This window comes from Nonomuraea sp. NPDC050790 (genome assembly GCF_044456745.1).
In the GTDB taxonomy this organism is placed as follows: Bacteria; Actinomycetota; Actinomycetes; order Streptosporangiales; family Streptosporangiaceae; genus Nonomuraea.
Genome location: NZ_JBITGF010000004.1, coordinates 1 through 114,344, shown reverse-complemented (window position 1 = coordinate 114,344; position 114,344 = coordinate 1). Strand labels below are relative to the sequence as shown.

The 114,344-nt window shown below is 71.7% G+C and carries 92 protein-coding genes (1 of these 92 running past the window's edge); 47 read left to right on the top strand and 45 right to left on the bottom strand.

Annotated features, from left to right (window positions below; all coding sequences use genetic code 11):
- The 3 genes in view from ACIBEJ_RS20930 to ACIBEJ_RS20920 are tightly spaced (at most 4 nt apart) and all read right to left on the bottom strand, a layout consistent with a single transcriptional unit that may run on beyond the window.
- Nucleotides 1-365, bottom strand: the beginning of a protein-coding gene (locus ACIBEJ_RS20930) for an alpha/beta fold hydrolase (protein WP_397184428.1). The gene continues 850 nt to the left of window position 1, outside the view; the window shows 365 of its 1,215 coding nt (coding positions 1-365); its start codon is at nt 363-365; its stop codon lies beyond the left edge, outside the window.
- Nucleotides 325-1,281 carry a LysR family transcriptional regulator gene (locus tag ACIBEJ_RS20925; protein WP_397184427.1) on the bottom strand — a complete coding sequence of 319 codons (957 nt, stop codon included), beginning with the start codon at nt 1,279-1,281 and terminating at the stop codon, nt 325-327. The genes ACIBEJ_RS20930 and ACIBEJ_RS20925 overlap by 41 nt, the downstream gene beginning before the upstream one ends.
- Nucleotides 1,282-1,285: 4 nt before the next feature.
- The gene (locus tag ACIBEJ_RS20920) at nt 1,286-2,206 is read right to left on the bottom strand and encodes a carbon-nitrogen hydrolase family protein (RefSeq protein WP_397184426.1); all 921 of its coding nucleotides are present in this window, start codon (nt 2,204-2,206) and stop codon (nt 1,286-1,288) included.
- 67 nt (nt 2,207-2,273) lie between these two features.
- Between ACIBEJ_RS20920 and ACIBEJ_RS20915 the strand changes: the two genes are divergently transcribed.
- Together ACIBEJ_RS20915 and ACIBEJ_RS20910 are read left to right on the top strand one after the other, a co-directional pair.
- Entirely contained in the window at nt 2,274-3,329 is a 1,056-nt protein-coding gene (locus ACIBEJ_RS20915; RefSeq protein ID WP_397184425.1) for an LLM class flavin-dependent oxidoreductase, read from the top strand.
- Nucleotides 3,330-3,406: 77 nt separating this feature from the next.
- Entirely contained in the window at nt 3,407-4,900 is a 1,494-nt protein-coding gene (locus ACIBEJ_RS20910; RefSeq protein WP_397184424.1) for an AMP-binding protein, read from the top strand.
- A gap of 76 nt (nt 4,901-4,976) precedes the next feature.
- On the opposite strand, the gene ACIBEJ_RS20905 is transcribed toward ACIBEJ_RS20910, so the two are convergent.
- Nucleotides 4,977-5,558, bottom strand: coding sequence for a TetR/AcrR family transcriptional regulator (locus ACIBEJ_RS20905; protein ID WP_397184423.1), 582 nt, complete (start codon nt 5,556-5,558; stop codon nt 4,977-4,979).
- A 76-nt stretch (nt 5,559-5,634) separates the two neighbouring features.
- Here ACIBEJ_RS20905 and ACIBEJ_RS20900 point away from each other — a divergent pair, with 76 nt between their 5' ends.
- Nucleotides 5,635-6,765, top strand: coding sequence for a cytochrome P450 (locus ACIBEJ_RS20900; protein WP_397184422.1), 1,131 nt, complete (start codon nt 5,635-5,637; stop codon nt 6,763-6,765).
- Here ACIBEJ_RS20900 and ACIBEJ_RS20895 read toward each other — a convergent pair.
- Nucleotides 6,762-7,646 (bottom strand): cyclase family protein, encoded by an 885-nt coding sequence (locus tag ACIBEJ_RS20895; protein ID WP_397184421.1) that lies wholly within the window; start codon nt 7,644-7,646, stop codon nt 6,762-6,764. The two genes, ACIBEJ_RS20900 and ACIBEJ_RS20895, sit on opposite strands and share 4 nt — an antisense overlap.
- A 29-nt stretch (nt 7,647-7,675) precedes the next feature.
- Between ACIBEJ_RS20895 and ACIBEJ_RS20890 the strand changes: the two genes are divergently transcribed.
- A complete protein-coding gene (locus ACIBEJ_RS20890) occupies nt 7,676-8,914 on the top strand; it encodes a serine hydrolase domain-containing protein (protein WP_397184420.1) in 1,239 nt (412 codons plus the stop codon).
- A 5-nt stretch (nt 8,915-8,919) separates the two neighbouring features.
- On the opposite strand, the gene ACIBEJ_RS20885 is transcribed toward ACIBEJ_RS20890, so the two are convergent.
- From ACIBEJ_RS20885 to ACIBEJ_RS20875, 3 genes are read right to left on the bottom strand one after another with little or no spacing between them, the layout of a single operon-like run.
- Nucleotides 8,920-9,714: an SDR family NAD(P)-dependent oxidoreductase gene (locus tag ACIBEJ_RS20885; RefSeq protein ID WP_397184419.1), complete on the bottom strand. Its 795-nt coding sequence runs from the start codon at nt 9,712-9,714 to the stop codon at nt 8,920-8,922.
- Between the two features lie 18 nt (nt 9,715-9,732).
- Complete coding sequence (locus tag ACIBEJ_RS20880) at nt 9,733-10,353, bottom strand: isochorismatase family protein (protein WP_397184418.1); 621 nt, start codon at nt 10,351-10,353, stop codon at nt 9,733-9,735.
- A gap of 47 nt (nt 10,354-10,400) precedes the next feature.
- A complete protein-coding gene (locus tag ACIBEJ_RS20875; protein WP_397184417.1) occupies nt 10,401-11,987 on the bottom strand; it encodes a BCCT family transporter in 1,587 nt (528 codons plus the stop codon).
- Nucleotides 11,988-12,096: 109 nt separating this feature from the next.
- Here ACIBEJ_RS20875 and ACIBEJ_RS20870 point away from each other — a divergent pair, with 109 nt between their 5' ends.
- From ACIBEJ_RS20870 to ACIBEJ_RS20845, 6 genes are read left to right on the top strand one after another with little or no spacing between them, the layout of a single operon-like run.
- Nucleotides 12,097-13,863 carry a serine/threonine-protein kinase gene (locus tag ACIBEJ_RS20870; RefSeq protein ID WP_397184416.1) on the top strand — a complete coding sequence of 589 codons (1,767 nt, stop codon included), beginning with the start codon at nt 12,097-12,099 and terminating at the stop codon, nt 13,861-13,863.
- A gap of 26 nt (nt 13,864-13,889) precedes the next feature.
- Nucleotides 13,890-14,105: a Zn-ribbon domain-containing OB-fold protein gene (locus ACIBEJ_RS20865; protein ID WP_397184415.1), complete on the top strand. Its 216-nt coding sequence runs from the start codon at nt 13,890-13,892 to the stop codon at nt 14,103-14,105.
- Nucleotides 14,102-14,425: a VOC family protein gene (locus ACIBEJ_RS20860; RefSeq protein WP_397184414.1), complete on the top strand. Its 324-nt coding sequence runs from the start codon at nt 14,102-14,104 to the stop codon at nt 14,423-14,425. Before ACIBEJ_RS20865 ends, ACIBEJ_RS20860 begins: the two co-directional genes overlap by 4 nt.
- Nucleotides 14,426-14,442: 17 nt before the next feature.
- A complete protein-coding gene (locus tag ACIBEJ_RS20855; protein WP_397184413.1) occupies nt 14,443-15,993 on the top strand; it encodes a class I adenylate-forming enzyme family protein in 1,551 nt (516 codons plus the stop codon).
- Nucleotides 15,980-18,016, top strand: a complete 2,037-nt coding sequence (locus ACIBEJ_RS20850) for an acetate--CoA ligase family protein (RefSeq protein ID WP_397184412.1) — start codon at nt 15,980-15,982, stop codon at nt 18,014-18,016. Before ACIBEJ_RS20855 ends, ACIBEJ_RS20850 begins: the two co-directional genes overlap by 14 nt.
- Nucleotides 18,003-18,752 carry a glucose 1-dehydrogenase gene (locus ACIBEJ_RS20845; protein ID WP_397184411.1) on the top strand — a complete coding sequence of 250 codons (750 nt, stop codon included), beginning with the start codon at nt 18,003-18,005 and terminating at the stop codon, nt 18,750-18,752. Before ACIBEJ_RS20850 ends, ACIBEJ_RS20845 begins: the two co-directional genes overlap by 14 nt.
- A 3-nt stretch (nt 18,753-18,755) precedes the next feature.
- Here the strand turns inward: ACIBEJ_RS20845 and ACIBEJ_RS20840 are convergent, their stop codons facing one another.
- Together ACIBEJ_RS20840 and ACIBEJ_RS20835 are read right to left on the bottom strand one after the other, a co-directional pair.
- Nucleotides 18,756-19,436, bottom strand: a complete 681-nt coding sequence (locus tag ACIBEJ_RS20840) for a GntR family transcriptional regulator (protein ID WP_397184410.1) — start codon at nt 19,434-19,436, stop codon at nt 18,756-18,758.
- 172 nt (nt 19,437-19,608) lie between these two features.
- Nucleotides 19,609-20,229, bottom strand: coding sequence for a PaaI family thioesterase (locus tag ACIBEJ_RS20835; RefSeq protein ID WP_397184409.1), 621 nt, complete (start codon nt 20,227-20,229; stop codon nt 19,609-19,611).
- 266 nt (nt 20,230-20,495) lie between these two features.
- Here ACIBEJ_RS20835 and ACIBEJ_RS20830 point away from each other — a divergent pair, with 266 nt between their 5' ends.
- Complete coding sequence (locus ACIBEJ_RS20830) at nt 20,496-22,304, top strand: CHAP domain-containing protein (RefSeq protein ID WP_397184408.1); 1,809 nt, start codon at nt 20,496-20,498, stop codon at nt 22,302-22,304.
- Here the strand turns inward: ACIBEJ_RS20830 and ACIBEJ_RS20825 are convergent.
- Genes ACIBEJ_RS20825 through ACIBEJ_RS20815 form a run of 3 tightly spaced genes read right to left on the bottom strand, consistent with a single transcriptional unit; the run spans nt 22,294 to nt 25,147 of the window.
- The gene (locus tag ACIBEJ_RS20825) at nt 22,294-23,121 is read right to left on the bottom strand and encodes a TIGR03619 family F420-dependent LLM class oxidoreductase (RefSeq protein ID WP_397184407.1); all 828 of its coding nucleotides are present in this window, start codon (nt 23,119-23,121) and stop codon (nt 22,294-22,296) included. The genes ACIBEJ_RS20830 and ACIBEJ_RS20825 overlap by 11 nt on opposite strands.
- Nucleotides 23,118-24,053: an acyl-CoA dehydrogenase family protein gene (locus ACIBEJ_RS20820; protein ID WP_397184406.1), complete on the bottom strand. Its 936-nt coding sequence runs from the start codon at nt 24,051-24,053 to the stop codon at nt 23,118-23,120. Before ACIBEJ_RS20820 ends, ACIBEJ_RS20825 begins: the two co-directional genes overlap by 4 nt.
- Complete coding sequence (locus tag ACIBEJ_RS20815; protein ID WP_397184405.1) at nt 24,050-25,147, bottom strand: acyl-CoA dehydrogenase family protein; 1,098 nt, start codon at nt 25,145-25,147, stop codon at nt 24,050-24,052. Before ACIBEJ_RS20815 ends, ACIBEJ_RS20820 begins: the two co-directional genes overlap by 4 nt.
- Nucleotides 25,148-25,225: 78 nt before the next feature.
- On the opposite strand from ACIBEJ_RS20815, the gene ACIBEJ_RS20810 reads away from it, so the two are divergent.
- Entirely contained in the window at nt 25,226-25,981 is a 756-nt protein-coding gene (locus tag ACIBEJ_RS20810) for an SDR family oxidoreductase (protein WP_397184404.1), read from the top strand.
- A 10-nt stretch (nt 25,982-25,991) separates the two neighbouring features.
- Here ACIBEJ_RS20810 and ACIBEJ_RS20805 read toward each other — a convergent pair whose 3' ends face one another.
- Complete coding sequence (locus ACIBEJ_RS20805; RefSeq protein ID WP_397184403.1) at nt 25,992-27,080, bottom strand: alcohol dehydrogenase catalytic domain-containing protein; 1,089 nt, start codon at nt 27,078-27,080, stop codon at nt 25,992-25,994.
- Nucleotides 27,081-27,181: 101 nt separating this feature from the next.
- On the opposite strand from ACIBEJ_RS20805, the gene ACIBEJ_RS20800 reads away from it, so the two are divergent.
- The 3 genes from ACIBEJ_RS20800 to ACIBEJ_RS20790 all read left to right on the top strand — a co-directional run bounded on the left by ACIBEJ_RS20800 (nt 27,182) and on the right by ACIBEJ_RS20790 (nt 32,679).
- Nucleotides 27,182-28,435, top strand: a complete 1,254-nt coding sequence (locus tag ACIBEJ_RS20800; protein WP_397184402.1) for an ABC transporter substrate-binding protein — start codon at nt 27,182-27,184, stop codon at nt 28,433-28,435.
- Complete coding sequence (locus ACIBEJ_RS20795) at nt 28,432-31,548, top strand: ATP-binding cassette domain-containing protein (RefSeq protein ID WP_397184401.1); 3,117 nt, start codon at nt 28,432-28,434, stop codon at nt 31,546-31,548. Before ACIBEJ_RS20800 ends, ACIBEJ_RS20795 begins: the two co-directional genes overlap by 4 nt.
- Before the next feature lie 390 nt (nt 31,549-31,938).
- Nucleotides 31,939-32,679, top strand: coding sequence for an ABC transporter ATP-binding protein (locus ACIBEJ_RS20790; protein ID WP_397184400.1), 741 nt, complete (start codon nt 31,939-31,941; stop codon nt 32,677-32,679).
- Nucleotides 32,680-33,164: 485 nt separating this feature from the next.
- Here the strand turns inward: ACIBEJ_RS20790 and ACIBEJ_RS20785 are convergent, their stop codons facing one another.
- Nucleotides 33,165-33,686, bottom strand: a complete 522-nt coding sequence (locus tag ACIBEJ_RS20785) for a TetR/AcrR family transcriptional regulator (RefSeq protein ID WP_397184399.1) — start codon at nt 33,684-33,686, stop codon at nt 33,165-33,167.
- Between the two features lie 92 nt (nt 33,687-33,778).
- On the opposite strand from ACIBEJ_RS20785, the gene ACIBEJ_RS20780 reads away from it, so the two are divergent.
- A complete protein-coding gene (locus ACIBEJ_RS20780) occupies nt 33,779-36,016 on the top strand; it encodes an MMPL family transporter (RefSeq protein WP_397184398.1) in 2,238 nt (745 codons plus the stop codon).
- Complete coding sequence (locus ACIBEJ_RS20775; protein ID WP_397184397.1) at nt 35,997-36,491, top strand: cupin domain-containing protein; 495 nt, start codon at nt 35,997-35,999, stop codon at nt 36,489-36,491. The genes ACIBEJ_RS20780 and ACIBEJ_RS20775 overlap by 20 nt, the downstream gene beginning before the upstream one ends.
- Here the strand turns inward: ACIBEJ_RS20775 and ACIBEJ_RS20770 are convergent.
- Nucleotides 36,488-37,573, bottom strand: coding sequence for an ROK family transcriptional regulator (locus ACIBEJ_RS20770; RefSeq protein WP_397184396.1), 1,086 nt, complete (start codon nt 37,571-37,573; stop codon nt 36,488-36,490). The two genes, ACIBEJ_RS20775 and ACIBEJ_RS20770, sit on opposite strands and share 4 nt — an antisense overlap.
- A 97-nt stretch (nt 37,574-37,670) precedes the next feature.
- Here ACIBEJ_RS20770 and ACIBEJ_RS20765 point away from each other — a divergent pair, with 97 nt between their 5' ends.
- Entirely contained in the window at nt 37,671-38,897 is a 1,227-nt protein-coding gene (locus tag ACIBEJ_RS20765) for a Gfo/Idh/MocA family protein (protein ID WP_397184395.1), read from the top strand.
- 35 nt (nt 38,898-38,932) lie between these two features.
- On the opposite strand, the gene ACIBEJ_RS20760 is transcribed toward ACIBEJ_RS20765, so the two are convergent.
- The 3 genes from ACIBEJ_RS20760 to fxsT form a co-directional block, all read right to left on the bottom strand.
- The gene (locus ACIBEJ_RS20760; protein ID WP_397184394.1) at nt 38,933-40,093 is read right to left on the bottom strand and encodes a cytochrome P450; all 1,161 of its coding nucleotides are present in this window, start codon (nt 40,091-40,093) and stop codon (nt 38,933-38,935) included.
- A 42-nt stretch (nt 40,094-40,135) separates the two neighbouring features.
- The gene (locus ACIBEJ_RS20755; protein WP_397184393.1) at nt 40,136-40,978 is read right to left on the bottom strand and encodes a RimK family alpha-L-glutamate ligase; all 843 of its coding nucleotides are present in this window, start codon (nt 40,976-40,978) and stop codon (nt 40,136-40,138) included.
- A gap of 147 nt (nt 40,979-41,125) precedes the next feature.
- Nucleotides 41,126-43,597 (bottom strand): FxSxx-COOH system tetratricopeptide repeat protein, encoded by a 2,472-nt coding sequence (gene fxsT / locus ACIBEJ_RS20750; protein WP_397184392.1) that lies wholly within the window; start codon nt 43,595-43,597, stop codon nt 41,126-41,128.
- Nucleotides 43,598-44,046: 449 nt separating this feature from the next.
- Here fxsT and ACIBEJ_RS20745 point away from each other — a divergent pair, with 449 nt between their 5' ends.
- Complete coding sequence (locus tag ACIBEJ_RS20745) at nt 44,047-44,973, top strand: class I SAM-dependent methyltransferase (protein WP_397184391.1); 927 nt, start codon at nt 44,047-44,049, stop codon at nt 44,971-44,973.
- Nucleotides 44,974-45,117: 144 nt separating this feature from the next.
- Here the strand turns inward: ACIBEJ_RS20745 and ACIBEJ_RS20740 are convergent, their stop codons facing one another.
- From ACIBEJ_RS20740 to ACIBEJ_RS20730, 3 genes are all read right to left on the bottom strand, one after another.
- Nucleotides 45,118-47,091: a PASTA domain-containing protein gene (locus ACIBEJ_RS20740; protein WP_397184390.1), complete on the bottom strand. Its 1,974-nt coding sequence runs from the start codon at nt 47,089-47,091 to the stop codon at nt 45,118-45,120.
- Nucleotides 47,092-47,195: 104 nt separating this feature from the next.
- Nucleotides 47,196-48,983: a serine/threonine-protein kinase gene (locus ACIBEJ_RS20735; protein WP_397184389.1), complete on the bottom strand. Its 1,788-nt coding sequence runs from the start codon at nt 48,981-48,983 to the stop codon at nt 47,196-47,198.
- A gap of 9 nt (nt 48,984-48,992) precedes the next feature.
- A complete protein-coding gene (locus tag ACIBEJ_RS20730) occupies nt 48,993-49,808 on the bottom strand; it encodes a TIGR03619 family F420-dependent LLM class oxidoreductase (protein WP_397184388.1) in 816 nt (271 codons plus the stop codon).
- A gap of 94 nt (nt 49,809-49,902) precedes the next feature.
- Here ACIBEJ_RS20730 and ACIBEJ_RS20725 point away from each other — a divergent pair, with 94 nt between their 5' ends.
- The gene (locus tag ACIBEJ_RS20725) at nt 49,903-51,150 is read left to right on the top strand and encodes an LLM class flavin-dependent oxidoreductase (protein WP_397184387.1); all 1,248 of its coding nucleotides are present in this window, start codon (nt 49,903-49,905) and stop codon (nt 51,148-51,150) included.
- Complete coding sequence (locus ACIBEJ_RS20720; RefSeq protein ID WP_397184386.1) at nt 51,147-51,995, top strand: TIGR03619 family F420-dependent LLM class oxidoreductase; 849 nt, start codon at nt 51,147-51,149, stop codon at nt 51,993-51,995. Before ACIBEJ_RS20725 ends, ACIBEJ_RS20720 begins: the two co-directional genes overlap by 4 nt.
- On the opposite strand, the gene ACIBEJ_RS20715 is transcribed toward ACIBEJ_RS20720, so the two are convergent.
- Together ACIBEJ_RS20715 and ACIBEJ_RS20710 are read right to left on the bottom strand one after the other, a co-directional pair.
- Nucleotides 51,979-52,515, bottom strand: a complete 537-nt coding sequence (locus ACIBEJ_RS20715) for a hypothetical protein (RefSeq protein WP_397184385.1) — start codon at nt 52,513-52,515, stop codon at nt 51,979-51,981. The genes ACIBEJ_RS20720 and ACIBEJ_RS20715 overlap by 17 nt on opposite strands.
- Complete coding sequence (locus ACIBEJ_RS20710) at nt 52,499-52,906, bottom strand: SRPBCC family protein (protein WP_397184384.1); 408 nt, start codon at nt 52,904-52,906, stop codon at nt 52,499-52,501. The genes ACIBEJ_RS20715 and ACIBEJ_RS20710 overlap by 17 nt, the downstream gene beginning before the upstream one ends.
- 63 nt (nt 52,907-52,969) lie before the next feature.
- On the opposite strand from ACIBEJ_RS20710, the gene ACIBEJ_RS20705 reads away from it, so the two are divergent.
- From ACIBEJ_RS20705 to ACIBEJ_RS20695, 3 genes are all read left to right on the top strand, one after another.
- Nucleotides 52,970-53,509: a TetR/AcrR family transcriptional regulator gene (locus ACIBEJ_RS20705; RefSeq protein WP_397184383.1), complete on the top strand. Its 540-nt coding sequence runs from the start codon at nt 52,970-52,972 to the stop codon at nt 53,507-53,509.
- A 159-nt stretch (nt 53,510-53,668) separates the two neighbouring features.
- On the top strand, nt 53,669-54,478 hold the full coding sequence (locus tag ACIBEJ_RS20700; RefSeq protein WP_397184382.1) for a HipA family kinase: 810 nt from the start codon (nt 53,669-53,671) through the stop codon (nt 54,476-54,478).
- On the top strand, nt 54,475-54,870 hold the full coding sequence (locus ACIBEJ_RS20695; RefSeq protein WP_397184381.1) for a DUF3037 domain-containing protein: 396 nt from the start codon (nt 54,475-54,477) through the stop codon (nt 54,868-54,870). Before ACIBEJ_RS20700 ends, ACIBEJ_RS20695 begins: the two co-directional genes overlap by 4 nt.
- Here the strand turns inward: ACIBEJ_RS20695 and ACIBEJ_RS20690 are convergent.
- A complete protein-coding gene (locus ACIBEJ_RS20690) occupies nt 54,856-55,806 on the bottom strand; it encodes a hypothetical protein (RefSeq protein ID WP_397184380.1) in 951 nt (316 codons plus the stop codon). The genes ACIBEJ_RS20695 and ACIBEJ_RS20690 overlap by 15 nt on opposite strands.
- A gap of 13 nt (nt 55,807-55,819) precedes the next feature.
- Between ACIBEJ_RS20690 and ACIBEJ_RS20685 the strand changes: the two genes are divergently transcribed.
- Together ACIBEJ_RS20685 and ACIBEJ_RS20680 are read left to right on the top strand one after the other, a co-directional pair.
- Nucleotides 55,820-58,045, top strand: a complete 2,226-nt coding sequence (locus tag ACIBEJ_RS20685) for a hypothetical protein (RefSeq protein WP_397184379.1) — start codon at nt 55,820-55,822, stop codon at nt 58,043-58,045.
- Nucleotides 58,038-59,339, top strand: a complete 1,302-nt coding sequence (locus ACIBEJ_RS20680) for a tetratricopeptide repeat protein (RefSeq protein WP_397184378.1) — start codon at nt 58,038-58,040, stop codon at nt 59,337-59,339. Before ACIBEJ_RS20685 ends, ACIBEJ_RS20680 begins: the two co-directional genes overlap by 8 nt.
- A gap of 53 nt (nt 59,340-59,392) precedes the next feature.
- Here ACIBEJ_RS20680 and ACIBEJ_RS20675 read toward each other — a convergent pair whose 3' ends face one another.
- Genes ACIBEJ_RS20675 through ACIBEJ_RS20665 form a run of 3 tightly spaced genes read right to left on the bottom strand, consistent with a single transcriptional unit; the run spans nt 59,393 to nt 62,517 of the window.
- Nucleotides 59,393-59,950 (bottom strand): disulfide bond formation protein DsbA, encoded by a 558-nt coding sequence (locus tag ACIBEJ_RS20675; protein ID WP_397184377.1) that lies wholly within the window; start codon nt 59,948-59,950, stop codon nt 59,393-59,395.
- A gap of 2 nt (nt 59,951-59,952) precedes the next feature.
- Nucleotides 59,953-60,795, bottom strand: a complete 843-nt coding sequence (locus tag ACIBEJ_RS20670) for a GNAT family N-acetyltransferase (RefSeq protein ID WP_397185269.1) — start codon at nt 60,793-60,795, stop codon at nt 59,953-59,955.
- A gap of 36 nt (nt 60,796-60,831) precedes the next feature.
- Nucleotides 60,832-62,517, bottom strand: a complete 1,686-nt coding sequence (locus tag ACIBEJ_RS20665) for an alpha/beta hydrolase (RefSeq protein ID WP_397184376.1) — start codon at nt 62,515-62,517, stop codon at nt 60,832-60,834.
- Between the two features lie 136 nt (nt 62,518-62,653).
- Here ACIBEJ_RS20665 and ACIBEJ_RS20660 point away from each other — a divergent pair, with 136 nt between their 5' ends.
- Complete coding sequence (locus tag ACIBEJ_RS20660; RefSeq protein ID WP_397184375.1) at nt 62,654-64,885, top strand: xanthine dehydrogenase family protein molybdopterin-binding subunit; 2,232 nt, start codon at nt 62,654-62,656, stop codon at nt 64,883-64,885.
- On the opposite strand, the gene ispG is transcribed toward ACIBEJ_RS20660, so the two are convergent.
- Genes ispG through ACIBEJ_RS20645 form a run of 3 tightly spaced genes read right to left on the bottom strand, consistent with a single transcriptional unit; the run spans nt 64,869 to nt 68,457 of the window.
- On the bottom strand, nt 64,869-66,038 hold the full coding sequence (gene ispG / locus ACIBEJ_RS20655) for a flavodoxin-dependent (E)-4-hydroxy-3-methylbut-2-enyl-diphosphate synthase (RefSeq protein ID WP_397184374.1): 1,170 nt from the start codon (nt 66,036-66,038) through the stop codon (nt 64,869-64,871). The genes ACIBEJ_RS20660 and ispG overlap by 17 nt on opposite strands.
- Before the next feature lie 10 nt (nt 66,039-66,048).
- Nucleotides 66,049-67,281: a 1-deoxy-D-xylulose-5-phosphate reductoisomerase gene (gene dxr / locus ACIBEJ_RS20650; RefSeq protein ID WP_397184373.1), complete on the bottom strand. Its 1,233-nt coding sequence runs from the start codon at nt 67,279-67,281 to the stop codon at nt 66,049-66,051.
- Between the two features lie 33 nt (nt 67,282-67,314).
- Entirely contained in the window at nt 67,315-68,457 is a 1,143-nt protein-coding gene (locus ACIBEJ_RS20645) for a mandelate racemase/muconate lactonizing enzyme family protein (protein ID WP_397184372.1), read from the bottom strand.
- Nucleotides 68,458-68,604: 147 nt separating this feature from the next.
- On the opposite strand from ACIBEJ_RS20645, the gene ACIBEJ_RS20640 reads away from it, so the two are divergent.
- From ACIBEJ_RS20640 to ACIBEJ_RS20600, 9 genes are all read left to right on the top strand, one after another.
- On the top strand, nt 68,605-69,576 hold the full coding sequence (locus ACIBEJ_RS20640; protein ID WP_397184371.1) for a LacI family DNA-binding transcriptional regulator: 972 nt from the start codon (nt 68,605-68,607) through the stop codon (nt 69,574-69,576).
- A 103-nt stretch (nt 69,577-69,679) separates the two neighbouring features.
- Nucleotides 69,680-71,038 carry an ABC transporter substrate-binding protein gene (locus ACIBEJ_RS20635; protein ID WP_397184370.1) on the top strand — a complete coding sequence of 453 codons (1,359 nt, stop codon included), beginning with the start codon at nt 69,680-69,682 and terminating at the stop codon, nt 71,036-71,038.
- Entirely contained in the window at nt 71,035-71,901 is an 867-nt protein-coding gene (locus tag ACIBEJ_RS20630; RefSeq protein ID WP_397184369.1) for a carbohydrate ABC transporter permease, read from the top strand. The genes ACIBEJ_RS20635 and ACIBEJ_RS20630 overlap by 4 nt, the downstream gene beginning before the upstream one ends.
- The gene (locus tag ACIBEJ_RS20625) at nt 71,898-72,746 is read left to right on the top strand and encodes a carbohydrate ABC transporter permease (RefSeq protein WP_397184368.1); all 849 of its coding nucleotides are present in this window, start codon (nt 71,898-71,900) and stop codon (nt 72,744-72,746) included. Before ACIBEJ_RS20630 ends, ACIBEJ_RS20625 begins: the two co-directional genes overlap by 4 nt.
- Nucleotides 72,747-72,767: 21 nt before the next feature.
- Nucleotides 72,768-74,999 carry a hypothetical protein gene (locus tag ACIBEJ_RS20620; protein WP_397184367.1) on the top strand — a complete coding sequence of 744 codons (2,232 nt, stop codon included), beginning with the start codon at nt 72,768-72,770 and terminating at the stop codon, nt 74,997-74,999.
- Nucleotides 74,999-77,191 (top strand): FAD-dependent oxidoreductase, encoded by a 2,193-nt coding sequence (locus tag ACIBEJ_RS20615; RefSeq protein WP_397184366.1) that lies wholly within the window; start codon nt 74,999-75,001, stop codon nt 77,189-77,191. The genes ACIBEJ_RS20620 and ACIBEJ_RS20615 overlap by 1 nt, the downstream gene beginning before the upstream one ends.
- Entirely contained in the window at nt 77,191-78,033 is an 843-nt protein-coding gene (locus ACIBEJ_RS20610; protein WP_397184365.1) for an NAD-dependent epimerase/dehydratase family protein, read from the top strand. Before ACIBEJ_RS20615 ends, ACIBEJ_RS20610 begins: the two co-directional genes overlap by 1 nt.
- A gap of 121 nt (nt 78,034-78,154) precedes the next feature.
- On the top strand, nt 78,155-79,138 hold the full coding sequence (locus ACIBEJ_RS20605) for a trypsin-like serine peptidase (RefSeq protein ID WP_397184364.1): 984 nt from the start codon (nt 78,155-78,157) through the stop codon (nt 79,136-79,138).
- A 55-nt stretch (nt 79,139-79,193) separates the two neighbouring features.
- On the top strand, nt 79,194-80,369 hold the full coding sequence (locus tag ACIBEJ_RS20600; protein ID WP_397184363.1) for a trypsin-like serine peptidase: 1,176 nt from the start codon (nt 79,194-79,196) through the stop codon (nt 80,367-80,369).
- 12 nt (nt 80,370-80,381) lie between these two features.
- On the opposite strand, the gene ACIBEJ_RS20595 is transcribed toward ACIBEJ_RS20600, so the two are convergent.
- Nucleotides 80,382-81,023 (bottom strand): DNA alkylation repair protein, encoded by a 642-nt coding sequence (locus ACIBEJ_RS20595; RefSeq protein WP_397185268.1) that lies wholly within the window; start codon nt 81,021-81,023, stop codon nt 80,382-80,384.
- A 100-nt stretch (nt 81,024-81,123) separates the two neighbouring features.
- Nucleotides 81,124-81,756: a TetR/AcrR family transcriptional regulator gene (locus ACIBEJ_RS20590; RefSeq protein ID WP_397184362.1), complete on the bottom strand. Its 633-nt coding sequence runs from the start codon at nt 81,754-81,756 to the stop codon at nt 81,124-81,126.
- A 40-nt stretch (nt 81,757-81,796) separates the two neighbouring features.
- Between ACIBEJ_RS20590 and ACIBEJ_RS20585 the strand changes: the two genes are divergently transcribed.
- Nucleotides 81,797-82,708, top strand: a complete 912-nt coding sequence (locus tag ACIBEJ_RS20585; protein ID WP_397184361.1) for an alpha/beta hydrolase family protein — start codon at nt 81,797-81,799, stop codon at nt 82,706-82,708.
- Nucleotides 82,709-82,774: 66 nt separating this feature from the next.
- Here ACIBEJ_RS20585 and ACIBEJ_RS20580 read toward each other — a convergent pair whose 3' ends face one another.
- The 4 genes from ACIBEJ_RS20580 to ACIBEJ_RS20565 all read right to left on the bottom strand — a co-directional run bounded on the left by ACIBEJ_RS20580 (nt 82,775) and on the right by ACIBEJ_RS20565 (nt 89,387).
- Nucleotides 82,775-83,395 (bottom strand): LysE family translocator, encoded by a 621-nt coding sequence (locus ACIBEJ_RS20580; RefSeq protein WP_397184360.1) that lies wholly within the window; start codon nt 83,393-83,395, stop codon nt 82,775-82,777.
- Entirely contained in the window at nt 83,395-84,924 is a 1,530-nt protein-coding gene (locus ACIBEJ_RS20575; RefSeq protein ID WP_397184359.1) for a B12-binding domain-containing radical SAM protein, read from the bottom strand. The genes ACIBEJ_RS20580 and ACIBEJ_RS20575 overlap by 1 nt, the downstream gene beginning before the upstream one ends.
- Before the next feature lie 178 nt (nt 84,925-85,102).
- Nucleotides 85,103-87,940 (bottom strand): NACHT domain-containing protein, encoded by a 2,838-nt coding sequence (locus ACIBEJ_RS20570; protein ID WP_397184358.1) that lies wholly within the window; start codon nt 87,938-87,940, stop codon nt 85,103-85,105.
- Nucleotides 87,941-87,959: 19 nt separating this feature from the next.
- On the bottom strand, nt 87,960-89,387 hold the full coding sequence (locus ACIBEJ_RS20565) for an aldehyde dehydrogenase family protein (RefSeq protein ID WP_397184357.1): 1,428 nt from the start codon (nt 89,385-89,387) through the stop codon (nt 87,960-87,962).
- A gap of 342 nt (nt 89,388-89,729) precedes the next feature.
- Between ACIBEJ_RS20565 and ACIBEJ_RS20560 the strand changes: the two genes are divergently transcribed.
- Nucleotides 89,730-90,362, top strand: coding sequence for a TetR/AcrR family transcriptional regulator (locus ACIBEJ_RS20560; RefSeq protein WP_397184356.1), 633 nt, complete (start codon nt 89,730-89,732; stop codon nt 90,360-90,362).
- Here ACIBEJ_RS20560 and ACIBEJ_RS20555 read toward each other — a convergent pair.
- Complete coding sequence (locus ACIBEJ_RS20555; protein WP_397184355.1) at nt 90,352-91,722, bottom strand: PucR family transcriptional regulator; 1,371 nt, start codon at nt 91,720-91,722, stop codon at nt 90,352-90,354. The two genes, ACIBEJ_RS20560 and ACIBEJ_RS20555, sit on opposite strands and share 11 nt — an antisense overlap.
- Before the next feature lie 120 nt (nt 91,723-91,842).
- Between ACIBEJ_RS20555 and gabT the strand changes: the two genes are divergently transcribed.
- Together gabT and ACIBEJ_RS20545 are read left to right on the top strand one after the other, a co-directional pair.
- Nucleotides 91,843-93,159 (top strand): 4-aminobutyrate--2-oxoglutarate transaminase, encoded by a 1,317-nt coding sequence (gene gabT, locus ACIBEJ_RS20550; protein WP_397184354.1) that lies wholly within the window; start codon nt 91,843-91,845, stop codon nt 93,157-93,159.
- Nucleotides 93,160-93,336: 177 nt separating this feature from the next.
- Nucleotides 93,337-93,552 carry a hypothetical protein gene (locus ACIBEJ_RS20545; RefSeq protein ID WP_397184353.1) on the top strand — a complete coding sequence of 72 codons (216 nt, stop codon included), beginning with the start codon at nt 93,337-93,339 and terminating at the stop codon, nt 93,550-93,552.
- Nucleotides 93,553-93,556: 4 nt separating this feature from the next.
- Here the strand turns inward: ACIBEJ_RS20545 and ACIBEJ_RS20540 are convergent, their stop codons facing one another.
- The 4 genes from ACIBEJ_RS20540 to ACIBEJ_RS20525 all read right to left on the bottom strand — a co-directional run bounded on the left by ACIBEJ_RS20540 (nt 93,557) and on the right by ACIBEJ_RS20525 (nt 98,877).
- A complete protein-coding gene (locus ACIBEJ_RS20540) occupies nt 93,557-94,762 on the bottom strand; it encodes a saccharopine dehydrogenase family protein (protein WP_397184352.1) in 1,206 nt (401 codons plus the stop codon).
- A gap of 160 nt (nt 94,763-94,922) precedes the next feature.
- The gene (locus ACIBEJ_RS20535) at nt 94,923-96,047 is read right to left on the bottom strand and encodes an extracellular solute-binding protein (RefSeq protein WP_397184351.1); all 1,125 of its coding nucleotides are present in this window, start codon (nt 96,045-96,047) and stop codon (nt 94,923-94,925) included.
- A 63-nt stretch (nt 96,048-96,110) separates the two neighbouring features.
- The gene (locus tag ACIBEJ_RS20530; protein WP_397184350.1) at nt 96,111-97,616 is read right to left on the bottom strand and encodes a CoA-acylating methylmalonate-semialdehyde dehydrogenase; all 1,506 of its coding nucleotides are present in this window, start codon (nt 97,614-97,616) and stop codon (nt 96,111-96,113) included.
- Nucleotides 97,603-98,877, bottom strand: coding sequence for an aspartate aminotransferase family protein (locus ACIBEJ_RS20525; protein WP_397184349.1), 1,275 nt, complete (start codon nt 98,875-98,877; stop codon nt 97,603-97,605). Before ACIBEJ_RS20525 ends, ACIBEJ_RS20530 begins: the two co-directional genes overlap by 14 nt.
- A 149-nt stretch (nt 98,878-99,026) precedes the next feature.
- On the opposite strand from ACIBEJ_RS20525, the gene ACIBEJ_RS20520 reads away from it, so the two are divergent.
- On the top strand, nt 99,027-102,545 hold the full coding sequence (locus tag ACIBEJ_RS20520) for an FHA domain-containing protein (RefSeq protein WP_397184348.1): 3,519 nt from the start codon (nt 99,027-99,029) through the stop codon (nt 102,543-102,545).
- On the opposite strand, the gene ACIBEJ_RS20515 is transcribed toward ACIBEJ_RS20520, so the two are convergent.
- Nucleotides 102,518-103,408, bottom strand: a complete 891-nt coding sequence (locus ACIBEJ_RS20515; protein ID WP_397184347.1) for a DUF6531 domain-containing protein — start codon at nt 103,406-103,408, stop codon at nt 102,518-102,520. The two genes, ACIBEJ_RS20520 and ACIBEJ_RS20515, sit on opposite strands and share 28 nt — an antisense overlap.
- A gap of 237 nt (nt 103,409-103,645) precedes the next feature.
- On the opposite strand from ACIBEJ_RS20515, the gene ACIBEJ_RS20510 reads away from it, so the two are divergent.
- The gene (locus ACIBEJ_RS20510; protein WP_397184346.1) at nt 103,646-104,350 is read left to right on the top strand and encodes an alternative oxidase; all 705 of its coding nucleotides are present in this window, start codon (nt 103,646-103,648) and stop codon (nt 104,348-104,350) included.
- Here the strand turns inward: ACIBEJ_RS20510 and ACIBEJ_RS20505 are convergent.
- Entirely contained in the window at nt 104,347-105,804 is a 1,458-nt protein-coding gene (locus tag ACIBEJ_RS20505) for an MFS transporter (RefSeq protein WP_397184345.1), read from the bottom strand. The genes ACIBEJ_RS20510 and ACIBEJ_RS20505 overlap by 4 nt on opposite strands.
- Nucleotides 105,805-105,859: 55 nt before the next feature.
- Here ACIBEJ_RS20505 and ACIBEJ_RS20500 point away from each other — a divergent pair, with 55 nt between their 5' ends.
- The 4 genes from ACIBEJ_RS20500 to ACIBEJ_RS20485 all read left to right on the top strand — a co-directional run bounded on the left by ACIBEJ_RS20500 (nt 105,860) and on the right by ACIBEJ_RS20485 (nt 110,298).
- Nucleotides 105,860-106,561 (top strand): TetR/AcrR family transcriptional regulator C-terminal domain-containing protein, encoded by a 702-nt coding sequence (locus tag ACIBEJ_RS20500; RefSeq protein WP_397184344.1) that lies wholly within the window; start codon nt 105,860-105,862, stop codon nt 106,559-106,561.
- Between the two features lie 13 nt (nt 106,562-106,574).
- Nucleotides 106,575-108,188, top strand: coding sequence for an AMP-binding protein (locus ACIBEJ_RS20495; protein WP_397184343.1), 1,614 nt, complete (start codon nt 106,575-106,577; stop codon nt 108,186-108,188).
- Between the two features lie 94 nt (nt 108,189-108,282).
- Nucleotides 108,283-109,899, top strand: coding sequence for a PucR family transcriptional regulator (locus tag ACIBEJ_RS20490; protein WP_397184342.1), 1,617 nt, complete (start codon nt 108,283-108,285; stop codon nt 109,897-109,899).
- Nucleotides 109,900-109,923: 24 nt separating this feature from the next.
- Complete coding sequence (locus ACIBEJ_RS20485; RefSeq protein WP_397184340.1) at nt 109,924-110,298, top strand: cupin domain-containing protein; 375 nt, start codon at nt 109,924-109,926, stop codon at nt 110,296-110,298.
- Nucleotides 110,299-110,629: 331 nt separating this feature from the next.
- Here ACIBEJ_RS20485 and trpS read toward each other — a convergent pair whose 3' ends face one another.
- Entirely contained in the window at nt 110,630-111,592 is a 963-nt protein-coding gene (gene trpS / locus ACIBEJ_RS20480) for a tryptophan--tRNA ligase (RefSeq protein ID WP_397184339.1), read from the bottom strand.
- A 577-nt stretch (nt 111,593-112,169) separates the two neighbouring features.
- Here trpS and ACIBEJ_RS20475 point away from each other — a divergent pair.
- Nucleotides 112,170-113,642 carry a phosphodiester glycosidase family protein gene (locus ACIBEJ_RS20475; RefSeq protein WP_397184338.1) on the top strand — a complete coding sequence of 491 codons (1,473 nt, stop codon included), beginning with the start codon at nt 112,170-112,172 and terminating at the stop codon, nt 113,640-113,642.
- Nucleotides 113,643-114,344: the final 702 nt, after the last annotated feature.

The window sequence follows — 114,344 nt, the reverse complement described above, 5'->3', positions numbered from 1 at the left end:
TCGACGCCGAGCCGCTTCCTGATGTGCTCGCAGTCGCGCACGATCGAGTCGGCGCGGAAGTGGCGGTAGTAGTCGGCGCCGGCGGGCTGGGCGGGGGTGCTCCTGCCGGTTCCGCGCTGGTCGAGCAGCAGGACGCGGTGGGTCTTCAGGATGTGGCGGAAGTACGCCTTGCCCGGCAGCCGGGGCGACTTCCCGCCGGGACCGCCCTGGAGGAACACCGCCCACGGCAGGTCGTCGCCGGCCTTGGGCGGGTCGACGATCTCGCGGGCGAAGACCTGGATGGCAGGCCCGCCGGGGTCGTCGTGGTCGAGCGGAACGGTGAACTCATGGTCGACGGCGGTCAGGCCGGGCATCGTCACTCTCACCCCGCAACCCTAACCAGCCCACATATCTGGGACGTTCCCTGGCATGTGCCGCGAAGATCTCCGTGGCCAGCCGCCGTACCTCGCCCGATCGCTCGGCCACCGGGCCGTCCGGATGCCACACCAGCAGGTGGCGCATGGTCAGCGGCGTCCCGGCCAGCGGCCTGATCACGAGCCCGGGGCTCTCGGCGAAGGTGGCGCGGCACGGCGCCACCGCGCCGCCCGCGGTGACCATCTCCCTGATCACCCAGCCGTCCGACGCCTTGTGCGGCGTGCGCGGCGCGAACCCCGCCCGCACGCAGGCCAGCAGGAAGCACTCGGGCCAGCCGCCGCCGTCCGGCGGCGCCAGCACGAACGACTCCCCCGCCAGCTCGGACAGGTCCACCTCCTCCTGTACGGCCAGCCGGTGCCGCTCCGGCAGCGCGATGAAGACCGGCTCCTCGGCGATCAGGGCGGAGCGCAGCGGCGCGGGCGGGCGCAGTTCGTGCTCGCGGTAGTCGGCCACGACCGCGGCGTCCAGCCTGCCCGTGGCGACCAGGTCGCACAGCAGCCTGGGCGAGTCGTCGGTGAACGAGGTGACCTGACCGGCGCCGAGCCGGTCCACGAGGCCGGGCAGGATCGGGCCGGCGACGCCGCCGAGCCGTACCTCTCCCTGGGGGCGGGCGGCGGCGCCGCGGATCAGCTCCTCCATGCCCATGAGCAGCAGCCGCGAGCGCTCCAGCACGTACTCGCCGAGCGCGGTGGGCTCCACGCCCTGCCTGCCGCGCACGAACAGCCTGCCGCCCAGCGCCCGCTCGATGCGCTGGAGCTGCGCGGTGAGGGCGGGCTGCGAGGTGCCCAGCGCGGCGGCGGCCTTGGTCAGGCTGCCGGCGTCGGCGATGGCGCAGAGGGTCCGCAGGTGGCGCAGTTCCAGGCTCATGGCGTCACTCGGAGAAGTCGGCGGCGCTCAGGCGGCGCCTGTTCACCTCCAGGCGCAGGACGTCAGGCCGGTTGTAGTGGCCCGCCGGGTCGAACGACTGGCGTTCCCCGCGTACGACGGCGGGGTCGATGTCGGCGGTGACCAGGCGTTCCTCGCCGGAGACCGGCTCGACGAGCCATTCGCCGTCGGGCCCGGCGATCGCCGAGCCGCCGTCGGCGCGCGGGCCGAGGTCCTTGAGCGCCTCGTAAAAGGGGAAGTCGGCGGGGACGTCGGCGTAGGAGAACAGGGCACCGGCGGCCAGCGAGTAGACGCGGCCCTCGCGGGCGACGAAGCGGGTGATGTCCCTGGTCAGGTTCGCGGACCCGGGCCAGACGGAGACGTGCAGGTCGATGCCCTGGGCGTAGAGGGCCTGGCGGGCGGTGGGCATCCAGTTCTCCCAGCAGTTGAGGCCGCTGACCCTGATGTCCTTGTACGCGTGCGCGCGCAGCCCGTGCCCGTCGCCGATGCCCCACACGAGGCGTTCCTCGAAGGTGGGCATGAGCTTGCGATGGGCGGAGACGACGCCGTGCTCGGGCGAGACGGCGACCAGCGTGCAGTAGACGGTGCCGCCGACGCGCTCGGTGATGCCGAGATAGGTGAAGACGCCGAGGTCGCGCACGGCCTCGGTGATCGTGGCCAGCTCGGGCCCGCCCAGTTCGACGGCGGCGTCCAGGTAGTAGGCGTAGGCCCGCTTCTGGTCGGGGTTGCCGAACTCCGCGCCGTTGGTCTTCTCCACCCAGAACGGGTAGCCGGACAGGAACGTCTCGGGGAAGGCGACCAGGTCGATATCGCCGGCGCCGGCCTGCTTGAGGATGTCGAGGACCTTGGCGGTCCCGGCCTGGGGATCGAGCCAGGGGCAGCGGGCCTGGGCGGCGGCGATTCGCATGGCGTGATCCTATAGCTCCTGATACGCTACCCAAGCGAGCGCTTGGTTCACCGTGAGGGGCTGACGCATGAGGTTCTCGACCTTCCACCTTTTCCACCGGTTCGACGGCCAGAGCTTCAAGGACGTCTACGACTACCACCTGGAGCTCATCGAACTGGCCGAGGAACTGGGCTTCGACGGGGTACGGCTGGCCGAGCACCACTTCCGCGACTACGGGGTCGTGCCCAACCTGTTCACGCTGCTCGCCCACGCCGCCGCCCGTACCACGCGGATCAGGCTCGGCACCGGCATCGTCGTGCTGCCGCTGCACAACCCGATCCACGTGGCCGAGGAGGCCGCGCTCGTGGACGTGCTCTCCGGCGGCCGGCTCGACCTGGGCATCGGGCGCGGGTACCAGAGCTTCGAGTTCGAGGGGTTCGGCATCGACCTGGCCGAGGCGCGCGACCGCTTCAACGAGGCGCTGGAGGTCGTGCTCGGCCTCTGGACCTCCGGCGAGTTCCGGCACGAGGGCAAGTTCTACAAGACCGGCGCCGAGGTCTCGCTCACCCCGCGCCCGCTGCAGAGCCCGCACCCGCCCATCCACGTCGCCGCCGTCTCCCCCGAGACCGTGACCATGTACGCCGAGCGCGGGCTGCCCATCCTGGCCGACCCCGCCGCCACGTTCAGGAAGGTCGTCGGCGCGGCCGAGCGCTGGCGCGAGAGCGCCCGCCAGGCCGGGCACGCCGGGGACGCCGACCTGGTGGTGGCGCGCAGCGTCTACGTCGCGCCGACGGTCGAGCAGGCCCGCGCCGACCAGGCCCGCTTCGAGGCCGCCTTCGACCGCTCGCGCATCTTCAACGAGAAGAGCGCGCCGATCGACCCCAAGACCGGCAAGGCCGCCCAGGGCTTCGAGTACTACCAGGACCGCTACCTCAAGGGCGGCGAGGTCTCCAACGACTTCCGCTGGGAGCAACTGGAGGTGATCGGCGACCCGGCCAGGGTGATCGAGCAGATCACGCTGCTGCGCGAGGCCGGTTTCTCGAACCTGCTGTGCGACTTCGGCAGCACCCGGCCGCTGCCGCTGGCGGAGATGAAGCAGGTGATGCGGTTCTTCGCCGCCGAGGTCATGCCCGCCTTTCGCTGATTTTTCATGATGTACGGCTCGCCAGCCGTACCGGATCACCGGCGCTACGCGAGCCTCACCCCCCACCAGGAGGCGCGATGATCCACAACCTGACCCTCTCCGACGTCCTGTCCGAGCACGCGCGCAGCCGCCCGTCGACCACCGCGGTCGTGGACGGCGAGATGCGCCTCACCTACCCGAGGCTGGACGCGCGGGTGTCCCGGCTGGCCGGCGCCCTGGCCGGGCGCGGAGTGACGGCCGGGGACCGGGTGCTGTGGCTGGGGCAGAACTCGCACGCCATCCTGGAACTGCTCCTGGCCTGCTCCCGCCTCGGCGCCGTCTTCTGCCCGGCCAACTGGCGGCAGTCGGCCGACGAACTGCGCTTCGTCCTGTCCGACCTGACGCCGAGCGTCGTGGTCTGGGAGCACTCCGACACGACCGCCGCTCTGGTGCCGGAACCGGCGGATTCGTGGGTGCGGGCGGGTGAGGAGTACGAGGAGTTCCTGGCCTCGGCGGAACCGCGCGACTTCCCGCCGGTCGAGGACACCGCGCCGGTGCTGGCCCTGTACACGGCGGCCTTCGACGGGCGGCCCAACGCCGCGTTGCTGAGCAGCGCCGCGCTGGTGGCGCACAGCGCGTCCCTGCTCGTGGTGCGCCAGATGGAGCCCGGCTTCACCTTCCTGGACAACGGGCCGCTCTTCCACGTGGGCACGATGATGTTCTGCCTGGCCACGCTGCAGATCGGGGGCACGAACGTGTTCATGCCCGCCTTCGACGCCGAGGAGCTGTGCCGGCTGGTCGACGCGGAGAAGGTCACGCAGGCGTTCCTGTTCGGGCAGATGATCGACGCGGTGGTGGCCGCGAACGCGGGCGGCAAGTACGACCTGTCGTCGCTGCGCTTCATCTCGCACTCGGCCGAGTGGGACGAGATGACCACCGTGGACGACTCGCCGTGGTGCCGCTCCAAGATGGGCGGGTACGGGCAGACCGAGGTGGGCGGCATGCTGACGTTCCTGGGGCTGGCGCCGGGCGCGGCGGGCTTCGCGGGGCGGCCGTCGCCGCTGGTGCAGGTCCGCATCCTGGCGCCGGACGGTACGGAACTGCCGCCGGGTGAGGTGGGCGAGATCTGCGCCCGGGGCAAGAGCCTCTTTTCCGGATATTTCGCCCGACCGGAGCTTAATGCCGCCAAATCCGCCTATGGCTGGCACCACACCGGCGACCTCGGCCGCCGCGAACCCGACGGCACCATCACCTTCGTCGGCCCCAAGCTCCGGATGATCAAGTCAGGGGCCGAGAACATCTACCCCGCCGAGGTCGAACGCGCCCTCAAGACCCACCCCGCCGTGGCCGACGCGGCGGTGATCGGGGTACCGGACGAGCGCTGGCACCAGGCGGTGAAGGCCATCGTGGTGGTACGCCCCGGCGAAACCCCCACCTCCGAGGCCCTGATCGACCACGTAAGAACCACACTGGCGCCCTACAAGCGCCCCAGGGACGTGGTCTTCACCGAGACCATCCCGAAAAAGGGCTATACCCCCGACTACGACACCCTCGACCAGACCCACGGCGGCGGCAACTACCCGGGCACCTAACCCCCCACTCCCGTCGGTTTGCCATGGCCCCACGTGCCAAGACCCAAGGCCCAAGCCGGCGGCGCGTGGGGAAGGGCTAGGGGGTCAGGGGGAGGCCGGTGGCCAGGTGGGCGAGGGCGCGGTCCAGTTCGGCGGGGCCGTTCATGCCGGGGTCCTTGGCCCAGTCGAACCAGACGTTCATGACCACGCCCACGATCGCGCCCGTCACGTTGCGGATCTCCGGGTCGTCGGCCGGACGCCCGGCCCGCTCCGCCAGCACCTCCTGGACCGTCCTGAGTGCCATGGACACGTTCTCCAGGCTGGCCGCCCACAGCTCGGGCACGGTCAGCATGAGCTTCTCGCGTTCCAGCCCCTCGCTGATCTCCTCCGCGCTCTGGGCGGCGAAGATGTCGCGCATGGCCAGCCGCATCGCCTCGACCGGGTGAAGGTCGCGCGGCAGCGCGTTCAGCACCTCCACGAACGGCGGGAACTGGTCGAGCAGCACCAGGTCCTCCTTCGTGGCGAAGTAGCGGAAGACCGTGCTGGGCGCGACCTCGGCGGCCTCGGCGACCTGCTCGATGGTGGTGGCCGCGTACCCCTGCTCACGGAACAGGCGTAGCGCCTCCTTCTGGATCAAGGCCCGCGTCCTGGCCTTCTTGCGCTCACGGAGCCCGCTCATGATCCCCATTCTGCCTCCTTTCGACGCCGCATCCAAAGTGGTGGTCAACTTTGAAATGAGAGTCTACTGTCAAAATATGAGATTCCCTGAGACGTTCACGAACCGCCCCGAGCTGCCCATGACCCGGGTGACGTCCCACGACGGCCATCCCGGCTGGCTGGTCACCCGGCACGCCACCGTCCGCCAGGTGCTCACCGACCCCCGCTTCAGCGCCCGCCAGGAGCTCAAGCGCCCGATGTTCGTCCCGGTACGGCTCAGCGGCGCCCGCCGGCCCGCCGCGCCCGGCTGGTTCTCCGGCATGGACGCCCCCGAGCACACCCGCTACCGCCGCCACCTGCACACCTGGTTCACCGCCCGCAACCTCAAGAAGCTGGAGCCACGGGTCACCGCGATCGCCCGCGAGCTCGTGGACGGCATGGACGACCCCGCCGACCTGGTCCGCGACTACGCGCTGCCGATCCCGTCCCGGGTGATCTGCGAGATCCTCGGCGTGCCGTACGCCGACCACGAGTTCTTCGAGACGCAGACCACGCGCATCCTCGACCGCGACCCCGAGGTCGCCCACGCGGCCGTCGCCGCGCTCCTGGCCTACATGCGCGAGCTGGTCGAGGCGGGGCCCGAGGGCGGCGTGCTGGCCGAGCTGATCGCGAACGGCAGCGGCCTCGGCCCCGAGGAGCTGGCCAACATCGGGCTCGGGCTGCTGACCGCCGGGCACGAGACGACCGCGCACATGATCTCGCTCGGCGTGCTCGCGCTGCTGGAGCACCCGGACCAGCTCGCCGCGCTCGCGGCCGACGAGGGTCTGATGGGCTCGGCGGTCGAGGAGCTGCTGCGCTACCTGTCGATCCTGCACCTGGCCGCCCCCAGCAGGGCCGCGCTGGAGGACGTGGAGCTGGACGGCGTCCGGGTCAGGGCCGGCGAGACGGTGACGCTCAGCCTGCCGGCCGCCAACCGCGACCCGGAGGTGTTCGCCGATCCGGACCGGCTCGACCTGTCGCGCGCCGAAGCAGGCGAGAACCTGGCCTTCGGCCACGGCGCCCACCTCTGCCTCGGCCACAACCTGGCCAGGATGGAGATGGCCGTGGCCTACCGCGAGCTGTTCGCCAGGCGGCCCGGCCTGCGGCTGGCCGTACCCGCTCATGAGGTCGAGCTGCGCGCGGACACGATCGTGTTCGGCGCGATCAGCCTCCCCGTGACCTGGGGCTAGAGGATCGCGAGCGGGTTGAGCGGGCTCGCCGTGCCGCCGCGCAGCCGCAACGGCGCCGCCACGAACACGAAGTCGGTACGGCCGGCCGCCGCGAGCTCCTCCAGCCAGAGCATCTCGGCCAGATGGATGCCGTGGCGGTGCAGAAGGATCAGGTGGAGGTCGTCCTCCAGCCCCTCGTCGGCGAGCTGGACGGCGTTCAGCCCGCCGACGGCGGCGTTGTCGGCGGCCACCACGGCCACGTCCCGCTCGGCCAGCCACCGCCCGGCGTCGGCCGACAGCCCGGGCTGGCCCGACCAGTACTCCTCGGGCGAGCGCTCCCACACCAGCGGCCAGCCGGTACGGATCACCGCCACGTCACCGGGCCCGACGTCGGCGACGGCCGCCAGCTCCGCCGCCGAGATCCGGTGGGCGGCGGGCAGGTGGTCCACGCCCAGGTGGCGTGGCACGTCGAAGAGCACGCCCCTGGCCACCACCCCGCCCACCTGGTCGATCCCGCACTTCTTGGCCCCGTAGGAGCGCACCTCGCCGGCCGGGTGCCCGTTGTACAGCTCGTCCCCCGCCCACATGTGGCACAGCGCGTCCATGTGGGTGGTGGTGCCGTGCGGGGAGACGATCAGCGCGTCGTCGGCCATGCGCAGCCCCGCGCCGACCGGCCGGGCGCCGGCGGCGAAGTCGGCGCCGTCGATCGACATGTAGTGCTGGGGCAGCGGCCGTCCGCGCAGGTGGGGGCCGTTGCGCCCGATCGGCGTGGACAGGCTGACCACCTGGCCGGTGACGGCGGCGCGCAGCGCGCTCAGGACGGCGGGGCCGTTCAGGAGGTTCAGGGTGCCACGCTGGTCGGCTGGGCCGAAGCGGCCCCAGTTGTTAGGCTCGGGAACCAAGTAAGCGCTTCCTTTCATGCGGAGGTCCGATGCACTGCGATCCCCGGTTCTCGCGGGTGCGCGAGGTGTTCGAGCGGCAGTTCGCCGACGGCGAGGAACTCGGGGCGGCCTTCGCCGTCTACCTCGACGGCGAGCTGGTCGTGGACCTGTGGGGCGGCGTCGCCGACCGCCACACGGGCCGTGTGTGGGAGGCGGACACGCCCGTCTTCGCGTACTCCTGCACCAAGGCGCTGACCGCCACCGTCGCCCTGAGCGTGATCGACGACGTGAGCGCGCCCGTGACCCGCTTCTGGCCGGAGTTCGCCACGCCGGAGACGACCGTGGAGCACCTGCTCACGCACCAGGCGGGGCTGCCGGTGGTCGAGGACCCGGTCCCGGTGGAGTCCTTCGAGGACCTGCCCGCCATCGCCGCCCGCCTCGCCCGCCAGCGGCCCCTCTGGAAGCCCGGCACCGCCCACGGCTACCACGCGCTGACCTACGGCTTCCTGGTCGGCGAGGTGGTGCGCCGGGTGAGCGGGGCGTCGATCGGCTCGCTGGTGTCCGCGCGGATCGCCGGGCCGCACGCCCTGGACCTCTGGGTGGGCGCCCCCGACGAGGTGATCGACCGCGCCGCCCGCCTCACCACCCGCCCCCCATCCGGTACGGCTCCCGCCCAAACCACGCGAAACGCTCAGGAGATCCAGAAGGCCCAGGCCGCCCAGAAGACCCAGGCGACACAAAAGGCCCAAGCAACACAAAAGGCCCAGGCGGCGCAAAAGGCCCAGGCTGCCGCGATGCCCGCCGACACCCCCGCGGCGCGGGCCGCCCTCGACCCGGACAGCCTCATGAACCGCGCCCTCGGCAACCCCGCGATGAACCTGCTCAAAGGCGGCGCCAACCACCCCGTCATCCTGCGCGCCGGCTGGCCGGGAGCGGGCGTCGTCACCACCGCCAGGGGCCTGGCCGGCTTCTACCAGGCCCTGATCGCCGGCGACCTCCTCCCCCAGGACCGCCTGAAGGACGCGCTGCGCCGCCGCGTGGACGGCCAGGACCGGGTGCTGCTCATGGACAGCTCGTTCGGCCTCGGGTTCTCCCGCCCGTCGACGACCTTCCTCACCCCGCCCAAGGCGGTGGAGGCGTTCGGCCACGGCGGGCTCGGCGGCTCCCTGGGCCTCGGCGACCCGGCCCGCGGCCTGGCCCTGGCCTACGTCATGAACCGCCTGGCCGGCAGCATGACCGGGAGCCTGCGCGCGTACCGGCTGGCCGAGGCCGTCTACGCCTCCCTCTGACCGGCTCACTGCATGGTGATGCCGCCGCTCACCGACAGCGTCTGCCCGGTGATGTAGGCGGCCCGTTCCGTGCAGAGGTAGGCGACCAGCCCGGCCACGTCCGCCGGTTCGCCGAGGCGGCGCAGCGGGATGCTCTTGGCGATCTTGTCGACCAGGCCGGGCTTCTCCTCCGCGATACGGCGCAGCATCGGGGTGTCGGTCGGCCCCGGGCAGACCACGTTGGAGGTGACGTTGCCCCGCGCCGCCTCCCTGGCCAGCGTCTTGGCCAGGCCGAACAGCCCCGCCTTGGTGGCCGCGTACGCGCCCTCCCCGCCGGAGCCGGCCCGCGCGCCGTCCGAGGAGACGAACACCAGCCGCCCCCACTCCCGCTCCAGCATCCCCGGCAGCAGCAGCTTGGTGAGCAGCATGGGCGCGCGCAGGTTGACCAGCCACATGAGGTCCCAGGTGGCGGGATCGCTGTCCACGAACGGCTCCACGATCGACACCCCGGCGTTGTGCACGAGGATGTCCACCGCTCCCACGCCCGCGCAGAACTCCTCGACGGAGGCCGCGTCGGACAGGTCCACCCGCCGCGCCTCGGCCCGCCCCGGCCCCTCCGACCAGGCGGTGCCGCCGGAGTCCACGACCCACGGGAACGTGTGCGCCAGCGCCGCCGCCACCTTGTCGGCCGCCTCCTGCTGGACGTCGGCCACGACCACGTGCGCGCCGAGCGACACGAGGTCGGCGCAGATCGCGGAGCCGATGGCCCCGGCCCCGCCGGTCACCACCGCCCGCCGCCCGTCCAGCCGCAGTCCTTCCATCTCCCTCACCTCTCCCGCTCAGGAGCACCGCCCCACGCCGTCAGGAGCACCGCCCCACGCCGCGACGAGGTCCGCGGCGCTCACGCGGGTGGCCAGCAGTCCCAGTGTGTGCTTCAGTACGGCTGCCGCATAGTCGTCGGGCACCCCCGCCACCGCGTCCCTGACCACGTCCACGCGGTAGCCGAGGTTGACCGCCTCCAGCGCCAGGCCGGGGATGCCGAGGTTGAGCGAGACGCCGGTGGCCACGACGGCGGTGACGCCGAGGGAGCGCAGCGTCATGTCCAGCGAGGTGCCGGTGAACGGGGAGAAGCCGTGGTAGCGCCGGTTCTCCAGGTCGCCGGGCGCCTTCAGGCCGTCGAGGACCTCCACGGCGGGGGTGCCCTCCAGCATGTGGCCGGGGTCGCGCAGCAGCCCGGCGATGAACGGACAGTTGGCGGTGTGCGAGCCGGCCCGGTCGGCGCGGAACGCGGCGGTGCAGTGGATGACGGGTATCCCGGCGGCCCGTGCGGCGTCCAGGACGGCCGCGGTGTTGGCCACGACGTCGTGCTTGTCGCAGGCGGCCACCAGTTCAGGAAATTTCGTGAGATCGCCGATGACTCCGCGCTGCATCTCCATCACGAGCACCGCCGTACCGCCCACCCAGTCCTCCAGCCAAGCGCTTGCTTGCCCAGCAGCCTAGCACCACGTCACTGCCGCGGCAGCGTGGACGACGGGGCGTCCTCGTCGCCCACCACGCGCTTGATCGCCACCCACAGACCGTAGGGATGCCCGCGCACCGGCAGCGGCCCCGCGCCCGGGTCCTTCCGCAGCTCCTTCACCAGGGCCAGGCACATCAGCAGCATGACGATCACGAAGGGCAGCGCGATGATGATCGTGGCCTGCTGCAGCCCGGTCAGGCCGCCGGAGATGAGCAGGACCACCGCGATCGACCCGATCAGCACGCCCCACACGATCACCAGCGGGCGGGGCGGATGCAGGGACCCGCGCGTCGACAGCGAGCCGAGCACGAGGGAGGCCGAGTCGGCGCCGCTGACGAAGTAGAGGGCGATGAGCACCACGGCCACGACGGTGGTGACGGCGGCCAGCGGCAGGTTGTTCAGCAGGGCGAACAGCCCTGCCTCCGCGCCCTTGGCGATCGCGGGGGCGAAGTCGGCCGTCCCCGCGCGCTGCATCGTCAGCGCGCTGCCGCCGCTCACGCAGAACCAGATCACGCTGACCGCGCTGGGCACCAGCATGACGCCGATGATGAACTCGCGGATCGTGCGCCCGCGCGAGATACGCGCGATGAACGCCCCCACGAACGGCGCCCACGACAGCCACCACGCCCAGTAGAAGATCGTCCAGGTGCCGAGCCACTCCTTGCCGATGAACGCGCCGGTCCGCGTGGACATGGCGATCAGGTCGGTCAGGTAGCCGCCGACGGAGGCGGGCACCAGGTCGAGGATGGCGACCGTGGGGCCGAAGACGAAGATGACGAGGGCCAGGGCCAGCGCCAGGTACACGTTCACCGTGCTGAGCCACTGCACGCCCCCGTGGACGCCGGTCGCGGCCGAGATCACGAAGCACAGGGTCAGCACGATGATGATGATCACCTCGGCGCGCCGGCCGCTGAAGTCGAAGAGCTCGTTGAGCCCGTACTCGACCTGGAGCGCGCCGAGCCCGAGGCTGGTGGCGGTGCCGAAGACCGTGGCGAGGATGGCCAGCAGGTCCAGGACCCGGCCGATGCCCTTGCGCCGCCCGAACAACGGCTCGAACGCGGCGCTGAACTGGTTGCCGCGCCCCTTGCGGAACGTCGAGTACGCCAGCGCGAGCCCGGTGATCGCGTAGATGGCCCAGGGATGCAGGGTCCAGTGGAACAGCGTGTACTCCATGGCCGTGCGCGCGGCGTCCGCGGTGCCGGTCTCGACGCCGAGTCCGGGCGGCGGCTTGAAGTAATGGGTCAGCGGCTCGGCGACGCCGTAGAACATCAGGCCGATGCCCATCCCGGCGGCGAACATCATCGCCATCCAGGCCAGCGTGGTGAACTCCGGGGTGTCGTCGTCGCGGCCGAGCCGTATCTTGCCGTAGCGGCTGACGGCCAGTGCGAGGGCGAGCAGCAGGAAGAAGTCGGCGGCCACCACGAACACCCAGCCACAGTTGGCCAGCACCCAGCCCAGGGCGGTCTCGCCGACGGCGTTCAGGGACCCGGCGGAGACGGCGCCCCACATCACGACGCCGAGCAGCAGGACCACGGCGATCACGAACAGCGGGACATCAGGCTTGTGCGCTCTCATTACGCAGCGTCATACCCCAATGACGGAGGGCGAAATATCGCGTCGCGTGACAACCGGAACGGTGGGTGAGACCGTCGAACCGGAGACGGCAGTGTTATGGGGGTTCGTTTTGGTCCCTGGTTACCGCGAAGTTCGCCAGCTCGGCGCCGGCCGCACCGGCCGTGTGTTCCTCGCCACCTACCAGGCCACCGGCGCCTATGTGGCGATCAAATACCTGAACGCCACCCTGCGCAGGGACGACGAGTTCATGGCCCGCTTCCGCGCGGAGTCCCCCAGGCTCGTCGAGATCGACGATCCGAACGTGGTCACGTTCTACGAGTACGTGGAGACTGCCACCAGGGCCGCCGTGGTCATGGAGGTGGTCGACGGCGTCTCGTTGCGCGCGCTGCTGACCGAGCACGGCCGCACCAGCCCGGAGGCGGCGCTCGTGCTGCTCAAGGGCATCCTGCTGGGGCTGGCCGCGGCCCACGAGAAGGGCGTGGCGCACCGGGACGTCAAGCCGGAGAACGTGCTCGTCCAGGCCGACGGCGTCGGCAAGCTGGCCGACTTCGGCGTCGTGGTGCACGCCGAGGAGCCCGGCGTGCCGGCGGGCAGCCCGCCGTACATGTCGCCCGAACTCTGGACCCACGGTACGGCCGGCATCCCCGCCGACCTGTACGCCGCGGCCTGCGTGCTGTTCGAGAGCGTGAAGGGCAGGCCGCCCTTCAGGGCCGACGACCTCGCGGCCCTGCGCGACAAGCACCTGGTGGAGCCGGTGCCGGTGGAGGTCGTCCCCGACACGCTGCGCGACCTGCTGCGGCGTGGGCTGGCCAAGGACCCGGCGGTGCGCTACGCCTCGGCCAGGCAGTTCGCGGCGGAGCTGGAGGAGGACGCGGTCGCCGGCTACGGGCCCGACTGGGAGCAGCGGGGCCGCCGCCACCTGGCGGAGCTGGCCACACTGCTGGCGCTGCGCTTCCCGCTGGCCAAGCCCGACGCGGACGCCTCGCCCTCCGGCGCGCCCGAGGTGCGGCGCGAGCGCCGCAAGGTGAGCCTGCCCCGGCTGCCTCCGCACCTGTGGGTGGCGGGCGGCGCGGTGGCCGCCGTGCTGATCGGGCTCGTCGTGTCGGGCGGACGGCTGCCGCCGGGGCCCGGCATGCTGCTCGTGCCTCCCGACGAGGCCCCGCAGGGCGTGGCCCAGAGCCCCGCGACCTCCGCGAAACGGACCGGCCCCACCCGCTCCACTCCCCCGGCCTCCCCGAGAACCTCGCCGACCGGCCGCCCCGCGCGCACCGCCACCCGGAGCGTCAGCCCGCCCGGCGTGCCGACCGACGCGCCGCCACCCACCCCGCCCGCCTCCTCGGCCCCGCCGATGCCGACGGCCGTCCCGACCCCCACGCCGACCGGCCGCGGCGCGCCCGGCACCGCGGTGCGCTCGGCCAGCATCATGGGCTGGAGCGGTTCGGCCGGCGCGGTGCGGGTCGCGGCCTCGGGAGCAGGTCCGGTCCGCCTCACGGTCTCCTACACGCGGCGCGAGGACGGCGAGGGCTCGCGCGTCGTGCACAAGGAGACGACGACGCTCAGCGGCCAGACCTCCTACACCTCGGGCTTCACCCGCGACCTCGGCGACGTGGAGTGCGGCAGGCGGGCGTACTTCGGCGTGGTGATCCTGACGACGCCGGCCGCGGCCAACGGGCCGCAGGTGAGCGAGGTCGCGATGGACGGCCCGTCCTGCCCGTCGCCCTCGCCGTCGTCCTCGTCGCCTTCGTCCTCGCCTTCGCGTGGCGCGGCGGCGCCGCCGTCCGACTCGCCCTCGGACTCGCCCTCGGAGTCGTCGTCCGAGTCGCCGTCCGGCTCTCCACCGGCCTCCGCGCCGCCCTCGGAGACCCTTGTTGACTAACCAAGCGTGCGCTAGCTTGGCAAGCGATGAAGCCTGCCACCGTCTGCACGTTCACCGTGGTGTACCGCTCGTTCGTGCCCGAGTTCCGGGGGCGCGAGCCGTACGTGCTGGCCTGGGTTGACCTGCCGGACGGGACCCGCGCGTTCGGCCAGGTGATCGCCTGTCCGCCCGGCGACGTGCGCGTCGGGATGCCCGTCCTGATGACCCTTGTCGACGACCTACCCCAGTGGAGGCCAGCGTGAAGCTCGGCAACGTGTTCATCCCCGTCAAGGACCTCGACGAGGCGATCGCCTTCTACGGGCTGCCGGTGAAGTTCCGCGACGGCGACCGCTTCGCCGCCCTCGACGCCGGCGGGGTCACGCTGGCGCTCGCCGCCCCCGCCGAGCACGTCACCGACGCCTGCGCGCCGTCCTACAAGGTCGACGACGTACGGCGGGCCGTACCGGATCTGGAGGCCCGCGGCGCCACCGTCCTGGCGCCGCCCGAGGACGGCCCCCACGAGACCAGGGCGGTCCTGCGCGACCCCTCGGGCAACGTCTTCGTGCTGTACACGTCCCGCTGAACCGGAGGCCACCCCTCATGGCGCGATCACCCTACGGAAACTACGGCCACGCGATCCTGACCGCCGGCGCGCTGCGCACCCCCGACCGGGTCGCGCTCACCTACTGCGGCGAGCGGAGCTTCACCTACGACCGGCTCAACCGGATCGTCAACCGCCGCGCCCACGCCCTGCTCGCCGCCGGCGTCGAGCCCGGCCGGCGGGTCGCGGCGCTGCTCAACGAGACGCTCCAGGTGGCCGAGGTCTACCTCGCCCAGGCCAAGATCGGCGCGATCACCGCCGCGCTCAACCCCTACTGGCCCGTCGAGACCCTCCAGGCCGTGGTGGAGCGCTCCGGCTGCACCGCCTTCGTCTACGACTCCACGGTCGAGGAGGTCGTCGAGCGGATCCGTCCGAACCTGCCCGCCGTCACCACGTGGATCAGGGCCGCCGACCTCCAGCACGACGACGAGAGCGAGCCCCCGCTCGGCGGCCACCACGACGACCCGCTCGCGCTCTACTACACCTCGGGCACCACCGGCCTGCCCAAGGCGGTCGTCCACACGCACGCCTCGTCGCTGGCCACCGCCCAGATCTGGCTCGACGTGCCGCGCGCTGAGGACTCGGTCTTCGGCACCGGCGCGATCATCTGGGGCATCGGCTTCCCCGCGATCGTCGGCCCGGCCCTGTACGCGGGCATGCGCCTCGTCCTCGAACAGGACTGGGGCCCGGCCAACTTCCTCAAGGTCGTCCCCCGGGAGAAGGTCACCCACGTCTCCCAGATCCCCTCCTTCTACGCCGCGCTGCTCGGCGGCGACGACCACGCCGGGGTCGACCTGTCGTCGCTGCGGGTGATCATGCTGGGCGGCGAGCCGCTGACCGCGCCCATGCTCCAGAAGATCAAGGAACGCCTGCCGGACGCCGGGGTCTACTCCTACTACGGCCAGACCGAGGCCCCGTACACCTGCATGGGCCGCGTGGACGACGGCTCCACCCCGCTCGGCGCCTCCGGCCGCGCCCGCACCGGCAACGCCGTACGGATCACCGGGCCCACCGGCGAGCGGCTCGTGGGCCAGACCGGCGAGATCAACCTGGCCGGGCCGCATCGCATGGCCGGATACGACGGCGAACCGGGCCAGACGGCGGCGGTGCTGCGCGGCGAGTGGTACGTGGGCGGCGACCTCGGCTCCCTGTCCCCCGACGGCGTGCTGCAGGTGCTCGGGCGGCGCGAGGACGCGATCCTGAAGTCCGGCCGGTGGACCCAGCCCGCCACCGTCGAGGAGGCCGCCGCCGCGCTCGACGGGGTCGCGGAGGCCGGGGCGGTCGGCGTTCCCGAGGGGGCCGCCGAGCAGCGCGTGCTGCTCGCGGTCGTGCCCAGGGCCGGCCACTCGCTGGACGCGGGGAAGATCGCGCTCTCCCTGGCCGACACGCTCGAACCGCACCAGCGGCCGGACACGATCGTGGTCACCGACGCGCTGCCGCACTTCCAGGACGCCTCGGGCGGGCCCGGCAAGCTGCTGCGCCGCGAGATCCGGGAGACCTACGGGCACCTGGTGGAGCACGCTGAGGCGGAGCGCGGTGAAGGAGCCTGACCCCGAGTCCGCCTTCAGCGAGCCGGAGGCCAAGGCCCTGCTGGCGGCGGCCGGGATCGCGGTCCCGAGGGGCGTCGTGGTGCGCGACGGCGACTTCTCCGCCGCCGCCGGGCTGAGCGCGCCCCTGGTGCTGAAAGGCGTCGGCCCGCTGCACAAGTCCGACGTCGGCGCGGTGCGCCTCGGCCTCACCCACGCCGACCTGCCCGCCGCCGCGTCCGCCATGGCCGCCCGCGCCGATCTCGACGCCTACCTCGTCGAGGAGCAGGCCGCGCCGGGCGTCGAGCTCATCGCCGGACTCGTCCACGACCCCGGATTCGGCCCGGTCCTGCTGACGGGCCTCGGCGGCGTCTTCACCGAGGCGCTGCGCGACACCGCCCTGCGCCTGTGCCCGATCACCGAGACCGACGCGCGCCGCATGCTGGCCTCCCTGCGCGGAGCGCCCCTCCTGAACGGCTACCGCGGCGCCCCGCCCGTCGACCTGGACGCGGTGGTCAAGGCGCTGCTGGCGCTGGGCGGAGCCGGGGGCCTGTGGGAGCGGCTGAGCCTGGGCGAGTTCGAGCTGAACCCGCTCATCGCCACCCCCGGCGGCGTCACGGCCGTGGACGCCCGCTACATCCCCGCCCGCAACCCCCTTCCGCCCGCCCGGCCGCGACCCGACTTCCTGCGGCTGTTCGAGCCCAGGGCGGTCGCGGTGGTCGGCGCCTCCACCACCCGGCCGAACTTCGGCAACATGTTCCTGGAGTTCTACCGGGCCGCCGGGACACCGGTCGTGGCCGTCCACCCCACGGCCGCGGAGATCGCCGGGGTGCCCGCCGTGCCGTCGCTGGCGGCGGCCGACGTCGACTACGCGCTCGTGGCGGTGCCCGCCGCACGCTGTCCCGACGTGGTACGGCAGGCGGGGCGCGTGCCGTACGTGCAGGTGATGAGCGGCGGATTCGGCGAGAGCGGCGCGCACGACCTGGAGGCGGAGCTGCTGTCGGCGGCCCGCGCGGCGGGGACGCGGCTGCTCGGGCCCAACTGCATGGGCGTCTACAGCCCGCGCGGCCGTCAGACGTTCGTGGGCGGCGGGCTGGGCGAACCCGGCGGCCTCGCGCTGATCTCCCAGAGCGGCGGGCTGGCGGGGGAGGTCATCAAGGTCGGCGAGGGCCGGGGGCTGCGGTTCAGCCGCGTGGCCACGGTGGGCAACGCGGCCGACGTCACCCCCGCCGAGCTGCTGCGCTGGCTAGCCGACGATCGCGAGACCACGGCCGTGGGGCTGTACCTGGAGGATCCGCGCGCGGGCCGCGCGCTCTTCGAGGCGGTGGCCGCCTGCGCGAAGCCGGTGGTCATGCTCGTCGGCGGGCGCAGCACCCAGGGACGGCGGGCGGCCGCCTCGCACACCGGCGGCCTGGTCGGCGACGGGCGCGTCTGGCAGGCCCTCGCCGACCAGACCGGCGCCACTCTCGTGACCGGCCAGGACGACCTCATCGGCGTCCTGTCCTACTTCCAGTCCCACGCCGACCGGCTCGGCTCCGGCGGCGGGGTGCTCGTGGTGGGGCCGAGCGGCGGGGCCGGCGTGCTCGCGGCGGACGTGCTCGACCGGGCGGGGCTGCGGCTCGATCCGCTGGCCGACGACGTCATCGGCGAACTGCGCGGGCTCGGGGTCGGGGTGGGCAGCTCGCTGGCCAACCCCCTGGAGATCCCGGTCGGGCCGCGTGGACGGGCTGAGCTGGTGCGGGAGGTGGTGGGGGCGATCTTGGGGCGGCAGCCGTACCGGGATGTGGTGGCGCACGTCAACGCGCAGAGCTTCTTCACCTACGGCAGCCGCGCCGAGCCCCTGCTGGAGTACGCGCGGGCGCTGGCCGCGGCGCAGGACGACGTGCGGGCGCGGGTCACGCTGGTCGTGCGGAACGCCGAGTGCGCGCCCTGCGGGGTCGAGGAGCAGGTCAGGGGGATCGTCGCGGCGGCGGGGATCCCGGTCTACCGGTCGATGGAGGCGGCGGCCGTGGCCGTCGCGGCAGGAGGGCGTCATGGGACTGCTTGACGGGAAGGTGGCGCTGATCACCGGCGGCGCACGGGGGATGGGGGCCTCGCACGTGCGCCTGTTCCTGGAGGAGGGGGCGCGGGTGGTCTTCGGCGACGTGCTCGACGACGAGGGCAAGGCGCTCGCCGAGGAGACCGGGGCGGTCTACGTGCGGCACGACGTGACCAGGCCGGCAGAGTGGGCGCGGGCCGCCGCGGCCGCCGTGGAGGCGTACGGGAAGCTGGACGTGCTGGTCAACAACGCCGGGATCCTCAAGTTCCGGCGGATCGCGGACATGGATCCCGAGGAGTTCGACCGGGTGGTCGGCGTCAACCTCAAGGGGACGTGGCTGGGGATCAAGACGGTCATCGAGCCGATGCGGGCGGCGGGGCGCGGGGCGATCGTCAACATCTCCTCGATCGAGGGGTTCATCGGGGCGGCCGGGCTGTCGGCCTACGCGGCCTCGAAGTTCGCCGTCCGCGGGGTGACGAAGTCGGCGGCTCGTGAGCTGGCGCCGTACAAGATCCGCGTCAACTCCGTCCATCCCGGGGCGATCCAGACACCCATGACGCTGGACCCGGACATGATCAACGAGGTGGACGCCGACTCCTTCGTGAAGTCCATGGTCATCAAGCGCTTCGCCAAGCCGGTGGAGGTCTCGCACCTGGTGGCGTTCCTGGCCTCGGACAAGGCGTCCTACTGCACGGGCAGCGAGTTCACCGTCGACGGCGGCCTAACGACCGGCGCCGGCTACTAGGTTCTATTCGGTACGGCGGCGTCTCGTCCTGGTGGCGGCCACCGGATCGACGGCGGTCCAGGTGGCGGCCAGCTCGACCGAACGGGCGCGGCCCGCGTGGATGTGCCGCAGCACCTGGTCGGCGGCGGCGTCGGGATCGTGGGCCGCGATGGCCTCGTACAGTTCGTGGTGCTCGGCACACTGCTGCTCCGGTTCGTACGGCGTGAGCCGGAACAACCACCTCAGCCGAGCCTCCAGCGGCCGCATCATGTCGGCCAGGAGCGCGTTGCCCGACAACGCCACCACCGCGGTGTGGAACGCGGCGTTGGCCAGCGCGATCGCCCGCGCGTCCCGCCGCCGGGTGGCCTCATCCGCCTGATCCAGTACGGCCCGCAGCGCCGCCAGCCCGTTCCCGTCGGCCCGCTGGGCGGCCAGCCGCGCGGCCAGCACCTCCAGGCTCTCCCGCACGTCGAAGAAGTCCGCCACGTCCGCCGGGGTGAACGGACTGACCAGCACTCCCTGCCGCGGCACCAGCACCACCAGCCGCTCCGCCTCCAGCCGCCCGAGCGCCTCCCGCACCGGAACCCTGGAGACCTGCAGCTCGGCGGCCAGATCCCGCTCGATGAGACGCTGCCCGGGGTGCAGATCACCCTCGATGATGCGCTCTTTGAGCGTGGCGTAGACGGTCTGCCTGGCCGTGGACATACCGCAACCCTAAGGTCCTCCCCTCCCCGCCCACCGCCGCATGGGTGGGTCGCCCACCGGCTTACGGGCGGGGTCGCCCACTGCCCTACGGGTGGGGTCGCCCACCGGCTTACGGGTGGGGTCGCCCACCGGCTTACGAGTGGGGTCGCCTACTGCCGCCCGGGTGGGGTGGTCAGGGGTGGAGGGGGGTGGGCCAAATGGTGGGGGTGATGAAAAGGCCGGTGGCCTCGACCAGCGGGGTGCCGTCCAGGGTGGTGATCCGGCCCTCCGACCAGGACTTGCGGCCCTCGGCACGCACGTGTTCGGCGCTGGCCAGCAGCGGCACGCCGTACGGGACGGGCTTGCGGTAGCGGACGGTCAGCGAGGCGGTCATCCCCGCCTTGCCCGCCGCGGCGGCGGCCTGGCCGAGCAGGTGGTCGAGGATCATCGCGCTGATCCCGCCGTGCACCGAGCCGGGCGGCCCCTCGTGCATGGGACGGAACGACAGCCGCGAGTGGACGGCGTCGCCGTCGCGTTCGACGACCAGCGGCAGGGCGTGCGGGTTGGCGCCGCCGACGACGGCGTTGCCCAGGTGGCGCAGGGTGCCGTCGGGCCCGATGTCGAAGGAGCGCGGCGTGTCGCGCGTGGCGGCGCGCAGGCGGGCGGTGGCCTCGGCGAGCAGCGCGGTGACGGCGGCCAGCTCGGGCTCCGCGACGTCGGTCAGGGAGGTGGCGTCCATGAGCTCGCGTACCTGCGCGGACAACTCGCAGAGCGCCTGGAGCCGGGGTTCGACGGGGGCCGCCTCGATCGTCATGGCCAGCAGCTTACCGAACTATGTTCGGGAGATCCTTTCCGTAAAACCCGACGATTTCGGGAAATTTCTGGCAGGCTTCTGACCTGCGGTTTTGATATCGAGCTGCACTTGGCGGTTTCTTGGCTCGTGCTTGACCTGGCCTTTTGGCGAGGTAGCCTCACTCCTCACGGAAGACAACAGCCCCTCACTGTCGTCACTAGCGTCCCGGGTTGCTCCCTCGTACCCGGGCTGCCCGGAAGGTCCGCAGCACGTACATGACCCCAGAGATGAAGAAGTTCATCGACCTGCTGGAGAAGGAACTCGGGTACTCCGAGAAGGCCGATGACTACACCAAGTTCGGCGACTGGTACGGCAAGAACATCGAGTTCGACGCCGACTACAGCTCGGCACCCTGGTGTGACATGTACCTTTCCTGGGCGGCGGCGAAGCTGGGCTACGAGGACTGGGTAGGCCAGTTCGCCTGGACCGTGGCGCACGCCGAGTGGTTCCAGGAGCAGGGCGCCTGGGGCAAGACGCCCAAGCCGGGCGCGTTCGTCTTCTACGACTGGCGTGGCGGCAACGACGTCGACGGCATCGACCACGTGGGCATCGTGACCCGGGTCGAGGGCGACACCATCCACACGATCGAGGGCAACATCGACGGCGGTGTCGCCAAGCGCAAGGAGCGTGACACCAGCAAGGTCGTCGGCTACGGCTACCCGGAGAAGATCAAGGCCCGCCTCGACAAGGAGGCCGCGCGCAAGCTTGAGGAGTCGCGGGAGGTCAAGGCCTCGACCGGCCACCCGACCGACGCCGCGGGAGTCCCGGACCGGGGCCTGACCGCACTGATCCCCCAGACGGCCCCAGAACAGGCGCACGCCCCCCTGGCCGCCCGTTCACCCCTGAAAGCCCCAGAAAGCCCCGCAGCGCCCAAATCAGACGCGAAGCGGCCCACTGGAGAGCGACCCGAGGCCCCCAAGCCGGGCGTGGCCGGCACCACCCAGGAATCCACCAAGGCCGTCAAGAAGGGCAAGCACGCCAAGCCCGCCACGGCCGACACGAACGCCGCCACCACCGCGCCCCTGCCGGTGATCGTGGACACCAAGCCCGCCGACTCGACCACGGCCCTGGGCACGCCCGCATTCATCGGCTCGGCCCTGATCGCCGCCCTCGCCGTGCTCGCCGTAGCCAAGACCCGTCAGCTCCGTGTGCGGCCCGCCGCCCCGGTCCCGGCCAAGCCCGCTCCGAAGCGCGGCAAGAGGCGCCGCCCCCGCCGCGGCCTGACCACCCCCGCCACCCTCGTGACCACCTCCGAGGCGACCCTGGCGACCACGTCCGAGGCAACTTCGGCGACCCCGGACTTCACCACCGAGGTGCCCCTGCGCTCCGGCGCCATCCTGGACCGCCCGATCGACACGGTCAGCGCCCAGATGGAGGCCACGGCCAGCGCCCTGGAGGCCCAGGCCGGCGCCCTGGACGTCCACGCCCTGGACGCCCGAGAGCCTGTCCTGGACATCAAGCAGTACGTTTTCTCCGAGGACACCGGCGCCCTCCCCCGCATCTTCGACGACCCGGAGCCCGCCCTCACCCCGCGCCTGCCCAGCCTCGACCAGCGGCTTGACCCGCGGGAGCCCGACCTCGACCTCGACCTCGACCGGCTCACCGCCAAGGCCCTGGCGAACCTCGACGCCGCCACCGCCCGCGCCGTCGAGCCGTTCGACCCGTTCACCCCGCTCACCTCACCGCCGAGGCAGAGCGCCTCCTATCACGGCAGGCGCCGCCGCCCCGAACTGGCGAGCGAACTCGACACGGCCTTCGCGCAGAACGCCCAGTACGCCCCGGCCCCAGCCCGAGGCCGCCGTCACCGCAGCTCCGCCCAGGCGACAGCCCACGCGAACGCCCACACCACCGCCCACACCACCGCCCACACCACCGCCCACGCCTCCGCTCGCGCGACGGCCGGCGCGACCCCCCGCGCCTCTGCCAGGGTGACGATCGTGGGTGACATCCTGGACAGCCCGGAGACGTTCATCCAGGAGGCCCCGCTCAGGGGCCGCCGTCACCGCCGGGCGGAGTCGCAGCGGGTCAACGCGTGACCCCGTAGTCGGCGGCGAAGGCCGTGAGACCGCTCACGGCGTCCCGCGTCCGTGACCACGGCCGTACGATCATCCGGTCCACGCCGAGCGCCGCCCAGGCGGGCACCTCCTCCGGCCCGCTCAGCCGGTAGGCGTGGACGGTCACGGAGAAGTCCCGGTCGTCGGGCGGTTCGAGCGCCTTGAGCTGGGGCCGTACCGACTCCAGCGTGTGCGGCATGCTGATCCACCCGTCCCCCAGCGTGCGGGCGCGGCGCAGCGCCGCCGCCGACTCGCCGCCGCACAGCACGGGCAGCCGTGCCTGCACGGGCTTGGGCTCGAAGGCCACCTCGGGAAAGGTGTAGAACCGCCCGGAGTGCCGGACGACAGGCTCGCTCCACAACCGCCGCGCCACCACGAGTGCCTCGTCGAGCCGCGCCCCCCGCGAGGCGAACGGCACCCCGGCCGCCTCCCACTCCCCGCGATACCACCCGGCGCCCACCCCGCAGATCGCCCGCCCGCCCGACACGACATCGAGCGTGGCGAACGCGCGTGCCGACACGAACGGGTGCCGCAGCGCGAACAGGTGCACCGCCGTCCCCAGCAGCACGTGCCGCGTGTGCGCGGCCAGAAAGCACAGGTACGCCGGCGCGTCGAACAGCGGCGTCCCCGGCCTGATCCCCGGATCGGCGCCGCCCGGATAGGTCGCCATGGACAGGTCGGTGGTGAAGACGAGGTGCTCGGGCAGCCACACCGACTCGAACCCCAGTTCGTCGGCGGCCACCGCCACGTCCTTCCACGCGGCGGGGTGGATGAGGCCGAGCGGCACGCCGTACCTCATGGGAACCTCACCGCCCCGGGCAGTTCGGCCCGCACGACGGCCCGGTGTTCGGCCGCGCCGCCGTACGCGGTGGAGAGCGACCACGCCCGCGCGAGCCAGAAGCGCAGGTCCAGCTCGTGGGTGTAGCCGATGGCGCCGTGGACCTGCAGCGCGGTGCGCGCGGCGAGCGTGGCGGCCTCGCTCGCGGCCGCCTTCGCGGCGCTGACGTCCCGTACGGCGCTGGGCCGCTCCAGGGCCAGCGCGGCCCTGCTGACCAGCGGCGCGGCGAACTCGATCGCGATCGCGACGTCCGCCAGCATGTGCTTGACCGCCTGGAAGGCGCCGATCGGGCTGCCGAACTGGGTGCGCGCGCGAGCGTAGGCGACCGAGGTGTCCAGCAGGTGGCGGGCCACGCCGATGAGCTGCGCGGCGGTCGCGACGGTCGCCCTGGGCAGGGCGACCTCCCACGAACCGGGCAACTCCTCGGAGCCGGGCAGGGTCGCCTCGAACAGCGTGCGGCAGGGGTCGGGGCTGGGGATCGGCGTCAGCCGTACCCGATCGCGGGTGGCCATGCGCGGGCCGGACACGACGAGGTCGGCGAGATCGGCGTCGGGCGCGAGTCCGTCGCGGGTGGCGCTCACGGTGAGCGCGCCGAGCTTGGTCAGCTCGGGACGACCCACCAGCAGGTACGGCGCCGCCACGGCGGTCTCCACCACCGGACCAGGCAGGCACGCGCGCCCGGTCTCCTCCAGCGCCGGGAGGAGATCGACAAGCTCCAGCCCCAGCCCGCCGGACGATTCGGGCACCAGCGCGGTGAAGAACCCGGTGGCGGCCAGCTCGGTCCACCCCGGAGCGCGCTCGGCGCGCAGGGCGTGGGGCGGGCAGTGGGCGCGCAGGACGTCCCTGACCGTGGCGGCCAGGGCGAGCTGGTCGTCGGTGAAGGCGAAGTTCATCGGGCCAGCCCCAGGACTCGTTCGGCGATGATGGAGCGCTGGATCTCGTTGGTGCCGGCGTAGATGGGGCCGGCGAGGGCGAACAGGAAGCCGTCGTGCCAGGGAGTGGACGCGGCGCGCGCGCCGAGCAGCTCCATGGCGAGGGTGTGCATGCGCAGGTCCAGCTCCGACCAGAAGACCTTGCCCATGCTGGTGGCCGAGCCGATCTCCGCGCCCCCGGCCAGGCGGCGGGCGGTGGCGAAGGTGTGCAGACGGTACGCCTCCGCGTCGATCCAGCAGCGTGCGGCCCGGTCGGCGAGGACGGGGTCGGCGGCGGCCAGCCCGAGCAGGCGGTCGGCGGTGGCCAGGAAGCGGCCGGGGCTGCGCAAGGCGAGGCCGCGTTCTGAGGAGGTGGTGGCCATGGCGATGCGCCAGCCCTCGCCCGGCTCGCCGAGGACCATGTCGTCGGGCACGTGCACGCCGTCGAAGTGGAGCTCCGCGAAGCCGTGCTCGCCGTCGAGCTGGGCGATCGGGCGGACCTCGACCTCGTCGAGCGGGAAGAGGAAGTAGGTGAGGCCGCGGTGGCGTTCGCCGGAGGTGCGGAAGAGGCCGAAGCCGTGGGTGGCGTAGGCGGCGCGTGAGCTCCAGGTCTTGTGCCCGTACAGGCGCCAGCCGCCGTCCGCTCGCTCGGCCCGGGAGGTGACGGCGGCCAGGTCGCTGCCGGCCTCGGGTTCGGACCAGGCCTGGGCCCAGACCTGCTCGGCGGTGGCCATGCCCGGCAGCCAGCGGGCGCGCTGTGCCGGGGTGCCGAAGCGCATCAGGGTGGGGGCGAGGAGGAAGATGCCGTTCTGGGTGACCCGTCCGGGGGCGCCGGCGGCCCAGTACTCCTCCTCGAAGATCAGCCATTCGATCAGTGAGGCGTCGCGCCCGCCGTACTCGGCCGGCCAGGAGACGACCGACAGCCGCGCGGCGGCCAGCTCGGCCTCCCACGCGCGGTGGGCGGCGAAGCCGTCGCGGGTGTCCATGGACGGCAGCGCGGCGGGCACGTGCACGGCCAGCCAGTCGCGTGCCTCGGTGCGGAAGTCCTGCTCGGCCCTGGTGAAGTCGAGATCCACGCTACCCAACCTAGCGCACGCTTGGTTTCCCGGCCAGCGGGGCGGGACACGGCGCCAAGCGCTTGTTAGGATCCGCCCATGCTGCTCGACGGCAAGATCGCGATCGTCACCGGCGCCGGACCCGGCCTGGGCGCCACGCTCACCGGGCTAATGAAGGAGGAGGGCGCCGAGGTCGTCGCCGCGGCCAGGACCGGGCGGCCGGTTCCCGGCGCGATCGCGGTGGCCGCCGACGTCACGGTCCCCGCCGACATGCGCGGGCTGGCCGCCAGGACGCTGGCCCGGTTCGGGCGCATCGACGTGCTGGTGAACGCCGCCTTCCCGGGCACGCATCGCCGCAACGTCCTGGACATGTCCCCAGATGACCTTAGATCATGGCGCGAAGCCGTAGATATCGGGACTTATGGGACTTTAGTGGCTTGTCGCTACATCGCTCCGCACATGGTGGCTCAGGGCTCGGGCTCGATCGTCAACGTCACCTCCATGTCCTCGCGCAAGGGGTACGCCGGCCGTTCCGACTTCGCGGCCGGCAAGGCTGGAGCCCACCTGTTGTCCCACTGCCTGGCCGACGAGCTCGGGCCCTCCGGGGTACGGGTCAACTGCGTCGCACCTGGCTGGATCGCCAGCGACGTGCTGGACGACTGGATGCGTACCAGGGCGGAGGCCGAGGGTGTGAGCTTCGAGGAGATCCGCGAGCGGGACCTGCGGGCCATGGCCCTGCGCCGCATCGCCACCGAGGAGGACGTGGCGCGGGCCGTCATCTTCCTCGCCTCCGACCAGGCGGGCGCCATCACCGGCGCCACGGTCGACGTGAACTCGGGCCAGCTTTTCACGTGATCTTTCCGGGTCAGAACGTGATCACCGTGCGGGCCACGGCGCCCTGACGGGTGTGCTCGACGGCCTCGTTGACGCGCTCCAGCGGCAGCCGTTCGCTGATCAGGCCGGACAGGTCGAGGCGGCCCTGCTGGGCGAGGGCGGCGAGCATGGGCAGGTCGCGGTGGGGCGCGCTGTCGCCGCCCTGGGTGCCCATGAGGCGGCGGGAGGCGAACAGCAGGCCGGGCTCGATCTGCGCGGGTTGCCCCTGCGGCGGGCTGCCGACCATCACGGTGGTGCCGCCGGGCGCGGTGGCGGCGAAGCACGCGGCCAGGACGCCGGGCACGCCGGTGACGTCGAAGGCGTAGTCCACGCCGCCCCGGACGATGTCGCCCACCTGCGCGGTCAGGTCCGCCGAGGTCAGGGTGTGGGTGGCGCCGAAGCGCTCGGCGAGCTTGAGCTTCTGCTCGGCCACGTCGGCGGCGATGATCGTGGTGGCTCCGGCCAGGACCGCGCCCTGGATGACGTTGAGCCCGACGCCGCCGCAGCCGACGACGAGGACGGTGGCGCCGTGCCGTACCCGCGCCACGTTGAGGACGGCGCCGACGCCGGTGATGACGCCGCACGCGAGCAGGCACATCGCGTCAAACGGGGCGTCCTTCGCGATCTTCACGCAGGCGGGCTCGCGCACGACCGCGTACTCGGCGAACGAGCCGATGCCGATGAAGCGGCGCGTCTCCACCCCGTCCAGGTGCACGCGGGGCGGGCCGCCCATGATCGTCGTGAGGCGGTCCGGGCCCGAGCACAGGTGAAAGCGGCCGGCGCCGCAGGCCGGGCACCTGCCGCAGGGTCCGCTCATCGAGACGACCACGTGGTCGCCCGGCTTCACCGCGCTGACGCCCGCGCCGACGCTCTCGACGACTCCGGCGCTCTCGTGGCCGAGGATGAACGGCAGGCGCGAGACGACCGGGCTCTTGCCGTCGATGGCCTTGAGATCGGAGCCGCAGACGCCGGAGGCCATGACCTGGACGCGTACCTCGCCTGGTCCTGGCTCGGCGACCTCGACCTCGCGGATCTCCATGGGCTTGCCGTACTCGGTGAGGATGGCCGCGCGCATCAGCATGCGCCCGACCGTATCAAGCAATTGCTTGGTTGAACATTGACGTGCAGGAAACCGCTGCTTACGCTGTCCGAAACCAAGCGAGCGCTAGGCCAAGTGGAGCGATGATGGCCATGTTGCGGCGGGAACTCGGGATCATGGCGGCCGTGCTGGTGGCGCTCGCGGGGTGCGCCGCCCAGCAGAAGGCACCCGGTACGGCCGGCGGCGCCGTACCCGGCGTGACGGACACGACGATCAAGGTCGGCGGCGTGCTGACCAAGACCAGCGCCAGCGGCTATTCCACCAAGGACGCCGAGATCGGGGCGAAGGCCCGCTTCGAGCGCGCCAACGCCGCCGGCGGCGTCCACGGCCGGAAGATCGAGTTCGTCGGCGCGGAGGACGACGGCCAGGACGCCGCCAAGGGCGACGCCGCGGCCAAGAAGCTCGTCCAGAAGGACCAGGTCTTCGCCGTGCTGCCGGTGCACGCGCCCAACTTCGGCGGCGCCGCCTTCCTCGAACAACAGGGCGTCCCCTGGTACGGCTGGGCCACCGGTCCCCAGTGGTGCGGCACCAAGACCGGTTTCGGCTACAACGGCTGCCTGGCCCCCAAACCGGGCGCCGGCTCCCAGACCTGGTGGGGACGGCAGATGGCCGACCTGCTCGGCGGCGCCGACGGCAAGAGCGTCTACGTGCAGACCTCCGACTCCAGCGGCAGCAAGTACGGCGGCAAGACCATCTCCCAGTCCTTCGAGGCCGCCGGGTTCACGCTCGTCGGGCTCAACTCGGCGCTGCCCGCCGCCGCGCCGCCACCCGACTGGCTGCCGTACGTCAACAAGATCATGACCTCGGACGCCGGCCGGCCGCCCGACATCGTGGTCTCGATCATCGCCGGGACCAAGTTCAACGTCGGCCTCTACACCGCGCTCAAGAAGGCCGGCTACAACGGCGTGCTCAGCGACGCCACCAGCTACGACGTGGCCATCCTCAAGGACCCGGCCACCGCGCAGGCCATGGAGGGCGTGATCGCCGCACCCATGTTCGAGCCCTTCGAGTCGACCGCGCCGGAGATCGACCGGTTGCGGCAGGACGTCGAGAAGGTCGCCCCCGGCACCCCGCTCACCCAGCACCTGGCCATCGGCTACTGGTCGGCCGACATCTTCCTCGACATGGCCGGCAAAGCGGGCAAGGACCTCACCCGGCAGAAGGTGCTCGACATCGGCAACGGCTCCTACAGCTACGAGAACGCGGGGTTCGGCAGGGTCCAGTACCCCAAGGACCACAGTGAGCCGAACGGCTGCGGAGCCCTGGTCAAGCTGGAGGGCGGGGCCTTCCAGGTGGCCAAGAACCTGAAGTGCTTCGACAACGTGCCGCTCAAATGATCCTGGGCTACGTTCTCAGCGGGCTGGTCACGGGCGCGATCTTCGCGGTGATGGGGTCGGGCCTGACCCTGTCGTACGCGGCCACGGGGGTCTTCAACTTCGCGCACGGAGCGGTCGGGTTTCTGACCGCTCTGGTGTACTACGAGCTCAATGTGGCGTTGGGGCTGCCGACGTGGGTGTGTGCGGTGGTGGCCGTAGGCTTTTTCGCCCCCTTACTCGGATATTTCCTGCACCGGGCGATGTTTCGGGGTTTGGCGCAGGCTGGGGAGACTGCGCAGATTGTCGGCACGATCGGGCTGACGATCGCGCTGCCCGCCACCGGGCTCCTCCTCGTCGACCTCCTCGAACTCCCCAGCGCCGACGCCACCTCCCTCCCCCGCGGCCTCGGCCCCTTTCCGGCCGTCTCCTTCACCGTGCTCGGCGTCCCGCTCGACTCCGGGCAGCTCATCACGTTCGGCTTCGCCGCCGTCGCCGCGCTCGGGTTGTGGGCGTTCATGCGGCACACGCCGTACGGCCTGCGCATGCGCGCCAGCGTCGACCGGCGGCGCCTGGCGACCCTGCGCGGCATCGACGCGGACGCCACCTCCGCCCTCGCCTGGATCCTCGGCTCCGGACTGGCCGGACTGGCCGGAGTGCTGGCCGTCTCGATCATCGGACTCGACGCCACCGCGTACACCGTGCTGCTGTTCGCCTCGGCCACGGCGGCGGTCTTCGGGCGGCTGCGCTCGATCCCGTGGACGTTCGCGGCGGGGCTCGGGCTGGGCGTCGTGCAGAACCTGGTCGCCGGGTACACCGACTTCCTGTCAGAGATCACCGGCCTGCGTACGGCGGTGCCCGTCCTGCTGCTGTTCGCCGGGTTGATCCTGCTCAACCGGTCCCGCGAGCGAGTCGCGGGCAGCGCGGCCGAGGACGCGCCGCCACCCGACTACCTCGCGGGCATCCCGGCCTGGCGCCGCCGCCTGCCCTGGGGCGTGGCGCTGGCCGTGCTGCTCGTCTTCACCTTCACCGCCCAGGAGTACTACGTCGGCGTCGCCGCCCACGGGCTCGTCCTGGCCCTGATCTTCTGCTCCTTCGTCGTGGTGACCGGCATCGGCGGCATGGTCAACCTCGCGCAGGCCGCCTTCGCCTCGATGGCCGCGCTGACCTGCGGGTGGGCTTTCGCCTCCGGGCTGCCGTTCGCGGTGGCGATCCTGCTGGGCGTGCTGGCCGCCACGGCCGTGGGCATGCTGGTCGCGCTGCCCGCCCTGCGCCTGGGCGGCCGCATCCTCACCCTGGCCACCCTCGCCCTGGCCCTGCTCGCCGACCAGGTGCTCTTCCAGGTGGACGCCTTCAGCAACGGCACCATCGGCTGGCAGTTGCCCGCGCTCGGCTTCGGCTTCGCCGACACCTCCGACCCCCGGGTCCGCGTGGTCGTCCTGTTGCTCCTCATCGGCCTGGTCGCCTTGCTGGTGCGCAACCTCGAACGCTCCGCCTCGGGCCGCGCCATCCTGGCGGTCCGGTCCGCCCCGGCCGCCGCCACCACCTCCGGCATCTCCGGCCCGCGAACCAAGATCATGCTGTTCGCCCTGGCCTCCGGGATCGCCGGACTGGGCGGCGTCCTGTTCGCCATCTCCAAGGGCTCGATCACCGCCACCGACCTGCCGGCGTTCGCCGGTTTCGTCTGGCTGGCCGTGGTGGTGCTGCAAGGCGTCCGCCGGATCGGCGGAGCCGTGCTGGGCGGCCTGATCGCCGCCGCCTTCCCCGAAATCCTCTCCGCCTGGCACATCTCAGCCCACGTGGGCGCCATCCTCTTCGGCGCAGGCGGCGTAATCCTCGCAAAACACCCCGACGGCGTCCTAACCCAACTAGCCGAACTCCGCCACCACCACCGCACGCACCCCCCCACCCCCACCACCCCCACCCCAACCACCAAACAGCCCAGCCCCCACCTCACCCCAAGCACCCCCACCCCTGCCGAACCCAACCCGACCATGCCCGCCCACACCCCCACCAGAGCCGAAGAACCCACCCCAGCCACCACCCAGCCCAGCCCTCGCCTCACCCCAAGCACCCCCATCCCCGCCGGACCCGACGCGACCGCACCTGCCCGCACCCCCAACGCAGCGGAGACGCCCACCCCCACCAGACCCGACACAACCACACCCACCCGAACCCCCACCGAAGCCGAACAGCCCCTACCCGCCAGGCCAAACGCGACCACACCCAGCGGGACCCGGCCAGACGAGCCCGCCCCCGAACCCATGTCAGCCAGGACAGGAGCCGCGGCGGTGCCAAGACCGCGAGACGAGGCCGCGCTGGCCGGTGGAGCCGGGAACCTGGATGCCACGCCAAGGCCGCGGGCAGAAACGAGCGGGCCGGGTGGCCTGGATGCCGCGGCGGGGCCGACCGGGTCGGCGGGGCCGGGGTCGGGGTCGGCGGGGTCGGTGGGGTCGGTGGCGTTGTTTCGGCTGGAGGGCGTGTTTGCCGGGTATGCCGACACGACTGTGCTGCGGGGTGTGGATCTGGAGGTGCATGCGGGCGAGGTGGTTGCGCTGCTTGGCGCGAACGGGGCCGGGAAGTCCACCACCTGTGCCGTGGCTGCCGGGGACCTGCCCGTGAGCGCGGGGCGGGTTGTGTTGAACGGCATCGACGTGACCCGGTGGCCGGCGCATCGGCGGGTGGGCGAGGGCGTCCTGTTGGCGCCCGAGGGCCGCGGGGTCTTCCCCGGCCTCACCGTGGAGGAGAACCTGCGCACCTGGCTGCCCGAACCGGATGCGGTGTATGAGCGGATGCCGCAGTTGGCGGCCCGCCGTACCCTGGCCGCGGGGGCGTTGTCCGGCGGCGAGCAGCAACTGCTCACGCTTGCCCCAGCCCTCATCAAGCCTCCCGCGGTGTTGATCGCCGATGAGCCCTCGCTCGGCCTGGCGCCGCTGATCGTGCAGCAGGTGTTCGAGATCTTCGCCGAACTCAGCGAGCGTGGCGTGGCACTGCTTCTGGTCGAGGAGAAGGCGACAGAGGTCCTGGCGGTGGCCGACCGGGTCGCCTTCATGCGCCTCGGCCGCATCACCTGGACTGGCCCCCGCTCCGAGGTGGACCCCACCCGCCTCACCGCCACCTACCTGGGAGTCTCCTGATGCGCCCGACGCCTCCGGCCCGCCACACGGTGTCCCCCACTTCTCTGACGCGCCATGCGAGTGCCCTCCGGCCCACGGACTTCCACCGAGCGTCCTTGGCGGCCAGCCCCTCCCGGGCCGTGCTCCTGACGCCCGTGAACGCCGACCGGCCGTCCGCCCGCGCGAGCAGAGCCCGCGGCCAGACGGAACACCGGCCAACGGCCCACCGCCGGACTGACCGCGGCCGGACGGACCACCGCCAGACCGGCCACGGCCGGACCGTCCATCGCCTGGTGGAACATCCCGGGCGGGCCGGTGCCGGAAGGGGACCGGTCAGGAGGACTGCGGGTAGGTGGTGTGGGGGCACGTGGGGCAGGGGTGGCTCGGGGCGGGGGGTTGGGGGGTGGGGGGATGCTTGAGATTCGGGAGGTTTCGGTGGCCTTCGGTGGGGTTCGGGCGTTGTCGGGGGTGACGTTCGAGGTGCCGGAAGGGCAGGTTTGTGGGGTCATCGGGCCCAATGGGGCGGGGAAGACGACGTTGTTCGACGTCGTGTGCGGGCTGCGGCGGCCGTTGCGTGGGCGGGTGGGGGTGGGTGGGGTTGATGTGACGGGGTTGTCGCCCCTGCGGCGGGCGCGGGCGGGGGTTCGGCGGACCTTTCAGCGGACGCAGGTGTTCGGGCGGCTCAGCGTCGCGGGCAACGTGCTGGCGGCGCTTGACTGGCGTGGCGGTGGCGGGGGGCTGCCGGGCGATCTGGTCGGGTGGCCGGCTCGGCGGCGGCTGGAGCGTGAGCGGGCCGAGCGGGTGGCTGAGGTGCTGGAACTGTGCGGGCTTACCGGGCTCCGGGATGCCTACGCGGCGTCCCTGCCCGTTGGGCAGCGGCGGCTGGTGGAGCTGGCGCGGGCGATCGCCGACCGGCCGCGCCTCCTGCTGCTCGACGAGCCCACCTCGGGCCTCGACCACGACCAGACGGTACGGCTGCGCGAGGTCGTCGCCGCCTTGGACACCACGGTTCTGCTGGTGGAGCACGACATGGGCTTCGTCATGGGCACCTGTGACCGGCTGGTGGTGCTCGACCTGGGCAAGGTGATCGCCCGCGGCACCCCGGCCGAGATCCGGGAGAACCCGGTGGTCCGGGCCGCCTACCTGGGCTGACCCGGACCCCCGGCCTGCCGCGGAACGGGTCAGGTCGAGCGGTGACCCTGCTCCTCGGGGTCGGCGTCACGGTCGGTGTGACCGTCCACGGGAGGTTCGGGGGTCGCCGGAGGAGGGGTGTTCCGGAGGGATGCGGCCAACGGTGCGGGGCTCGCCGAAGGTGAGGGCACGGGCTTCGGAGTCACGGCCACCTGGAAGCCGGGTGTGGGCCGGGCCGCCGAATGGAGGGCGGGCTGGGACGACGCCACCCTGGGAAGGCGGAAGTCGCCGTTCGCCGGAGGTGTGGAGATGGGCAGGGCCGCGGTCAACGAAGCGGCGAGGGCGACGATCCCGGCGACGAGAAGAAGGCGCGCGAGCATGTGAGCGACTCCAAGAGGGTGGTGCGGGTTGGAGGGCCTAGCATCGCCTGCGCGGGGTGGGGTCGGGGCGACAGAGCGGGGTTCTGGGGATAAGGGGCGCGGCGGCGAAACCTGTGGACAACGGGCTCAGGAGGACTGGGCAAGGCGGAGGAGTTCGGCGCGGACCGTCTCCTCCGGCAGGTCCATGGTGTGCACGACCCCCCACTGCAGAGCGCCCAGAACGGCCCATCCCCTGATCCTGTCCTGTTCGGACGGATCCGGCCCGACGAGGCGTTCGTAGATGGCGTCGCGGAAGGTTCGGATGGCCTCGCCGGGCGTGCCGGGCGGGGCGTCGTCGGCGGTGCCGAGGTCTTCCATGAGGAGCCGGATCACGGCCCGATGGCGTACCACGCAGTCGACCAGCGCGGGGACGAAGTCGTCCCGGCCCCCCAGCAGCGCGAAGACGTCGTCGGCGGCGGGCGCGAGCAGTTCGGCCGCGAGACGGTCCTTCGGGTGGAAGTGGTAGGCGACGGCCGTCTTGGTCAGCCCCACCTCGGCCGCGATGTCCGCCAGGGAGGTGGCCGCGTAACCGCGTTCGGCGAACAGGCGCTGGGCGGCGGCGAGGATGCGGGAGCGGGTGTCGTTCCCGGGATCGACTGTGGTCATCATCTCATTTCCGCTTTAGCACAGGATTTCCGGAAATTTCCCGTCTAATCTCGGCATCGTAGGCGCTGTACGAGCGTACAGGACGGGCGTAAACAATGACGAGGTTTCTCGGGCGGCTCGGTGCGTGGTGTGCGCGGCACGGGCGGCTGGTACTGGCGTTATGGGTGATCGCGGCGGCCGCCCTCATGGTCGGCAGCCTGGTCTCCGGCCGGCCGGTCAGCAACGACGTGACCATCCCCGGCACCGACGCGCAGCGCGCGCACGACCTGATGCGCGACGGGTTCGGCCCGGGGTACGCGCCAGGCGGCACGGTGCAACTGGTGCTGTACTCGGACAAGGGACCCCTCACGGACGAGCCGCGGAAGCGGGCCGTGGAGGAGTCCATGGACAAGATCCGCGACCTCCCCCACGTCAAGCAGGTCGAGTCCCCCTATCGCCGCGGCGGCATCGCCTCCAACCTGCAGATCGGCCTGATCGTGGTCCGCATGGAGGGCCACGACAGCGCCAAGGTCGCCGAGACCACGCAGACGGTGTCGAAGGCCGCGGATCCGGCAAGGGCGCAGGGCGTCGAGGTGGTGCCCGCGGACAGTTCGACACCGGCCGACAAGGAGATCAAGACCGGCCCCAGCGAGATCATCGGCGTCACCTGCGCGCTGCTCGTGCTGGTGCTGGCCTTCGGCACCCTGGTGGCCGCCCTGATCCCGATCTTCACGGCGCTGGTCAGCGTGGCCGCGGGCCTGGGGGTGATCGGGCTGCTCGGGCACGTGGTCGACGTGCCGAAGCAGGCGGGCATCATGGCCACGATGATCGGGCTCGGCGTGGGCATCGACTACGCGTTGTTCCTGCTCTCGCGGCACCGCAAGCTGCTGGCCGACGGGGTGCCGGTGCTGGAGTCGGTGCGGCGGACGGTGTCCAGTTCGGGCGGCGCGGTCGTGTTCGCGGGCGGCACGGTCATCATCGCGCTCAGCGCGCTCGTGCTCGGCGGCTTCCCGCTGCTGCGCACGCTCGGCTGGATCACCGGCATCTCGGTCGTCTTCGCCGTGCTCACCTCGATCACCCTGGTGCCCGCGCTGCTCGGCGTGCTGGGCGAGAAGGTCAACGCGCTCAAGGTGCCGTTCCTGGGCCGCAGGAAGGAGGGCTCGGGCTGGGGCGGGCTCGGCGCGTGGGTCGCGCGGCGGCCGTGGAGCGTGCTGCTGGCCAGCGTCCTGGCGCTGGCGGCGCTCGCCGCGCCCGCGCTGGCGCTGAAGCTCGGGCCGCTCGACGACGGGTACGGCACGCAGGGCTCGGCCCCCCGCCGCGCCTACGAGCTGATGGCCACCGGCTTCGGCCCGGGCAGCAACGGCCCGCTCGTCGTCGTGGCGGAACTCGGCGACAAGGTCGCCAAGGCCACCGACCCGAACGTCGAGGGCCTGGCCAGGGACGTGGCCGACATCGACGGCATCGCCCATGTCAGCCCGCCCAAGCTGAACGACGCCGGCCGTACCGTGTTGATCCAGGCGATACCCGACTACGCGCCCAGCGACGAGCGCGCGCCCGCCGTCGTCGCGGCGGTCAGGGCGCTGGACAGACCGGGCGTGAACGTGCACGTCGGCGGCGAGGTGGCCGCGCTCGCCGATGCCGCAGACCGCATCTCGGGCAACACGCCACTGGTGATCGGCGTGGTGGTGCTGCTCAGCGCGATGCTCCTGCTGCTGGCCTTCCGCGCGCCGGTGGTCGCGCTCAAGGCGGCGCTGATGAACCTGGTGTCGCTGGGCGCCGCGTTCGGCGCGCTGGCGATCGTCTTCAGTTACGGCGTCGGCAGCCAGTTGGTCGGCATGGATCCGCCCGCGGACGCCTCGTACCTGCAGACGGTGTTCTTCACCGTCCCGATCGAGCCTTATGTGCCGTTGATGCTGTTCGCGGTGTTGTTCGGGCTCTCGATGGACTACGAGGTGTTCCTCCTGACCGCGGTACGGCAGGCGTACCTGAAACACGGCGACAACCGCAGGGCGGTGGCGGAGGGGCTGGGCTCGACCGGCCGGGTCATCACCTCCGCCGCCCTGATCATGGTCGCGGTGTTCGTGGCCTTCATCGCCTACCCCGACCCGCTGGTGAAGACGTTCGGCGTGGGGCTGGCGGTGGCCATCGCCGTGGACGCCACGATCATCCGCGGCTTCCTGGTGCCCGCCACCATGGTGCTGCTCGGCCGCCTCAACTGGTGGTGCCCGCGCTGGCTGGACCGGCTGCTGCCCAACCTCTCCGTCGAGGGTCACGAGGACGACGGAGAAGGTCACGAGGACGACGAGGAAGCGCGGGTCTGGAAGAGTGACCCGCATGTCGTATCCCGAAGTTAGGTACAAAGGCGACTCGGGCCAGCACAGCGGCGTGCTCCGCCCGGGGGACCAAGCCCCCGACCTGGTCATGGGCGCCGGCGGCACCCAAGTGCACTACCTGGGCACCGGCGCCACGACCGACGGCCAGTTCGGTCTCTACCGGTGGGAGATGGGGATCAAGCCGGGCGGCGCGACCCCGCACTTCCACCGGACGATCTCCGAGTCGTTCTACGTCATCTCCGGCTCGGTCAAGCTCTACAGCGGCGACACCTGGGTGGACGGCCGGCCAGGCGACTTCCTCTACGTGCCGCCCGGCGGCCACCACGGCTTCCGCAACGAGTCGGGCGCGCCGGTGACCATGCTGATCCTGTTCACACCGGGGGCGCCGCGCGAGGCGTACTTCGAGGCGCTGGCCGAGATCGCCACCTCCGGCCGCAAGCTGAGCGACGAGGAGTGGACCGAGCTCTACCACCGGCACGACCAGTACATGGTCTAGAGCCCGAGGATCTCCCGTTCCACGTGGTCGAGGGCCAGCCGTACCCCGCCCAGGGCGACGCTCTCGTCGCCGAACGTCGAGGTGACCACCTCGGGCACCGCGAGGCAGAGTTCGGCCAGCCGGCGGCGGAACGGCGCGAGCAGGACCTCGCCCGCGCGGGAGTGGCCGCCGCCCACCACCAGCAGGTCGGGGTCGACGGCCAGGACGAGGGCGGCGGCCCCGACCGCGAGGTCCCCGGCGAAGCGCTCGACCGCGCGGACGGCGGCGGGCTCGCCGTCGGCCGCGGCCTTGAAGACGGCGGCCGCCTCGCCGTGGGCGGCGAGTTCCGCGGTGGCCGCCTCCCAGCCGAGCCGGCGCAGCGACCCGATCTCCCCGGCCGCGCCCGACCGGCCGCCGTGGAGCCGCCCGCCGATCAGCATGCCCGCACCGACCCGGTGTCCGACCAGGACATAGACGACGTCGGCGGCGTGCCGCGCGCTGCCGCGCCAGTGCTCGGCCAGGACGGCGAGGTTGGCGTCGTTGCCGGCCAGCCCCTTGCACCCGAACCAGCCCCCGGCCAGCCCCGCGAGGTCCACGCCCGTCCAGCCGGGCAGCACGGCCGACAGCGCGACGCGGCCGGAGCGGTCGACCACGCCCGAGGTGCCCACACAGCTCGCCCACACCCGGGTACGCGCCACGCCGGCGGCGTCCGCGCAGGCCAGAGCGGCCTGCCGGGCGGACTCCAGACGTTCGGGGGCCGGGGCGTCCGCGCTGACGTGGACGCGTCGCCAGTGGACGACCTCGCCGTTGAGGTCGGCCAGCGCGGCGAGGATCTTGTTGGCCCCGATGTCGACGCCGAGCACGTGACCGGCGTCGGCGCGGAAGCCGAACCTGCGGGCGGGACGCCCCATGGCGCCCTCGTCCGGCGGGATCTCCCTGACCCAGCCGCGCCCGGCCAGTTCGTCCAGGACGGTCTCGACGGTCTGCCTGGACAGCCCGGTGATCCGGCCGAGCCGGGTGAGGGTGGCCACGCCCTCGCGGCGGAGCGCGTTCAGCGTGACCTGGGTGTTCACCCGCCGCAGGAGCGAAGCGTCACCGGCCACTTATGTGATTCGGTTTCATAACTGCCACCTCTTGCCTAGGTTGACCACGAATCCTAGCATCGGTCGACATACGTTAACTGTTTACATATCTGGAGGAATGATGGTCACTCTCGCCGTCGTCGGCGCGGGTTCACGCGGGTCGGGGTACGCCCGCAACGCCGAGGGCAGGGCACGCGTGGTGGCCGTCGCCGACCCGCTGCCCACCCGCAGACAACGTTTCCCCGAGGCCGCCCAGTACGCCGACTGGCGCGAACTGGCCGCCCTCCCCCGCCAGGCCGACGCCGTGATCATCGCCACCATGGACGCCGACCACGTCGAGCCCGCGGTCCGCTTCGCCGAGCTGGGCTACCACATCCTGCTGGAGAAGCCGATGGCGGTCACCGAGGAGGACTGCCGCACGATCGTGGCCGCCGCCGAGAAGGCGGGCACCGTCTTCGCCGTCTGCCACGTGCTGCGCTACACGCCCTACACCCACACGCTCAAGCGGCTGCTCGACGCGGGCGCCGTGGGCGAGATCATCAGCGTGCAGCACCTGGAGCCGGTCGGCTGGTGGCACCAGGCCCACTCCTACGTGCGCGGCAACTGGCGGCGTACCGACGAGTCGACCTTCATGCTGCTCGCCAAGTCCTGCCACGACCTCGACTGGCTCGTCTACCTGATGGGCAGGCAGGTCACCCGGGTCTCCTCCTTCGGCGGGCTCAAGCACTTCACGCCGGCGAACCGCCCCGAGGGCGCCGCCGACCGCTGCCTGGACTGCTCGGTCGAGAGCACCTGTCCGTACTCCGCGCCCCGCCTCTACCTGCCGCTCGCCGGGCGCGAGCACTGGCCGCTGACCGCCGTCACCGAGGACGTCTCCGAGGCGGGCGTACGCGAGGCACTGCGCACGGGCCCCTACGGCAGATGCGTCTACGCCTGCGACAACGACGTCGTCGACCACCAGGTCGTGAACATGGAGTTCGAGGGCGGCGCCAGCGCGGCCTTCACCATGACCGCCTTCACCCCCCAGCAGCACCGCCAGACCCGCGTCTTCGGCACCCGCGGCTCGATCGAGGGCGACGGCGTGCTGCTGAAGGTGACCGACTTCGTCACGGGCGAGACGTCCGTGGTCGACAGCTCCACCACCGGCGACGGTACGGCCGGCGGCGGCCACGGCGGCGGCGACGAGGGCCTGATGAACGCGTTCCTGAACGCCGTCGAGACCGGAGACCGCTCGGCCGTGCTGTCCTCGCCCGGCGAGAGCCTGCACAGCCACCTGATCGCCTGGGCCGCCGAACGCTCCCGCCTGGATGGCACCACCGTCACCCTGGAACCGGTCACCACCTGACCGGCAACGCCGTCACCACCTGACCGGCAACGCCGTCACCACCTGACCGGCAACGCCCGCACGCCGCCGGTCAGCGCCGAGCGATCCGCCTCGACCTCTGCGGCCGGTACGGCCAGCCGTACCCCCGGCAGGCGGCGGAAGACCGTCGTGAGCACCTGGCGCAACAGCAGCCGGGTGAGCCGCGCGCCCAGGCAGTAGAACTTGCCGTGCCCGAAGCCGAGGTGCGGGTTGGGCGCGCGGTCGATCAGGAACGCGCCGGGGTCGGGAAACCAGCGCGGGTCGCGGTTGGCGGCCTGCATCGACAGGACCACCAGGTCGCCCGCGCGCATCCTGACCCCGTTCAGCTCGACGTCGGCCAGCGCGTACCTGGGGATCCAGCTTCCCCCCGGCACCGCCACCCGCATGATCTCCTCGACCGCGGACGGGACCAGAGCGGGGTCGGCCTCAAGCCGCCGCCGCTGCGCCTCGTCGGCCATCAGGTACAGCAGCGCGTAGCCGATCCGGGCCGCGACCGTCTCGTACTCCATCAGGCCCACGTGGCCGCACAGGACGTCGGTGGCTTCCTCGGTGCCGAGCGAGGCCAGCAGGGCGACCGTGTCCCGGCCCGCCCTGCCGCGCTCCCGCTCGACCATCCTGGCCACCGCCGCGCGCAGCTCAGGCGGCTGGTCCGCCATCCGCCCCGGCTCGCGCAGCCATCGGGAGCGCCGCCGGTAGAGCTCCCACTCCCGCTCCGGTATGCCGACGAAGCCGAAGACGGCCCCCATGGCGTACGGCACCGCGAGCTCGGCGTGCAGGTCGGCGGCCGAGCCCGAGGCGGCGAGCTCGGCCAGGATCGTGTCGAGCAGGGCCTGGATCCGGGCCTGCTCCTCGGCCACCCGGCCGCGGCCGAACGCGGGCGCGAGCAGCGCGCGCACCCGCCGGTGATCGGCCATCTCCCCGCGCACGTCGCCCGTCGGATCGAACAGCCGCTCCCGCCACAGGCGCGGCGCGCGCTCCGGATCGGGGTGGGAACGTCCGACGCGCCGGTCGGCGCAGAGCGCGCGCACCTGCGGGTAGCCGGTCACCAGCCATCCGGCGTCCCCGGCGGCGGTGCGCACGCGGACCGGGACCTCCCGGGCACGAAGGCGCTCGAACTCGGGAGGTTCCGCGAAGGGGGTGGGCGCCGTGAAGGGCATCGGCCCGAACTCCTCTGACACGGCGCGGTCCCCCTGGCTGGAAGGTTCCTGTGGCGGTGCCGCTCAGCCCGGACGGCCGCTGCCGGCCGGTCGGAGCGCCTGTGCGACGTCCACCATCGCCTCCACGAACGTGGGGATCGAGCCCTTGTGGAAGCGCAGGTAGAGGCCCGGCTCGACGAGTTCGAGCTCCGTCAGCACCGGGTTGCCCGCCGCGTCGTCGGCCATGTCCACCCGGGCGTACAGGAGCCGGCCGGCGTCGGGCACGCAGCTCAGCACCCGCTCGGCGAGATCCCGCTCGGCGGAGGTGGGCTGCCAGGGCTCGGTGCCGGGGTGGGCGTCCCTGGGCTGGTCGTAGCGCAGGCCCGGCGCCAGGACCGCCCGCTTGCGGATGGCGTGCAGGAAGCGGTTGCGCACGAACACCAGCGCGCGCTCCCCGCTCACGTCGATGCGTGAGAGGTACGGCTGGACCATCGCGGTGACCCCGTCGGCATGGATGCGTTCGACGTGGGCGGCGGCCAGGGCCCGGTCGCCCGGGGTGTAGCGGGCCGCGAAACGCGCCCCCGCGCCGACGGCCGGCTTGACGACGAAGTCGTACCCCGAGGGCAGGTCCATCGGGGAGCCGGGGACCAGGTAGCCGGTAGGCACCACCGGGACCTGCCGCTCGCGGAGTTCGAGCAGGTACTCCTTGCGGGCGTTCCAGTGGATGATCTCCGGCGGGTTGGCCACGCGGGTCCGCTCCGCGGTGCGGTCGACCCAGGCCAGGAACTCGGCCGAGCGCCAGGAGTAGTCCCAGGGCGAGCGCACGACGGCGAGGTCGAAACACGCCCAGTCGATGTCGGGATCGTCCCAGTGCGTGATTTCCGCTTCCGCCTCGACCTCGTCGAAGGCCGCGTGCAGCAGCGGCATATCCAAATCGGGATTGACTTCCGGTCGTGGTCTGGCTGTCACCAAGGCAATGCGCGCATGAGCCATGTGCACCCGTCCTTTGGAAATCGGCCGCCCTAATAGAACCATGAGAGTTGGGCGCGGGCAACGATTCCCAAGGGCAGATGTCTATGAGGAATGTCGAAGGGTCTCCTGGATGCTAGTAAGGTTTCGGCTCGCGTGCAGGGAGTCCGGATGACGGGGTCCCAAAACCTTCACGCTGCGGTCGTGGGTTTCGTGCAGGAGGCGTAATGCCTCCTCGGAACGGCCCATTGTGTGAAGCGTCTCCGCGAGGCTCGTGGCCGACTGCAACGTGTGCGGATGATCGTCGCCGAGCGTGCGTCTCCGGCGGGTCAGCGCCTCGACCTGGAGGGTGTGGGCGCGGGTGTGCTCACCCAGGGTCCGCAGGTCCACGGCGAGGTTGTTGGCCGAGCGGAGCGTGTCGGGGTGGTCGTCGCCGAGCACGTCGCGGTAGCGGGCGTAGGTCTCCTCGTGCAGGTCGCGGGCCTCCTCGAAGCGGCCGAGCGCGTGCAGCGCCACCGCCAGGTGGTTGGCCGAGTGCAGGGTGTGCGGGTGCCTGGGTCCGAGCACGCGCTCGTAGCGGGTGAAGGCGTCCTTCTGCAACGCGTACGCCTCCCGGTCGCGGCCCAGGAGGTGCAGGTCGATCGCGTACCCGTGCTTGAGCCGCAGCGTCAGGGGGTCGTCGGCGCCCAGGCCCGCCTCGGCCTCGCCGGTGGCCCGTTCGTAGAGCGTGGCCGCGTCGGCGTAGTCGCCCTGCTCGCGTAACGCCCTGGCCAGGTCGCGGGCGGCGGCGAGGGTCTGCGGGTGCCTCGGGCCCAGGGTCTTCTGCCAGCGGGCGTACAGCTTGGCCGAGAACCTGGCGCTGGCCTGGGCCTCCCCGCGCTCGATCAGGTACCAGCCCGCGTCGCAGGCCATCTCCCTCAGGTCGTGGTCGCCGGAGGCGTCAGGAGCGACCGCGAACAGGTGCGGGACCATGCGCGACCAGGCCGGCCAGCCCGCGGGATCCTCCGGATCGCCGGGATGGTGGCGGGCCAGCAGCGCCCTGGCGTGCTCCAGGACGCTCTCCTGCTCGGCCGGGGGCAGATGGTCGCGGATGATGCTCTGGGTGAGCCGGTGCAGGCGCAGCCCGCCGCGGGCGCCGACGGCCAGGCCGAAGCGGCTCATCGAGCCGACGCCCCTGCGCAGGGCGAGCGCGTCGTCCTCGGCCGCCGTCAGGCCGTCCAGCGGGCCTTCCCGCGCGGCGGCGGGGTGCCGGCCGACCAGCCATTCCACCGGGATCGTGTCCGGCGCCAGGAACGCGCAGATCCGGGCCAGCGCCAGGCCGACCGGTTCGTGCCTGGCCAGCCGTTCGATGGTCAGGCCCACGGCGGCGGCCAGCGAGTGCGGATACTCGCCCGCCGCGCCCTCGCTCAGCACCTCCTTCGGCCGCGAGCGCAGCAGGCCCAGGTAGTCGCCAGGCGCGGTCGCGGTCTCGGCGAGGAAGGTACCGGCCTGCACCAGCGCGAGCGGGAGGTCGCCGAGTTCGGCGGCCAGCGCCGCCGCCTCCGAGCCCCGCAGGTCCGGCCCGTGGCTGCGGATGAGCTGGACCGACTCGGCGCGCTCCATGACGTTCACCGGGACGGTGACGGCCAGGTGCTCCCAGCCGCCCACCCGGGAGGTGATCACCACGTGGCCGGGCCCGCCCGGCAGCCAGCGGCGCACCAGCCCGGGATCCTCGGCGTTGTCGATCAGCAGCAGCCAGCCCGGGTGCTGGCGCAGGTGGGCCTTGAGCAGGGCGACCGCGCTGCCCGAGTCCACGTCGGGGATCGCCAGCTCCAACTGGACCGCGAGTTCCGCCAGTTGCTTGCCGATCAGCATCGGGTCCTCGGCGTCGATCCACCACACGACGGAGTAGTCGGCGGCGAACTGGTGGGCGTACTCGATCGCGATCTGCGTCTTGCCCACGCCGACCCATCCGCGCAGCACCTGGACCTTGGCCAGGCCGCCGGTGCGGAAGCGGCGGCCGAGTTCGGCGATGACCTCCTGCCTGCCGGTGAACTCGGGGTTGCGCGGCTCGACGTTCCAGACGGTGGGCAGCATGCCGGTCGCGGGCGGCGCGCCCGAGGCGTGGTGGGCGAAGGCGGCCTCCACGGCGGCGGTCAGCGGATCGGTGGCGTCGAGCGTCTCCTTGCAGTCGGCCAGCACCTCTCCGAGCAGGGTCAGCACGGAGGGGGCGCCGCGCTGGGCCAGGATCAGCGCCCGCTCGTAACGCAGGCGCAGGCAGGCGGGCGCCTTCTCACCGGCGGCGGCGCGGCACAGGTCCACGAGGCCGGTGGAGATCTGCTCGGCCAGATCGTGCTGTCCCGACTCGGCGAGCGCCGAGACGGCCTGGCGCAGGATCGGGACAGTTTCCTCCAGCCGGGCGACATGCTCGGACATCCGGCGCCGCTCCTGATCCAGTTCCTCGCCCAGGCGCTCGATCTCGCGTTGCAGATGCTCGCCCTCGGCCGCGCGTACGCCCTCCGCGGCCACGCCGGCGTGGTACTCGGCGGCCAGGCGATACCACACCCGCAGCCACGTCACCTGCTCGGCTTCCGGCACCTCGCAGACGTTGAGAAAGGTAATCAGAAATGCCCTCGTTGGGAACTTACGCCCGTTGAGCACTTCTCCCAGCGTCGTACGCGGCAGCGAGCCGCCGACGGCGACCGCGCGTTTCTCCAGATCCCGATACGCCGGCATATCCGCACGGGCACGAAGTATACGCATAAGTCGCGCCAAGTCTTCCTTTGTTGCGACAGCGGCAAGTTCCGCAGACTCATCTCCCATAACACCTCATACTGCTGTCCGCGATTGTCCAAGCTTGTCCGCAACAGTACGCGAATTGTCCGTGCATTAGCACCCATAAAGCATTTATGTGACCGCTATCGCGCGGAAAAGCCTGACCTATTTCCCGAGCCCGCGTCCCCGCGTGTCCTGTCCCATCCGCGCGTGGCGCGTTTCCAGCGCGATCTTGTCCACCGCTCTGGCGGGACACCCGCGCGCGAGCGTTCATGGACGCAGGTAAGGAGGATACCGATGGATCTGAAGCACGTGTTCGACGCCCTGGGCAGCGGCTCGGGCTATCTGGTGACGGGGGTCGCCGTCATCGTCCTGGTCGTGCTCGTCGGCGCGTACCGGCAGGGGAGGTCGATCGAGTTCTGGCCGCCGAGGGTGGGGCCGCGCGAGGAGGCTTTCACCCCCGCGGACGGCGGCGAGGAGGACGTCGAGCTCTTCGAGACCACGCAGGCCCGCGACTTCTACCAGGCCATCGCCCCCAACTACGACCAGCGCAACTCAGCCAACCTGCTGGAACCCACCGGGCGGTCATCAGGCTGCTGGTCGGGCTCCGGGCCGCCAAGCCCGCCCTGCGCGTGCTCGACCTGGGCGGCGGCTCCGGCAAGAACGTGGCGACGCACTTCTTCCTCGACACCTCGATGCGCTGGACCTACGTGGACTTCTGCCCGGGGATGGCCGAGCAGTTCCAGCGCCATCTCGCCGGTCAGCCGCTCTACGAGCGCACGAAGGTCCTGGTCGAGGACATCAACCGGGTCCGCGACCGCGTCGCGCCCCGGTCGCAGGACGTGATCCTGCTCAACCTCGTCCTGTCCTCGATGCCGGTGATGCCGGACTTCGGGCGCCTGGCCGGTCTGCTCGCGCCGGGCGGGACCCTGATCGTCTGCGACATCGACCCCGGCTACACCGAGGCCCACCCGCTCTACCTGGCCATGTCCACGAGTGGCGAGAAGGTCGGCCTGCGCACCCGGGCCGTGCCGCCGCTCGCGGTCGCCGCCCGCGCCGACGAGGCGGGGCTCCGGCTCGGCGAGATGCGGCAGGTCTACGCCGACCGGCTCTACTCCTTCGTCGCCGTGTTCGTCAACGCCGCGCGCGTACGCGGCGGAAGCCAGGAACGCCCGGCCGTGGAGGCGCCCGCCTCGTGAACGCCACCCTGGGCGGCGGGGCGCCCAGGGGCGGCCAGGGACGGTCAGCGGCGGGCGGCGGCGAGCGGCGGCGGTCAGGGTCAGCGGCGGTCAGGGGGTCAGGGGCGGCCTGGGTCTGGGACGGTTGGGGTCGGCAGGGGAGGGTCAGGAGGGTGTCGGGGTGGGGTCGGGGTCGGGTTCGCCGGGATCCGGCCCGGTCTGTCCTTCGACTCCCACCGTGATGACGATCGTCCGGCCGGGCTGCGCGCAACGGCCCGCCGGCACGCTCTGGGCGAGCACCACGTCCACCTCGCCGGGCTGGGTCACGATCTGCACCCGCTGCTCGACGGCGAACCCGGCCGCCTTCAGCGCCGCGAGCGCGCCGTCCCTGCCCTTGCCGGTGACCGCGGGCACCTCGGCCCCGTGCTGGGCGACGACCAGCGCCACCGCGCTCCCGCCCGCCACCCGGCTGCCCGCCCCGGGCGCGGACGACAGCACCCGCCCGCCCGGCTGCGCCGAGCAGGCCCTGCTCACCGCGCCGGTCTTCAGCCCGGTCCGCGCCAGCGCGAGCTCGGCCGCCTTCCTGCTCAACCCCGTCAGCTCCGGTACGGCCAGCCCCGCGGAAACGTCGAGATCCACCTCCGCCCCCTTGGCCAGCAGCGCGCCCGCCGCGGGCCGGCTGGACAGCACCCGGCCGATCCGCTCCTTGGAGTCCACCTCCTTGACCGACCCGGCGCTGAGCCCCGCCCGCCTGAGCGCCTTGACCGCCGCGGAACGATCCATCCCCACCAAGCTCGGCACCCCCACCCCTACCGGCTCCACCCTCGGCGGTGGCGGAGCCGGGTCGGTGGCGCCCCCTCGTACCTTCGTCTCCTGCCGCTCGCGCGACGGTGAGGGCTCGGCGAGTTGCGGCAGCAGCAGCGCGGGCGCGGACCCGCTGGGCTGCGCGGCGGCCTGCGGCGCCGGCCCCTCGCCCGTGCGGAAGGCCGGAACCAGCAGCGTCACCAGCACGGCCGCGCTCACCAGCAGCGCGCACGAGACCGCCAAGCCCGCGCGGTTGGCGGCGCTGGCCCGCTGGGTGGCGCGCACGTCCTGCGTGTCCTGGCTCAGCGTCGCCGGATGACTCACGGCGGCGGCATGGCCGACTGCGCGGGGGTGGCTCACGGCGCCGGGGTGGCTCACGGCCCCGGCCGCTCGGCCTCCGGCGGCGGCCGGCTGGCCCACGGCGGGCAGGTGGTAGACCTCCGGCGCGGCCCCGGTCGTCTCCGCCTCGGCCATCGGGGGCGCGCCCGTGCGCAGCAGGTGCGGCGGAGGTGAGCGCAGCACCTCCGCCGGCACCTCTTCCGAGTCGCCGAGCAGCGCGTAGAGCAGGTCGCGGCTCGACGGCCGGTTGCGCGCGTCCTTGTCGAGGCAGGCCGCCACGAGGTCGCGCAGGTACCCGTCCAGCCGCCCCAGCTCAGGCGCCGCGGTGAGGATGCGGTGCAGCACCGGCGCCACGGAGTCCTGCCCGAACGGCGCGCTGGCGTTGGCCGCGAAGCACATGGTGGCGCCCCACGAGAACACGTCCGCCGCGCCGGTGACCAGCGCGGCGGTGATCTGCTCCGGCGCCATGTAGGCGGGCGTGCCCACCCCGCGCCCGCTCTGCGTGGCGGCGGCGTCGAGCACGCGCGCGAGTCCGAAGTCGATCACCCGGGGCCCGTCCGGGCCGAGCAGCACGTTCTGCGGCTTGAAGTCGCGGTGCACGATCCCGGCGCGGTGGATGGCCGCGAGCGCGGTCGCGGTCCCGACCGCGAGCCGCTCCAGCGCGCCGCCGCTCTTCGGCCCGGTGAGCGCGACGTCCCGGTACAGCGACGGCCCGTCCACGAACTCGCTCACGATGTACGGCCGGCCGTCGTCGAACCCGGCGTCGGCGACCTGGGCGGTGCAGAACCGCGCGACGTGCTTGGCCAGTTCCACCTCGCGTAAGAAGGCGGCCTGCTCGTCCCCCACCGGCCCGTGGAGCAGTTTGATCGCGTATCGTTCCTCGCCCCTCATCCCGAGGAACACCACGCCCTGGCCGCCTTCGCCCAGCCGGCCGGACAGTGTGTAGTCGCCCAGTAGCCGCGGGTCCCCCGATTTGAGCGGCTGCGTGTCAGGCACAGGGCCTCCCCTCGCCGCCACCCGGTACTCATTCCACTGAAAGCAACCAACGCCGGACAGTCAACGCGGGCCGCCCAATCGGCACACGACCGTGACACATCGGGTCAGGACGGGCGGCTGACCTTGCCCGAATAGGTGACATCGGTGTCACCGCTGCGGGTCACTCTGATCACCGCCTGGTCCATGTCGCCGCCGCTGGGGAACATCCGGAGGGTGCCCGGGTAGCACTCCTGGCCGCGTACCTCGTCGAGGGTGAAGACCATCGCGCTGGAGGTCTCGCTGAGGCGGCCCGAGCAGTGCAGGTCGGCGCCCCAGCGCATGGCGGACCCACCCTCGCCGGCCAGCCTGATCTCCACCGGGAACACGCGGCCCGCGCTCGGGTGGTCGGCCGACCCGGTCCAGGTCCCGGCCAGCCCTGGGCTCTGCGCACCCCGCAACCACAACCCGAACCCCGCCACCCCCGCCAACACCCCCACCACGGCAACAGCCACCTGCCACCTGCCGACCCGCCCACCACCCGGCACAGCGGCAGACCCACCACCGGGAAGAGACGCGCCACCAGCGGTAGCTCCGCCGCCCGTGGCGGTCTCGCCACCCGCGCCACCGGAAGCCGACGCCGACACACCCCCTTCGCCCGCGCCGCCGGAACCCGGTGCCGCCGCAAGCCCTTCACCCGCGCCGCCGGAAGCCGACGCCGCCGCAAGCCCTTCACCCGCGCCGCCGGAACCCGACGCCGCCGCAGGCCCTTCACCCGCGCCGGGCCCGCCACCCGGCGCCGCCGCGACAAGCCCGTCAGCAGCGCCGGCCCTGGCGTTTCCGCCCCCCGCCAAAATCCCGCCAGGCGCGGACCCGGCCGGGAGGCCGTTGGCCGGGTGGCCGGTTCCGGGGGCGGGTGTCGAAAGGGTGTCTGAGGGGGGTGGGGTGGCCGGGCCCGGGTTGGTGGGGGCGGAGTCGTCGGGGCCGAAAGGGCGGGTGTCGCTGCCGTCGCCGGCCGAGACGTTCCCCTCCGGAACGCCGAGGCGGGGGTCGGTGGCGTCCACGGCGGCCATGGCGCCTGAGGTCAGCGCGTCGCGGGCGTCCAGGCCGCCGTGGCCCAGCAGCGAACCCAGCACCTCCTCCGCCCCCGGCCGCTCCCCCGGCACACGCGCCAGGCACGCCTCCACGATCTCGCGCAGCCGCCCGGTCAGCGTGCCGAGGTCGGGCCGGCCGTACATGATGCGGGCGAGGATCTCCTGGTAGGTGTCGGCGCGGTAGGCGTGGCGGCCGTTGGCGGTGTAGGCGAGGGTGAGGGCCCAGGCGTACATGTCGGCGGGCGGGCCGGCGGACTCGCCCTCGATGCGCTCCGGGGCCAGGTACGCGGGCGTGCCGACGGGGATCCGGTTGGTGGTGGCGGCGCCGTCCATGAGGCGGGAGACGCCGAAGTCGATGACCCTGGGCCCGTCCAGGCTCAGCAGGACGTTGTCCGGCTTGAAGTCGCGGTGCACCACCCCGGCGCGGTGGATGGCGCTCAGCGCGGTGGCGGTGCCGATGGCCAGCCGGTCGAGCGAGCCGCCCGCCCTGGGCCCCTTGGCCACGACGTGGTCGCGCAGCGAGACGCCGTCCACGTACTCGCTGACGATGTACGGCCGGTCGTCCTCCAGGGCGGCGTCGAGCACCTGAGCCGTGCAGAACGGCGCGACCCTGCGCACCGCCTCCACCTCGCCGAGGAAGCGCCTGCGCACCGCGGGGTCGGCCGCCACGCTGGCGTGGAGCAGCTTGATCGCGACCTGCGCGCCGGCCGGGGTCGTGCCGAGGAAGACGACGCCCTGCCCGCCCTGACCGAGCCGGCCCGCCAGCAGGTAGGAACCCAACCGGCGCGGATCGCCCGTCCGAAGCTCCGCCAATCGCGACATAGCGCGTAATTATGACAGGAAGCGTTCCGCATAGGAGTCGAGCACGGGCAGCACCCGGTCGGCGGTCGCGCTCGGCAGGTTGGCGACCACTTCGGTGATGCCCAGGGCGGCGAAGTAGTCGAGCTTCTCGGGGGTGGGCAGCGTCCCGATCGGGATGACCTCGGCCATGGGGCGCCCGGCCTTCTCGCACGCCTCGCGCAGCGCGGGCAGCGCCGCCTTGACGCCCTTGCCGCCGATCGGCATCCACCCCTCGGCGTACTCGGCGACGTGCGCGAACATCTTGGGCCCCGCCGCGCCGCCCACGTATACCGGCGGTCCCGAGACCGGCTTGGGCCACGACCACGACGGCTCGACGCCCTCGAAGGCGGCCACGTCCTGGCTCCACAGCGCGCGCATCGCCAGCACGTTGCGCCGCGCGACCTCCCGCCTCTCCCGGTACGGCACGCCGTGGTTCTCGATCTCCTCGACGTTCCACCCGAACCCGATCCCGAGCATCACCCGCCCGCCGGACAGGTGGTCGAGCGTGGCCACGGCCTTGGCGGTGACGATGGGCTCGCGCTGGGCGGCCAGCAGGATGGCGGTGCCGAGCCGGATCCGCGAGGTCACCGCCGCCGCCGCGCCGAGGGCGACGAGCGGGTCCACCGTGCGCTTGTACTCCTCCGGCAGGACCGCCTGCCCGCCGGCCGGCCGCGTACGACGGGAGACGGGGATGTGGGTGTGCTCGGGCAGGAGCAGCGAGGAGAAGCCGCGCTCCTCGGCGGCCCGCGCCAGGTCCGGCACCGGCATGGCCAGATCGGTGGAGAACATCGTGACGCCCAGCCGCATTGCCGACCTCCCATGTCAACCAAGCGATTGCTCGGCTAAGATTCTTAGAGTAGCTTGCCGGTCAGAGAAACGCCCCGCGGAAAGAGGACTCCCGGTGAAGTTTTCCATCTTCCTGAACCCGCAGATTCCAGGCTCCGGATATGCCGCCGAGGAGAACGCCAAGGCCAAGCGGCCCATCGGACGTGACACCGAGTCGTACCAGCGGCTGTTGCACGAGGTGCGGGAGATCGCCGTCCACGCCGACCAGATCGGCTTCGACGCGCTCATGATGACCGAGCACCACTTCCACTCGGAGGGGATGGAGTTCTCGGTCAACCCGCTGATGTTCCTCACCGACCTCGCGGCACGCACCGAACGCATCCTGCTGGCCCCGCTCGGCATGGTCCTGCCCGCCTGGGACCCGATCAGGGCCGCGGAGGACGTGGCGCTGCTCGACCAGTTCAGCAAGGGACGGCTGCGCCTGGGCGTCGCCCGCGGCTACCAGAACCGCTGGATGAACGTCCTGGGCCAGCGCTGGCACGCCGCCGCGGCCCGCTCGGACGGCTCCGCCTCCGACACGCGCAACTTCGACGTCTTCGGCGAGGTCCTGAAGATCATGAAGATGGCGTGGACCCAGGAGACGCTGCGCTACAAGTCCGACGTGCTGGACTACGAGGTGCCCTTCCCCTTCGACGGCATCGAGGGCTGGCCGGCGCAGGAGTGGACGAAGACGTTCGGCGCGCCCGGGGAACTGGACGACGAAGGGAAGGTCCAGGCGGTCTCGGTCTGCCCCCGGCCGTACCAGAATCCGCACCCGGAGCTCTGGCAGCCGTTCACGATCTCCGACCGCTCGGTCATCCGCGCCGCGCAGGAGAACATCCTGCCCTGGATGTTCACCCCCAACCCGGACGACCACGCCGCCAAGGCCAAGCTCTACCAGGAGGAGTCGGCCAGGCAGGGGCGCGACTACAAGCTCGGCGAGCACACCGGCATCCTCAAGATCGTCGGCATCGCGGACACGACCGAGGAGGCCATCAACACCTTCGGCCGCAGCATCCCCAAGGACTTCGCCGCGTTCTTCGGCCCCTTCGGCTACCTGGAGGTGCTGCGCAAGAAGGAGGACGAGAAGCACAAGCCCATCTCCCCCGAGAAGGGCGACGCCAAGCGCATGAACGACGTCGAGATGGCCCTGTTCGGCACCCCCGACGACGTCAAGCGCGGCATCCAGCGCATGCTCGACCGGATGCCCGACCTGGAGTGGTTCGGCTTGTACATGCAGGGCCAGCAGGGCGTGCTGCCGCTCGACACGGTCAAGCGCAACCTGGAGCTGTTCGCCACCAAGGTCATCCCGGAGTTCCAGTGAAATTCTGGCTGGGGGCCTCGTTCGTCCCCACCGACCAGTTCGTGGAGCTGGCCAGGGCCGCCGAGCGCTGCGGGTTCGACACGCTGACGCTCTCCGACCACATCTTCTACGCCGACTTCGCCTCGCCGTACCCCTATTCCAAGAGCGGCAGGCCGCGCTGGGACGCCGGCACCCACTGGCCGGACACCTGGGTGACGATCGGCGCGATGGCGGCGGTGACCAGCACGCTGCGTTTCTCCCCGAACGTGTACATCGCGCCGGCCCGCGACCTGTTCACCGTGGCCAAGCAGGTCTCGACGGCGGCGGTGCTGTCGGGCGAGCGCGTGACGTTCGGGGTCGGGGTGGGCTGGTGCAAGGAGGAGTTCCAGGCGACCGGCCAGGACTTCCACACCCGGGGACGGCGGCTGGACGAGATGATCCCGGCCCTGCGGGAGCTGTGGACGGGGTCGACGGTCAAGCTGGACGGCCTGCCCGAACTGTCCATCTGTCCCACGCCGTCCGGGAACATCCCGATCTACGTCGGCGGCGACAGCGAGGCCGCGCTCACCCGCGCCACCCGGCTCGGCGACGGCTGGATCGGCAACCGGATCTACACCGAGGAACAACTCGACCCCGTCCTGGCCAAGCTGCCGAAGGACCGTCCGTTCGAGGTCGTCGCCCCGCTGGCGGTGATGCCGGACGCCGACGTCTACCGGCGCTTCGCCGCCAAGGGCGTCACCGCCACGATGGCCGCGCCGTGGTGGCTGGCCACGCCGGAGGAGAAGGCCAGGCACGGCGAAGGCACCCTGGAGCTCAAGATCGCCACGATGGAGCGCTTCGCCGAGGAGGTCATCGCGAGGTTCTAGCCTTGATCGACGACAGGATGGCCCAGCGCACCAGCCCGCTGCCCAGCCGGATCAGCCTCCAGTAGCGCAGGAAGGCCCGGCGGGCGTCCGGGCTGGTGGCCGCGACCCTGGTCTCGGTCACCAGCCTGACCCGCCCCGGCCCGGCCTCCTCCAGCAGGAAGCTGAAGGTGCCCTTGGCGTAGCCGGGACGGTCGAAGGCGCTGAACGCCTGCGCGTCCCCGATCGGCGCGACGCCCTCCGACCGCCCGAGCCGCCACCACTGGCCCACGGTGCCGAGCACGACCTCCCGTCCCGGCTCCTCCGCCAGCGGCGTGAAGGCCGGCATGTCACGCTGCTCGTGCCCGTGCAGCAGCCTGGAGATCAGGTTCCTGGCCGCGAACAGCGGCTTCACCAGGCGGATGTCGGAGGGGTCCGGCCGCCTGACCGCCGCCCAGACCCGCTCGCGGGACGCGGCGATCACGATCGCGTGACGTTCCGAGGCATCCGGAACCGGGATGAACCCCTCAGCCAGCGTGGGCACGCGCGACCTCGCGCTCAAGGTTGTCGAGCAGCCCTTCGAGCGCCCGGTCGTGAGCACGGCGGATGACCAGCGGCCACAGCAGCGCGAACAGCCCCGACAGCCGCCCGTTGATCGTGTGCCGCACCAGCGTCCCGCCCGCCACGGGGAACAGCTCGAACCCGTGACCGCCCCCGATCGTCCTGCCGACGTCGAACCACAGCCTGCGACCGGGCTCGACGACCGCCACCCGGTAGCGCTGCCCGTCGTGCCGCACCGGCGCCCCCTCGAAGAGCCCCTCGGGCAACTCGAACGTCCCGCTGGTCTCCGGATAGATCCGCCCGACATCGGTGAGCTGCGCCCACACCTCTTCCGGGCTCCCGTCGACGACGCGTTCGTGCACGTTGTAGACCATCTCGCGACCTCCATACGGATGCGTATGGTCCGACTATACGCCACCGTATGGCAGGCTGGACGGGTGGGTAAGTTGAACGCCGGCGACTGGGCGCGCGCCGCCTTGGCCGCCCTCGCCGAAGGCGGCCTGGCCGCCGTCGCCGTGGAACCCGTGGCGGTACGGCTGGGCGTCTCCAAAGGCAGCTTCTACTGGCACTTCGCCAACCGGCAGGCCCTGGTCGAGGCGGCCCTGGCCCACTGGGAACGCGAGACCGAGCACATCATCCGGAACCTGGAGAAGATCCCCGATCCCCGCGAACGCCTGCGCACCCTCCTGGAACTGGCCTTCGCCGACCCGGTCGAGGCGGCGGTCTCGTTCCGCCTGATCAGCGACGCCGACGACCCCGCCGTGGCGGAGGTGGCCAAGAGGGTGAACGAGCGCCGCATGGCGTTCATGACGACCACGGTCGCCGAGACGGGAATCGTCGCGGAGGAGGCGGCGCGCCGCGTGCTGGCGGGGTACGCGAGCTACCTGGGGGTGGCGGCGCTGCGCCGCCTGGGCATCATGCACCAGGACACAACCGCCCTGGCCGCCCTGGCACTGGCGGAACTACTGGGTGACTGACACGGGGTTTCGCGGGCGCGGGTCAAGGGTGGAGTTGTTGCGGCGAGTGCGCCGTGAGCCCTCACGACCATCGCTCGACGGGCGCGCGCCGGGTGCGGCGGTGCGGGTGGGCGGGGCGGAGCCGTACAGGAGAGAAAAACAACCGGTAGCCTCGATCATGTGTTGGAGAGGCTGACGGCGACGAGGTATGTGACGCCGCTGAGGGAGGGCGGGTCGCTGCCGGGTGTGGTGGAGGCCGACGATCTCGGCACCTATGCCGTCAAGTTCCGCGAGGCGGGGCAGGGCAGGCGGGTGCTCGTCGCCGAGATCATCTGCGCGGAGCTGGCCAGGCGGCTCGGCCTGCGCACCCCCGAGCTGAAGCTCATCGACCTGGACCCGCAGTTCGGCGACCGCGAGCCCGACGAGGAGGTCCAGGAGCTGCTGCGCAAGAGCGCGGGCCTCAACCTGGCCGTGGACTTCCTGCCCGGCGCGCTGGGTTTCGAGCCGATGGCGTGGCCTCCAGACCCCGGGTTCGCCTCGCGCGTGGTCTGGTTCGACGGCCTGATCCACAACATCGACCGCACCTGGCGCAACCCCAATCTCCTGGTCTGGCACCACACCGTCTGGCTGATCGACCACGGCGCGGCGCTCTGGTTCCACCACAACTGGCGCACCGCCGACCCGCAGCGCCGCTTCGACGCGAGCGACCACGTCCTGGCCCCCCACGCCACCCGCCTCGACGACGCCGCCGCCGACCTGGCGCCGCGCATCACCGCCGACCTCCTGCGCGAGGTCACCGCCCTCGTCCCCGACGAATGGCTGGACGGCGAACCCGGCTTCGACACCGCCGCCGACGTCCGGCAGGCGTACATCGACCACCTCCTCCAGCGCGCCCACGGCCCCGGCACGTGGCTGGTCCGCGAAGAGGAGCACAAGGCGAAACCCGGCCCGGCCTCGGTCGGCGAGTTCTGGCGCGGAGGCGACCGATGAGCATGGACGCCTACGAGTACGCCGTCATCCGCGTGATCCCCCGCGTGGAGCGCGGCGAGCAGATCAACGTCGGCGTGCTCCTGTACTGCCAGCCCCGCAACTACCTCTGCGCCCGAGTGGACCTCGACGAGTCCCGCCTCCACGCCCTGGACCCGCAAGCCGACCTCCCCGCCCTCCGCCAGGCGCTGGCCGCCTACCAACTGACCTGCGACGCCTCCGCCGGCCCCCTGTCGGCCCAGCCCCTGGGCGCCCGCTTCCGCTGGCTGACCGCCCCCAGAAGCACCATCGTCCAGACCGGCCCCGTCCACGCCGGCCTCACCACCGACCCCGACGCCGAACTCGACCGCCTCCTCACCACCCTCGTCCACATCTCCCGCTCACTTCAACAGTGAGCGGGCCAGCCGGAACGCCTCCCCGAACCGCGCGCCGTCCGCCCATTCCTGGCCGGCCATGTAGGTCGGCCAGTCGGTGAAGCCGGTCAGGCGTGCCGCCGGAATGTGGTAGTGCCGGTCCAGGCAGTAGAGCCCTTCACGGCTGACCACCCATTGCGTATTGGGTATTTCGACGACCGTCCCAAGGTCGTGCTCGCTTTCCCCGGTCCGCGCCTCGACAGCGGTGTGCAGGAGTTCGACGAAGCGCAGGAGCAGGTCGGACGGATCATAGGACTGATCGCCAGGATAGACTTGGTCTGTTCTCAATACCTCGGCCAGCCGTTCGGCGAAGTTCTCCGCGCTTTCTTCCACCAGCCAGGAGAGGCTTTTCCTGGCCGCGCCACCGACTTCTTCCACGACGGCTTCCAGGGTGTTCTGGTCCTGTTGTGCCATGCGCAGACGCAGGCGCAACGTGGTGCCCGCGATGCGCACGCGCGGACCCTCTGGCGTGACCGCGCCGACCGCGATCGCGTCCTGGAGCAACTCGCGTAGCAGGGTCTGCGTGGGATTGCGCTGCGCGTTTTGGTAGAGGTCGGCACGCTGGCGGCGGTGCTCGATCAGCCGTTCCCTGGTGACCGCGCTCAGCGCGTCGAGGCGCGCGGTGGCATCGCGAATGTGCTCTTCGGTCTTACGCAGCCGCTTTTCCAGCATCAGACCGAGAAGCGCCAGCGGCACCAGCAACATGAGCGAAACTCCGAGCTCCAGAAGAAGCCCCGGCACGTACGCGGCGCCATCCATGATCCAGCCGGCGCCGACGAATACCACGCCACACAAAGTCACCCAGGTGAGAACCTGAACGCTTCTGTCGCGGACAGCCTGCATCACACGTTCATGCCGGGTCGGAATTTCCTTTTCGGCCAACCCGAACTCCTTTTCCACAGGAACGTTCAAGGACATGATAAAAGGATCTATGGCCCCTTCGCCCACGGTCGTGGGACCACCCATCGGATATGGGCTGGACTTGTTCAAGGACCGCACCGATCAACTGACCCTGCTGTGCGAGACCCTGGCCAGACCCGGCATCCGGATGGTGAGCATCCTCGGGCGACGGGGCATCGGAAAGAGCGCCCTCGGCGCGAAGGTGGTCGAGACCCTCTCCGCGCGGGGCACGCCCTTCCAGGGGTTCGTCAACCTCAGCAGCCGGGTCGATGGTGCGATCACCGTCGAGCGCATCTTCTTCGCCTGCTGCCGGCTGGTCCCCGCCGGGGAACGTGAGGCGCTGCACGCGCTCTGGGGGCGGCAGCAGTCGGCTTACGACCGGCTGATCGACCTGTTCGAGGCCCTCGGGCAGGGGCGGCGCGTGCTCTTGGTACTGGACAACTTCGAGGACCACCTGCGCAGCGACGGGCGGCTGCGTGGCGAGGACCTGGTGCCGTTCTTCGAGACCGTGTTCCGCGTGCCCAACGCGCCGCGGGTGCTGCTCACCACCCAGACCCCGCTGAACCTCGATCCCGCCCTCCGCCGCTTCGAGTCCCGTGTCCATCTACAGGAGGGGCTGCCCGTCTCCGACAGCGCCGACCTGCTGCTCGAACTCGACCACGACGGTGCGGCGGGCCTGTCCGCGGCCTCCCGGGCAGAGCTCGAAGCCGCCGCACGGCGCCTGCACGGTGTCCCCCGCGCGCTGGAGCTGGCCATCGGCGCGATCGTCAACGACCACCTGACGCTGCCCACGCTTGACGACGTCATCAGCGACTACTCCGCGCGCGGCAACATCGTGGAGCAGCTCGCCCAGCACAACCTCGACGAGCTGAGCGAAGAGGAGCGCCTGACACTCGACGTGCTCGCGGTCTTCCGGAGCCCGGTGCCGCCCGAGGCCGTCCAGTGGGTGATGCGGCCCCTCTCCCCCGGCCTGGATCCTCAGCGCGCGCTCGCCAGGCTGGCCGACATCTACATGGTCACCCGCCACGCGCGAGCGCGGACCTTCACCCTCCACCCGCTGGACGCCGACATCGCCTATGCCGCGCTGGACGACCAGAACCCCTGGGGCAGCCGCGTGCTGGAGCGCCGCGTGGCCAGTTGGTACGCCACCCAGCGTGCTCCAAAGCCGTGGACCTCCGCCGACGACCTGGTCCAGCATCGGCTGGAGTTCGAGCACCGCGTCCGTGCCGAGGACTACGACGCGGCGGCCTTCCTGCTGGACGAGATCGGCGAGTTCCTGCTCTGGCAGGGCTCGGTCCGCGAGGTTCTCGGCATGCACGAGGCCATCGACGGCCGGCTCGCCGACGAGGAGGCGCTGCTCGCCCATCTGGTCGGCAAGGGGCTCGCCCATCACGTCGGCGGACCCACCGACGACAGCGTGGCCATCCTGGAGAAGGCGATCCGGCTGGCCGAGCTCGCGCCCGGCCGCAAACTACAGCTCACCCGCGCGCTGTTCGCCCTCGGCGACCTCTTCCGCCAGTCACGACGGCTACGCGACGCCACCACGCTTCTGGAACGTGCCGTCGACGTCGCACGCGAGATCGGCGAACGGTTCCATGAGGACCACGCCCTGCTCTGCCTGAGCCTGACCTACTCCTACCTGGAGCAGGTCGAGACCGCGCTGGAGGTCGCCGATCGGCTCGACGCCCTGGCAGCCGAGACGGGCGATCCCATGACGCGGGCTCGGGCGCACGACGCCCGCAGTGCCGCGTACGTCGTGGCCGGCAGGTGGGCCGAGGCCGCGGAAAGCGCAGCAGCCGGCATCGCCGACTACCAGACCGCCCGCGTGCCGGAGGCGCTCGGGTACGCGCGCAACGTCCTGGGCATCGCGCAACTGGGCCTCGGCGACATCGAGGCGGCTCTGGAGTCCCTCCGCCAGGCCCACGAAGAGGGTCGTCAGGTGGAGATCCCGCGCATCCTTGGGATGACCCAGTACAACATCGCATGGGCCTGTTGGACACAGGACAGGATGGGCGCGGCCCGCACGGCCGCGCAACTCTCGGTCACCGCGTTCCCGTCCGGCGAAGGCGGCGACGGCAAGGCCGCGCGGGCCCTGCTTCAGGCGATCGAGGCCCACGAGACGGGCCGGCCGGACGCCGCCGCGGGCTTCCTGCGCGAGGCGGCAGAACATGCCCGCGGCAACACCGACCTCGTTCCCTCGACCTGGCTGGAGGCCGAGGCCGCACGGCTGTCGCAAGAGGAGCGCCAGGATGACTGACCGCCTGCTACACGCCGCCCTCTCCGCCTACGAGCGCGGCGACTACCACCGTGTGGCCGAACACTGCAGGGAAGGCCTTGCCTCGCAAGCGCCGGACGACCCTCTCCTGGTACGGCTCAGCCACCTCCAGATCACCGCGACCGAGCTCTGGTGGGCCACCACGCCCTGCGACGGGATCCGCGCTCAGGTGGAGGCGGCGGTGGAGGCGGCAGCCCGTACCGGCGATCCCGAGCTCCAAGCTCTGGCCGGCATCAGCGCCGGCGCCTATCGCCTGGCGGCGGAAGGTCTGCCCGCGGGAGTCGCCTGCTTCCGCGAGGCCGCCGCGCACGCGGAACGGTCGGACAGCCCCCTGGCCCGTGTGGAGGCGCTGTCATGTCTGGGTCACCATCTGGTGGGGCTGGACATGGCCGACGGGATGGCCACGCTCGAAGAGGCTCGCAGAGTCGCCGAGCGATACACCGAGGCCGACATCCCGCCCGCGGACCGGCCGCTCTTCCGCGTGCAGGCCGCGCGGCTTCACGGACACGTCGGCGTCGCGGCCTTCGACGACGGCCGGTTCGACGAGGCGGAGGAGAGCCTGCGCCGGTCGATCACGGCGTTGGAGGCGGCCCACGCGCGAGACCAATTCGCGATGATCTCCAACTATCTTGGCCAGTTGCTCACCGCGACCGGCCGGTTCGAAGAAGCCGAGCAGGTGCTCCAGGAAGCACTCCGCATCCTTCGCGAGGACGCCGACCTCAGCGTGCACCAGGGATACAACCAGGGACTCCTCGGCAAGCTCTACCTGGAGTGGGGCAGGCCGGACGAGGCCCGGCCGGTGATCGACGCCGGCTACGAGCGGGTCCTGCGGGCCGGGCACGCCTCGATCGTCCCCATTCTGCGTATCTACCTGGCCGAGGTGCTCACGACGCCGGGCCACCGGGATCTCGAACGGGCCCGCCGCCTGTGCGACGAGACCGTTCAGGAGTGCCGGAGGACCGGGTTCCGACGGAGTCTGGTCGGCGCTCTGTCCTTGGGAGCGCTCGTGAACCTCCAGCGCGGCGAGATCGACGAGGCGCTCAACTCCAGCTCGGTCGCCGTGTCCCTTCTGGAGGAGGCCGGGACGATGCCGGCGCTGCGGTCCGAGGAGGTGTACTACGTGCACCACCAGGTACTTCAGCAGTGCGGCAAGGACGAAGCCCGGCATTGGCTGGAGCGTGCGAGGGCGATAGTGGCGGCGAAGGCGGCCAGCCTGTCGTCGCCGGACAGCTTTCTGACCCGGGTGCCGATCAACCGGGCGATCGGGTCAGCGTAAGCACGTCAGCCGCGCATCTGGTGGGGTGGACGGTCGTCGGCCATCCCGCCGGCTCAGGGGACGGGGCCGCCCTTGAGTTCGTGGAAGCCTGGGGTGGAGGCCACGATCAGTGTGGCGTCCCACAGGGTGCCGGCCGACTCGCCGCGGGGGATCTGTGAGATGACCGGGCCGAACCAGGCCGGGCCGTCCTCGACGGCGATGATGGGGGTGCCCACGTGCGGGCCGACCTTCGCCACTCCCTCGGCGGTCGAGGCGCGCAGGTGGTCGTCGTAGGCGGTGGTGTTCGCGGCGGCGGCCAACTCGGGAGGGAGGCCGGCGGCTTTCAGTGCCACCGTCCAGTCCCAGCCGTCGAGCTTGTGCGCCTGCTCGTAGAAGCGGCCGAGCGCGGCCGAGCCGTGGGCCAGTTCCACGGCCGCGCCGACCCGGGCGGGCAGCCACAGGTAGCCCTCGGTGTCCCCTTCGGGGTCCACCTCCAGGTGCTCGTTCAGCGCGGCCAGGCTGAGCAGCCGCCACCTGATGTCGAGCGGGCGGACCTGGGCGGCCTCGACGAGCCACCGCGACGCCACCCACGTGTAGGGACACGTCGGGTCAAACCAGAAAGAGACCAACATAGTTAGAAAAGTACTGACATGAAGGTGTCCACCTCGTGGAATCCGACCTTCCGGTACACCGCCCGCGCCGAGTGGTTGAAGTCGTTGACGTAGAGCGTCACCACCGGCGCGAAGCAGGCCAGCGCCGCCTCCACCACCGCGGCCATCCCGGCCACCGCGTGCCCCTGGCCCCTGAGCTGCGGGTCCACCCAGACGCCCTGGATCTGGCAGGCCTGCGGCGTCACCGCCCCGACCTCCGCCTTGAACACGACCCGGCCGTCGTCGATGCGGGCATACGAGCGCCCGATCCTGATGAGCTCGGCCACCCGGGTCCGGTAGAGGGCGCCGCCGTCGCCGGCGTTGGGCGAGACCCCGACCTCCTCGGTGAACATCGCCACGCAGGCCGGCAGGAGCCGCTCGAACTGGTCGGGCCGCACCCGCCGTACCAGCGGATCGGCGGGGACGAGCGGCTTCTGCGCGGTCGCCATCACCGGCTGCGCCCAGCGGATCGCCCGCGCCCGCCCCCAGTGCGGCTCCAGCCGCTCCCACAGCAGCGACACCGCGTCCTGCGGGCCGACGATGGACGAGCAGCGCCGGCCCTGCTTGCGCGCACGGTCCGCGAAGGCGTGCACGGCTTCGGGGCCGGCGTTGACGGGCACCAGGTTGGCGCCGGCGTAGCAGAGCGAGACGAGACCGCCGCGCGGCCCGAAGCCCCACATCTGACCACCCAGCCGCGCCGGATTGAGTCCGACGGTCCGCACCCGGGAGGCGACGAAGACGTTGGCGACCGGATCGGTGTCGAGCAGGTCGAGCACCTCATCGCGATCGCTGTCGTCGAGCACGCGCGACGCCGATGTACGCAGCATCACACGGTCAGACTACGCGAACGCCCCCCGATTGGCTCATCTGGCGAGGACCTCGGTGAGCCTTTCGTGACCCTGGGGCAAACCGGACGACATGCGAGCGGCCGGGCGAGGTGCGGGCAGGCTCGGGCACGTGGCCCCGAACTTGGGCACGGTCGCGTCGGTCAGGTAGGCGGCCAGCGCCCGGTCGATGCAGCGGTTGCCGGCCAGCGAGATGCCGTGGTTGCCGCCGGGCTCGGTGAGCATGCGGGCGGTGGGGAACAGCTTGCGCATGTTCAGCGCCCCGACGTACGGCGTGGCCGCGTCGCCCTTGGACTGCAGCATCAGCACCGGAGGCAGTTCCTTGGACCCCTGGATCCTGGGCGGCTTCCCGCCGGGCACCGGCCAGAAGACGCACGGCGCGTTGTACCAGGCGTTCGGCCAGGTCAGGAACGGCGCCCTGCGGTGCAACTGGCTCATGTCAGACTGCCACACCTTCCAGTCGCGCGGCCAGGCGGCGTCACGGCACTGCACGCCCAGGTAGACGGCGTAGCCGTTCTCGTCCTCCGCGTCCTTCTCACCGTGCCGCCGGAACGCCGCGACCAGGTCCTTCGTCTCGCCCTTGCGGACGTAGGCCGCCCACGCCTGGGCCAGGGAGGGCCAGATGGTGTCGGTGTAGCCGCCGACGGTGAAGATGTCGTCGAGCTCGCTCGGGCCGACCACGCCCCCGGCGGGCCGATCGCGCAGCCGCGAGCGCATCTGGTACCAGGCGAAGCCCGCCTGCTTGGCGGTACGCCCCAGCTTGTACACCTTGTTGTTCTTGGCCGTCCAGGCCAGGAAGTCGCGGTGCCGGCGCTCGAAGCCGCGGTCCTGGGCCAGGTTGGCCTTGTACCAGACCCCGTCGGGGTCCACGCTGCTGTCGAGCACGAGGCGCTTGATCCGCTCGGGGTAGAGCGTGGCGTAGGCGGCGCCGAGGTAGGTGCCGTAGGAGTAGCCGAGGTAGCTGATCTCCTGCTCGTCGAGCGCGGCCCGGATCGTGTCGATGTCGCGGGCGACGTTCTCGGTGGTCATGTGCGGCAGCATCCAGGCCCACAGGTTGCCGCAGCGGTCGGCGTAGTCGCGGGCGCGGGCCAGCAGCACGTTCTGGTCGCGCTGGGTACGCGGCACCGCGTCCGGCCGCGGCGGCGCGTAGTACTTGGCCGGATCGACGCAGCGCAGCGCGGGCTCGCTGGCCCCGACGCCACGCGGGTCGAAGCCGATCACGTCGAAGCGCGCGGCCAGCTTGGGCGGGAGCGCGGCGGCCACATACTCGGCCAGATCCCGGCCGGAGGCGCCGGGCCCGCCCGGGTTCACCAGAAGCGTCCCGAGATGATGGTGGTCACGCGAGACGCTGCCCTTGACCCGGTTGAGCGCGACCTTGATGGTCTGTCCCATGGGCTCGCGGTAGTCCAGCGGCACCCGGACCGTGGCGCACTCGACCCCCGGCCCCGCCGGCTCCTCCTCGGCCAGCCCGGCGGCGCCGAGCACGTCCCCGGTGACCGACCCCTGCTTCTTGCCCGCGCACTTCTCCCAGACGATGTCCGCGCGCCTCTCCAAGGCTTCCGCGCGCTTCTCCAAGCCGACCTCCGCGCGCCCGGAGGACGCCCCCGAGGACGCCGCGGAGGGCGCGGCCACCGCGCCTTCGATCCCCACGGCCCCCATGGCCAGCACCGCCAGTCCGGCGACAATCCCGACGACCCGCTTCACCCGGCTGTTCCCCCGCTCTACTCGTACGGCACGCCGATCTTGCCTTCCGCGACAGATCCACTACATTCGGTATGGAGAAACTCTTACCATGGTGTAATCGCTTGATTGCCTTGTGTAATCGACCCAGAATCACGACATGGTCATCGGATCCAGGACACTTCGCAGGGAAGACGCCCGCCTCCTGACGGGCACCGGCCGGTTCGTGGGAGCGGTGCGCCTGCCCGGCATGGTCCACGCCTACGTGGTCAGGAGCCCGATCGCGCACGGCCGCCTGCTCGGCTGCGCGGCCGGCGCGCTGCGGACCCTCGACGGCGTCCTCGACGTGATCACCCCGGACGAGGTGACCGGCGCCGCGCTCCCCTGCGTCACCGTGGCCCCCGGCCAGACCCAGACCGACTACCCGGTGCTCGACCACACCCTGCGCTACGCCGGCCAGCCGGTCGCCCTGGTCGTGGCCCGCACCCCGGAACTCGCCCGCGACGCCGCCGACCTCATCGACCTGGACCTCGCCGAGCTGCCCGCCGTCGTGGACCCTCGCGAGGGCGAGGTGGTCGCGGACTTCACGCTGGGCGACGCCGACGCGGCGCGGGTCGAGGCGGCCCACGTCGTGGAGATGTCCTTCACGTACGGCAGGGCCGCGCCGTACCCCATGGAGCCCCGCGGCGTCGTGGCCCACCACGCCGACGGCCAGCTCACCCTGTGGACCAGCACCCAGGCCCCGCACCACGTCCGCGGCCACGTGGCGCACGCGCTCGGCCTCACCCTCGACCGCGTCCGGGTGATCACGGGCGACACCGGCGGCGGGTTCGGCGCGAAGGACCATCTGTATCCGGACGAGGCGCTGGTGTGCCTGGCGGCGATGCGGCTGGGCCGTCCGGTGGCCTGGACGGAACCGCCGGGCGAGCGCCTGATGGCGTCGCTGCCCGCGCGGGCGGCGACGCACCGGGCCCGGCTGGCCCTGGACACCGGCGGTCGGTTCGTGGCGATCCACGCGGAGGTGCTCGGCGACCTCGGCGCGCATCCCTCCAACGTGGGCACCTCGCCGTTCGCGGTGACCGCCTCGATGCTGCCTGGCCCGTACCGGTTCGAGCGGGCGGGGGCGCGGCTGCGGTGTGTGCTCACCAACACCGTGCCGACGGGCTCCTACCGGGGCTTCGGCATGCCGGAGGCGGCGATGACCAGGGAGCGGCTGGTCGACGAGGCGGCCAGGCGGCTCGGCCTCGACCCCGTCGAGCTGCGGCTGCGCAACCTGATCGGGCCGGAGGAACTGCCGTACACCAGCCGGATGGGGCAGGCGTACGACTCGGGTGACTATCCGGGCGCGCTGCTGGCGCTGCGCGAGCTGGTCGTGGCGCCGGTCAAGGACGACGGGCGGCGGCGCGGCGTCGGCTACTCCTGCCAGGTCGAGGGCACCGGCCTCGGGCCGTCGGAGGTGATGCGGCGGATGGGGATGCGGGCCGGCGGGTTCGAGACCGCGGTGGTGCGGATGGAGCAGGACGCCTCGGTGGTCGTATCCGCGGGCGTGGCCGGGATGGGGCAGGGCATCGAGACGACGCTGGCGCAGATCGCGGCCGAGCGGGTCGGGGTGCCGCTGGAGGGGGTGCGGGTGGTGCTGGGGGACACGGCGGCCACGCCGTACTCGGGGATCGGCTCGATCGCGAGCCGGTCGCTGGTCGTCGGCGGCGGGGCGCTACGGCAGGCGGCCGACCGGCTCAGGCAGCGTGTCCTCGCGCTGGCCGCGCACCGCCTGGAGGCGGCGCCGGAGGACCTGGAGCTGGTGGACTCGACGGTGCGGGTGAAGGGCGACCCGCGGGCCGCGCTGACGCTGCGGGAGATCGCCACGCACGCCTGGCGCGGCTGGGACCTGCCCGAGGGCTGGTCGCCCGGCCTGGAGGAGCGGGTGACCTACGACCCGCCGGACACCACCTTCGCCTACGGCGCCCACGCGGCGGCGGTGGCCGTCGATCCGGAGACCGGGAAGGTGGAGGTGGAGGGCTACTGGGCGATCGCCGACTCCGGGGTGGTGGTCAACCCGGCGATCGTCGAGGGGCAACTGACGGGCGGCATCGCGCAGAGCATCGGAATGGCGCTGACCGAGGAGGTCGTCTACACGGCCGACGGGCAGCCGGACGCGGACTACCTGACGCCGACGGTGCGCGAGGTGCCGGGCATGACGGCGGTGCTGCGCGGCTCCCCTTCGCCGATCACGCCGGGCGGGATGAAGGGCGCCGGGGAGTCGGGCACGATCGGGCCGCCCGCGGCGATCGCCAACGCGGTCGCCGCGGCGCTGCCCGAGGTCGCCGAGCGGGTGACGCGCACCCCGATGACGCCCGAGGTGGTGTGGGGCTGGCTCAGCGGCCCACGGTGACCTGGGGGCCGGGCGCGTCCTCGTCGAGGTCGATCTCGACGCCCATCTCGTCGGCGATGCGCATGGCCTCCTCGATGAGGGTCTCCACGATCTGCGACTCGGGGACGGTCTTGATGACCTCGCCCTTGACGAAGATCTGGCCCTTGCCGTTGCCGGAGGCGACGCCGAGGTCGGCCTCGCGGGCCTCGCCGGGGCCGTTGACGACGCAGCCCATGACGGCCACGCGCAGCGGCACCTTCATGCCCTCCAGACCGGCCTGGACCTGCTCGGCCAGCGTGTAGACGTCGACCTGGGCGCGGCCGCAGGACGGGCAGGAGACGATCTCCAGGCCGCGCTCGCGCAGCCCGAGCGACTCCAGGATCTGGGCGCCGACCTTGACCTCCTCGACCGGAGGCGCCGACAGCGAGACGCGGATGGTGTCGCCGATGCCCTCGGCCAGCAGCGCGCCGAAGGCGACCGCGGACTTGATCGTGCCCTGGAAGGCGGGGCCCGCCTCGGTGACGCCGAGGTGGAGCGGGTAGTCGCAGCGCTGGGCCAGCAGCCGGTAGGCGTTGATCATCACGACCGGGTCGTTGTGCTTGACCGAGATCTTGATGTCGCGGAAGCCGTGCTCCTCGAACAGTGAGCATTCCCACAGCGCGGACTCGACCAGCGCCTCGGGGGTGGCCTTGCCGTACTTCTGCAGCAGGCGGGGGTCGAGGGAGCCGGCGTTGACGCCGATGCGGATCGGGGTGCCCGCGTCGGCGGCGGCCTTGGCGATCTCGCCGACCTTGTCGTCGAACTTCTTGATGTTGCCCGGGTTGACCCGCACCGCGGCGCAGCCCGCGTCGATGGCGGCGAAGACGTACTTGGGCTGGAAGTGGATGTCGGCGATGACCGGGATCTGCGACTTCCTGGCGATGATGGGAAGCGCCTCGGCGTCGTCCTGGGACGGCACCGCGACGCGGACGATCTGGCAGCCCGAGGCGGTCAGCTCGGCGATCTGCTGCAGGGTGGCGTTGATGTCGGCGGTGACCGTGGTCGTCATCGACTGCACGGACACCGGCGCGTCGCCGCCGACCGGCACGTTGCCGACCATGATCTGGCGGGAGTGCCGGCGTTCGGCGAGCGGCTTCGGGCGGACCGTCGGAATGCCGAGTGCTACAGAAGTCACGTGACCCAGTCTAGGCAACGCCGGTGAGCTCACCGGCACGCGCTCGGGCCCAGGCGTCGGCGGCGAGCACCTCCTCGACCGAGTCGGCCGGGGTGACCTGGTGCTCGGCGACGACCTCGGCCACGGTGTCCACGATCGAGAGGAACGGCAGCGCCCCGCGCATGAAGGCGTCCACGCAGACCTCGTTGGCCGCGTTGTAGACGGCGGGTGCGGTGCCGCCCTCGGCGCCGACGTGCCTGGCCAGCTCGACGCTCGGGAACGCCTCGTTGTCGAGCGGCTCGAAGGTCCAGGTGTGGGCGGTGCTCCAGTCGACCGGGCGGGCGGCGCCGTCGACGCGGTGGGGGTGGCCGAGCGCCAGGGCGATCGGCAGCCGCATGTCGGGCGGGCTGGCCTGGGCGATGGTGGAGCCGTCCACGTACTCGACCATGGAGTGGATGATCGACTGCGGGTGGACGACGACCTCGATGCGCTCGAAGCCGATGTCGAACAGCAGGTGCGCCTCGATGACCTCCAGCCCCTTGTTGACCAGTGTCGCGGAGTTGATGGTGATGACCGGGCCCATCGACCAGGTGGGGTGGGCGAGCGCCATCTCGGGGGTGACGTCGGTGAGCTCGGCCCGCCGCCTGCCGCGGAAGGGCCCGCCGGAGGCGGTGACGATGAGCTTGCGCACCGCCTCGGGGTCGTAGCCGGACGGGCCGGCCGCCCACAGCGACTGCTGCAGCGCGGAGTGCTCGGAGTCGACCGGCAGGATCTGGCCGGGCTTGGCCCGCCGCTTGACCAGCGGTCCGCCGATGATCAGCGATTCCTTGTTGGCCAGGGCGAGCGTGCGCCCCGCGTCGAGGGCGGCCAGCGTGGAGGTCAGGCCGAGCGCGCCGGTGATGCCGTTGAGCACGAGCGGCGTGGCACCGGGCGCCCACGCGGCCCCGGGCAGGTCGCCCGATCCGCTCGGCGTCCAGGTGGCGACCTCGGCGACGCCCTCGGGCCCGGCCAGCACCTCGGGCCGGGCGCCGCGCGCCGCGAGCGCCTCCTTCAGCGCGGGTACGGCTGCCGCGTCGGCGACCGCGACCGCCTCGACCCCGAACCGCGCGGCCTGCTCGGCCAGCAGGCCGGCCCTGCCGCCCCCGGCCGCCAGCGCCACCACGTGGAAGCCGGCGGGGCGGGCGGCGATCACGTCGAGCGCTTGGGTACCGATCGAGCCGGTGGAGCCGAGGACGACGACGGGGCGGGAGATGTCTGCATGCACGGCCCCATTCTCCCGCCCGGCGGCGCCGCCCTGTCACCAGTTGGTGAAAGCGCCGTCCGAGCTGCGCAGATGCGGCCGTTCCGCGGCGACCGCGTGGTGGCGGCGAGCCGCCTCCCGATCGATGTCGACCCCTATTCCCGGAATATCGGACACCTCCACTCGACCGGCGTGGATCCTCGGCCGGACGGTGAAGAGCGCGTCGATCTCGGGCTGCGGCTGGGTCTGGTGCTCCTGGATCGCCACGTTCGGGCAGGCGAGGTTGAGGTGGAGGGAGGAGGCGGCGGTGACGGGCCCGAGCGGGTTGTGGGTGGCCAGCTTGACGTAGTGGGCCTCGCACATGGCCGCGATCTTCTTGGCCTCGGTCAGGCCCGCCGCCACGCCGACGTCGACCCGGGCGTAGTCGATCAGGTCAGCCTCCACCAGGCGCTGGAACTCCCACTTGGAGCCGAACTGCTCGCCGGCCGCGAGCGGCGCCGCCGTACGGGAGCGGAGCATGCGGTAGGCGTCCAGGCCCTCGCTGCGCAGCGGGTCCTCCACGAAGTACGGCCGCGCCGCCTCGATCTCCCTGCACAGGATGAGCGCCTCCGGCGGGTCGAGCCGGGTGTGGACGTCGAGGATGAGCTCGACCTCGTCCCCCACGGCCGCCCTGACTTGGTGGAACAGCTCGATCCCGGCCCGCATGGAGGCGCGCTGGTCGAGCACGCCGTCCGGCGCGTGCGGCACGGCGAAGCGCAGGTGCCCCCATCCCTCGGCGACCAGGTCCCCGGCCTTGGCGAGGAAGCGCTCAAGGTCGTGGTAGTCGTCGCCCAGGTGGACGTAGGCGGGCACGTGGTCGCGTACCCGGCCGCCGAGCAGTTCGTAGACGGGCACGCCGAGGGCCTTGCCCTTGATGTCCCAGAGCGCCACGTCCACCGCCGCGATGGCCGCCGACACGAAGCGGTCGGCGGGGAAGAAGCCGCGGCGGAACATGACCTGCCACAGGTGCTCGATCCTGGCCGGGTCCTCGCCGACGAGCAGCTCTCCCAGGTGCTCGATGGCGCCGGCGACGGCCTTCTGGCGCGAGCGGATGCCCACCTCGCCGATGCCGTGCAGGCCCTCGTCGGTATCCAGGACCAGCAGCATCATGCTGTCGCCGTGGTCGGGCAGGGTCAGCACTTCCCAGCCGGTGATCTTCACGCGTGGCTCCTATGAAAACGTTCCCGAGAATCTCAAGAACGCATCATGACATCTCCGCGTAATCCGCAAAAGATCTGGATTTATCACTCTTGACGCATGGCGGTAACGTTTGCAAGCATCCTGGCTACCAACGAAGAGGAGGCCGGAGTGGCGGTAACCATCAAGGAAGTGGCGAGCGCCGCCGGAGTCTCCGTCTCGACCGTCTCGCGTGCCTTCACCGCACCCGACCAGGTGCAACCGCAGACGCTGCAGCGCATCCTCGACGCCGCGGCCAAGCTCGGCTACGCGCCCAACCCGGCCGCCCGCTCCCTGCGCGGCGGCAGGACCGGCTCGCTCGGGCTGATCATCCCCGACATAAACAACCCGTTCTTCCCGCCGATCTTCAAGGCCATGCAGGCCAGGGCCAGGCGCCAGGGCTACACGATCCTGGCCGCCGACACCGACGAGCGGGAGTTCGACGAGCTCGAGACCATCGCCACCGTCTCCAAGAGGGTCGACGGCCTGGTCCTCTGGGCCTCCATGCTCGGCGAGGAACGGCTGCGCGAACTGGCCGCTGAGATCCCGCTCGTGCTGGTCAACCGGCACGTCGAGGGCATCCCGGAACTGCGCATCTCGCTGGCGGCCGGCATCTCGCAGGCCGCCGAGCACCTCAAGGCCTACGGCCACACCCGCTGCGTGTTCGTCAACGGCTCCCGGCCCGAGCTCGAACGCGGCAAGTCCATAAGGGAGTCGTTCGAGGCGCACGAGCTCTCGCTCGCCGAGCTCGGCCCCTACGAGCCCCGCTTCGAGACCGGCGTGCACGCCGCGACCCTGGTCGCCTCCGGCGAGGCCACCGCCGTCATCGCGCACAACGACCTGGTCGCCCTCGGCGTGCTCCACCAGCTCGCCAAGCTCGACGTCAGGGTCCCCGGCGCCGTCAGCGTGATCGGCATCGACGACACGCTGCTGGCCGCCACGTCCACCCCTTCGCTGACCACGATCAGGATCTCCGCCGACGAGGTCGCCACCCAGGCCGCCGACCTGCTCATCGACACGATCGCGGGCAGGGGCGCCGGGCGCGTGGTGGAGATCGGCTCGCGCCTGATCCCACGCGCCTCCACGGGCCCCGCCCCCCGCTGAACCCCAACCTCCCCGGAGATACGGCGTTCGCCGTACCCCCGTCCCGGAGGTGCGGCGAACGCCGTACCTCTATCCCCACCTGCCCCAATGCGGGAGAGTCATCATGAAACACACCGCCGCCCTTCTCGGCTGCGCCGTCCTCGCGACGGCGCTCGCGGCGTGCGGATCCCCCAGCGCCGGCGACGGCGCGGTCGTGATCCGCGTCCAGGGCATGCCGCCCGCCACGGACAAGCCCGGCCTGGCCCAGTTCAAGAAGATGGTCGAGGACTTCGAGCGGCAGAACCCGGGCATCGAGGTCCAGGGCTCGACGACCGCCTTCGACCCGCTGACGTTCTCGGCCAAGCTGGCCGGCGGGCGGGCGGAGGAGGTCATCAGGGTCCCCCTGACCGAGCCGCAGGGCCTCATCGCCCGCAAGCAGGTGCAGCCGCTGACCGAAGAGCTCGGCAAGTGGGCGCACTACAAGGAGTTCAACCCGCAGGTCCTGCAGCCGCTCAGCGACGCCTCCGGCCAGGTGTACGGCGTGCCGCAGGCCCCCTTCGCCCAGGGCCTGGTCTACAACCGCGAGCTGTTCTCCATGGCCGGGCTGGACCCCGACAAGCCCCCCGCCACCTGGGAGGAGGTCCGCGCGGCCGCCAAGCGGATCGCCGAGAAGACGGGCAAGGCCGGGTTCGTCCACGAGTCGAAGAGCAACCAGGGCGGCTGGCAGCTCACCATGCTCACCTACACCCACGGCGGCGAGATGGAGAAGGACGCGGGCGGCAAGTACGTCGCCGCCTTCAACGCCGAGCCCGCCAAGAAGGCGCTGACCCTGCTCAAGGAGATGCGCTGGACCGACGACTCGATGGGCAGCAACCAGCTCAACGACCAGAACGACGTGATCAAGCGCTTCGCCGCCGGCGAGATCGGCATGTACATGGGCACGCCGGGCACCTACCGCCTGGCCAAGATGACCTACGGCATGGAGAACACCGACGCGTTCGGCATCGGCCCGCTCCCCCAGGCTGGCGGCAAGGCCACGCTGACCGGCGGCGACGTCTACCTGGTGCCCAAGTCGGTGAGCAAGGAGAAGGCCGCGGCGGCGGTGAAGTGGCTGCTGTTCGCCTACGCCCAGCCCGCCTACGACCCGGCCGCGGCGGCCGAGCGGGCCAAGCAGCTCGCCGCGGACCCCGAGTCGGCCGTCGGGGTGCCGACGCTGCCGATGTTCGACGCCGCCCAGCAGGCCAGGATCGACGCGGCGATCAAACCGCACGTGAACGTCAAGCTGGAGCACTTCGCGCCCTGGCTGGAGGGCACACCCGCGCTCACGCTCAAGCCCGAGCCGCCCGTGCAGGCCCAGCAGGTCTACTCGGTGCTCGACACGGTCGTGCAGGCGGTGCTCACCGACAAGGACGCCGACGTCGACGCGCTGCTGGCCAAGGCGGAGACCGACGTGAACGCCAAGCTCGCCGCCGCCCAGCGATGATCCGCAGGAACACGCTCGCGGCGCTGGTCTTCCTGCTGCCCGCGCTCGTCGTCTTCGGCGCCTTCTCCTGGTGGCCGATCGTGCGCGGGCTGCTGATCAGCTTCCAGAGCACCAACCTGGTCGACCCGGCCGAGTGGGTCGGCACGGCCAACTTCACCTCGCTGTTCGCCGACCCGCTGCTCGGCGTCGCGGTCCGCAACACGCTGCTGTTCGTCGGGCTGGCGGTGCTGATCGGCTTCCCCGCCCCGCTGGTCCTGGCCACGATCATGTCCACGGTACGGCGGGCCGCCGGCCTCTACCGGTTCCTGGCGTACCTGCCGGTCGTCATCCCGCCGGTCGTGGCGATCCTGCTGTGGAAGTGGTTCTACGACCCCGGGCACGGCCTGTTCAACGAGTTGTTCGGCCTGGTCGGCCTGGGACCGTTCCCGTGGCTGGACTCACCGGGCAGCGCGATGCTCAGCCTGGTCCTCCAGGCGACGTGGGCGGGGATGGGCGGCGCGGTCCTCATCTACCTGGCGGCCATCGTCGGCATCCCCTCGGAGCTGTACGAGGCGGCGCAGATGGACGGCGCCTCCATCCGCGCCAGGATCTGGCACATCACGCTGCCGCAACTGCGCCCGGTCATCGGGCTGCTGCTGCTCATGCAGCTCATCACCACGATGCAGGTGTTCACCGAGCCGTACGTCTTCACCGGCGGCGGCCCGGAGAACGCCACCCTGACCGTGCTGCTGCTGATCTTCCGCTACGCCTTCCAGGACGGCGCCTACGGCCAGGCCGCCGCGCTGTCGCTGCTGCTGGCGATCGTCCTGGGCATCCTGTCCGCGGTGTACCTGCGGGCGACCCGGAGCTGGAGCGCCTCATGATGATCTCGCCGGTGGAGGAGCGGCGGCCGGCCGTACGGGCCGCGCTGCGCTCGATCCAGTGGGCCACGCTCGGCCTGCTGGTGGCGCTGGGGATCGGGCCGCTCTACATGACGGTCAAGGGCGCGGTCTCGCCCTCGGCCGACCTGATCGCCAGGCCGCTGGCGCTGTGGCCGGACGACCCGCGCCCGGAGAACTTCGTCACCGCCTGGACCGATCTGGGCGTCGGCGGGTATCTGCTCAACACGCTGCAGGTCGTCGGCGGGGCGTGGGCGGTGCAACTGTTCGTGGCGGTCACCGCCGGGTTCGCGCTGTCGGTGCTGCGGCCCCGGTTCGGCCGGTACGTGTACGGGGCGATCCTGGCCACGATGTTCGTCCCGTACACGGTGTCGATGGTCAGCCTGTTCATGACCGTCATCGACCTGGGGCTGGTCGACACCTACTGGTCGATCTGGCTGCCGGCGGGGGCGAGCGCGTTCAACGTGCTGCTGGCCAAGCGCTTCTTCGACGCGCTGCCGGCCGAACTGTTCGCGGCGGCGCGCATCGACGGGGCGACCACCTGGCAGTTGCTGACCAGGATCGTGCTGCCGATGAGCCGGCCGATCCTGGCGGTCATCAGCCTGCTGGCCGTCATGCACAGCTGGAAGGACTTCATCTGGCCCCTGGTGGCCCTCACCGACCCGGAGAAGCAGCCGATCAGCGTCGCGCTGGCCAACCTGGCCGAGCAGGCGCCGCAGGACGAGCTGATCGCCGCCATGGCGATGGCGCTCGCCCCGCCGGTGCTGATCTTCCTGATCTTCCAGAAGTACATCGTCGCCGGTCTGGGATTCACCGGCGTCAAGGGCTAGAACCTCGCGAAAGGCACCCCCATGCCGGAAATCTCACGCCGTAACGCCCTGCAGATCGCGGGCGCCGCCGCCATCACACCCGCCGCCACCCTCGGCGCGACGCCCGCCCAGGCGAGCGCCGCGCCGCCGGTGATCGAGGCCGACGGCATCAGGCTGGCCGCCCAGGCCGACGGCTCGATCCTGGTCGGCGACGGCGCAGACCGGATCAAGCTCACGCACTTCATGATCAAGGACAGCGTCTTAGGGCAGCAGCGCACGTTCGGCGGCACGCCCTCCCTGGTCACCGTGGACGGCCGGCCGGCGATCCAGGTCGACTACGTCATGTCCGCCTCCGCCCAGGCGGTCAAGGTGCGCGGGACCTTCACGGTCGCCGCCCGCCGGGCCCGCCTGCGCTGGGAGGTCTCCGGCAGTACGACGCTCACGCCGACCGGCTACATGTTCGCCAGGACGCTGCTGGCCCCCTCCGCGCCCGAGCGCTACGTGCCGGCGACCAAGTGGGCGCGCGATCCCCGGGGCGGCGTGCCGTACGAGGTCAACGACGGGGCGCTCTACCAGGAGACGTGGAGCGACACGCAGGCGTACTTCCGGCTGGCCAAGACCACGCCCGCCTTCACGAACGCGAGCTGGATCCACGCGCCCGCGGGCGCCGACGGCGTCACCGACGTGGAGCTGGTGCTCGGCGCGATGCGCCCGGCCGCCGCCAACGCGCTGGGGGCGGGCGCGCCGCTCAGCGTCGACGTCTGGAGCGAGCAGCCCTTCGGCCTCTATGACAGCGCCGCACCCATGGCGATAAAGGCGCAGGTCGTGAACGGCGCCGCCGGGTCGCGGCCGGTGCGGCTGACGTGGTGGGCCCGCGACTTCGACGGCCGGCAGGTCGGCGGCGGCACGCTCGACCGGACGCTCGCGCCCGGCGCGGTCTGGGACGAGACGTTCACCGTCGCCGGCGCCCCGCAGGGCATCGTGTTCACCGAGGTCAGGGCCGTCGCCGGGACCGACGAGGTGTTCGCCCGTACCAACCTGGCCACGCTCAAGGAGCACGCCTACCGGCCCGAGGGCCGCTTCGGCATCGCGAACTACACGTGGATGCTCGTTCCCGACAAGGAGTCCGTGGGCCGGCTCATGACGCGGATCGGCGTCAAGACGGTCCGCATCGCCTACGACGGCGCGCCGGGCCTGTCCCCCGCCGAGCTCGACGCCCTCGGCATCCCGCACAACGTGCAGCTCGGCGGCGTCATCTTCAACGGCACGGCCGAGCAGATCACCAAGTGGGCCGATGAGAAGGCGGCGATCGCCCGCGCCTCCGGCGCCCGCTACTTCGAGGTGGCCAACGAGCTCAACCAGCCGTGGATGTCCGGCCAGAAGGCGGCCGAGTACGTGCGCGACGGGCTCAAGCCGATCTACGACCGCCTGCACGGCTCCGGCATCAAGCTCATGAACTGCGGCCTCGGCGGCATGGACGTCAACTGGACCGCGAACTTCCACAAGGCGGGCGGCTGGCCGCTCATCGACGTCTTCGCCTTCCACCCGGGCCGGGGCAACTTCACCCCGGACTACGCGCCGCCGCCGTCGGAGTGGCAGCAGGGCGAGAACGGCACGTACTGGAACTTCCTCGGCGCGCTGCGCGAGGCGCGCAGGACCCTGGACGAGCACGGCGGCGGCAAGGAACTGTGGCTGACCGAGGCGTACGCCTGCACCCGCCCCAACCGCTGGTGGAACGACAACCACCGGCAGGCGGCCGAGAACACGCTGCTCACGCTGGCCCTGGCGGTCTCGGAGGGGGTGGACGGCGTGAACTGGTACCAGCCCCACGACAGCACCATCCACCACCCGCAGGAGGCCGACCCGAACAACCCCGAGTACCACTTCGGCCTCCTGAACCGCGACACCAGCGTCAAGGCCGCCCTGCTGGCCTACGCCACGGCCACCAGGACGCTGGAGGGCGCCCGGTTCACCGAGTGGATGACGTTCAAGAACCAGCAGGTCAAGGGGCTGCGCTTCGACGGGTTCGCCATCCTGTGGACGCGCGAGGACGGCTACCTGCTCAACGCCGATCACGGCGCGGACCCGTGGTACCCGCACACCGAGGCGTGGGTGGACAACTGGCCCACCAAGACGCGGGTCACGCTGGCCGCCAAGGGCGCGTACGTGCGGGTGGTGGACTGCATCGGCCGCGAGACCCGGGTCCCGGTGAAGAACGGCAGGGTCACGCTGACCCTGGACGGCGCTCCCCGCATCTACTACGGATTGTGCTAATGCGACAAGAAACCATAAACACCGACATCACGGTGGTCGGCGGTGGCCTGGCGGGAACCTGTGCCGCCATCGCCGCCGCCCGCCTGGGCCGTACCGTGGCCCTCGTCAACAACCGGCCGGTGCTCGGCGGCAACTCCAGCAGCGAGGTCCGCGTCTGGGTCTGCGGCGCCACCGGACACGGCAAGAACCACCACGCCCGCGAGGGCGGCATCATGGGCGAGCTGTTCGTCGAGAACCAGTACCGCAATCCGCACGGCAACCCCTACTTCTGGGACACCACGATCCTGGACGCCGTGCGCGCCGAGCCGAACCTCTCGGTCTTCCTCAACACCGACGTGCGCCACGTGAAGGCGGGACCCGGCGGCGTCGAGTCGGTCACCGGCTGGATGATGGGCTCCGAGCGGGAGATCACCTTCGAGTCCGCGCTGTTCCTCGACTGCACCGGCGACGGCCTGGTCGGCCACCTCGCCGGCGCGAGCCACCGCGTCGGCCGCGAGGGCCGCCAGGAGTACGGCGAGCCGTGGGCGCCCGAGGTCGCCGACGACATCACGCTCGGCAGCACGCTGCTCTTCTACACCAAGGACGCCGGCGAGCCGGTCCGCTACGTCCCGCCGGACTTCGCCAAGGACATCACCAAGACCTCGATCCCCGAGCGCCGCATCATCAAGGCCGGCGACAACGGCTGCGCCTACTGGTGGATCGAGTTCGGCGGTGAGCTCGACACCGTCCACGACAACGACCGCATCCGCGACGAGCTCTGGTCGGTCATCTACGGCATCTGGGACCACATCAAGAACTCGGGCCGGTTCGAGGCCGACACGATGACGCTCGAATGGGTGGGCGCGCTGCCCGGCAAGCGGGAGTACCGGCGCCTGCTCGGCGACTACGTGCTCACCCAGCACGACGTGCTCGGCCAGACGCCCTTCGAGGACCGGGTCGCCTTCGGCGGCTGGTCGATCGATCTGCACCCGCCGCAGGGCATGTACGCCACCGAGGCCGGGGCCAAGCAGCGCTACGCCGACGGGATCTACCACATCCCCTACCGCTCGCTCTACTCGGCCGACGTGCCCAACCTGCTCATGGCCGGGCGCAACATCTCCGCCTCCCACGTGGCCTTCGGCTCCACCAGGGTCATGGCCACCTGCGCCACGATCGGCCAGGCCGCGGGCACCGCCGCCGCCCTGTGCGCCGCGACGGGCGCGCGCCCGCGCGACCTGCCGGTCGCCGACCTGCAGCGCACGCTCCTGCGCGAGGACGCCTCCGTCGTCGGCCTGCGCTACGAGGACCCCGAAGACCTCTGCGGTACGGCTGCCGCCACCGCCTCCGGCACCCTGACCAGGCTCGTGGCCGACACTCCGCAGGAGGCGTGGCGGCTGGACGCCGACGCGGGGATCGTGCTGCCGGCCGACCCGTCGCTCACCGGGGTCAGGCTGCTGCTCGACGCCGCCGGGGACACCACGCTCACGGTCGAGCTGCACGATCCCGTCCTGGGCCAGAACTACGTCCCGCGCGAGCTGGTCGCCACCGGCGAGGTCGCGCTGGCCGAGAGCGAGAAGCAGTGGGTGGAGCTGGGCCTGGACTGGCGTCCGGAGACCGCCCGCAACGCGTTCGTGCTGGTCAGGGCCAATCCGCTGGTGTCGCTGCACGTGGCGGACCAGGCGACGCCCGGCGTGCTGTGCTTCACGCGGGTGCCGCTGCCGCCGGGGGCCGAGTCGCCGCAGCCGCTCCGGGAGTGGACCGATCGCGGGTTGCTGCGCCGTACCTTCTGCATGGAGACGGGGGCGACGTCGGCGTTCGCGCCGGAGAAGGCCCTCGACGGCTACCAGCGCCCCTACGCCGGGCCGCACATGTGGGTCTCGGCCACGTTGCCCGCCGCGCTGGAGCTGCGCTGGCCGGAGCCGGTGACGATCGGGCGGGTGGAGGTGATCGCCGACGACGACGTGAACGAGGATCTGATCAACCTGCACCACCACCGCACGCCGTTCGAGATCATCCCGACGCTCGTGCGCGACTACCGCGTCGAGGCGATGGCCGGGGGTGAGTGGCGGCAGGTGGCCGAGGCGCGCGGCAACCGGCGCAGGCGGATCGTCCATCCGCTGGCCGAGCCCGTGACGGCGGAGGGGCTGCGGATCGTCGTGGAGTCGTCGAACGGCGCGCCGTCCGCGCACGTGATCGCGGTGAGGGCGTACTGATGGAACGGGTTCTGGTGACCGGCGCGGCGGGACGGATCGGGCGGGCGGTACTCGACCTGCTGGCGGCGCGGGGTGTCGAGGCGGTCGCGCTGGAACGGTCGGATCCGGGCGGCCTGCCCGCGGTCCGGGTGGTGAGCGGTGAGGCGGGCGACCCGGTGGCCGTGCGGGAGGCGCTGGACGGCGTGGACGCGGTGATCCACCTCGCCGCGATCGCCACGCCCGAGCATCTGCCCGCCGAGCGGGTGTTCGGCGTGAACACGCTGGCCACCTTCACCGTGCTGGAGCAGGCCGGGCTGGCAGGGGTGCGCCGGGTGTGCCTGGCCAGTTCGATGGCGGCCGACGGGGTGCCGTTCGCGGCCAGGGAGCTGCATCCGGCGTACGTGCCGGTGGACGAGCTGCTGCCGTCGCAGTCCGAGGATCCCTACGCGCTGTCCAAGCAGGTGGACGAGCTGACCTCGGCGACGATGGCGCGGCGGCACGGGATGGGGGTCGTCGCGCTGCGCCTGCCGTACGTGGGCGGGTTCGAGGAGCGGCTCAACGCGTTCGCCGCGCTGTGCGCCGCCGATCCCGGCACGCACGCGCGCGGCTACTGGGCCTACCTGGAGACGCGCGACGCCGCCCGCGCCTGCGTGCTGGCGCTGGGCGTGCCGGGTCCGGGCGTGGAGGTGGTGAACGTCTGCGCGCCGGAGACGATGGCGAAGGAGCCGACGGAGGAACTGCTGCGCCGCTACCACCCCGGCACCGAGGTACGCGCCCCGTTGCCCGGCCGAACCGTCCCGGTGGACCTGTCGAAGGCGGAGCGGCTGCTGGGATTCACGGCCGAATACCGGCTACCCCTGTGACGCCAGATAAGAGACGGGATTAATGCCCGAATATCGCTATATCTGTTCCTGTAAATCTTGAGAAATAGGGATATTGGCACCGCTACCTTCCAACCTCAGATCCGGTTTCGGGAGGTACGTAATGCACCGCAGAGTCGCTCTGCTTTCCCTCGTCACCCTCGCGGCCGGGAGCGCCCTGCTCCCGGCCGGGGCGGCCCAGGCCGCGGCGGGACCCAAGCCCGCCGCCAAGGCCGCCGCAGACAGCAAGTCCGAGCAGCGCGAGGTCCTGTCCTACTGGACCCCGCAGAAGATGGAGGACGCGCAGCCGCTCACTCCCCCCGCGCCCAAGGCCAACGCCAAGCACGGCCCGGGAAGCCCCGGCGAGCCCAACGGCAACCCCTGGGGCGCCCCGCCCACCAGCGCTCCCCAGCAGGCCCAGGCCAGCGGCGGCGCCCCATGGACCCGCGGCGGCGCCGTGGTGAAGACCACCGGCCGGATCTTCTTCACCTACCAGGGCCGCAACGCCTCCTGCTCGGGTTCCGCCGTGACCAGCGCGAACGAGAGCGTCGTCATCACCGCGGGACACTGCGTCAAGATGGGCGGCGCCTTCCACACCAACTGGGTCTTCGTGCCCGGCTACAACGCCGGCCAGCGGCCCCACGGCACCTGGGCGGCCACCAAGCTGCTCACCACGCCGCAGTGGAACGCCCGCGAGGACATCAACCACGACATGGCCGCCGCGGTCGTCGCGCCCCTGTCGGGCAAGACGCTGGTGGACGCGGTGGGCGGGCAGGGCGTCTCCTTCAACCAGGGCCGGCGGGTGCAGATGCACGCCTTCGGCTACCCGGCGGCGGCGCCGTACGACGGGTCGAAGCTGATCTACTGCGCCGGGCGCACTTTCGACGACTTCCTGCTCTCCCGCGACCACGGCCTGACATGCAACATGACCGGTGGTTCGAGCGGCGGTCCGTGGTTCCAGAATTTCAACGAGACTTCCGGGCTGGGCACGCTCAACTCGGTCAACAGCTTCAAATACAACTTCGCCCCCAACTGGATGTTCGGCCCCTACTTCGGGACAGAAGCCCTGGCGGTCTACAACTCCGCTCAGAGCACCGACGCCCTCTGACGCATTTACCGAAAGTAGTCACAACAACACCCCACGTAGTGCACACTCGGGGTTCATGACCCTGAGCACCCCCCTGCTTGCCGCGGCACCGCTCGTCGCGGGACTGGTGGGACCGGCACTCATCGGCGCTGCTCCCGCTCAGCAGCCCCCCGGCCGTCCGTCCGTCACCAGCGTCGAGCGCGCGGCCCCCCGCGCCGAGGTCGTCGAGCACGTCGCCGCCCGCTCACCCGCGGACCAGCGGCGCGTGCTCGGCTACTGGACACCGCGGCGCATGGCGGCCGCGCTGCCGATCGACCTGCTCGGCATCGTCATGAAGGACGGCGGGCTGCTCAGCGGGACGGCCAGCCGCTCCGGGGTGGGCACGAGGCCCGAGGTGACCGGCGGCGTCGCCAGGCTGCCCGTCCCCGAACTGCCCGGCAAGGGACCGGCCACCGACCGCGCCGTCTCCGAACTGCTCGACGGCGCCGCGGCGTCGGTGGCGCCGGGAGCGCTGGGAACGGCGGCCCGCGCCACGCCCCAGCACCAGTCGGCCAGGCCACAGACCACGACCTCGGGCTCGCGCTGGGTGACCGGCGGCCTGGTGTCCAAGACCACCGGCCGGGTCTTCCTCACCGTGGCGGGCGTCGACTTCGTCTGCTCGGCGGGCACCGTCAAGAGCGCCAACCGGGACGTCGTCGTCACCGCGGGCCACTGCGTGAAGGACGGGGCGGGCGAATGGGCGGACAACTGGACGTTCGTCCCCGGATACCAGGAGGGCGGGGGGCAGCCGTACGGGGCGTACACGGCCCGGCGGATGTTCGTGGCGGGGCCGTGGTCGCGCAGCGGCGACGACAGCTATGACGTGGGCATGGTCGCCCTCAACACCCACCGGGGCCGGCACGTCGGCGACGTGGTGGGCTTCCAGGAGATCGCCTTCAACGGCGCGAGAGGCGGCCAGGCGTACGGCTTCGGCTACCCGGCCGACCCGCCCTACGACGGCGAGCGCCTGTTCTACTGCGCGGGCCGCCTGCGCAACGACCCCTACGGCCAGACCCGCGACCAGGGCCTCGGCTGCGACATGACCGCGGGCTCCAGCGGCGGCCCCTGGCTGACCCGTTTCGACGCGGCGACGGGCAAGGGCACGGTGACCTCGGTGAGCAGCTTCAAGTACTCCGACGACCAGGGCACCATGTACGGCCCCTACTTCGGCGACTCCGCCCGTGCCCTGTTCACCACGGCCCAGAACTCCTGAGCGCGTGCCCGGCTAGGCGGGCTGGCGCCGTACCATCTCGGCGATCCAGATCGGCGCGAACGGGGACGTGCAGCCGGGCGCGGTCGGGTAGTCCTTGAGCACCTCCAGGCGCTCGCCGATGGCGACGGCGCGGGCGCGGTGCCCGGCGTGCTCGATCCCGATGTTGGCCAGGCAGGCGTTCATCGCCCACTGGAGGCGATCGGGAGCGGTCTTCATCTCCTTCTCGATGAGGTCGAGAAGTTCCTCCAGGTCGAGGCTCTCGGGCTTCTTGCCCACGTTCTCGGTGGTGAGGGCCCACCCGGCGCTCGCGACCACCGGGTCGGGATCGCGGAACCAGATCAGGCGCAGTTCCTCGGCGTGGGCGTTCTTCTTCACCACGTAGTTGACCAGCCAGTCCTGCACCTTCGGCTTGCGCGCCTCGCGCAGCATGATGTCCAGTTCGTCGCGCTCGAAGCCCTTCGGACGGCAGATCAGCAGGGCCAGCAGCCGCGCGGCGGTGTCGCCCGTCTTCCAGAGCTCGCGGGCGAGTTCCTGCTGTGTCTTCAGCCGCTTGGCGATCGCGCGCAGCTTGCCGAGGTTCACGCCGTGGTCGTCGCCGTGCCTCTCGTTCACCTCGCGGATCTTCGGGTCCTCGAGCGCGGCCAGCTCGGCCATCACACTCGCGATCGGCGTCGTCTCGCCCACCCCAGCCTCCTGTCCCTCACGTCAGTGCGATGGTACGCCCACCCGGTCCCGTCCTCACGCGAAGGCGGCGCTACCGGCGCAGGCCGGCGACGAGGGTCGCGACCAGCTTGCGGGGGTCGTAGCGGGGGTCGTGCTCCGCGCCGACGCACAGGTTCCCCATGCCGCGCATCAACTGGTACGCGTCCACGTCGGCCCGGATTTCGCCGGAGGCGGCTTCCAGGAGCTGGGCGCACACCGGCAGGAGGCGGTCGAGGAAGTAGGCGTGCAGGGTCTCGAACCCGGCGGCGTCGTTGCGCATCGCCGCCGCGAGCCCGTGCTTGGTCACCAGGAAGTCGACGAAGAGGTCGGCCCAGCTCGCGAGGGCGGCGTGCGGGGTCGGGCTGGACGCCAGCAGCGCGGGCCCGGCCTCCGCGCAGGCGTCCACCTGATGGCGGTAGACGGCGATGACGAGGTCGGCCCTGGTCGGGAAGTGGCGGTAGATCGTGCCGATCCCGACCTGGGCCTTGGCCGCGATGTCGCGTACCGGCGCCTCCACGCCCGAGGTGACGAAGACCGCGGCGGCCGCCTCCAGCAGGGCCCGCTGGTTGCGTCGCGCGTCCTTGCGCCTGGATCCGGCCACGCCGTCGTCCACGACAGAACTCCCTCCGAGCTTGCAAAGCGGAACCGTGTTCCGTATCGTTAGCGGAGCAACGTTCCGCTTCATTCCATGATGGCAGATCCATCCTCCGAACGGAGAGTTCGCCATGTCAGAACCCACCACCGTGATCTCCGCGCAGCCGGTGGTCCTGCCCGCCCCGGACCGCGGCGAGGACCTCCAGGTCCGCGTCTGCGCCCCCGCCGCCGGCAGCGGCCTGCCGGTCGTCGTCTTCTCGCACGGCTTCGGCTGGTCGATGAACGGCTACGCCCCGCTGGCCGACCACTGGGCCGCCGCCGGTTTCGTGGTCCTGCTCCCCACCCACCTCGACTCCAGAACGCTCGCCGTGCCTCAGGAAGACCCCAGGACGCCGGACATCTGGCGCATCCGCATCCAGGACCTCGTCCGCGTCATCGACGAACTCGACACCCTGGTGGCCGCCGTGCCGGGCCTGGCCGGACGCGTGGACCGCGGCCGCGTGGCCGTGGCCGGGCACTCCTGGGGCGCGCAGACGGCCGGCGCCCTGCTGGGCGCGCGCGTCCTGGACGCCGAGGGCGTGCCGGGCGAGGACCTGTCCGACCCCCGCGTCCAGGCGGGTGTCCTGCTCGCCGCGACCGGACTGGGCGACGACCTGGTCCCGTTCGCCGAGGAGCACTTCCCCTTCATGCGGCCGTCCTTCGCCACCATGACCACCCCGGCCCTCGTCGTCGCCGGGGACCGCGACCAGTCGCACCTGTCCACGCGCGGACCCGACTGGTTCACCGACCCCTACGTCCACAGCCCGGGAGACAAGAGCCTCCTCACGGTGTTCGGCGGCGAGCACTCGCTCGGCGGCGTCTCCGGCCACGACGTCGCCGAGACCACGGACGCCAGCCCCGCGCGCGTCGCCCTGGTCCAGCGGCTCACCACGGCCTACCTGCGCAGCGCCCTGCACCAGGAGGACACCGCGTGGAAGGAGGCGGTCACCGCCCTCGAAGGCGAGAGCGACCCCCTGGGATCGGTGCGGAGCAAGCAGCGATGATCCCCGTCACCGCGGGCATCGGGACCCACACCGTGCGCGCCCTGCCCGACCTGGGCGAGGCGGGGTTCAGCGGTTCAGCAGGAGATGGGCGATCGACCAGGCGGCGAAGCCGAAGAAGACCAGCGCCACCAGCCGGCTGATCGCCGGGGCCGCCCTGCCGTACGCCTGCCGGAGGGCGGGCAGGCCCGAGATCCACGCCAGCAGCGTCCCCGAGGCCAGGCAGCCGAGGAGACCGGCGGCGAGGAACAGCGGGAGGGTGGAGACGGTCAGCAGGTCGATCCGGTCGCCGAGCACCGCGGTGAAGACGGCGAGGGTCACCGGGTAGCTCTTGGGGTTGGTCATGCCGAAGGCGGCGCCCTGGAGCACGGCCCGCCGCCCGGTGCCGACCGGCTCCGGGCGTGGGGCGCCCGCGGACACCATGGCACGTACGCCCAGGTAGACCAGGTAGAGGGCGCTGGCCACGGTCAGCACGGCGAAGAAGACGGGCGAGATGACCTGCACCCATCGCAGGGCCACCAGCGCCAGCGCCGCCCACACCAGATCCCCGGCCAGGTGACCCAGGACGAACACGAAGCTGGAGCGCCGGCCGCCACTGGCCCCGAGGTGCAGCACCATCAGGACGCCCGGACCGGGCGTCAGGACCACGAGGGCGCACGACAGAACGGTGGCGGCCAGCAGCGAGAGCACTAGAACGACCCCAGCGTGGCCTGGGTGATGCGCCCGGAGCCGGTCACGGTGCCGCAGCGTTCCGCGTAGGAGCGGATGATGTGCGTGGCCTCGATGAGCTCGTCCCAGGTGGACCGGCTGAAGATCGTGCACCAGTCCTTGGAGACCTCGTCGAAGTCGACGATGTCGCTCGTGCCGTACTTGGACGGCATGAGGTCGAGGAGCTCCTCGTCGTAGATCTCGAAGCCCCGCTCCTTGGCGACCTGGCGGGCGAGGTCGGGGTTCATCATCCACTTGCCGGTCAGGGCGCCGAAGTCGGGGTAGAGCGGCTGGGCTTCGAGGGAGGCCATCATCTCGTTGTCGATCAGCCAGCGGGCGAACCTGACCGTGTTCTCCAGGCTCTCCTCGTCCTCGCCCGGCCCGCCCAGGACCAGCGAGCCGTGGATGAGGATGCCGGCCTCCTGGAACATCCGGCAGGCCCGCTGGTTGTTCTCCAGGCTGTCGCGCGGGCCCTTGAGCACCTTGAGCATCCTGGTGTCGCCGGCCTCCAGGCCCATGTTCACCCGGTAGACGCCGAGCCTCCGGTAGAGATCGACCAGGCGCGGGTTGGTCTCCGCCGCCTGCGTGTACACGAAGAACTTCGGCTCGCCGATGTCGTCCGGCCTGGCCTCGACCACGGCCTTCACCCAGCGCGGCGAACTGCTCATGCTGTCGAACGCCTCGTAGAAGATCGAGGCCGAGATCTGCTCCTGGGCGGTGCGCACGTCGTTCCAGAACATCTCGGGAGAGGAGAATCGCAGGCTCAGGTCCATGATCCCGCAGAAGTGGCAGGGCGCCTTGACCCGGGCGCAGCCCCGGGCCCGGTTCATGGTGGTGACACCGGTGATCTCCTCGTCGTCGTGGAAGCCGCCGTAACGGCCGAGATAGTTGTCCAGGTAGCGCTTCCAGTTGTTGTCCGGCATCAACGTGCGGTCGGGCACGGGAATGGCGTCCAGGACCATCGTGGTGTACGCGCCTCCGCCGCCCCTGACCGCCTCGGGCGGGATCTCGGGCAGGCGGTTGTGCGCCAGCCCGCGAGGCGTGCGGTAGAGGAGTTCGGGCACCGACTCGATCGGGCGCTCCCCCTTCACCGCGCTCACCAAGGCCGACAGGGCGAACTCGCCGATGTCGGCGGCGCACACGTAGTCGACGGCCTCGCGGTGCTTCAGGATCCGCTCGGCCATGGCCGTCGCCTGGTCGTTGCCGAAGACGGTGACCGCGCCGGCGTTCTTGCCCAGTTCGGCCAGCCGCAGGGCGTTGCCGTAGGACGTGGCCAGCACGCCCACGCCGAGGACGTCGGGGTCGAGGTCCCTGACGAGCTGTTCGATCTCCGCCATGGGCGTGATCTGGCCGTCGACGGCCACCACGTCCAGGTCGGGATGGTCGCGTCGCAGCACGGTCGCCAGCGAGACGACGCCGAGGGCGGGAAACGTGCCGTCGTTCGCGATCGAGGAGACATCAGCGTCGCTGCCGGCGTTGACGAGCAGGACACTCTGTACCTTCTTGGTCATCGAGTTTCCTCTCAGAGGTGCCGGTCCAGCAGGTACGGACCGTTCGGAGCGCACGCCGGGTCCTGCCCGGGGCTCCGCGCGCCCACTGTCACCCACGATCAGGGGCAGGCTCAATGCTCCCGACAGATAGAGTTGACGGCAGTCAGACGCTATTGACATCCCCCATATCCGGGGTGTACTAGCGGGAATTCAGACGGCGCACCCGGCTCATCAGCCGCTGGCCCGCGATCGAGGCGCGTGAGACCTCGTCCACCACCGCCGCCACCTCGTCCTCGCCGAGCATGGCCATGTCCCCGGCGATCGCCCGGATGACCGCGTCGGTGATCACATGGTCGCTGAGGTAGTGCACGTACTCGGCCAGCGCCCCGTAGGCGCGGGCGCGGCCGTCCTCGTTGTGGCCGCGCAGGACGAGGATCTCCAGGATCTCGCGCAGCAGCGACCGGCCGCCGTTCCAGGCCAGGGCGGCGCCGAGCACCGGTTCGAGGGCGTGCAGGAAGAGCGTCTCGTGCGGCAGGAACGAGAACAGCACGCCCTGGCGGGCCCGCAGGTACGCGCCGGTGTCTGCCGGGGCGATCCAGGCGGTGTCCATCGGGGTGACGTCCCAGGTGGAGCCGGTGTCCAGGGCCAGTTCCAGGTCGGCGGCCCGGCCGACGGCCGTGACCCGGACGATCCTGGTCAGGCTGTCCCACTCCTCGGTGGCCAGTTGGGAACGCCACAGCAGCGCGAAGCGCCGCCACTCGGTGAGGGTGTCCTCGTGGCCGGGCCGTACCCTCGACCAGAGGAGATGGCCGGGGTCGCAGGCGAGCGCGACCTTCAGCAGGTTGGCCGAGTAGTAGGCGTTGCGGCGGGCGGGGCCCGCGGTCCACGGGCTGTAGGCGGGGTGGGCGAGCTGTTCGCGCAGTTCGGCCGGCGCGAACAGGCGGACGGCCAGGTCACGCCAGGACGGGCGGGCGGTCTCGCGCAGGAAGGCGATCACGGGCGGTCTCGTGGACAGCGTCGACCACGACAGCAGCGTGCCGAGCAGGCCGTCGCTGATGTCCTCCACGACCAGGCGCGACTGCTGGATCGTCATGTCGTCCAGGAGCCTGCCGACGAGCCGGGCGATCAGGAACTCGCCGAACGTGGCGTGCAGGAACTCGTAGGTCTGCAGCACCTCGCCGCCGTCGCGGGTGGCCTGGGCCCGGTGGACGAAGAAGAAGCGGCCGAACGCCTGCTCGCCCGACGTGAGCGGGGTGGCCAGCGAGGTGGGGCGGCGGGCGGACAGGCGCAGCGCCTCCAGGTCGGCGTCCACCTCGGCGGCGGTCGCCCACTGGCGGCCCCTGTTGAACATCGCGAACGCGACGATGCCCAGCAGCAGCAGTTCCTTCTCCACCAGAGCCGGGATCCGCTCGCGCGGGTGGCTCTTCTCCAGCTCGCGCTCGGCGAAGGCGCGCATGAGGCGCTCGTACAGCTCGGCCTCGCCGATGCGGTCGGCGAGGTTCCTGCGCAGGGCGTTGCCGTAGGCGTCGTAGAGGGCCAGCATGAGCAGGAGCAGCGGCTGCTCGGCCAGCTTGAGCTGGGCGCGGGCGACCTCCATGGACAACGGCCGCAGTCCCGCCTCGTCGAAGTAACGGGCGTTGGCGTGGTTCCACACCTCCAGCCACTGCTCGATCTCGTCCAGGTCGAACGGCTCCAGCCTGGTCACCAGCGAGCCCTCGGGGTAGTCGACGCGGTCGGCCACCGCCGTACGGGAGGTCACGATCACCGCGACGGCGCGTCCCGCGTCGAGCTCGCGCTGCTGGAAGCGGGCGACCCTGACCAGGTAGTCGGACTGCCGCACGCCGGTGGCCTGCAGCAGTTCGTCGAAGCCGTCGAGGATCACGACGGGCAGCGCGCCGTCGGCCGCCCGCGCGAGCTCCGGCCACTGCAGCCGCTCGCCGCTGAGCTGGTAGACGGCCTGCTCGATCTGCTCCTGCACGTCGGCGCCGGCGGCCACGTCGCGCAGCGACACCCGGACCGGCACGAAGTCGGCGGGCAGGCGGGCGGCGAGCACCTTGGTCAGCACCGACTTGCCCGCGCCCGGCTGGCCGAGGACCATGAGCGGCGTCCTGCCCGCCTCCGGCGAGGTGAGGTAGCCGGCGAGGAAGCGCGGCAGCCCGTCGCGCACCTCGCGCCCGCTCCACCACGCCTCCTGGCTGGGGTCCTCCGCGCGCTCGGGCCGGCCGGAGCGGAAGCGCGGGGTGATGTAGGCCTCGCCCAGGCTGGGCAGCGCCAGCCCGGCGGGCACGTCCCCGGTCTCGGCGACCGGGCGGCGCAGCGCCGCCTGGTGCAGCTTCGCCAGCGCCGCCAGCCGGGCGTCCTGCGCGCGGGCGGGGGCCAGGCCGTCGAGCAGGCGTTCCAGGTCGGCCAGCCGGGCCCGGGTGGCCTGGTGCTCGATCATCGCCGACCAGAACCCGAACTCGGGCACGTCCATGGCCAGGCGGCGGTAGCCGTCCTCGTACCTGCGGATGGCCGAGGTGGCCAGCGAGCTGTCGAAGACCCATTCCCGCTGGTGCTCCTGCAGCCGCTCCCAGAGGCTCAGCCCCTCCGCGAAGCTCCGCAGCGCGCCGCGCAGCCGCTCGTAGCGCACCAGGATGACGCTCTTGGCCTCCTCGAACGGCAGTTGCGGAGAGGGACAGACCGGACTGCCCAGATCCACCCCGCGCAGCAGCGTGACCTGCTCCTGCTTGCTCATCCGCAGCTCGCGGGCGCTGAACGGCAGTTCGGTCCCGTCCAGCGCCTCGAAGAACGCGGTGAGCACCAGGATGGTGTGCGCGGCCTCGATGCGTTCGGTACGGCCGCGCCACTCCTTGCCCGCCCGCCAGTCCCGCCACCGCCCGAGCAGGTCGTTGCCCACCCTGATCAGCTCGCCCTTGGCGTCGATCAGGTCCCAGAGCCCCAGGGTGGCGGCCCCGAGAACCGTGTCGAGCGCCCTGACGGCCGGGTCGTCGCCACCCAGTAACCGCACCGCGTCGGCATAGCGGTACTCCCTCGCCATGCCGCCGATTATCGCGGGATCAGAGCGTCAATCCGGTCAGAACCATCACCTTCTCGTAGGTGTAGTCCTCCATCGCCGAGTGCAGGCCCTCGCGGCCGATGCCCGAGTCCTTCACTCCGCCGTACGGCATCTGGTCGGCCCGGTAGGAGGGGACGTCGCCGACGATGACACCGCCGACCTCCAGCTCCCGGTTGGCGCGGAAGGCGGCGTCCAGCGACCGGGTGAACACGCCGGCCTGCAGGCCGTACTTGGAGTCGTTGACCATCGCGTACGCCTCGTCGATCGAGGCGGCCCGCTGCAGGATCATGACCGGGCCGAAGACCTCCTCGACGTTGACCTTGGCGTCGTGCGGGACGTCGGCCAGCACGGTCGGCGCGACCGTGGCGCCCTCGCGGGTGCCGCCGGCCAGCAGGCGGGCGCCGCCGGTGACGGCCTCCTGGACCCACTGCTCGACGCGCTCGGCGGCGGCCACCGAGACCAGCGGGCCGACCTGGGTCTTCTCGTCGGCCGGGTCCCCGGTGACCAGAGCGCCGACCGCCGGCAGGAGGCGCTCGACGAAGGCGTCGTACACCGGCTCCTCGACGATCACCCGCTGGACGGCGATGCAGCTCTGGCCGGCCTGGTAGTTGGAGAACAGGGCGATGCGCTGGGCGGCCCAGTCGAGGTCGGCGTCGGCCAGCACGACGGCGGCGGCGTTGCCGCCCAGCTCCAGCGTCACGTGCTTGCGCGGGATCTGGTCGGCGATGGAGTAGCCGACCGGGGCCGATCCGGTGAAGGACACCACGGGCAGGCGCGGGTCGTCGACCAGGGACGAGGCGCGCTCGTTCTCGATGGGCAGGACGGAGAACATGCCCGCGGGCAGGTCCGTCTCGGCCAGGATGTCGCCGAGCACCAGGGAGGACAGCGGGGTGGCGGGCGCGGGCTTGACGATGACGGGCGCGCCGACCGCGATGGCGGGGGCGACCTTGTGGGCGACGAGGTTCAGCGGGAAGTTGAACGGGGTGATCGCCAGCACGGGGCCCTTGGGCACGCGGGTGACGTAGGCGAGCCGGCCGGCGGCGGCGGGCTCGGTGTCGAGCCGCTGCGTGGTGCCCGACCAGCGGCGGGTCTCCTCGGCGGCGAAGCGGAAGGTGGCGATGGCCCGGCTGACCTCGCCGCGGGCCCAGATGATCGGCTTGCCGTTCTCCGACATGATGAGGTGGGCGATCTCGTCGGCGCGCTCGGCCAGCCGGCGCGAGACATGGGCCAGGGCCTCCGCGCGCACGTGGACGGGCAGCGCGGCGGCCTGCCCCGCCACCGCGGCGGCGGCCGCCACGGCCTCCTCGACCTGCGCGGCGGTCGGCACCGAATATCGCCCGACCTCGCGACCGTCGTGGGGATTGGTCACGGTGAGCTCGGCGTCCCCGGTGGCGGGGCGCCCTGCGAGCCAGAAGGTACGCACGTCCATACCCATGACGGTATGCCACCGCGAAGATCGGGGATTTACACCGGCCTGCACAAGCCCGGCCCCGGGCTCCACCGTTACGTACAACCCGTCGGCGCCGCCTCGACACGGACCGGCTCCGAGGGGCGTCGGGCGAGGCATGGGGTACATCATTTCTGAAGACCGGCTCCGCGCTTGGCGCCACTGTTGCCACAGGGCACTCATGTTTACCCGCCTTGTAACAGAAGTAGTACTAAATCGGGATGTTTACCTTGTGGAGCGGTTTGAACGATCGCTGCCATGGCTAAGTCAACGTGTGCGGGTCTCCAGCGCGGCGGGCCCACGAGCTAGAAAGGCGTGGGCCCCGTGACCGAGCAGCATGTTTCGGCCCCGCTCGGGCTTCAGGGCGCCTACCTTCTGGGCGAGCGGGCCGGGCAGGACGAGCTGCGCTCCCGCCTGCTCGACGTGGCCGTCGGACTGCTCGACAGCGACGGCCCGGAAAGCCTGAACATGCGCAGGATCTCCACCGAGGCGGGCTGCACCACCACCGTCATCTACACGATGTTCGGCAACCGGGAGGGCCTGGCCGAGGCGCTCTACCTGGAGGGCTTCGAGCGCTTTCGCCGCTTCCTGGACGCGGTGCCGCACCGGCGCGACCCCTTCGAGTACCTGACCGCGCTCGGCCCCGCCTACCGCCAGGCGTGCCTGGCCGAGCCCGGCTACTACTCGCTGATGTTCGAGCGCGCCATCCCCGGCTTCGAGCCGAGCGAACGCGCCCGCACCCTGGCCCGCGCCGCGCTCAACATCCTCGACCGGGTGATCGCCGACTGCATCGCCCAGGGCTACCTCGTCCCGACCCAGCCCAGGAAGATCGCCGACGCCCTGTGGGCCGCCGCCCAGGGCGCGATCAGCCTGGAGCGCGCCGGGCACCTGCGCGACGGCCGCACCTACGAGGCCGTCACCACGGCCACGATCTGCTGCTACCTGGTCAACAAGTAGCCTCCAGGGCGATCCACAGCTCCGCCCGCACCCCGGGGTCGTCCAGGTCGCGGCCGAGCAGCTCCGCGACGCGTTTCATCCGGTAGCGCAGGGTGTGGCGGTGGATGCCCAGTTGCTGGGCCGCGGCGTCCCAGTGACCGTTGCTGGCCAGGTAGGCGCGCAGGGACGCGATGAGGTCGGCGCGGGAGCCGTACCCGCTGAGGGGGGCCAGCAGCGCGGCCGAGAACGCCTGGGCGGCGGCGGGATCCAGCAGGGCGAGCAGCCCCTGCCCGGCCAGGTCGGCGAAGCGGACCGGCGTGCCCGTGCTGGCCTGCAGCGCGCGCCGCGCCTGGTCGAGCGCGCCCCGCAGGTCACGGTACGGCCCCGCCCCGCTCACCCCCGCCGTCCCCGCCCGCGCGGCGGCCCGCTCCGCCGCTCCCTCGGAGACCACCGCGACCGCGACCCCGTCGTGCGGACCGGCGAAGGCGTGCGGCTCCAGCAGGTCCAGCGCGTCCTGAGGGGCGGCGACCACCACGACCGGCTCATCGGGCAGCCGCGCCCCGATCGGGGCGAGGACCGCGCGCGCCTCCCCCTCCAGCCCGGCCAGCAGCAGTTCCAGTACGGCCGCGCGCACCCGCCGCTCGGCCTCCCGGTGCGCGCCCCCTTGCTCGACGGCCAGCGTCAGCAGCGACCCGGCCGCGTTGATCACGGTGTGGGTGACCGGGGAGAACGCCCGTCCCGCCCCCACCGCGAAGAACCCCCTCGGCCTGGCCCCGCCGCCGAGCGGCTGCACGACCACCTGCCCGTCCGGTCCCGACAGGGCCACGCTCGCCGGGAAGCGCTCGCCCCGGCGCCGCACCGCCGACACCACGGGCTCGGCCCGCGTCCCGGGGGTCGCGTGGAGGATCTCCCCCGTCTCCGACACCAGCGCGGCCCACCCGCCGACCTCCTTGGCCAGGCGGTCGATCACCGCGCGCATCCCCTCGGGCCGCAGCGCCGCCCGCGTGAGCCTGCCCTGGGCGGCGAAGGCGCGGGTGATCTCCTCGTACTGCTCGGCGGCCAGCAGTTCGCTGACGACCTTGCCGATGGCGATGAACGGCGTCTCCCTGGGCACCTCCAGCAACGGCAGCCCGGCGGCGTCGGCGGCGGCCACCAGCTCGGCCGGCACCTCGTCGTGGGTGAGTCCCACCCCGAAGCCCAGCCCGGCGACCCCCCGTTCGACCAGCCGCCCGACGTATCCCGGGAAGTCGCCGCCCAGGCGCATGCCGGTGGTCAGGACCAGTTCGGCGCCCTCCAGGAACGGCGTCGGGTCCTCCAGCTCGCTGACCGCGACCCACCGCACGTCGGACTCCAGCGACCCGGCCAGCGGCCGAAGGCCCATCCGTCGCACCACGGTGGCAAGTGAAGGCGGCATTTTTGTCCAGTCCGGCAGGTTGAGACCCCTCAAGTGTGACATATCGACGTATCGGCGCAGGTCACCGCCGGCCGTACCGTCGAGAACATGAGCATTCCGCAGGAGCGTCGCCTCGTCACCGCCATCCCCGGGCCGAAGTCCCAGGAACTGCTGGCCAGAAAGCAGGCCGCCGTGCCGCCCGGCATCGGCACCACGCTGCCCGTCTTCGTGACGCGCGCGGGCGGGGGCGTCGTCGAGGACGCCGACGGGAACTCGCTCATCGACTTCGGCTCTGGCATCGCCGTGACCAGCGTCGGCAACGCCGCCCCGCGCGTGGTCGAGCGGGTGCAGAGGCAGGTGGCCGACTTCACGCACACCTGTTTCATGGTCACGCCGTACGAGTCGTACGTGGACGTCTGCGAGAAGCTCAACGCGCTCACCCCCGGCGAGCACGACAAGCGCACCTTCCTCGTCAACTCCGGCGCCGAGGCGGTCGAGAACGCCATCAAGGTCGCCCGTTACGCCACCGGCCGCCAGGCGGTCGTCGTGTTCGACCACGGCTACCACGGCCGCACCCTGCTGACGATGACCCTGACGGCCAAGAACATGCCGTACAAGCAGGGTTTCGGCCCCTACGCGCCCGAGGTCTACCGGGTGCCGCTGGCCTACCCGTTCCGCTGGCCGGGCGAGAACCCGGCCGAGGAGGCGTACGCCCAGGCCGCGGACATGATCGACAAGCAGGTCGGCGCGCAGAACGTGGCCGCCGTGGTCATCGAGCCGATCGCCGGCGAGGGCGGCTTCATCGAGCCCGCCAAGGGCTTCCTGCCGAGGATCGCCGAGTACTGCCGCGCCAACGGCATCGTCTTCGTCGCCGACGAGGTGCAGACGGGCTTCGCCCGCACCGGCGACCTGTTCGCCTGCGAGGACGAGGGCGTGGTCCCCGACATCATCTGCACCGCCAAGGGCATCGCGGGCGGCCTGCCGCTGGCCGCCGTCACCGGCCGCGCGGAGATCATGGACAAGGTGCACCCGGGCGGCCTCGGCGGCACCTACGGCGGCAACCCGCTGGCCTGCGAGGCGGCGCTCGGCGTGCTGGAGAGCATCGAGCAGGACGACCTGGTCGCCAAGGCCCGCCGGATCGGCGAGATCATGCTCCCCCGGCTCAAGGCGCTGCAGGAGCGTTTCCCCATCATCGGCGACGTACGCGGACGCGGCGCGATGATCGCCATCGAACTCGTGCAGCCCGGGACGAAGGACCCCAACCCGGCCGCCGTCCAGGAGATCGTGAAGCGCTGCCACGCCGAGGGCCTGATCGTCCTGACGGCCGGAACCTACGGCAACGTGCTGCGTTTCCTGCCGCCGCTGGTCATGCCCGAGCACCTGCTGGAGGAGGGCCTCGGCATCCTCGAAAAGGCGTTCTCCTAGAAGAACCCCCACAGAACGGGCCATCCACCTTGATGGGGATGGCCCTGTTTTGTTGGTGTACCGCACCCAACCCGGTCGTGATTTCACCTCGGCTTGACGCTGTGCTAGCCGATCAGCGGCGCGAGCGCGGCTATAACGGATCCGGTATAGGGGTGGGCGAACGCCTTGGGGAGAGTGATGGACTGGGGTCCGATGCTGACGTTCGACCCTGACGGCCTGAGCTGGGCCCAGCGTGACGGCGACGCCTGTGTGGTCTGCCACAAGAGGTGGCCGCGTCCCCGGGTGCGGGTGGGCCGCTTCCCCGACGACACCGCCGTGCTGGCCTGCCACGACTGCGCGGAGGCGGTGCGGCCCGCGCCGCTGGCCACCGTGGTGGCCTTCCGCGCCCGCTAGGGCCTCAGGCGGCCTGGCGCATACCCCACGGCGAGCCGTACTCCTTGAGCAGGTCGAGGAACGGCACCGCGTCGAACGCCTCGGGACCGAGCACGCCCTCCCCCTCCCACGCGCCGGTGGCCAGCAGTTCCAGGGCGACGACCGGGTGGACGGCGGTCTGCCAGACGACGGCCTGCGAACCGTACTCGCGCATCGACCACTCGTTGTCCACCACGTGGTACAGGTACACCTCGCGCGGCGCGCCGTCCTTGCCCGTGCCCTTGACCCACGTCCCCGCGCAGGTCTTGCCGCGCATGCGTGAGCCCAGCGTGGCCGGGTCGGGCAGGCTCGCGGCCACCAGGTCGCGCGGCGCGACCTCGGCGGTGCCCACCTTGACCTTGTCCGCGCGGTCGAGCCCGAGCTTGTGCAGGGTCTTGAGCACGCCGATGAACTCCTCACCGAGCCCGTACTTGAACGTCACCCGCTTCGCGTCGATCCAGCGCGGCACGAGCAGCACTTCCTCGTGCTCGACGTTGACGCACTCGACGGGCCCGATGCCCTCGGGGAAGTCGAAGACCTCCGGCTCGCTGAACGGCTCGGTCGTGCGCCACTCGCCGTCCTCCCAGACGACGGGCGGGTTGAGGCACTCCTCGATCGTGGTCCAGATCGAGAACGTCGGCGCGAAGTCGTAGCCGTCCACGACCAGGTTGCCGCCGTCGCGCACGCCGATCTCGTCGATGCGCCCGAACAGGTGGTCGGCGGCGTAGCGGGCGAACACGTCGGCCAGCCCCGGCTCCACGCCCATCCCGACCAGGGCGAGCTGCCCCCGTTCGCGCCAGCGCGGGTCGAGCGCGAACTGCCGGTCGCCGAGCTTCACCCCCGTCTTGCGGTACGGCTCGCGCGGATGCGGCTGAGACAGCGACATCGCCATGTCGAGATAGGAGGCCCCGGCCTCCAGCGCCGCCTCGAACAGCGGCATGGTGAAGCGCGGATCGACGGCGTTGAACAGCACGTCGCACTCGTGGGCCCGCAGCGCCCGCGCCACCTGGTCCCGATCGGCGGCGTCGAGCTGGACGGCGCTGAACCTGGGGTCGTCGACCTGGGCGACCGCCCGCGCGGCCCGGTCCTGTTTGGAGTCGGCCACCACGATGTGTTCGAAGAAATCTCGGCGCGCGGCGATGGGCACGACGGCGGATCCGACGCCTCCGGCGCCGACAAGAAGGATTCTCATGGGCAGACTCTTTCACTGACTGGCCATTCAGTCAATCGTGGCGCCGAAGGGGAGGCGTCCCGGGTCGGGGGGAACGCCCGGGACGCCTCAGGCAGGCGTTGCCCAGCGGGGGGACGGGCACGCCCGCAGCACGGTCAAGCGGGCCCCCGAAACCACCCGCTCAGCTCACAAGATCGGACCACCTGTCTTCCCAGGCGTCGTAGTCAGTGCATTCCCGATCCTCGGCACGGCAATCCCCCGGTGGGCTGACGGCAAAATCGATCCGGTCGATCCGCGACTCCTTGCCCACCCCGTACGCCTCGCAGACCCGCCTGGCCTTCCCCTTGCACGCCTTGTCGTTGGCCGGGGCCAGCCCCACCCACGCCGCCGCCGCGCGCTGCGCCTCCGCCGAGGCCGTCCAGCTCAGCCACCGGTAGGCGCAGTCCAGGTTCGCGCCGGACCCCAGCATCCACGAGTCCACCCACCCGGTCGTGCGCGCCGACGGCACCGTCTTCACGGGCTTGCCCGCCGTCTGCAACAGCAGCCGCAGGTACGGCGTCGCCTGCGCGAAGTCCAGCCGCCCCGTCGCGAACCCGGTCACCACGTCCAGCGGATCGCCCCAGTAATCGCGATCGTCCTGCCGCCCGAGCATCTCCATGGCCTTGTCCAGCTCGGACTCGGTCAGCTCGTACGGGCTGCCGGACTTCTTGGCCGCCAGCGCCGCGTCCGCGATCGTCAGCGGGTCGTCCTTGAGCGCCGCCTTGGCCGAGGCGAACACCTGGTCCATGCCGGGCGCCTTGATCCGGCTCGCGTCGTAGAGGAACTCGTGGGAGCCCCACAGGTACGGCACGCCGTACACCTTGCCGCCGGAGGTCGTGAGGTCGCGCAGCGGCTTGCTCAGCTCGGCGTAGCCGTCCACCTTGGCCAGCTCGATCGGCAGCGCCTGCTTGTCCGCGATGAGCCTGCCGGCCAGCTCGGGTCCGGCGGAGACCACGTCGTAGGGGCGGTCCCGGAGCCGGTCGGACATCTCCTCCGGCGTCTGGACCTGGTCGAGGCGGGCGATGCGGCAGCCGGTGGCCTTCTCGAACGTGCCCGTCCAGTTGACCTTGGGGCTCGTGCCGCCGTACTCGGCGTACCCGCGGTAGGTGAGGATCTGCAGCGTGCCGTCGCTCTGGGTGGGGGTGGGCGTCGGCTTGGCGGTGGCCGGGGTGGGCTTGGGGGTCGGGCTCGCGTGTACGGCACCCGCCGGGGACACCACCGTGGCCAGCATCACGGCCAGCGCCAGGACAGGTGTGCGGCGGTTCAACGGTTGCCCCCTCATCGTTGCGGTCTGCTGGAGCCTACCCGGGCAGACCGCAACGGGAGGGTGTCACTTGTTCGTCGGGAAGCCCAGGTTCACGCCGCCGTGCGACGGGTCGAGCCAGCGCGAGGTGACGACCTTGCCGCGGGTGTAGAAGTGGACGCCCTCGGTGCCGTGCACGTGCGTGTCGCCGAACAGCGACGACTTCCAGCCGCCGAAGCTGTAGAAGGCCATCGGCACCGGGATCGGCACGTTGATGCCGACCATGCCGACCTCGACCTCGTTCTGGAAGCGCCGCGCGGCGCCGCCGTCGTTGGTGAAGACGGCCGTGCCGTTCCCGAACTCGAGCCCGTTGATCAGCGCCAGCCCCTCCTCGTAGGAGGACACGCGCACGATCGACAGGACCGGGCCGAAGATCTCCTCGGTGTGCACCCGCGAGCCGGCCGGCACGTGGTCGAGCACGGTCGGGCCGAGCCAGAAGCCGGGCGTGTCCTGCGCCGGCGTGCCGCCGAGCACCGCCGTCTGGCGCCCGTCGACGACCAGCGTGGCGCCCTCGGAGACGCCGAGGTCCAGGTAGGAGGCGACCTTGTCACGGTGCGGCCCGGTCACCAGCGGGCCCATCTCCGAGCGCGGGTCGTCGCCGGGGCCGATCACGAGCTTGTCCACCCGCTCGACGATCTTCTTGACCAGGTCGTCGCCGACCGGGTCCACGGCCAGCACGACCGAGATCGCCATGCAGCGCTCGCCCGCCGAGCCGAACCCGGCCGAGACCGCCGAGTCGGCCACCAGGTCGAGGTCGGCGTCGGGCAGCACCAGCATGTGGTTCTTGGCGCCGCCCAGCGCCTGGACCCGCTTGCCGTGCGCGGTGCCGTGCTCGTAGACGTAACGGGCGATCGGCGTGGAGCCGACGAACGAGACCGCCTTCACGTCCGGGTGCTCCAGCAGCCGGTCCACGGCCGCCTTGTCACCCTGCACGACGTTGAAGACGCCGTCCGGCAGCCCGGCCTCCTGCCACAGCCTGGCCATCAGCAGCGAGGCCGACGGGTCCTTCTCCGACGGCTTGAGTACGAAGGCGTTCCCACACGCGATCGCGATCGGGTACATCCACATCGGCACCATCGCCGGGAAGTTGAACGGCGTGATCCCCGCCACGACCCCGAGCGGCTGCCGGATCGAGTAGGAGTCGACCCGCGTCGAGACGCCCTCGGAGAAACCGCCCTTGAGCAGGTGCGGGATGCCGCAGGCGAACTCCACGACCTCCAGGCCGCGGGCCACCTCGCCGAGCGCGTCGGACTGCACCTTGCCGTGCTCGGCGGAGATGAGCGCCGCCAGCTCGTCGCGGTGGGCGTACATCAGCTCGCGGAAGCGGAACAGCACCTGCGAACGCTTGACCAGCGAGGAGTCGCGCCAGCCGGGGAAGGCCGCGAGCGCCGCGGCGACCGCCGCGTCCACCTCCGCCGCCGACGCCATGGCCACGCTCCCGCTGACCTCGCCGGTCGCCGGGTTGTAGATCTCCTGCGTACGGCTGCCGCCGTCGGCGAGCGCGCCGTTGATCCAGTGCTTAACGGACTTCATCGTTGATGGTCTCCAGAGCGTCGACGATGATGCCCAGGCCCTCGGCGGCCTCGTCCATCGTCAGGGTGAGGGGCGGGGCCATGCGGATGACGGTGCCGTACAGGCCGCCCTTGCCCGCCAGCAGGCCCGCCTGCTTGGTGAGCTCCATGAAGCGGCCGGTCATCGCGGGCTCGGTCAGCTCGATGGCGAACATCAGGCCCTTGCCGCGCACGCCGGTGACGACCGGCAGCCGCTCGGCGGCCGCGCGCAGGCCGTCGAGGATGTGCGCGCCGGTGCGGGCGGCGTTGGCCTGCAGGTCGTGGTCGAGGACGTAGTCGAGGGTGGCGTTGGCGGCGGCCATCGAGATCGGGTTGCCGCCGAAGGTGGACAGGCCGACCGCGTGCAGGCCGTCCATGAGGTCGCCGCGGGCGACCACGCCGCCGACGGCGAAGCCGTTGCCGAGACCCTTGGCGAACGTCATCATGTCGGGCGTCACGCCGTGGTTCTGGATGCCGAAGAACGCGCTGCCGGTGCGTCCCCAGCCGGTCTGCACCTCGTCGGAGATGAGGAGGATGCCCTCCTCGTCGAGCACCTCCTTGTACGCGGCGAACAGCCCGTCGGGCGCCATCGTGAAGCCGCCGACGCCCTGGATCGGCTCGGCGATCAGCGCGGCCACGTCCTTGGACACGGCGGTGGCCAGCACGTGGCGCAGGTCCTCGACGCACGCCTGGATGTAGCCGGCGTCCGACAGGCCCCTGAACTGCGACAGGTGCCGGTCGGCGCCGTGCAGGAAGTGCACGTTCAGCGGCGAGAGCGAGTTGTTCTTCCAGGTGCGGTTGCTGGTGACGCTCACCGCGCCGAAGCTGCGGCCGTGGTAACTCTGCCGCATGGCCAGGACCTGGTCGCTCTTGCGGGCGTAGGTGGCCAGCAGGAGCGCGGTCTCGTTGGCCTCGGTGCCGGAGTTGGTGAAGAAGACCTTCGCGTCGGGGATGCCGGAGAGCCTGGCGATCTTCTCGGCCAGCTCGACCTGGCCGCGCAGCAGGTAGACGGTGCTCGTGTGCACGACGCCGGTGGCCAGTTGCCGCTCGACGGCCTCGCGTACCTCGGGGACGTCGTAGCCGATCATGTTGGTCAGGATGCCGACGAAGAAGTCCAGGTAGCTCTTGCCGTCGCTGTCGACGACGCGGCTGCCCTTGCCGCTGACGATCTCGATGGGCTCGTTGTAGTTCAGTGCCAACCAGTTCGGCATGACTGCCCGGTGGCGCGCGAGTAGCTCCGACATGTTCCGAGTATCGCCGCATTCCCGGGCACCTTGTGCCTACAACCTGTCGGAGCACGCGCCGGATGCCTTACACATCGTCACCCTGCGGAAGCCGGGACAGAAGGGCACTTCGCGATGCACGCTGGAGGTCCCCGCCCTGCGAGGGATCGATGATCATACGACTGACCGTCCGCGACACCGAACTGGCCGCCGAACACGACCTCGAAGTGGTCGCCGAGCCGGGCACCAAGCTGTCCACGCTGCTCGGGGCGCTGCCGCCGCGCCCCTGCTACGCCGGGTCCGTGAAGCTCGACCCCGAGGCCGTCTTCGGCGCGTGCCCGCTGGTGTCCGGCATGGTCGTCGGCGTGGGCGACCCGGCCCGCGACGAACGCGCCAGACCGGCGGGCGCCGTCGGCGGGCTGCGCGTGGTCGGCGGCCCGGACGCCGGGCGGCTGGTCTGGCTGGCGCCCGGGGCCCACGTGGTGGGCAGGGACCACGACGCCGCCCTCCGTCTCGTGCGCGACCCGGGGGTTTCGCGGCTCCACGCCCGTCTCGAGGTCAGCGTGACCGGCGAACTGACCGTCACCGACCTGGGCTCCACCAACGGGACCCTGGCCGGCGGCGAACGCGTGACCGGCGCCGTCCGGCTCGGGCCTCGGGAGATGCTGCGGGTGGGCGACGACCTACTGCGGTGGGTGCCGCTGCCGGCTGCCCGGCCGCATGCCGTACGCGGCCCGGACGGCGCCATCGCCTTCGACCGCGCCCTCACCCGCCGCGCACCGGGTCCTGCCTCAATTCAGACACCGTCCGAGCAGGCGCCCTCCGAACAGGTGCTCTCCTGGCAGGTTCCGGATGAGCTGGATCTGACGTTGGCCGCGTTGCGTGAGGGTCCTGGGTTGTGGTCGCGCGATGCGGCCTCTCCCGACGGGCTCACGCTGCGGGTTGGGGTGACCGGCGAGCCGGCTGTACCGGCGACCGTGGATCTGAGGGAGGCGGGGGTGCTGGGCGTGGTGGGCCCGCGTCCGCCGGTCGACGCGCTGGTGCGCTGGCTGCTGGTGCAACTGGCCACCCTGCGCGCCCCCGCCGAGCTGCGGCTGGTGATCCTGACCGAGGAGAGTGGCGAGCATCTGTCCTGGACACGCTGGCTGCCGCACCTGCGCGGCGGCGGGCAGGTGCCGTGCCTGATCGGCACCACGGCGGAGACCCGGGCCGAACGGGTGGCCGAACTCCTGGCGCTGATGGCCGACCCGCCGGAGGGCGAGGAGGTGGTCGTGCTGCTCGACGGTGCGCGCTCCCTGCGCGAACTGCCCGGCCTCCGGGAGGTGCTGCGCGATGGACCGGCCGCCGGGGTGTACACGATCTGCGCCGACCGCCGAGGCATGAGCGAGTGCCGGGCCGTGTGCGAACTCGACGGCACCGACCTCCTCCTCACCCACCCGGGCGCCGGCCTGCCCGCCCCGATCCAGCCCGAGTACATGGACGTGGAGGCGGCTGGGCGCGTCGCCCGCGCGCTGGCACCGCTGCGTGACCGCGCCGAGCCCGACACACCCGCCCGGCTGCTGGACCTGCTCGGCATGAAGACACCCACCCCGCGCTGGGCGGACAGACCAGCGTCCTCGAGCGGCCCGGTGACCGGAGTCCGGGGTGGGCCGACGGCCAAGGGCTCGCACGGGCCGGTGACCAAGGTCGTGGTCGGCAGTTCGGTGGCGGGCACCGTGAGTGTTGACGTGGCCGCGCAGGGACGGCTGCGCCTGGGCGGTGTCGGTCCCGACCTTGCCCAAGCTCTGGTCGCCGCCCTCGTGCTGGCCAACCCGCCGGACGCGCTCAGCCTCGTCCTGGTCGGCGAGAGCCTGCGGCCGTTCGCGCCGTGCCCGCAGGTGACCGGGTGGTTCCCGGCCTGGGAGACGCGCATGACCACGGCCCTGACGGCCGAGGCGCAGCGCCGTACCGCGTTGCTCGCCGCGCACGCGGACCCGCCGCCGCGCCTGGTGGTGGTCGCGGAGGAGTCCCACGCGCCGCCGCAGCCGGTGGAGTCGGCCCAGCTCGGCATGCACCTGGTGCTGGTCACGGCGCTGTCGTCCCGCAGCCGCGGCCTGGGTCTGATCATGCGTCAGAACGGCGGGCCACAGGTGTTCAGAACCGGCGGCCTGGCCGACCCCCCGCCAGGCAGAGGCGCACCGGCCCGGGTACGCGTGGTCTCATGGCCCGACCTAGGCGACCCCCGCCCCACCGACCCACCCCCCGACCGCCCCACCGACCTGGACGCCACCGTCGCAGCAGTCGTCGCCGCCGCCGAACACCTCAGAACCCACCCGCCGTTCCGCCCCATCCCCCCGCCCCTCCCCGAGGTCCTCCACCATCCAGTACGGCTCCCGCCCACCCACCCCGGCCGGTCCACCCCCGATGCGGTGCCGTACGGGCTGATCGACGATCCCGCGCGCCAGACCCAGACGGTCGCGGCGTTCGATCCGCGTGGGACGGAGCGGTTGCTGGTCGCGGGCCGGGGTGGTTCTGGGCGGACCACGTTCGCCCGCGCGATCGTCAGCGCCCTCACCCGCCACCCCACCTGGATCTACGCGATCGAGGACAAACCTGGTGAACTGGCCGACTACACCGCCCACTGCGGAGCGGTCGTGTCCCCCGAAGAGCCGGACCGGGTCCGCCGCGTCATCACCTGGCTGGCCGCCGAAGCCGAGCGCCGCCTGGCCGCGGCACCGGGCGACCCGGTGATCGTCCTGGTGATCGACGGGTGGGAGCGGTTCGAGCGGCCGGACGCGCGATCACTGATGAAGATCCTGCGCCGCCTGGTCACGAAGGGCCCGGCGGCCGGCATCCACACGGTCGCCGCGGGCCGCCGCGACAACGTCCTGTTCTCCCGGCGGCTGCTGCTCAACCAGGGCATCCCGGGCAGGGCGGCGGACGCGGCCACCGGCCAGGTGCTCCAGCTCGCCGTACCCGGAGAGCCGCGCACGCCGCTGACGGCCGCGCGGCCGTTCCCGCCGATGCCGTCCCGCGTGGAGCCGGGCGAGCTGGGCACAGTCACCGGGCTGCCGATCGGCGTGGGCGGCCAGGAGGTGGCCACGGTCGGCCTGGACCCGCTCGGCGCGGGCCCGCACGCCGTCCTGGTCTCGGGCCCGCCCGGCTCCGGCCGCAGCGCGGCGGCCCTCCTGCTGGCCAGGGCGCTGATGGAGCGGGGCGTGGACGTGCTGGCGCTCGCCCCGCCCGGCTCGCCCGTCGCCACGCTGGCCGGGGCACGCGTCCTGACCGGCACGTCCTTCACCGACGACGACCTGCGCGCGGCCGTCCCGGGCCCGCGCTACGCCGTCGTGGTGGACGACTTCGACCGGCTGAGCATCACCGCCGCCCAGACCGGGCCGAGCGGCACCGCCGCCGATCGGCCCACGCTCCTGGACGAGGCCGCCTCCCGCCTCGGCGCGCACGCCCTAGTCCTGGCCGGTGACGCCACGCCGATCCTGGAGGGACGGCCGCATCCGCTGGCGCCCGTGGTGACCGAGGTGTTCAGGTCCGGCGCCCGCCTCGTGCTGAACCCCGGGGACCGGGCCGCCGCGCTGATCCACGGGCTCGTGCTGGAGAACGACGAGCACGTCTCCGGGCCGCCGGGGCGCGGGTATCTGTCGGTGGCGGGGCGTACCGTGCTGGTTCAGCTCGCGCGCGGGTCGAGCGCGTAGTCGATGCGCTCGACGAGCTGCGACAACCCGTCGTAGAGGTAGACGGTGTGGTTGCCGTAGGAGTCCCTGACCGAGGTGCCGCGGCACTCGTACTCCAGCGTGAGCTCCTGCGGGCCGTGCGCGCGTACGCACCGGCCGAGGGCGTCGTAGGCGTAGGCGTGCCGGGTGCCGTCGTCCCATGCGGTGATACGGCCGGCGGCGTCGTAGGCGAAGGTGCGCACCACCCCGCGGGCGGCGGCCTCGACCAGGTTGCCGGGCCGGTCGTAGGCGTAGGCGGCCAGGAGTTCGCCGCGCCGCCTGATCGCGACCACGCGTCCCGAGGCGGTCTCGACGTCCAGGGCCCGGCCCGCGGCGTTGACCACCTCGGCCGGGGCGCTGTGCAGGTCATGGCGTAGCTCGATCCGGCCGCCGGACCGCCCGTCCACGGCGGTCAGCGGGAGGCGGTCGCCGGCGCCGGTGAAGCGGCTGTTCAGGCCGGTGGCGGGGTCGAAGACGGCGTAGCCGTACCGGATCCTGCTCAGGCGGGCGCGGCCGGCGCGCTCGCCCGGCGGCGGGCAGGCGGCGACGGAGCCCTCGCCCGGATGCGGGAACAGGCCGGCCGAGCCGTCGGCGGCGAACACGTGGACGCCGTCGGCGTGGACCTCCGCCCGCTGGTCGAAGGTGGAGGTCCACGCCGGGCCGAACCACCGTCCGTCCCTGCGGCCGGACCGGTGGACGCGCCGCAGTTCCAGCGCGGGCGGCCCGGGCAGGTCGAGGTCGGACTGCGGCAGGATCACCGCACCGGTCGCGTAGTGGATCGGGCCGGCGTTGGCGGACGCGCGGTCCGATCCAGCCCCCGATGCGACCGCCTCCCGCGCGCCCATGGACCATCCCCCCAGAACGGAATTCGGCTGCCCCGTTGTACGCACGCGGCCCACCCACCGGTTCAATCCCCCGCCAAGATTTTTCCGGCCCCCTAGGGGGAATCCCGTGCACCTGCAGGTGTACGCCGCCGCGACCCACTACCGCGGCGGAGGCATGCCAAGAGCCGACCTCGGGCCGACGCCCGGGAGGGTGCCTGTCCCCCAATATCGGATCATCACCGCTAACAAGGAGATCCGATGACGAACACCGCGACACTCCCCCGCCCCGACGTCCACCCCGGCCCGCCGAAGCTCGACCGCGAGCAGCTCCGCCGCGCCCAGCACGAGACGCTGGACACCCCGCGCATGAAGTACAGCCTGCTGGCCAAGATGATGTTCAAGCCGGTCGACATCATGTACGGCAAGCAGGGCTCGTTCACCAAGTTCGCCATGCTGGAGATCATCGCCCGCGTGCCGTACCAGGCGTGGGAGCGCATGGGCTACTGGGCGGTCCACCGTCACCGCACCCGCTCGGCCCTCGCCAGGCGCGTCTTCGAGCGGATCGTCGAGGCCCGCTCCGACCAGGACAACGAGCAGTTCCACCTGCTGATCATGGAGGACCTGATCGACCGGCAGGGCCTCAAGCGCAACTGGCTGCTGCACCGCGCCGCGCCCTGGCTGATCGCGCTGTTCTACTACCACGTCTCGTGGGTGCTGTTCCTGGTCAGGCCCGACTGGAGCTACCGGCTCAACGCGGAGTTCGAGGACCACGCCGAGCACGAGTACATGACGTTCGTGGCCGAGAACCCCGACCTGGAGTTCGTGCCCGACCCCGGCACGTACGCCGACGAGTACGGCCGCTACCGCTCGGTGGCCGACCTGCTGCGCCAGATCGGCCACGACGAGCGGGTGCACAAGCTCGACAGCCTGGAGAACATGCGCGAGCCGCGCGTGGCGGCCTAGCCGATGGCCGCCCCGACGGGCTGCCCGGCCTGCTTGGCGGGCGTGCGCAGCACCGCGAGCGCCAGGACGGCGGCCAGGAGGCAGAAGACCGCGCCGATCCAGGACCCGACGTGCATGGCGGTGGTGAAGGCCTCGCGAGCGGGGCCTTCCCAGCCACCCAGCCGGAGCGCCTCGCCGATCGAGGCCCTGGCCTGGGCGGGCGCGTCCGCCGGCATCGCGGAGGTGTACACCCCGGCCAGGACGCTGCCGAGCACGGCGATGCTGAGCGCCATGCCGACCTGCTGGACCGTGTCGTTCATGGCCGAGCCGACACCGGCGTGCTCCACCGGGATCGCGCCCATGAGCGTCGCGTAGGCGGCCGGACCGGCCAGGCCGCCGCCGATGCCCATGACCAGGAGGCCGGCGAGCATCGGGCCGTACCCGGTGGTGAGGGCCAGGATGACGAACCCGGCGGCGAGCACGAGCAGGCCCGAGGCGATGAGCGCCCGGTTGCTCACCCGCTGCCCGAGCCCGGCGCCCGCCGCGTTGAAGACCGCCGCGGCGATCACGTACGGCAGCAGCGCCAGCCCCGCCTGCATGGCCCCGTACCCGAGGACGAACTGCAGGTATTGCGTGAGCATGAGCATCAGCGCGCCCGCCCCGAAGGACATCAGCAGGATCGAGAAGGAGGCGCCGCTGAAGTTGCGCTGTCTGAACAGCTCCAGCGGCATCATCGGATGGTCGGAGCGCCGCTCCCAGACGAAGAAGGCGCCCAGAGCGAGCACGGCGAGGGCGATCGCGACGACGTTCCACTCCCGCTCGATGATCACGAAGACGGCCGAGGTCAGACCGACGATCGACAGGATCACACCGACCGGGTCGATCCGGCGCGCGGGCGCCTTCGACTCGGGCATGAGCACGATGGCGGCGATGATCGCCAGCACCGCGATCGGCACGTTGATGAGGAAGACCGAGGACCAGCCCCAGTTCTCCAGCATGAGCCCGCCCAGCGTGGGCCCGGCCACGACGCCGATCATGGACGTGGCGCCCCACGCGGCCATGGCCTTGCGGCGTTCGTCGTCGGCGAAGACGGTGATGAGGATGGACAGGGTCGAGGGCATGAGCACCGATCCGCCGACGCCCATGAGCGTACGCATGGCGATGAGGTGCCACGGCTCGCTCACCAGGACCGCGAGGGCGGAGGCGCCGCCGAACAGCGCCAGGCCGATGACGAGCATCTTCCTGCGGCCGAAGCGGTCGGACAGGCTTCCGGCGGTGAGCAGCAAACCGGCGAAGACCAGCACGTAGGCATCCAGGATCCACTGGATCTCGGAAGGCGTCGCGCCCAGGTCCCGCACGAGGGTCGGGATGGCCAGGTTCAGCACGGTCCCGTCGACGGCCAGCACGAGCGTGGCCAGGCAGAGTACGGCGAGCGTCCACCATCGGCGGGGGTCTCGCACAGTGTTCGATTCCACTCGCACACTGTACGGCACATCTCGCACAGTGTGCGACAGCATTTATCCTGGAGGAGTGACCAAGCCGTTCACCTCTGTCTGGACCCGCCAGCCCCGCACGTCCAGGACCACGCCCGGTCTCAGCCGCGAGCAGATCGTCCAGGCCACCCTGGAGCTTCTCGACGCCGAAGGCACCGACGGGCTGAGCATGCGCAAGCTCGGCGCCAAGCTCGACGCCGGGGCGACCAGCATCTACTGGTACGTGGCCAACAAGGACGAGTTGCTGGAGCTGGCCTACGACGAGATCTGGGCGGGCATGGAGATGGCGGACCCCCAGGAGGTGAGCTGGCGTTACTCCGTGGCCTCCTTCGCGCAGAGCATGCGCCGCGTCATCCTCGAACACCCCTGGTCGGCCCGTCTCATCGGCCGCATGCCCGCCATCGGGCCCAACGCGCTGCGCATCACCGACCGGCTGCGCAAGGCCGTCACGCTGGCCGGCTTCGAGGGTCTGGAGATCGACTACGCGGTCAGCACGGTCACCGCCTACGTCTTCGGGACGACGATCCCCGAGGCCGTCTGGAACGAGTACGTCGCCGAGAAGAACCCCGACGTGAACGAGATCCGCGAGGCCGTCGCCGCGGTGCTGACCGACTATCCGGAGATGCGCTCACGCGTCGTGGCGATGGGCGAGGCCGACCCCACCGCGGTCCGCCTGATGAGTTTCGACTTCGGCCTGTACACGGTGCTCGACGGTCTTGAGGCGCGCCTGGCCACGTAGCAGGATTCCGGTCATGAGCGAATTCCGAGCCGCGCGCGACCTGCTGCTCCAGTCCGACTACGACACCGCCCGCCGCGACTTCCGCTGGCCCGATCTTCCCGAGTTCAACTGGGCGCTGGACTGGTTCGACGGCGTGCTCGCGGCCGAGACCCCGGACACGGTCGCGCTGAACATCGTCGGCAAGGTCTCCTACACCTTCGCCGAACTGTCAGAACGCTCCAACCGCGTGGCCAACGCGCTGCGCGCGGCCGGGGTACGGCGCGGCGACAGGATCCTGCTCATGCTGGGCAACCAGGCGGAGCTGTGGGAGTCCATGCTGGCCGCGATCAAGCTCGGCGCGGTCGTCATCCCGGCCACCACGCTGCTGACCGCCAAGGACGTCGAGGAACGGGTCGCCAGGGGCGGCGTGGCACATGTCATCGCCAATGCCGCGGACGCCGGCAAGTTCACCGGCGGGCCGTACACGAAGATCTCGGTCGGCGCGGCCGACGGGTGGCTGACCTACTCCTACGGCGAGCCGGACTTCGCCCCCGACGGTCCGACGCGCGCGAGCGACACCATGCTGCTCTACTTCACCTCGGGCACGACCTCGCAGCCCAAGCTGGTCGAGCACACCCACGCGTCCTACCCGGCGGGGCATCTGTCCACGATGTTCTGGATCGGGCTGCGGCCGGGCGACGTGCACCTCAACATCTCCTCGCCGGGATGGGCCAAGCACGCCTGGAGCAACGTCTTCGCGCCGTGGAACGCGGGCGCGACGGTGCTGGTCCACGACTACCAGCGCTTCTCCGCGCAGGCGCTGCTGGAGGTGCTGCGCGACGAGCGGGTGACGACGTTCTGCGCGCCGCCGACCGTGTGGCGCATGCTCATCCAGGAGGATCTCGCCGCATGGCAGCTCTCCCTGCGTACGGCGGTGGCCGCCGGTGAGCCGCTCAACCCGGAGATCATCGACCAGGTCGCCAAGGCGTGGGGGCTCACGATTCGCGACGGATATGGGCAGACCGAAACCACGGCCCAGATCGGCAACGTGCCCGGCGTACTGGTCAAGCCCGGCTCGATGGGCCGCCCCCTGCCCGGCTACGACGTGGTCCTGCTCGACCCGGTCACCGGCGAGCCCGGCGCCGACGGCGAGATCTGCCTGCCGCTGGACGAGCGCCGCCCGCTCGGCCTGATGGCCCGCTACGTCGGCCAGGACTCCGGCACCGGGGACGGCTACTACCACACCGGCGACGTGGCCACCCGCGACGCCGACGGATACATCACCTATGTCGGGCGCACCGACGACGTGTTCAAGGCCTCGGACTACCGCATTTCGCCGTTCGAGCTGGAGAGCGTGCTGCTGGAGCACGAAGCGGTCGCGGAGGCCGCGGTGGTGCCCGCCCCCGATCCGGTACGGCTGGCCGTACCCAAGGCTTATGTGACCCTTTCGCCCGGCTTCGAGCCGACGGCCGAGACCGCACGGTCGATCTTCGAGCACTCGCGGCGGGAGCTCGCGCCCTACAAGCGGATCAGGCGCCTGGAGTTCGGCGAGCTACCCAAGACGATCTCCGGCAAGATCCGCCGGGTCGAACTGCGCGAGCAGGCGGCGGCCGAGGAGTTCACCGAGGAGTCGTTCCGCGACTCCTGACGGACAAATCCCAGAAAGGGCGGCATGTCACCGATAACAACTTGTAAGGGGCTAGGTGTCCATAATTACAGGCTGATCGGATAGGCTCGGCCCCGTGCTGCCCACTATCGCCGACGTCCTGGCCTTGGAGACCGTGCGCCGGGGGAACCCGCGCGTGGTCGCCGGGGCCGACCGGCTCGACACCAAGGTGCGGTGGGTACACGTCGGAGAGATCGCCGACATCGCGCACCTTCTGCGCGGTGGCGAACTCGTCCTCACCACGGGCGTGGCGCTGCCCGACGACCCCGAGAAGCTGGCCGACTACGTGGGCGACCTGGCCCAGGTCGGCGCGTCGGGGCTGATCGTGGAGCTCGGCCGCCGGTTCGTCCGCGAACTGCCCCGCGCGGTGATCAAATCCGCCGAGGAGCACGGGCTGCCGGTGATCATGCTGACCCGCGAGACGCCGTTCGTGCAGATCACCGAGTCGGTGCACGCCTGGATCATCGACAACCAGTTGGAGGAGCTGCGCGCCTCCGAGCAACTGCACGAGGTGTTCACCGAGCTGTCGGTCGAGGGCGCCTCGCCGGCCGACGTGCTGGCCCAGGTCGCGCGGCTGTCGAACCGCCCCGTCCTCCTGGAGAACCTCGCCCACCAGGTGCTGGCCTGCGAGTCCGCGGGGCGGGACATCGGCGCCCTGCTCGCCGGCTGGGAGACCAGGTCGCGCGCCGTCGCCCCCGCGGAACGGACCGCCTACGACCCCGCCTCCGGCTGGCTCGTCACCACCGTCGGCGCCCGCGGCCAGGACTGGGGCCGCCTGATCCTGCTCTGCGACCTCGCGCCGGGCCCCCGCGACCTGGTGCTGGCCGAACGCGCCGCCACCACGCTGGCGCTCGGCCGCCTCCTCGAACGCCACCAGGAGTCGCTCGAACGCCAGGCCCACGGCACGATCATCACCGGCATCCTCACCCACGCCTACTCCGACCCCGACGAGGCCGCCGCCCGCGCCCGCGCCGTCGGCGTCCCCCTCACCGGCCGCAAGCTGATCAGCGTCGTCATCCGTCCCACGGAGCCGATCGACCAGGCCCTCGACGGCCAGGCCCGGCTCGGCGAACTGGCCGAGGCCACCGCCGCCGCCTGCCGCGACGCCCGGCTGCCCGCGCTGGTCGGCGCCCTCGACCAGGACCGGGTCGGCGTGCTGCTGCCGCTGCCGCCGCGTACCCACGCCGAACCCGCGCTGACCACCCTCGCCGACCGGCTGCGCATGCTGTGGAGGCCCGGCTCGGCCTTCGTGCTCGCGGCGGGCTCCGTCGTCGAGTCCATCCGTGACGTGCGGCGCAGCTTTTTAGAGGCCGAGCAGGTGGCCGACGTCGCCGTGCGCCAGCCCGACGGCCGCGCCTACTACCGGCTGCCCGACCTGCGCCTGCGCGGGCTGCTCCACCTCCTGCGCGACGACGCCAGGATGCAGACCTTCGCCGAACGCGAACTCGGCGCCCTCCTGGCCCACGACGCCCAGCGCGGCGGCGATCTCGCCAGGATCCTGCGCATCTACCTGGACGCCGGCCGCAACAAGGCGGTCGCCGCCCAGAAGGCCCACCTGTCCAGGCCCGCGTTCTACGATCGGCTGCGCCGGCTGGAGCGCATCCTGGACACCGACCTGGACGATGTCGAGTCGTGCCTGTCGCTGCACGTGGCGTTGCTGGCGCTGGAGTCGTTCCGTCGCGAGAATCGCTGAAGCAAAACCCGACCAAGGACGTTCATGCCTGACCTCTTCGTGCCCGAGCCCGCCGCGCTGGGCCCCATGCTCGCCACCGCGGGCGCGTTCGCCGTCCCCGTCCACGAGGTACGGCTCACGCCCGACGAACTCCACCCCGACCAGATCGTCGCCGGCGACCCCGTCACCTCCTCCATGGACCTGGGCAACGGGCGCGGGATCTGGGAGATCACGCCCGGGGTGGTCACCGACGTGGAGACGGACGAGTTGTTCGTGGTGTTGTCCGGGCGGGCGACGATCGCGGTGGAGGGCGGGACCACGATCGAGGTGGGGCCTGGGGATGTGGCATTGCTCGCGGACGGGGCCAAGACCACCTGGATCGTCCACGAAACCCTCCGCAAGGTCTACCAGTCCCGCTAGCTCCGACACCACTCCGCCGGGATCCCCCCACCCGGCCCCCTCTCGGCACCCACCCCCTTGCCACCCCGTCGGGGCCCACGTTCCGGAACCCACCCCTTGGGCACCGCCCCTCTGGGGACCCCTTGCGGTCCACACTCCGAGAGCCACCTCCCCGGCTCACCCCTCCCGGGAGCCCCCGCAGCCCCCTGGGGCCAGCCCCTTGAGGCCAGCCCCTCGTGGGGCCCCGCTCTCCCGGCCTCCGGGCCCACGGGAGCTCCTCCCTCGGAGCCACCTCGCGACCTGGGCACGCTCTTACCAGCGCGCCGGTCCTTTCCGTGGGAGCTTGGATCCTTCAGAAGCCCATGGCCTGCCGTACCTCCTCAAGGGTGCGGGCGGCGCGGTCGCGGGCCACGGCGTTGCCCTCGCGCAGGACCGCCCGCGCGGCCCCCTCGTCCAGGTCGGCTCGGCGCTTCCTGATCGGGCGCAGGAACTCGTTGACCGCCTCCGTGGTGACCGCCTTGAGGCGGGCGGCGCCGCCGTCTCCGATCTCCTCGGCGAGGTCGCGCGGCGGGCGGCCCAGACAGAGACCGGCCAGCGTGAGCAGCCCGGACACCCCCGGCCGCCGCTCCTCGTCGAAGGTGATGCGCCGGTCGGCGTCGGTGACCGCGCGGCGGATCAGCGCCGCCGTCTCGTCCTCGGTGGCCTTGAGCGGGATGGAGTTGCCCCGGCTCTTGCTCATCTTGCCGCCGTCGAGACCCCTGAGGCTGGGCTGCGCGCCCATCATTGCCTCCGGAACCGGAAAGACCTCCCCATAACGCTCGTTGAAGCGCCGCGCCACGAGCCGCGTCACCTCGACGTGCGGCAGTTGGTCCCTGCCGACCGGCACCAGCGTCCCCTTACAGAACAGGATGTCGGCCGCCTGATGCACCGGATAGGTGAACATCAGCCCACTCACCGCACTCTGCGAACTGTGCAGGATCTCGTCCTTGACCGTCGGGTTCCGCTGCAGCTCCGCCATCGAGACCAGGCTCAGGAACGGCAGCAGCAACTGGTTCAGCTCCGGCACCGCGCTGTGCTGGAAGATCGTCACCTTGGCCGGGTCGAGCCCGATCGCGAGGTAGTCGAGCAGCAGCTCGGTGATGTTGCGCTGGATCTCCCCGGGCAGGTCGCGGTCGGTGATCACCTGATAGTCGGCGACCAGCACGTACATCCGATGCCGATGCTGCAGCTCAACCCGGTTGGCGAGCGAGCCGAAGTAGTGGCCGAGATGGAGCGGACCGGTCGGACGATCGCCGGTCAACACGACGTGGTTCATTCTGGGTTCCTTTCCGGACGTCCCCAGACACCACAAAAGGCCGTCCGTGGGACGGCCTTTTCGCATGCGGAAGTCAGCGGCCGTCTGGCGGCCGCCACCACATGCTGATTCGGGTCATGACCGCATTATAGGCGCAAGCCGTACAGGACCCAGATTCTGTACGGCTTGCGCCGGCTCATGACTACCTACGGTGATCGTTCGACATGTCGGCATGGATGGTGTCGTCTGCGCAGATGTACAGATCCCACCGACGGGGTCGCGCCACGAACGCGCCCAGGATGAAGCCCAGGACGACGCTCGCGAAGATCACAAGGAGGATGCTCAGCCCCATAACGGCTGCCTCTCGGGGAAAGTTCGTGCCGCTCGAAATACGGCCTATCGAAAGGTAACCCCGGCCGGTCACGCGGCGCAGCAGAATCCGATGTACTCCCCCATTTTGACCATTCAGCGTGCCACGAGATGGGCTCTTTCGCTAGTCGCTGATGTCAATCTCGTAACCCCGGGCGTGTTCTCACACCCCGGCCAAGCGGGAGCGCCAGGATAGTCCGGATTGTTATCGGCACCCTGGAGTCTTTTGATGTCTCGACGCACCCTCGTCGTCGGCCTGTCCCTGGCCACCGCGATCACGGCTACCACCGTGCCAGTCGCCGCCACGGAGACGGCGGTGACGTTCCCCTCCTCCAAGTTCCCGCTGGGAACGCCTGCCGTACCGACCAAGACGCAGAAAGCGGTCGCCGGCGGCATCGACATGTACAAGGTCCGGGCGGGCACCGCCACCCAGGGCTACACCGTCAGCGTGCTCATGCCCAGCGGCCGCGACTACGGCACCCGCGCGACCGCCGACGCCAAGGCCGCCGAGGTGGAGGCCGCCGGCGAGACCCCGAGCGTCCAGCAGTTCATCCGCCCCGCCGTGGCCGACGCTCCGGCCCAGGAGATCTTCATGGTCCGCGTCGGCCTCTGGTCCCTCCAGGACAAGAAGAAGGCCGAGCAGACCGTCAAGGCCCTCAAGGACGCGGGCATCAAGTCCAAGGTCGACTACCTCGGCGACGACGGCGTCGAGACGACCGGCCCGTGGAACATGAACGTCCTCATGATCGACGCCAGAAGGTTCCGCGGCTCGTACGGCGCCAGCCTCGGCACCAGCGTCGCCAAGCGCGAGACGACCTCCGCCATGGCCAAGGCGGCGGGCGCGCTGGCCGCGGTCAACGGCGGCTTCTTCAACATCCACGCCTCCAAGGCACTGCGCGGCGACCCGCTCGGCGCCTCGGTGGTGGCGGGCAAGCTCCTGAGCGAGCCCGTCCCCGGCCGGGCCGCCGTCGTGCTGCGAGGCCGTAAGGCCAGCATCACCGAGCTGAAGTCCACCATCACCGCCACCTCCCAGGACGGCCAGAGCCTCAACGTCAACGGCGTCAACCGGCCCACCGCCGTCGACGAACTCGTCCTCTACACCGAGGAGTGGGGCGCCAAGACCCCCGCCGACGGAGGGACCGACGCGGTCCTGGACGCCAACGGCAAGGTCGTCGCCCAGCGCGCCTCCGGCGCGAAGATCCCCGCCGGCCACCGGGTTCTGCACGGAGCCGGCGCGGCGGCCGAATGGCTGCAGCAGCACGCCGCGGAGACCTGGACCGTCAAGATCGACACCAAGCTGGTGGACCTGCGCACCGGCAAGCGCCTCGCCCTCACGCCCAACCTGAACGTCGTGGCCGGAGGCGTCGGCCTGGTCCGCAACGGCCGGGTCAAGGTCATGGCCAAGCGCGACGGGCACGACTCGGTCAACATGATCCTCCGCCGCCACCCGCGTACGCTCGTCGGAGTCACCCGGAACGGCAGCCTCATCCTCGCCACGGTCGACGGCCGCAAGCCCGGCGAGACGGTGGGAGCCAACATGGTGGAGGCGGCCCAGCTCATGCGCTGGCTGGGCGCCGTCCAGGCCATCAACCTGGACGGAGGCGGATCGACGGCGATGGTCGTCAAGAACAAGGTCATCAACAAGCCCTCGGACGGCAACGAACGCGCCGTAGGCGACGCCCTCCTCATCCTCCCCAGGTAACCATCCTCATCCTCCCCAGGTAACCATCCTCATCCTCCCCAGGTAACCATCCCCAAGGGCGCCCCAATCGGGCGCCCTCCCTTCACCCCTCCCCGCCCGTAGTGCTGTTCGCCGCACCGGCGCCTGGGAGACGGCCGAGGGCATAGCGCAACGGCGCGCGAGGGCGTGGCCCGGCGCGAGCGCGTAGCCCGGAGGCGGGCGGCCAGCGGCGCACGGCCCGGGTCGCCGGCAGGCGCGGTGCCGTGGCTGGGCCCCGGTGCGTGTTGCGCCGGTCACACCCGTTGTGCCGCTCGCCGCACCGGCGCCTGGGAAGGGCCGCCGAGGTGGTGACGCAACGCCGCGGGTGCGGGACGCGTGGCCCGGAGGCGGTGGCCAGCGGCGCACGGGCCCCGGGTCGCCGGCAGGCGCGGTGGCGTGGCTGGGCGGCCGTCCGGGTTGCGCCGGCCACGTCCGTCGCGGTGCTCTCCGCACCGGCGCCTGAGAAGCTGGTCGAGGGTGGTCCAGAGGCGTGTGCGGGCCGCGAGTGTGGAGCGGAGGCGTGTGCAAGGCGTAGATACCACGGCACGGAGTGTGTTGTGCCGGGACGCGAAAAAGGGGTCCAACCAGTGGTTGGACCCCTTCAACGTGATGATTTGTGCGGCGGTGACCTACTCTCCCACACCCTCCCGAGTGCAGTACCATCGGCGCTGGGAAGCTTAACTT

Excerpts from the sequence above, each read along its gene's own strand:
- ACIBEJ_RS20925 (WP_397184427.1), bottom strand. The coding sequence starts at position 1,281 with ATGAGCCTGGAACTGCGCCACCTGCGGACCCTCTGCGCCATCGCCGAC.
- ACIBEJ_RS20920 (WP_397184426.1), bottom strand. The coding sequence starts at position 2,206 with ATGCGAATCGCCGCCGCCCAGGCCCGCTGCCCCTGGCTCGATCCCCAG.
- ACIBEJ_RS20915 (WP_397184425.1), top strand. The coding sequence starts at position 2,274 with ATGAGGTTCTCGACCTTCCACCTTTTCCACCGGTTCGACGGCCAGAGC.
- ACIBEJ_RS20910 (WP_397184424.1), top strand. The coding sequence starts at position 3,407 with ATGATCCACAACCTGACCCTCTCCGACGTCCTGTCCGAGCACGCGCGC.
- ACIBEJ_RS20905 (WP_397184423.1), bottom strand. The coding sequence starts at position 5,558 with ATGAGCGGGCTCCGTGAGCGCAAGAAGGCCAGGACGCGGGCCTTGATC.
- ACIBEJ_RS20900 (WP_397184422.1), top strand. The coding sequence starts at position 5,635 with ATGAGATTCCCTGAGACGTTCACGAACCGCCCCGAGCTGCCCATGACC.
- ACIBEJ_RS20890 (WP_397184420.1), top strand. The coding sequence starts at position 7,676 with ATGCACTGCGATCCCCGGTTCTCGCGGGTGCGCGAGGTGTTCGAGCGG.
- ACIBEJ_RS20885 (WP_397184419.1), bottom strand. The coding sequence starts at position 9,714 with ATGGAAGGACTGCGGCTGGACGGGCGGCGGGCGGTGGTGACCGGCGGG.
- ACIBEJ_RS20875 (WP_397184417.1), bottom strand. The coding sequence starts at position 11,987 with ATGAGAGCGCACAAGCCTGATGTCCCGCTGTTCGTGATCGCCGTGGTC.
- ACIBEJ_RS20865 (WP_397184415.1), top strand. The coding sequence starts at position 13,890 with ATGAAGCCTGCCACCGTCTGCACGTTCACCGTGGTGTACCGCTCGTTC.
- ACIBEJ_RS20855 (WP_397184413.1), top strand. The coding sequence starts at position 14,443 with ATGGCGCGATCACCCTACGGAAACTACGGCCACGCGATCCTGACCGCC.
- ACIBEJ_RS20845 (WP_397184411.1), top strand. The coding sequence starts at position 18,003 with ATGGGACTGCTTGACGGGAAGGTGGCGCTGATCACCGGCGGCGCACGG.
- ACIBEJ_RS20840 (WP_397184410.1), bottom strand. The coding sequence starts at position 19,436 with ATGTCCACGGCCAGGCAGACCGTCTACGCCACGCTCAAAGAGCGCATC.
- ACIBEJ_RS20835 (WP_397184409.1), bottom strand. The coding sequence starts at position 20,229 with ATGACGATCGAGGCGGCCCCCGTCGAACCCCGGCTCCAGGCGCTCTGC.
- ACIBEJ_RS20830 (WP_397184408.1), top strand. The coding sequence starts at position 20,496 with ATGAAGAAGTTCATCGACCTGCTGGAGAAGGAACTCGGGTACTCCGAG.
- ACIBEJ_RS20825 (WP_397184407.1), bottom strand. The coding sequence starts at position 23,121 with ATGAGGTACGGCGTGCCGCTCGGCCTCATCCACCCCGCCGCGTGGAAG.
- ACIBEJ_RS20820 (WP_397184406.1), bottom strand. The coding sequence starts at position 24,053 with ATGAACTTCGCCTTCACCGACGACCAGCTCGCCCTGGCCGCCACGGTC.
- ACIBEJ_RS20810 (WP_397184404.1), top strand. The coding sequence starts at position 25,226 with ATGCTGCTCGACGGCAAGATCGCGATCGTCACCGGCGCCGGACCCGGC.
- ACIBEJ_RS20805 (WP_397184403.1), bottom strand. The coding sequence starts at position 27,080 with ATGCTGATGCGCGCGGCCATCCTCACCGAGTACGGCAAGCCCATGGAG.
- ACIBEJ_RS20800 (WP_397184402.1), top strand. The coding sequence starts at position 27,182 with ATGATGGCCATGTTGCGGCGGGAACTCGGGATCATGGCGGCCGTGCTG.
- ACIBEJ_RS20795 (WP_397184401.1), top strand. The coding sequence starts at position 28,432 with ATGATCCTGGGCTACGTTCTCAGCGGGCTGGTCACGGGCGCGATCTTC.
- ACIBEJ_RS20790 (WP_397184400.1), top strand. The coding sequence starts at position 31,939 with ATGCTTGAGATTCGGGAGGTTTCGGTGGCCTTCGGTGGGGTTCGGGCG.
- ACIBEJ_RS20785 (WP_397184399.1), bottom strand. The coding sequence starts at position 33,686 with ATGATGACCACAGTCGATCCCGGGAACGACACCCGCTCCCGCATCCTC.
- ACIBEJ_RS20780 (WP_397184398.1), top strand. The coding sequence starts at position 33,779 with ATGACGAGGTTTCTCGGGCGGCTCGGTGCGTGGTGTGCGCGGCACGGG.
- ACIBEJ_RS20775 (WP_397184397.1), top strand. The coding sequence starts at position 35,997 with ATGTCGTATCCCGAAGTTAGGTACAAAGGCGACTCGGGCCAGCACAGC.
- ACIBEJ_RS20765 (WP_397184395.1), top strand. The coding sequence starts at position 37,671 with ATGATGGTCACTCTCGCCGTCGTCGGCGCGGGTTCACGCGGGTCGGGG.
- ACIBEJ_RS20755 (WP_397184393.1), bottom strand. The coding sequence starts at position 40,978 with ATGCCGCTGCTGCACGCGGCCTTCGACGAGGTCGAGGCGGAAGCGGAA.
- ACIBEJ_RS20745 (WP_397184391.1), top strand. The coding sequence starts at position 44,047 with ATGGACGCAGGTAAGGAGGATACCGATGGATCTGAAGCACGTGTTCGA.
- ACIBEJ_RS20735 (WP_397184389.1), bottom strand. The coding sequence starts at position 48,983 with ATGTCGCGATTGGCGGAGCTTCGGACGGGCGATCCGCGCCGGTTGGGT.
- ACIBEJ_RS20730 (WP_397184388.1), bottom strand. The coding sequence starts at position 49,808 with ATGCGGCTGGGCGTCACGATGTTCTCCACCGATCTGGCCATGCCGGTG.
- ACIBEJ_RS20710 (WP_397184384.1), bottom strand. The coding sequence starts at position 52,906 with ATGGTCTACAACGTGCACGAACGCGTCGTCGACGGGAGCCCGGAAGAG.
- ACIBEJ_RS20695 (WP_397184381.1), top strand. The coding sequence starts at position 54,475 with ATGAGCATGGACGCCTACGAGTACGCCGTCATCCGCGTGATCCCCCGC.
- ACIBEJ_RS20690 (WP_397184380.1), bottom strand. The coding sequence starts at position 55,806 with ATGTCCTTGAACGTTCCTGTGGAAAAGGAGTTCGGGTTGGCCGAAAAG.
- ACIBEJ_RS20685 (WP_397184379.1), top strand. The coding sequence starts at position 55,820 with ATGGCCCCTTCGCCCACGGTCGTGGGACCACCCATCGGATATGGGCTG.
- ACIBEJ_RS20680 (WP_397184378.1), top strand. The coding sequence starts at position 58,038 with ATGACTGACCGCCTGCTACACGCCGCCCTCTCCGCCTACGAGCGCGGC.
- ACIBEJ_RS20675 (WP_397184377.1), bottom strand. The coding sequence starts at position 59,950 with ATGTTGGTCTCTTTCTGGTTTGACCCGACGTGTCCCTACACGTGGGTG.
- ACIBEJ_RS20670 (WP_397185269.1), bottom strand. The coding sequence starts at position 60,795 with ATGCTGCGTACATCGGCGTCGCGCGTGCTCGACGACAGCGATCGCGAT.
- ACIBEJ_RS20660 (WP_397184375.1), top strand. The coding sequence starts at position 62,654 with ATGGTCATCGGATCCAGGACACTTCGCAGGGAAGACGCCCGCCTCCTG.
- ACIBEJ_RS20635 (WP_397184370.1), top strand. The coding sequence starts at position 69,680 with ATGAAACACACCGCCGCCCTTCTCGGCTGCGCCGTCCTCGCGACGGCG.
- ACIBEJ_RS20630 (WP_397184369.1), top strand. The coding sequence starts at position 71,035 with ATGATCCGCAGGAACACGCTCGCGGCGCTGGTCTTCCTGCTGCCCGCG.
- ACIBEJ_RS20625 (WP_397184368.1), top strand. The coding sequence starts at position 71,898 with ATGATGATCTCGCCGGTGGAGGAGCGGCGGCCGGCCGTACGGGCCGCG.
- ACIBEJ_RS20620 (WP_397184367.1), top strand. The coding sequence starts at position 72,768 with ATGCCGGAAATCTCACGCCGTAACGCCCTGCAGATCGCGGGCGCCGCC.
- ACIBEJ_RS20615 (WP_397184366.1), top strand. The coding sequence starts at position 74,999 with ATGCGACAAGAAACCATAAACACCGACATCACGGTGGTCGGCGGTGGC.
- ACIBEJ_RS20610 (WP_397184365.1), top strand. The coding sequence starts at position 77,191 with ATGGAACGGGTTCTGGTGACCGGCGCGGCGGGACGGATCGGGCGGGCG.
- ACIBEJ_RS20605 (WP_397184364.1), top strand. The coding sequence starts at position 78,155 with ATGCACCGCAGAGTCGCTCTGCTTTCCCTCGTCACCCTCGCGGCCGGG.
- ACIBEJ_RS20600 (WP_397184363.1), top strand. The coding sequence starts at position 79,194 with ATGACCCTGAGCACCCCCCTGCTTGCCGCGGCACCGCTCGTCGCGGGA.
- ACIBEJ_RS20595 (WP_397185268.1), bottom strand. The coding sequence starts at position 81,023 with ATGGCCGAGCTGGCCGCGCTCGAGGACCCGAAGATCCGCGAGGTGAAC.
- ACIBEJ_RS20590 (WP_397184362.1), bottom strand. The coding sequence starts at position 81,756 with ATGAAGCGGAACGTTGCTCCGCTAACGATACGGAACACGGTTCCGCTT.
- ACIBEJ_RS20585 (WP_397184361.1), top strand. The coding sequence starts at position 81,797 with ATGTCAGAACCCACCACCGTGATCTCCGCGCAGCCGGTGGTCCTGCCC.
- ACIBEJ_RS20575 (WP_397184359.1), bottom strand. The coding sequence starts at position 84,924 with ATGACCAAGAAGGTACAGAGTGTCCTGCTCGTCAACGCCGGCAGCGAC.
- ACIBEJ_RS20570 (WP_397184358.1), bottom strand. The coding sequence starts at position 87,940 with ATGGCGAGGGAGTACCGCTATGCCGACGCGGTGCGGTTACTGGGTGGC.
- ACIBEJ_RS20565 (WP_397184357.1), bottom strand. The coding sequence starts at position 89,387 with ATGGACGTGCGTACCTTCTGGCTCGCAGGGCGCCCCGCCACCGGGGAC.
- ACIBEJ_RS20555 (WP_397184355.1), bottom strand. The coding sequence starts at position 91,722 with ATGGGCCTTCGGCCGCTGGCCGGGTCGCTGGAGTCCGACGTGCGGTGG.
- gabT (WP_397184354.1), top strand. The coding sequence starts at position 91,843 with ATGAGCATTCCGCAGGAGCGTCGCCTCGTCACCGCCATCCCCGGGCCG.
- ACIBEJ_RS20545 (WP_397184353.1), top strand. The coding sequence starts at position 93,337 with ATGGACTGGGGTCCGATGCTGACGTTCGACCCTGACGGCCTGAGCTGG.
- ACIBEJ_RS20540 (WP_397184352.1), bottom strand. The coding sequence starts at position 94,762 with ATGAGAATCCTTCTTGTCGGCGCCGGAGGCGTCGGATCCGCCGTCGTG.
- ACIBEJ_RS20530 (WP_397184350.1), bottom strand. The coding sequence starts at position 97,616 with ATGAAGTCCGTTAAGCACTGGATCAACGGCGCGCTCGCCGACGGCGGC.
- ACIBEJ_RS20525 (WP_397184349.1), bottom strand. The coding sequence starts at position 98,877 with ATGTCGGAGCTACTCGCGCGCCACCGGGCAGTCATGCCGAACTGGTTG.
- ACIBEJ_RS20520 (WP_397184348.1), top strand. The coding sequence starts at position 99,027 with ATGATCATACGACTGACCGTCCGCGACACCGAACTGGCCGCCGAACAC.
- ACIBEJ_RS20515 (WP_397184347.1), bottom strand. The coding sequence starts at position 103,408 with ATGGGCGCGCGGGAGGCGGTCGCATCGGGGGCTGGATCGGACCGCGCG.
- ACIBEJ_RS20510 (WP_397184346.1), top strand. The coding sequence starts at position 103,646 with ATGACGAACACCGCGACACTCCCCCGCCCCGACGTCCACCCCGGCCCG.
- ACIBEJ_RS20495 (WP_397184343.1), top strand. The coding sequence starts at position 106,575 with ATGAGCGAATTCCGAGCCGCGCGCGACCTGCTGCTCCAGTCCGACTAC.
- ACIBEJ_RS20485 (WP_397184340.1), top strand. The coding sequence starts at position 109,924 with ATGCCTGACCTCTTCGTGCCCGAGCCCGCCGCGCTGGGCCCCATGCTC.
- trpS (WP_397184339.1), bottom strand. The coding sequence starts at position 111,592 with ATGAACCACGTCGTGTTGACCGGCGATCGTCCGACCGGTCCGCTCCAT.
- ACIBEJ_RS20475 (WP_397184338.1), top strand. The coding sequence starts at position 112,170 with ATGTCTCGACGCACCCTCGTCGTCGGCCTGTCCCTGGCCACCGCGATC.